General features: G+C 45.4%; 78 protein-coding genes, 1 pseudogene, 1 CRISPR repeat array and 1 other annotated feature (1 of these 81 running past the window's edge). Of the genes and pseudogenes, 22 read left to right on the forward strand and 57 right to left on the reverse strand.

The window, feature by feature from the left end:
• Positions 1-237 precede the first annotated feature (237 nt).
• The 3 genes from IEX81_RS12030 to IEX81_RS12040 form a co-directional block, all read right to left on the reverse strand.
• On the reverse strand, positions 238-1,461 hold the full coding sequence (locus IEX81_RS12030) for an Nramp family divalent metal transporter (RefSeq protein ID WP_229727602.1): 1,224 nt from the start codon (positions 1,459-1,461) through the stop codon (positions 238-240).
• Positions 1,462-1,974: 513 nt separating this feature from the next.
• Positions 1,975-3,015, reverse strand: coding sequence for a YkvI family membrane protein (locus IEX81_RS12035; protein ID WP_188803656.1), 1,041 nt, complete (start codon positions 3,013-3,015; stop codon positions 1,975-1,977).
• A gap of 444 nt (positions 3,016-3,459) precedes the next feature.
• Positions 3,460-3,558, reverse strand: a complete 99-nt coding sequence (locus tag IEX81_RS12040) for a YjcZ family sporulation protein (RefSeq protein ID WP_188803804.1) — start codon at positions 3,556-3,558, stop codon at positions 3,460-3,462.
• A 354-nt stretch (positions 3,559-3,912) separates the two neighbouring features.
• On the opposite strand from IEX81_RS12040, the gene IEX81_RS12045 reads away from it, so the two are divergent.
• Positions 3,913-5,145: an aminopeptidase gene (locus tag IEX81_RS12045; protein ID WP_188803658.1), complete on the forward strand. Its 1,233-nt coding sequence runs from the start codon at positions 3,913-3,915 to the stop codon at positions 5,143-5,145.
• Positions 5,146-5,292: 147 nt separating this feature from the next.
• Here the strand turns inward: IEX81_RS12045 and IEX81_RS12050 are convergent, their stop codons facing one another.
• The 3 genes from IEX81_RS12050 to IEX81_RS12060 form a co-directional block, all read right to left on the reverse strand.
• Positions 5,293-7,443, reverse strand: a complete 2,151-nt coding sequence (locus IEX81_RS12050) for a methyl-accepting chemotaxis protein (protein WP_229727597.1) — start codon at positions 7,441-7,443, stop codon at positions 5,293-5,295.
• A gap of 98 nt (positions 7,444-7,541) precedes the next feature.
• Positions 7,542-8,831 carry a methyl-accepting chemotaxis protein gene (locus tag IEX81_RS12055; protein ID WP_188803660.1) on the reverse strand — a complete coding sequence of 430 codons (1,290 nt, stop codon included), beginning with the start codon at positions 8,829-8,831 and terminating at the stop codon, positions 7,542-7,544.
• Between the two features lie 123 nt (positions 8,832-8,954).
• Positions 8,955-9,491, reverse strand: coding sequence for a VanZ family protein (locus IEX81_RS12060; RefSeq protein WP_188803662.1), 537 nt, complete (start codon positions 9,489-9,491; stop codon positions 8,955-8,957).
• A gap of 355 nt (positions 9,492-9,846) precedes the next feature.
• Here IEX81_RS12060 and IEX81_RS12065 point away from each other — a divergent pair, with 355 nt between their 5' ends.
• Positions 9,847-10,266, forward strand: coding sequence for an OsmC family protein (locus IEX81_RS12065; protein WP_188803664.1), 420 nt, complete (start codon positions 9,847-9,849; stop codon positions 10,264-10,266).
• 529 nt (positions 10,267-10,795) lie between these two features.
• On the forward strand, positions 10,796-11,758 hold the full coding sequence (locus tag IEX81_RS12070) for a nuclease-related domain-containing protein (protein ID WP_188803666.1): 963 nt from the start codon (positions 10,796-10,798) through the stop codon (positions 11,756-11,758).
• Positions 11,759-12,219: 461 nt separating this feature from the next.
• On the opposite strand, the gene IEX81_RS12075 is transcribed toward IEX81_RS12070, so the two are convergent.
• Entirely contained in the window at positions 12,220-13,329 is a 1,110-nt protein-coding gene (locus IEX81_RS12075; protein ID WP_308424086.1) for a DUF2399 domain-containing protein, read from the reverse strand.
• Between the two features lie 433 nt (positions 13,330-13,762).
• Positions 13,763-13,933 carry a hypothetical protein gene (locus IEX81_RS12080; RefSeq protein WP_188803670.1) on the reverse strand — a complete coding sequence of 57 codons (171 nt, stop codon included), beginning with the start codon at positions 13,931-13,933 and terminating at the stop codon, positions 13,763-13,765.
• A 274-nt stretch (positions 13,934-14,207) separates the two neighbouring features.
• Between IEX81_RS12080 and IEX81_RS12085 the strand changes: the two genes are divergently transcribed.
• Positions 14,208-14,360 carry a hypothetical protein gene (locus IEX81_RS12085; protein WP_188803672.1) on the forward strand — a complete coding sequence of 51 codons (153 nt, stop codon included), beginning with the start codon at positions 14,208-14,210 and terminating at the stop codon, positions 14,358-14,360.
• 36 nt (positions 14,361-14,396) lie between these two features.
• Here the strand turns inward: IEX81_RS12085 and dsdA are convergent, their stop codons facing one another.
• Positions 14,397-15,740: a D-serine ammonia-lyase gene (dsdA, locus tag IEX81_RS12090; protein WP_188803674.1), complete on the reverse strand. Its 1,344-nt coding sequence runs from the start codon at positions 15,738-15,740 to the stop codon at positions 14,397-14,399.
• Between the two features lie 569 nt (positions 15,741-16,309).
• Between dsdA and IEX81_RS12095 the strand changes: the two genes are divergently transcribed.
• The 8 genes from IEX81_RS12095 (at position 16,310) to IEX81_RS12130 (ending at position 26,844) form a co-directional block, all read left to right on the forward strand.
• A complete protein-coding gene (locus IEX81_RS12095) occupies positions 16,310-17,035 on the forward strand; it encodes a FadR/GntR family transcriptional regulator (RefSeq protein ID WP_188803676.1) in 726 nt (241 codons plus the stop codon).
• Positions 17,022-18,227, forward strand: coding sequence for a CaiB/BaiF CoA transferase family protein (locus tag IEX81_RS12100; RefSeq protein ID WP_188803678.1), 1,206 nt, complete (start codon positions 17,022-17,024; stop codon positions 18,225-18,227). The genes IEX81_RS12095 and IEX81_RS12100 overlap by 14 nt, the downstream gene beginning before the upstream one ends.
• Positions 18,227-19,177 carry a hydroxymethylglutaryl-CoA lyase gene (locus IEX81_RS12105; RefSeq protein ID WP_188803681.1) on the forward strand — a complete coding sequence of 317 codons (951 nt, stop codon included), beginning with the start codon at positions 18,227-18,229 and terminating at the stop codon, positions 19,175-19,177. Before IEX81_RS12100 ends, IEX81_RS12105 begins: the two co-directional genes overlap by 1 nt.
• A 60-nt stretch (positions 19,178-19,237) precedes the next feature.
• Positions 19,238-20,599, forward strand: a complete 1,362-nt coding sequence (locus IEX81_RS12110) for an MFS transporter (RefSeq protein ID WP_229727598.1) — start codon at positions 19,238-19,240, stop codon at positions 20,597-20,599.
• Between the two features lie 736 nt (positions 20,600-21,335).
• Positions 21,336-22,079: a zinc ribbon domain-containing protein gene (locus IEX81_RS12115; protein ID WP_188803683.1), complete on the forward strand. Its 744-nt coding sequence runs from the start codon at positions 21,336-21,338 to the stop codon at positions 22,077-22,079.
• A gap of 39 nt (positions 22,080-22,118) precedes the next feature.
• The gene (locus IEX81_RS12120) at positions 22,119-23,600 is read left to right on the forward strand and encodes a TcaA 3rd/4th domain-containing protein (protein WP_188803685.1); all 1,482 of its coding nucleotides are present in this window, start codon (positions 22,119-22,121) and stop codon (positions 23,598-23,600) included.
• A 543-nt stretch (positions 23,601-24,143) separates the two neighbouring features.
• A complete protein-coding gene (locus IEX81_RS12125) occupies positions 24,144-24,347 on the forward strand; it encodes a hypothetical protein (RefSeq protein WP_188803687.1) in 204 nt (67 codons plus the stop codon).
• Between the two features lie 1,072 nt (positions 24,348-25,419).
• On the forward strand, positions 25,420-26,844 hold the full coding sequence (locus tag IEX81_RS12130; protein WP_188803689.1) for a C69 family dipeptidase: 1,425 nt from the start codon (positions 25,420-25,422) through the stop codon (positions 26,842-26,844).
• Between the two features lie 256 nt (positions 26,845-27,100).
• Positions 27,101-45,145: a CRISPR direct-repeat array (repeat unit 29 nt; unit sequence ATTTCAATACATCCATGTTCTAGTTAAAC).
• A gap of 201 nt (positions 45,146-45,346) precedes the next feature.
• Here IEX81_RS12130 and cas2 read toward each other — a convergent pair.
• The 9 genes from cas2 to IEX81_RS12180 all read right to left on the reverse strand — a co-directional run bounded on the left by cas2 (position 45,347) and on the right by IEX81_RS12180 (position 55,530).
• Positions 45,347-45,628 carry a CRISPR-associated endonuclease Cas2 gene (gene cas2, locus IEX81_RS12135; protein ID WP_188803691.1) on the reverse strand — a complete coding sequence of 94 codons (282 nt, stop codon included), beginning with the start codon at positions 45,626-45,628 and terminating at the stop codon, positions 45,347-45,349.
• On the reverse strand, positions 45,625-46,623 hold the full coding sequence (gene cas1b, locus IEX81_RS12140) for a type I-B CRISPR-associated endonuclease Cas1b (RefSeq protein WP_188803693.1): 999 nt from the start codon (positions 46,621-46,623) through the stop codon (positions 45,625-45,627). The genes cas2 and cas1b overlap by 4 nt, the downstream gene beginning before the upstream one ends.
• A 16-nt stretch (positions 46,624-46,639) precedes the next feature.
• Complete coding sequence (gene cas4, locus IEX81_RS12145) at positions 46,640-47,134, reverse strand: CRISPR-associated protein Cas4 (RefSeq protein WP_188803695.1); 495 nt, start codon at positions 47,132-47,134, stop codon at positions 46,640-46,642.
• Positions 47,131-49,674, reverse strand: a complete 2,544-nt coding sequence (gene cas3 / locus IEX81_RS12150) for a CRISPR-associated helicase Cas3' (RefSeq protein ID WP_188803697.1) — start codon at positions 49,672-49,674, stop codon at positions 47,131-47,133. Before cas3 ends, cas4 begins: the two co-directional genes overlap by 4 nt.
• A gap of 28 nt (positions 49,675-49,702) precedes the next feature.
• Positions 49,703-50,470, reverse strand: a complete 768-nt coding sequence (cas5b, locus tag IEX81_RS12155; RefSeq protein WP_188803699.1) for a type I-B CRISPR-associated protein Cas5b — start codon at positions 50,468-50,470, stop codon at positions 49,703-49,705.
• A gap of 26 nt (positions 50,471-50,496) precedes the next feature.
• Complete coding sequence (locus IEX81_RS12160; protein WP_188803701.1) at positions 50,497-51,423, reverse strand: type I CRISPR-associated protein Cas7; 927 nt, start codon at positions 51,421-51,423, stop codon at positions 50,497-50,499.
• A gap of 27 nt (positions 51,424-51,450) precedes the next feature.
• The gene (locus IEX81_RS12165; RefSeq protein ID WP_188803703.1) at positions 51,451-53,289 is read right to left on the reverse strand and encodes a hypothetical protein; all 1,839 of its coding nucleotides are present in this window, start codon (positions 53,287-53,289) and stop codon (positions 51,451-51,453) included.
• 23 nt (positions 53,290-53,312) lie between these two features.
• Positions 53,313-54,002 (reverse strand): CRISPR-associated endoribonuclease Cas6, encoded by a 690-nt coding sequence (gene cas6, locus IEX81_RS12170; protein ID WP_188803705.1) that lies wholly within the window; start codon positions 54,000-54,002, stop codon positions 53,313-53,315.
• Between the two features lie 628 nt (positions 54,003-54,630).
• A complete protein-coding gene (locus IEX81_RS12180) occupies positions 54,631-55,530 on the reverse strand; it encodes an aldo/keto reductase (protein WP_188803709.1) in 900 nt (299 codons plus the stop codon).
• Between the two features lie 422 nt (positions 55,531-55,952).
• Between IEX81_RS12180 and IEX81_RS12185 the strand changes: the two genes are divergently transcribed.
• Positions 55,953-56,186 (forward strand): hypothetical protein, encoded by a 234-nt coding sequence (locus IEX81_RS12185; protein WP_188803711.1) that lies wholly within the window; start codon positions 55,953-55,955, stop codon positions 56,184-56,186.
• Between the two features lie 221 nt (positions 56,187-56,407).
• Here IEX81_RS12185 and IEX81_RS12190 read toward each other — a convergent pair whose 3' ends face one another.
• From IEX81_RS12190 to IEX81_RS12210, 5 genes are all read right to left on the reverse strand, one after another.
• Positions 56,408-57,541 carry a glycosyltransferase gene (locus tag IEX81_RS12190; protein WP_229727599.1) on the reverse strand — a complete coding sequence of 378 codons (1,134 nt, stop codon included), beginning with the start codon at positions 57,539-57,541 and terminating at the stop codon, positions 56,408-56,410.
• Positions 57,522-58,724 carry a glycosyltransferase family 4 protein gene (locus tag IEX81_RS12195; RefSeq protein ID WP_188803811.1) on the reverse strand — a complete coding sequence of 401 codons (1,203 nt, stop codon included), beginning with the start codon at positions 58,722-58,724 and terminating at the stop codon, positions 57,522-57,524. Before IEX81_RS12195 ends, IEX81_RS12190 begins: the two co-directional genes overlap by 20 nt.
• A gap of 213 nt (positions 58,725-58,937) precedes the next feature.
• On the reverse strand, positions 58,938-60,161 hold the full coding sequence (locus IEX81_RS12200; RefSeq protein WP_188803713.1) for a peptidase U32 family protein: 1,224 nt from the start codon (positions 60,159-60,161) through the stop codon (positions 58,938-58,940).
• Positions 60,162-60,215: 54 nt separating this feature from the next.
• Positions 60,216-60,542, reverse strand: a complete 327-nt coding sequence (locus tag IEX81_RS12205) for a PH domain-containing protein (RefSeq protein WP_188803715.1) — start codon at positions 60,540-60,542, stop codon at positions 60,216-60,218.
• 211 nt (positions 60,543-60,753) lie between these two features.
• The gene (locus IEX81_RS12210) at positions 60,754-61,662 is read right to left on the reverse strand and encodes a peptidase U32 family protein (protein ID WP_188803813.1); all 909 of its coding nucleotides are present in this window, start codon (positions 61,660-61,662) and stop codon (positions 60,754-60,756) included.
• 189 nt (positions 61,663-61,851) lie between these two features.
• Here IEX81_RS12210 and IEX81_RS12215 point away from each other — a divergent pair, with 189 nt between their 5' ends.
• A complete protein-coding gene (locus IEX81_RS12215) occupies positions 61,852-62,712 on the forward strand; it encodes an NAD(P)-dependent oxidoreductase (RefSeq protein ID WP_188803717.1) in 861 nt (286 codons plus the stop codon).
• 172 nt (positions 62,713-62,884) lie between these two features.
• Positions 62,885-62,995 (forward strand): annotated as a pseudogene (locus IEX81_RS12220) (YwiC-like family protein); the annotation flags it as partial.
• 189 nt (positions 62,996-63,184) lie between these two features.
• On the opposite strand, the gene IEX81_RS12225 reads toward IEX81_RS12220, so the two are convergent.
• Positions 63,185-63,595, reverse strand: a complete 411-nt coding sequence (locus IEX81_RS12225) for a carbohydrate kinase family protein (RefSeq protein ID WP_188803719.1) — start codon at positions 63,593-63,595, stop codon at positions 63,185-63,187.
• 78 nt (positions 63,596-63,673) lie between these two features.
• The gene (gene manA / locus IEX81_RS12230; RefSeq protein WP_188803721.1) at positions 63,674-64,630 is read right to left on the reverse strand and encodes a mannose-6-phosphate isomerase, class I; all 957 of its coding nucleotides are present in this window, start codon (positions 64,628-64,630) and stop codon (positions 63,674-63,676) included.
• A gap of 277 nt (positions 64,631-64,907) precedes the next feature.
• Here manA and IEX81_RS12235 point away from each other — a divergent pair, with 277 nt between their 5' ends.
• The 4 genes from IEX81_RS12235 to IEX81_RS12250 all read left to right on the forward strand — a co-directional run bounded on the left by IEX81_RS12235 (position 64,908) and on the right by IEX81_RS12250 (position 68,501).
• A complete protein-coding gene (locus tag IEX81_RS12235; protein ID WP_188803723.1) occupies positions 64,908-65,948 on the forward strand; it encodes a Rieske 2Fe-2S domain-containing protein in 1,041 nt (346 codons plus the stop codon).
• A gap of 169 nt (positions 65,949-66,117) precedes the next feature.
• Entirely contained in the window at positions 66,118-66,378 is a 261-nt protein-coding gene (locus IEX81_RS12240) for a ferredoxin (RefSeq protein WP_229727604.1), read from the forward strand.
• Between the two features lie 67 nt (positions 66,379-66,445).
• A complete protein-coding gene (locus IEX81_RS12245; protein WP_188803727.1) occupies positions 66,446-66,721 on the forward strand; it encodes a hypothetical protein in 276 nt (91 codons plus the stop codon).
• 442 nt (positions 66,722-67,163) lie between these two features.
• The gene (locus tag IEX81_RS12250; RefSeq protein ID WP_188803729.1) at positions 67,164-68,501 is read left to right on the forward strand and encodes a nucleobase:cation symporter-2 family protein; all 1,338 of its coding nucleotides are present in this window, start codon (positions 67,164-67,166) and stop codon (positions 68,499-68,501) included.
• A gap of 159 nt (positions 68,502-68,660) precedes the next feature.
• Here IEX81_RS12250 and IEX81_RS12255 read toward each other — a convergent pair whose 3' ends face one another.
• From IEX81_RS12255 to IEX81_RS12315, 13 genes are all read right to left on the reverse strand, one after another.
• Complete coding sequence (locus IEX81_RS12255) at positions 68,661-68,954, reverse strand: DUF2992 family protein (protein ID WP_188803731.1); 294 nt, start codon at positions 68,952-68,954, stop codon at positions 68,661-68,663.
• Positions 68,955-69,341: 387 nt separating this feature from the next.
• Positions 69,342-69,683: a hydroxyisourate hydrolase gene (gene uraH, locus IEX81_RS12260; RefSeq protein ID WP_188803733.1), complete on the reverse strand. Its 342-nt coding sequence runs from the start codon at positions 69,681-69,683 to the stop codon at positions 69,342-69,344.
• 28 nt (positions 69,684-69,711) lie between these two features.
• Positions 69,712-70,230 carry a 2-oxo-4-hydroxy-4-carboxy-5-ureidoimidazoline decarboxylase gene (gene uraD / locus IEX81_RS12265; protein WP_229727601.1) on the reverse strand — a complete coding sequence of 173 codons (519 nt, stop codon included), beginning with the start codon at positions 70,228-70,230 and terminating at the stop codon, positions 69,712-69,714.
• Positions 70,231-70,738: 508 nt separating this feature from the next.
• Positions 70,739-72,211, reverse strand: a complete 1,473-nt coding sequence (locus tag IEX81_RS12270; protein WP_188803737.1) for an NCS1 family nucleobase:cation symporter-1 — start codon at positions 72,209-72,211, stop codon at positions 70,739-70,741.
• Between the two features lie 448 nt (positions 72,212-72,659).
• Entirely contained in the window at positions 72,660-74,018 is a 1,359-nt protein-coding gene (locus IEX81_RS12275; RefSeq protein WP_188803739.1) for an allantoinase, read from the reverse strand.
• 491 nt (positions 74,019-74,509) lie between these two features.
• Entirely contained in the window at positions 74,510-75,760 is a 1,251-nt protein-coding gene (locus tag IEX81_RS12280; protein ID WP_188803741.1) for a pyridoxal-phosphate-dependent aminotransferase family protein, read from the reverse strand.
• A gap of 34 nt (positions 75,761-75,794) precedes the next feature.
• Entirely contained in the window at positions 75,795-77,051 is a 1,257-nt protein-coding gene (allC, locus tag IEX81_RS12285; RefSeq protein ID WP_188803743.1) for an allantoate deiminase, read from the reverse strand.
• Positions 77,052-77,305: 254 nt separating this feature from the next.
• Positions 77,306-78,931: a PucR family transcriptional regulator gene (locus IEX81_RS12290; RefSeq protein ID WP_188803745.1), complete on the reverse strand. Its 1,626-nt coding sequence runs from the start codon at positions 78,929-78,931 to the stop codon at positions 77,306-77,308.
• A gap of 213 nt (positions 78,932-79,144) precedes the next feature.
• Positions 79,145-80,503, reverse strand: coding sequence for an allantoinase AllB (gene allB / locus IEX81_RS12295; RefSeq protein WP_188803747.1), 1,359 nt, complete (start codon positions 80,501-80,503; stop codon positions 79,145-79,147).
• A 17-nt stretch (positions 80,504-80,520) separates the two neighbouring features.
• The gene (locus IEX81_RS12300; protein ID WP_188803749.1) at positions 80,521-81,585 is read right to left on the reverse strand and encodes an ABC transporter substrate-binding protein; all 1,065 of its coding nucleotides are present in this window, start codon (positions 81,583-81,585) and stop codon (positions 80,521-80,523) included.
• Between the two features lie 65 nt (positions 81,586-81,650).
• Positions 81,651-82,526: an ABC transporter permease gene (locus tag IEX81_RS12305; protein ID WP_188803751.1), complete on the reverse strand. Its 876-nt coding sequence runs from the start codon at positions 82,524-82,526 to the stop codon at positions 81,651-81,653.
• 58 nt (positions 82,527-82,584) lie between these two features.
• Positions 82,585-83,340 carry an ABC transporter ATP-binding protein gene (locus IEX81_RS12310; protein WP_188803753.1) on the reverse strand — a complete coding sequence of 252 codons (756 nt, stop codon included), beginning with the start codon at positions 83,338-83,340 and terminating at the stop codon, positions 82,585-82,587.
• A gap of 356 nt (positions 83,341-83,696) precedes the next feature.
• The gene (locus IEX81_RS12315) at positions 83,697-84,869 is read right to left on the reverse strand and encodes an amidase (RefSeq protein WP_188803755.1); all 1,173 of its coding nucleotides are present in this window, start codon (positions 84,867-84,869) and stop codon (positions 83,697-83,699) included.
• 619 nt (positions 84,870-85,488) lie between these two features.
• On the opposite strand from IEX81_RS12315, the gene IEX81_RS12320 reads away from it, so the two are divergent.
• On the forward strand, positions 85,489-86,619 hold the full coding sequence (locus tag IEX81_RS12320) for a M20 peptidase aminoacylase family protein (protein WP_373292378.1): 1,131 nt from the start codon (positions 85,489-85,491) through the stop codon (positions 86,617-86,619).
• A 237-nt stretch (positions 86,620-86,856) separates the two neighbouring features.
• Here IEX81_RS12320 and IEX81_RS12325 read toward each other — a convergent pair whose 3' ends face one another.
• From IEX81_RS12325 to IEX81_RS12370, 10 genes are all read right to left on the reverse strand, one after another.
• Positions 86,857-88,329: a glycoside hydrolase family 32 protein gene (locus IEX81_RS12325; protein ID WP_188803758.1), complete on the reverse strand. Its 1,473-nt coding sequence runs from the start codon at positions 88,327-88,329 to the stop codon at positions 86,857-86,859.
• An 84-nt stretch (positions 88,330-88,413) separates the two neighbouring features.
• Positions 88,414-89,664, reverse strand: coding sequence for an MFS transporter (locus IEX81_RS12330; protein WP_188803760.1), 1,251 nt, complete (start codon positions 89,662-89,664; stop codon positions 88,414-88,416).
• A 339-nt stretch (positions 89,665-90,003) separates the two neighbouring features.
• Positions 90,004-90,999 carry a LacI family DNA-binding transcriptional regulator gene (locus tag IEX81_RS12335; RefSeq protein WP_188803762.1) on the reverse strand — a complete coding sequence of 332 codons (996 nt, stop codon included), beginning with the start codon at positions 90,997-90,999 and terminating at the stop codon, positions 90,004-90,006.
• A 202-nt stretch (positions 91,000-91,201) separates the two neighbouring features.
• The gene (locus tag IEX81_RS12340) at positions 91,202-92,095 is read right to left on the reverse strand and encodes an ROK family protein (protein WP_188803764.1); all 894 of its coding nucleotides are present in this window, start codon (positions 92,093-92,095) and stop codon (positions 91,202-91,204) included.
• 312 nt (positions 92,096-92,407) lie between these two features.
• Positions 92,408-93,694: an MDR family MFS transporter gene (locus tag IEX81_RS12345; protein ID WP_188803766.1), complete on the reverse strand. Its 1,287-nt coding sequence runs from the start codon at positions 93,692-93,694 to the stop codon at positions 92,408-92,410.
• Positions 93,695-94,079: 385 nt separating this feature from the next.
• Positions 94,080-95,141, reverse strand: a complete 1,062-nt coding sequence (locus IEX81_RS12350) for an iron-containing alcohol dehydrogenase family protein (protein ID WP_188803769.1) — start codon at positions 95,139-95,141, stop codon at positions 94,080-94,082.
• Entirely contained in the window at positions 95,128-95,799 is a 672-nt protein-coding gene (locus tag IEX81_RS12355) for an MtnX-like HAD-IB family phosphatase (RefSeq protein WP_188803771.1), read from the reverse strand. The genes IEX81_RS12350 and IEX81_RS12355 overlap by 14 nt, the downstream gene beginning before the upstream one ends.
• 239 nt (positions 95,800-96,038) lie before the next feature.
• On the reverse strand, positions 96,039-97,874 hold the full coding sequence (locus tag IEX81_RS12360; protein WP_188803773.1) for a putative bifunctional diguanylate cyclase/phosphodiesterase: 1,836 nt from the start codon (positions 97,872-97,874) through the stop codon (positions 96,039-96,041).
• A gap of 337 nt (positions 97,875-98,211) precedes the next feature.
• On the reverse strand, positions 98,212-98,781 hold the full coding sequence (locus IEX81_RS12365) for a competence protein ComK (RefSeq protein WP_188803775.1): 570 nt from the start codon (positions 98,779-98,781) through the stop codon (positions 98,212-98,214).
• A 399-nt stretch (positions 98,782-99,180) separates the two neighbouring features.
• Positions 99,181-101,529, reverse strand: coding sequence for a YfhO family protein (locus tag IEX81_RS12370; protein WP_188803777.1), 2,349 nt, complete (start codon positions 101,527-101,529; stop codon positions 99,181-99,183).
• A gap of 317 nt (positions 101,530-101,846) precedes the next feature.
• Between IEX81_RS12370 and IEX81_RS12375 the strand changes: the two genes are divergently transcribed.
• The gene (locus tag IEX81_RS12375; protein ID WP_188803780.1) at positions 101,847-102,587 is read left to right on the forward strand and encodes a YdcF family protein; all 741 of its coding nucleotides are present in this window, start codon (positions 101,847-101,849) and stop codon (positions 102,585-102,587) included.
• A gap of 201 nt (positions 102,588-102,788) precedes the next feature.
• Here IEX81_RS12375 and IEX81_RS12380 read toward each other — a convergent pair whose 3' ends face one another.
• From IEX81_RS12380 to IEX81_RS12410, 7 genes are all read right to left on the reverse strand, one after another.
• Entirely contained in the window at positions 102,789-103,640 is an 852-nt protein-coding gene (locus IEX81_RS12380) for an SAM hydrolase/SAM-dependent halogenase family protein (RefSeq protein ID WP_188803782.1), read from the reverse strand.
• 115 nt (positions 103,641-103,755) lie between these two features.
• Positions 103,756-104,034: a binding site (T-box leader), on the reverse strand.
• A gap of 99 nt (positions 104,035-104,133) precedes the next feature.
• Positions 104,134-104,808, reverse strand: a complete 675-nt coding sequence (locus tag IEX81_RS12385; RefSeq protein ID WP_188803784.1) for a YczE/YyaS/YitT family protein — start codon at positions 104,806-104,808, stop codon at positions 104,134-104,136.
• 484 nt (positions 104,809-105,292) lie between these two features.
• Positions 105,293-106,033 (reverse strand): gamma-glutamyl-gamma-aminobutyrate hydrolase family protein, encoded by a 741-nt coding sequence (locus IEX81_RS12390; RefSeq protein ID WP_188803786.1) that lies wholly within the window; start codon positions 106,031-106,033, stop codon positions 105,293-105,295.
• Positions 106,034-106,156: 123 nt separating this feature from the next.
• Entirely contained in the window at positions 106,157-107,569 is a 1,413-nt protein-coding gene (gene pepV / locus IEX81_RS12395) for a dipeptidase PepV (protein ID WP_188803788.1), read from the reverse strand.
• A gap of 25 nt (positions 107,570-107,594) precedes the next feature.
• Positions 107,595-108,164 carry a hypothetical protein gene (locus tag IEX81_RS12400; protein ID WP_188803791.1) on the reverse strand — a complete coding sequence of 190 codons (570 nt, stop codon included), beginning with the start codon at positions 108,162-108,164 and terminating at the stop codon, positions 107,595-107,597.
• Positions 108,165-108,257: 93 nt separating this feature from the next.
• Complete coding sequence (locus IEX81_RS12405) at positions 108,258-109,631, reverse strand: sugar phosphate nucleotidyltransferase (protein WP_188803793.1); 1,374 nt, start codon at positions 109,629-109,631, stop codon at positions 108,258-108,260.
• 158 nt (positions 109,632-109,789) lie between these two features.
• Positions 109,790-111,781 carry a beta-galactosidase gene (locus IEX81_RS12410; protein WP_188803795.1) on the reverse strand — a complete coding sequence of 664 codons (1,992 nt, stop codon included), beginning with the start codon at positions 111,779-111,781 and terminating at the stop codon, positions 109,790-109,792.
• 149 nt (positions 111,782-111,930) lie between these two features.
• Between IEX81_RS12410 and IEX81_RS12415 the strand changes: the two genes are divergently transcribed.
• Complete coding sequence (locus IEX81_RS12415) at positions 111,931-112,866, forward strand: alpha/beta hydrolase (protein ID WP_188803797.1); 936 nt, start codon at positions 111,931-111,933, stop codon at positions 112,864-112,866.
• Positions 112,867-113,378: 512 nt separating this feature from the next.
• On the opposite strand, the gene IEX81_RS12420 is transcribed toward IEX81_RS12415, so the two are convergent.
• Both IEX81_RS12420 and IEX81_RS12425 read right to left on the reverse strand, forming a co-directional pair.
• Positions 113,379-114,026 (reverse strand): bifunctional 4-hydroxy-2-oxoglutarate aldolase/2-dehydro-3-deoxy-phosphogluconate aldolase, encoded by a 648-nt coding sequence (locus IEX81_RS12420; protein WP_188803799.1) that lies wholly within the window; start codon positions 114,024-114,026, stop codon positions 113,379-113,381.
• Between the two features lie 64 nt (positions 114,027-114,090).
• Positions 114,091-115,343, reverse strand: the 3' portion of a protein-coding gene (locus IEX81_RS12425) for an MFS transporter (protein WP_188803801.1). The gene runs 58 nt beyond the window's last position; only the last 1,253 of its 1,311 coding nucleotides appear in the window; its start codon lies beyond the right edge, outside the window; it ends in the stop codon at positions 114,091-114,093.

Here is a 115,343-nt window from a genome sequence, read left to right on the forward strand (position 1 = left end):
GAGCGGCACGCCGCTCCCCCCAACGCCGCCTAGCCTGATTCATCCACCGAGAAACATTTTACACATAGGTTTAATTGTCCCCCTTTAAATGGGGCTGCGGCCGTCGCTCTTCGGCGAAAGTTCCCGTCCCAGTCAAATAAAAACAGACTCCGATGTGTGGAATCTGTTTTCTGATTTTTATTTTGTTTTTTAATAAACAGCGCCCCTGGTAAGGCTTTGCCCCAGTGGATTTTTCGATCATTGACCGGCAAACGTCTGATAAAGTAAAAAGACATTTAGCGCGATCACGACACCGGCTACCAGCCATGCGAGCACGGTCGTGATTTTGTGGTTGACCAGGTTCCCCATGATCTGCTTATTGTTCGTAAAAATGACGAGTGGAATAATGGCCAGCGCGATCCCGAAGGACAGGACAACCTGGCTCATGACCAGTGCGTTCGTCGCGTTCGCCCCGGAGATAATCACGGCCAGCGGCGGAATCATGGAACAAACCCGTCTCAGAAAGACCGGAACGCGTTTGTGGATAAAACCTTGCATCATGATATCGCCGGCCAGCGTGCCGACCGAAGAACTCGACAGCCCGGCGGCAAGAAGACCGACGCCGAACAGAATCGCCGCGCTCGGCGCGATAAAGACACCGAATTGTTTAAAAGCCACATTCAGGTCGGAAATGACGATGTGTCCGTAAAAAGTTGAAGCGGCGACGGCGAGCATAATCGCATTAATTGCACCGGCGATGACCATGGCAATCAAAATATCAGCCAGTTCAAAGTGAAAGATCTTTTTCCTTTCTTCCGGCGTTCGGCCAATGACTCTTCTGCACGTCAGCCCTGAGTGCATGTAAATGGCGTGGGGCATAACGGTCGCCCCCAGAATGCCGGCAGCAAGCAAAATACTGTTCGTTCCCTGAAAATGCGGCACAAACCCGGCCATCAGCGGAGCTAGTGCAGGCGCTGAAAACACAATTTCACAGCTGAAGGCGATGACAATGACAAAAACCATCGCGGCGATAGCCATTTCAAGAGAACGGACCCCCCTGATCTGAAAGGCAAGAATCACAATGGTGCACAGACCGGTCAGAATTGCGGCCGGCAGCATCGGGATACCGAAAACGAGGTTAAATCCGACGGCTGCACCAATGAACTCGGCCAGATCGGTCGCCATGACCATAATTTCGCCCTGGATCCAGTAAAAGATCGAAACACCCTTCGGCCAGCGGTCACGCAATATTTCAGGCAGATTATATCCGGTGGCTATGCCGATTTTTGCCGACAGCGTCTGAATCAGGATGGCCATTAAATTGGAAAGGACCACGACCCAAAGAAGCAGGTATCCGTACTGTGAACCGCTCTGAATGTTGGTCGCGTAGTTGCCCGGGTCGATATAGGCAACGGCAGCGATGAATGCAGGGCCAATAAACGGCATCAGCTGTTTCCATCCCCTGGCTTTTCCTAATGCCATCTGCAGCGACTGTGCATGACCGCCCGCCTTCTTCGGCAGCGCACCGGCAAGAACTTCGCCGCTCTCCGTCAGAGGGGCACGTATTCGCCCATCACTTCGTTCCGGCATTTCATCATCTCCTATTCGCTTTGTGAATATTTGTTTCCCTCATGCAACACATCTGCTAAAATCAACATACGCCATTTATGCATAAATTGCAATCGAAAAATGGTAAATTTATTTTCATTTTTACATTAAAACGTTTTCAATTAATTTAACAAATAAGAGGCAAGACGGCTTCATGTTGTGAAACGGATCAAAAAAAGGGAGCGGCAATTTTCCAGAACCGACTGATTTTATCCTGAAACCGTTGATGCGGACCGGATGAGAGGACCTTTTTTGGAGGTTCCCTTTTCGCATAAGACGATAGTGCACCGGCAAGAATCGTCCTGTTTCGGAAGAGACGGGAATGGAAACAGTGAAAATCGATGTTTTTTATCAACAAATCCTGAAAAATGACGCCTGCCGGAAAGTTCAGTCTCCTCCGTTCCCCCTCTTTGGAAGCCTGATCCAAAGCATGCAAAGAACAATGGCAACACAGAGGACGCCAAAAAGTGGATAGAGGGTCCGGATCAGGGATCCGTACCCTGCCTGGCTGATGAGGAACGCACCGATAAAGAGAATAAATATAGCCGCGCGCATATTGGGGATCAAAGGAAATGTGCTTCGCAGCTGACGCGCGAGGCCGAAGATGTTCCCGATAAAAGTGGTGAGAATCTCGCCAAAGATCACGGCGACGAACCCAATGTGGATGAGAGGACCAAAATGCCTGACGATGTCTGCCATCGGCATCTCAAATCCGGCAGACTCAGGGGCACCGAGCAGAAGAAAATGGGCCAGGATAAGGATCAGCCCGAGACCCGCTCCGCCAAGCAGGCCGCCGAGCCAAAGCACCGTCTCATCCTCCGTCTCCTTTGCAAGCGGAACAAGGACAACAAGCGCAGTCAGCATATTGAAGGAAGCATAGCTCAGGGCGGCTGGCAACCATTTGATATTTCCAGTCAGCCAAACCGCGTCCGGCGCGGCACCGCGTCCGAGAAAAACAGTCAGCACGAAAGCCGCCAGCATCGGCACGACGAGCGTATTGATCCAGAGAAGACCGCGAATTCCTTTTAATAAAAAAAGAAAGCTGACCACCAGCGCCAGTACAATACCGATTTGTCTGTGCCAGTCAAGCTGCTCCTGAAAAACGGCGCCGGCACCGGCAAGCATGACGCCGGTAATCCCGAGAATCACGAAGAATACCAGTGCCTGAATAGCCGTTCCCAATCGTTCACCAAAAATATGGATGACCAATTCGTTAAATGAATAGGCGCCGATTCGCCGGGCATAAATCATCATCTTAGTGCCTGCCCACGTCATCAGTACCCCGCTGAAAATAGCGCCAAGCGTTCCATTGATCTGGTATTGGGTGAAAAATTGAATAATTTCCTTTCCTGACGCAAAACCCGCGCCAACAATCGTCCCGATAAACGCCGAAGCCACCTGAAGAACACTGATTAATTTTTTGATCATTCAGCACACTCCCCGCGCTCCGCATTACCGGTATAATCGTCTGTCTATGTACGTGCTGTATCATTTGCTTAGCGCCCTTCTTCCACTTTATGCAAAACTTGTCCGGGTCATGCCCGGCACACAGTCGGGCAATCGTCAGTAAAGAGCGGGGAATCAACGGTAACCGGTTAAGAATCATCAGTAAGTGGCAGAGAATCATCAGTAACGCTCAAATAATCAACAGTAAACAGCCTGAAATCAATAAACGTGAATAATCTGAACTTAATCCGGATTTTTTAACCTGCTCTGACCGCTCCATTTTGACAGAACGGGTAATGATCTTTAGTGATTCATTCTTTATCGAAAATTAGGGACGTATTTTGCCGACTTGGATAAGCAAGATGGACAATCATAAAAAAACAGACCGGCACGATACATGTTGTATCATGCCGGGTCCCTTAACGATTAATATACCCAGGTTGCACCAATAATGATCAAGAGAATGAAAAGTACAACGATCAGTGCAAAACCTGAGCCATACCCGTATCCAACCGGAGCACCCATGCCCTTCATCACCTCCATGCCCATTTCTCTATCATCCTATGCGAACGCCGCGATTCGGACCGCCCTAATTTTAAATTTGCACCACTTTCCCCTTGCGCTTTTCAGAGCGGACGAACGGTTGACGAGTGCAAAGCCTGCGGGTCGTTCTCCCATACAAGCTGTGATAAAATGAAACTTAGTCATTTGTGTTCAAAAAAATGCTGTGGTATTTCTGAGGATAAACGAGGAACCCGGAGTTTTGTCAGGCAGTCCTCATTCGAAATTCGGACAATCACCGCTGTTCCTGTATGAAAAGAGTTTTTTCACGGCTTTTTGAACACACTTAAGATACTGATTTCTCGGGGAGGCCTGTGCATGGAAAATTTTGAGAAGTTACTTGACAACTACGCCGATATCACTGTCGCTATCGGGCTGAATGTTCAAAAAGGACAGGACGTGATGATTTTTGCTCCGGTCGAAGCCCTCGATTTTGTCCGGAAAACGGTTTGTAAAGCCTACGAAGCCGGTGCGAAAAACGTCTACGTCGAGTGGTCGGACGAAGCCGTGACACGAATCACATACGACCTGGCACCGGATGAAGCGTTTGAACAATTTCCTGATTGGCGCGCCCATACTTATCGTGAACTGGCCGACAGCAATGCCGCCTTCCTTTACATCCTTTCACCAAATCCGGAATTGTTGAAGGGCGTTGATCCGGAGCGCGTGGCTAAGGCCCGGAAGACGGCCGCCATAGCAAACAAAAAGTTTACCAACGCCAAAATCAGCGCGAAGGTCAGCTGGACTATTGTGTCCGTTCCGACCGCTGCCTGGTCGGCAAAAATATTTCCCGGTCTCGGCGAAAAGGAACGGATTGAAGCGCTCTGGAAACAGATTTTCACAATCACTCGTTCGGACAGGGACGACCCGGAACAAGCTTGGAAAGAACACATCCATTCACTGACAGACAAGCTAAACTCTTTTAATGAAAAGCGGTTCAGAAGACTGCATTATAAAGCGCCGGGAACGGACCTGACCATTGAGCTTCCTGCGGAACACCTCTGGGTGGGCGGCGGCATGACGAACGGAAAAGGAACGCCCTTCCAGCCGAATATACCGACTGAAGAAATATTTACCATGCCATTGAAAACCGGAGTCAACGGTACGGTGTCCAGCACGAAGCCGCTGAACAACGGCGGCAATCTAATCGACCGTTTCTCCCTCAAATTCAAGGACGGACGGATCGTTGATTTCGCTGCTGAAAAAGGACTTGATGCTCTCAGAAAAATTATCGAGACCGACGATGGATCTCATTATCTCGGCGAAGTTTCGCTTGTGCCGCATCATTCACCGATTTCGGAAACCAATCTGATTTTCTTCAATACGCTTTTCGATGAGAACGCGTCCTGCCACCTGGCGATCGGCGCATCATTCCCGTTCAACTATCGGGGCGGACGGCAGATGAGCGAAGAAGCGCTCGCCGCCGCAGGCGCCAACACCAGCCTGACCCACGTCGATTTCATGATCGGCTCCGATAAACTGGACATCGATGGCGAAACATCGGACGGCCAATGGGTTCCCATTTTCAGGAAGGGGAACTGGGCCATTTAAAGCAAGATTAGTTATCAGCAGCTGTCCTAAAAGGCCGGCCAATAACGAAAGGCCATGAAACGGAACGCTCCGTTCATGGCCTTTTTAATTAATGTGTATTCTACAGTTAAGTTTAACTGTATTCCTTACTCACTTTCAACTGGATCTTCAGATTTTAAAACGTTCGATTGCTTCCCGCATCTGTCGGGCCTGCTGATCCAATTCGCCTGCAAGTTTATTGAGTTCTTCCATGGCGGCGTTCTCTTCCTCGACAGAGGCGCTGACTTCTTCCGTGCTGGCCGCCGTTTCCTCGCTGGTCGAAGCAATCATCTGCGATCCTTTACTGATCCGCTCGATATTGGCTTCCGTCTTGCGGATGGCGTCCGCAATGCCTTGGATGCCTTTGACGTTCGCTTCAATCGTCCGGTCGATTTCCTCGAAAGCTCGGTTCGTCTCCTCAACCGCTTCACCCTGAGCCTCTACCACCCTGTTTGTCTCCTCACAGAGTTCAACGGTATTTCTGGTTTGCTCATTCATTTCTTTAACCATTTCGGTGACATGTTTCAGAGACTGATTGGTTTGTTGTGCGAGTTTGCGAATCTCGTCGGCGACTACAGAAAAACCTTTTCCATGTTCGCCCGCGTGCGCGGCTTCGATACTGGCGTTCAGTGACAGCAGATTAGTCCGCCGGGCAATACCGCCCAGAACATCAACGATTTCATCGATTTTAGCGACATGTCTCTCAAGCTGTGACACGGCCGATATGATCTGCCCGGTCGTATCCGCCGATGCTCTCGACTGAACCGACAAATGCTTCAGCTTTTCTTTGCCGCCCAGCGATGACGCGGTCATCTGATCCGCTCCCTGAAGAACTTCCTTGCTTCTCGCATCCATTCTTCTGACTGTGTCGACCAGCGACTGCAGGGAAGCCAGACTCTCGTCAATGGACTTCGACTGATCGGAAGCACCTCTTGCGATCTCATTGACGGTCGCACTAACTTCATTAGCCGATGCCGTATTTTCTTCCACGCTTGCGACCAGCGTCTGGGAAGCCCCCGTGATCTGACGCGCCACTTCGCTCATTTTTTTGAAAGCTTCCCTGTTCGCCCTGGCCATCTGGTTAATGCTTCCTGTCAGTTCAGCCAGTTCGTCCTTCCCCGTTACAGGAATGAATACGGTAAGATCCCCCTCTTCCACTTGCTTGGCAGCTTCCTCAATTCTTCTGATACGGATGGCCATTTTTTTAAGCAAATAGTTTGTAAGCGTAATGGCAACGATCAGAATAATCAGGACTGTCACCACAGATGGCAGAGTGATCAGATTTGCCTTGTTTGAAATTTCGCTCTTATTGATGACGCCCAGGAGGGTCCAGCCGGTCGTTTGATTTTTTTCAAAGCAAATTAGTTTTTGCTGGCCGTCGACTGTCGCATAGAACATCCCGCTCCGGCCCATCTTTTTCATTTCTTGATAAAAAGGCTGTTTCGCGGCATTAGTACCAATCTCAGAATTCTTCGGAGCCGCTATATATGTTCCCGACTTATTCAGCAAAGCCGCGTAACCCGAGTCCCCGAATTTCGTTCCGCGGACTTGGTTCACGATCGTCGAAAGAAAGAAATCAAGCTTGACGACACCCTTTACTTTTCCTTGATCCATGATAGCTTGGGCGACACTGACCACGCTCTGCTGCGTGACGTCGTCAGTATAGGGGTTCATCCATACGAAATTGCCTTTTCCCTGTGCCCCAAGCCTGTACCAAGAGTCTTTGGTCGGATCATAAGTTTTGTCGTAATAATAAATTGGGGCGCGGACCACCGTCTTGTCGGCTGAAGCGAACGTGAGCGCCTGATACATCTTGTTGGAAGAGATCACATTCTGGAAATCCTGATTAATCGCATAAATATTGGCCTCGGGGTTTGCCAGCCTGTCGCTCAACGCAACCTGGCCGGTCACTGCCTGTGCGTCGTCAAACAACGTTTCAAAGTTCGCATTGACGGTTTTCAGCTGGGTCATCGTCGATTGTGCCAGATCATCCGTCGTCATCATCGTTCCGTAAAAATAGCTGAACGCACCTCCGACAAGGCCGAAAAACACGATGGTTGTGACAAAAGGAATAAGCAGCTGCTTTCTCAGGCTGAAAGCCATAAACAATCTGTCGGGCATATATTTTCCAAGAAATGAACGCTCAAGCCTCTCTTCCATTTTGGAAAAAAATCTTGCAGCTCCCCCGCCTATCTTTTTCAAAATAGTCCCGGTTCGAGTTTTCCTGTCCACCGAACTTTCTGTCTGTTTTTTCTTAGAATGCTCCTTATCTTTCTCCATGCTCTTTGTCCTCACTCTTATATGTATTCTCCTGAATGGCTATAAAATAGAAAAAAACAACCAGTCCCAGCCGTATAGTCAGAATGAGACTGATTTTTTTATGAGAGTTGATATTTCTCCAAGTCCTTGCGAAGACCGGCAGCATCATTTTCAAGATTCGCCGCAAGCCGGGACAGTTGTTCCAGGCCCGCCGTTTGTTCCTCAATCGAAGCGGTCACTTCCTCGGTGCCGGCAGCCGTCTGTTCACTGATCTCGGTCATTCCGTCGATATTTTCCTTAACCGCCTTATTTTCCTTCAGCATGTCGCCAACCGATGCGACAATACTGGCAATTCGCTCATTGTTGCCGCTCACGGCTTGCGCAATCCTCTTTGCCGCTTTTTCAAAATTGCTGACGACAACAAACTGCTCTTCCAGCACCTTGCTCGTATTCCCGGCAAAGGTTACCGTATTCTCTGTATCTTTCTGAATGCCTGCGAGCAGATCGGAAATCTCCTGCAGCGCTTTATCGGTCTGATTGGACAGTTTCCGAACCTCATCGGCGACAACGGCGAATCCCTTGCCCTGTTCTCCCGCGCGGGCCGCTTCAATAGCCGCATTAAGCGCCAGCAGATTGGTCTGGGAGGCTATCTCGGAAATGGTCTCGAGTATCCGTCCGACATTTTTCGAACGGCTGTCGAGTAAAGCGATCGCATCGATGATGTCCGCAGTTGCGGAGATGGTCCTTTCCGAATGATTCCTCAGTTTGGCAACGGATTGCGTGTTGCTCTCCGATACCTGGATCAAGTCTTCCGCGCCTTTTTTCATCAGATCGATTTGTCTTGCGATGTCTTCCATTTTCAGGTCGATGACACCGGCGGCCTCCTTATTTTTGGTCATCAGTTCAGCCTGATTCGAGGCTCCGGCCGCAATTTCCGACATAGTTGAACCCACTTCATTGGAAGAAGCCGTATTTTCTTCAACACTGGCCACCAAAGTCTGCGACGCATCACTCACCTTTTCTGAAACACGAGTAATGCGCTCAATCATCACCCGGTTCAAGTCGATCATATGATTGATGCCGGCAGCAAGATCGCTCAGCTCGTCACCGCCCTGCCCGTCAATCCGCACACCCAGGTCGCCGTTTTCCGTTTTTTCCACAGCCTGTTTCATACAGTTGATCCTTTTGGCATAGGAAGCGGCAATCAGGCGTGAAGCAAGGAACGCCAGCCCAAGTACAATCAGCAGCAGCGCAGCCTCTGGAAGAAGCAGCTTGAAATACCCCAAAATATAAGTGAAAATAACCGCCAAAATAATCAGCACAGAAAACGGCAGAACAATCCTCGCCTGCAGTCCCGTATTCTCCCTTTTCAAGCGGGACCCCGCCTTTTTATCACGTTTCAAAGCCATGACACATCCATCCTTTCCAAGCTCAGCCGAAACCGCCGATTCACCCATCCGTACCTTGCTGATTCCGGTATTACCCTTATAATTATCGGCGTTCTGAATGGAAAAGTTAACGGTGCGCCCTGATTAAACATGAGATTCGACATGAACGTGAGATGCAGCACGACTGCCGGTGTACAGAAGGCGGTAGTAGAGATCCAGAAATAGAACGAGCATTAGCGCCGTCATAATTCCCGCTAGATCGAACGTTAGAACATCAATAAGATGGCCCGTCCGTCCCGAGATAAACGTCTGATGCCATTCATCGGACATTGCGTAAATCAGTGCGATTACCGGGCCGCACAGATAGGACAAGATTCTCGGCATAACCGTCGTAAAAAACAAATTGATCAGCATAAATGTGAGCAAAGTGTATTCCGACACATGACCGGCCTTTCGTACAAGAAATTCGAAAAATGCGTAAGGATCATTTGAAGTGATCAGCTTACCGCCATAATTGAAGGTGATATTCGGAAAGGTTTCCGAGTTCCACTGGAAATGGGCTTTCAAAAAAGGTTGAATATCCTGCTGGGCGTAAGACATTGACGACCCCATGTAAATCATTCCGGCGACAAGAACAATCAGCACCAGCCAAAACCAGAAAGCTTTGCGATGACTCAGCATATTTTTCTTCAACTCCTTCGTTTAGAATCCAGCCCCGGATCAGCGGTTTTGTACCATAAGAAAGCAGAAAAATTTTAAGGATTATAGTATGATCGGCCGAACATAAGCGCCATTTCCTGTGGCCTGTTCGGCATTAGCCTTTCTGGCCCCCACAACCAAGGCTCCGTCTCTCGCCAAAGGTTTGGCGAAGCCACGTTTTCTAATAATTATTTTTTCAATTATAACGCAAATAGGTCTTCGCTTTGTAGGAATTTTTTGTATATTCTTCATTTTTTTCTCCTGACACTGTTAGAAAGCACACTTTTTGACAAAATCATTACAGCTTGATAATTTCAAATTAAAGGGGGAGTAGCTTATGACACTGAAAGCCAATAACAAGGGATTCCAACTGATGAGTCCCCACGGGATCATGGATATTAATAAAGAAGGTGATTTCACACCGGGTGATCTCCTGGAAACATCGATCGGCGCGTGCAGCGGGCTTGTATTTAGAAGACTGCTGGCAAACCGCGGCATCAATTACAGCGAACTGACCATCGAAACCGAACGCGAGACTGCTAAGGAAAAGCCGAATCCAATCACCAAAGTCGGTGTTCATGTCACCATTAAGGGAAACAACTTCGATGAAAAACTGCTTCGGAGGCTGTTTACTCATGTCTACACGAACTGTACCATCGCCCAGTCGGTCAAAGGGGTGATCGAGGTCGAAGAAACACTCGATATTGTTCAGACACTGGATGTGGAGCAAACAGATTCTCCGAGCGGCTCAATCTGAAAAGTTCAATTTTCAGATTGAGCCGTATCCCGTGAATTGAGTGAAAAAGGGGCGCAATCGGGCTCCTTTTTTGTTTTAAACTGAGCGCCGAATGAGTTCTTCATCTGATAAATGCCCGTTTGTTCTCTGTATATTCGCACTTATTGATTCTGCGGCAGTTACTGTTGATATTACTGTAGTTACTGTTGATTTTTCGACGGTTACTGTTGATTCTTCCCTAGTTACTGTAGATTTCTATGAATTTACTGTTGATTATGGGGTCGTAAAACAATTCGAAGCGAACTTTTTCACGATGCTGTTATTAAAAAAGTGCTTTATGTCGTACATTTTTAGTTTTTCATGGTGTATTTTTCATTGATTTTTACTGTGTGTTTTGTATCTTGGTACTCATCGCAAAGTTCAATTTCAATTTTCGCATAGTCTATCAGGGTTAGGCTTTAAACAAGATCGCTGGTTTGCAGAAATGATTGTCTGAGGAGGAGGAATCGAGGGATTCCTGTCGAATATGTTAATAAACAGAGGTGATGTCATGATCCATAAACCGTTTAAAATCCCCCTTCACGTCCAACAGCTCCAGGCTGTTTCGGTAAGATTGCGTCCTGGTCCAATATACGAGGAAATTCAGGAAAAACTCAAAAAATATATGGCGGGCTGCAACGGCGAGCGCTCCATCGATTATCCTATCAGCTTCCTTCCTAATCATGAATACCACATTCTCCATGATCTCCGGCTGTTCGACGGCCAGCATTATTTTCAGGTTGACTGCCTCATTCTTCATCCAGCTTTTATTACCTTGCTTGAAGTAAAAAATATTGCTGGCACGATTACGATCGACAACCTACTTAATCAGCTTGCCAGGGAGATTGATCAGAATCAGGATGTATTCGACGATCCGATCTCTCAGGCAGAGAATTTAAAGAATCAATTGATCGTATGGCTTTCAAGACGGTGCGGCCTCTCAATACCCGTAATCGAATTCGTCGTCTTTACCTCATCAAATGCATTTCTCCAGATAACAAATCCGGATGACCCAAGTGTTCAAAAAATTGTACGCCCGGCAAATCTAATAAAGAGAATCGTACAGTCACGATCGCGTTTTCCCGCTGGAATAACAAATAAAGAACTCCGATCACTCTCCAAAAAACTGATAAAGAATCATCATCCGCGAAAAGCAGATCTGTTCCGTTCAGGACTAATGACACCCGACGACATCATTCACGGAGTCATGTGTCCTTATTGCGGCCGGATTCCTATGCAACGTCAGAAAAAAACCTGGTTCTGCACGAATTGCGGGAAAAAATCCATGACCGCCCATATTGCCGCTCTACATGATTATTACCTCATTTTCGGTTCAGAAATTACAAACAAAGGGTGTCGAAAATTCCTCAGGCTCGACTCCGGTTCTTCTGCAAATTACATTCTAAAATCCATGAAATTAAAATTCTCCGGGGAAAACAGAGCTAGGGTTTACTACCTCGATTTTGAAGAATAAATATTTATAAAGCTGATTTTCTACTGGCCAAAAATTGCATGAAAATTCTTTGCTTTCGCACTTATTGATTCTGCGGCAGTTACTGTTGATATTACTGAAGTTACTGTTGATTTTTCGACGGTTACTGTTGATTCTACGAAAGTTACTGTTGATTCTTCCGCCGTTACTGTAGATTCTCATGAGTTTACTGATGATTTCATGAAATTTACTCCAGTTTTTATAGATTCGTTTTTGATTTTATGTGCAGAAATTTTATTAAATCCCAATTTTTCTCTAAGAAAAAGTAATCGGAATCCCACTTTTTTCACCGCTTACCAATTTCTTAATCTATCTTTGCTTTCGTTTAGTGATTCATCCAATCCCAAATCGTACAATTGTTCTAATCTACAAAAAGGCATCTGCCCTAAATCTGATATGGAGACAGATGCCTTGTTATTGTCGTGATTTTCTCATTGAGAGTATTACTTACCCCGTAATCCTATCTCGTCCAACAGTTTCTGTGATATTGCTTCCTGGTAGCCGGCACGCTTAATACTTTGCATCTGAGTGGCGAGCTCTCTTAGCTCATCCGACCGGATGTTCTTTAGCTTCACCAGCCGCTTTCCGCTGATCGGAACCGCGGGCATCGAGGATAAATAATGGGCAAGGTCCATGCCCCACAGACGAACCTGATCCGGAAATCGGTTCAGGATCTGATCGGCCATCTGCAACCCCTCGGGATCAAAATCACCGGCATAATGCAGCACGGATCCGTTTGCAGCTAATTTGTCGAGGAGCATCCAGGCCGCAAGCCGGAACTGCCCGTTCGTGCAGACGAGTGGAAGAGTCGGCCGGGCATCGAGAAAAGTGCTGTAGACGCCTGAATTCTCAACTAGATACACGTCATTGCCCCGGGCAGGACTTATCTCCTCGATTTCCAGCAAATGACGGACTGGAACATTCCAGCTGATCCGGGTATCGACGGCAGCCTGCCAGACCGGGTGCACCTGGCCCTTTGTCCATCCGAGCAATCCGTTCACGGCAACAAAATTCATAATATCGTCACGGACGAGATTAAATGAGAGGAGAAGATCATTATAAAATTCCGTTCTTGACAAGTTTTCATCCGGCCGCTCCGACTCCCGTTTCTTTTGCAGGACATCGATAAAAATTTTTCCGGTTCGAGTGCCCGTATCAAATGTATGCGGATTTCCGGTGACCTGATGGGCAAAAAAAGGCAGACGTACCGGCTTTTCCGGCAGGCAGGTCAGCGCCGCCACAATCGCCTTCATTCCAGTCAAAGCCTCCTGCTCATCTTCCGAATACCAATCGTAAAGCAGCTTCCAGGCGTCCTGATCGATTAGAAATTGAAGACTTGGGAATTTTTCTCTGATCAGCATCTTAAAATGATGCTCATCATCTGCCTGCCGCCCTTCGTCTTCAGAACGAGTCGTGAAAGGCTCCCTCAGCACATGTGCCATGACTTCGATCAGCAGCCGCTCTCTGAATCTGGAAACCGCAAAGGCCGATTCGAATTGCGACCATTTTATCCGCTGTCTGGCAGACAGTTCATATTCCGGCAGGCCGAGCAGACTGCCCGAATTTTAAACCTTGCGCTCGATCATTATCGAAAAATCAGAATAATCACTGTTCAGCTGTTTACCTTTATTGTAGCGTATATGTTCTGCTTTTTTATGAGATTATTTTTTGAAACAGCGGGAACTTATTGCCATAAGGGGAATCGTTTATCATTTTTCTTCTTTATAAATAGCGGGACTCAAGATAAGGAAGCAGACTGAGCAAAATTCAGATTAGAAAACTGGCTTCGTCAAGCCTTTGGCGCGGGCGTTGCCTTTGTTGCGGGGGCCAGGACGGCCTAATGCCGAACATGCCGCAGTACACGGTGATCTGTTCGGTTGCTTATACTATAATCCTGCAAAAATTTTATACTTCTTATAGAACACAAAAACATCCACAGGACAAATAAAGTGTTCGGGGAAAACTTAAAGTTGGAGCTTGCAGGATTTACACCTTTGCTTTTCGCTTAATCTTCTGCACCTCTGAACGCGTCGTCCAGGTGTCCTCGCGAAGCAGGTCGATCTGATCGGTCAGGCTGTCGCGCAGATTGTCAATTTTCTGGTTCGTACTCTTCTGCTCAAGCTTTACCTGTTCAAGCTCTGTGTGCAGGGAATCCATTTCGCCGCGCATATTTCACTGTACGGAATCGATGTCGCCGCGCATTTCTTTGACATGTCCATCCCGTTCTTCAATCGCCTGTATCATCATCCGCAGCTCACTGCTCATTTTCGATCATCTCCTTTATCCCCTAATTATATATGCCATATTCAGATTCCGACAAACACACAGCTGTCTGTAGCGCTGCTGCCATCAAAAAAACGATGATTCATGCATAAAATCGCTTTTCCAGTGCCAGAATAATGTGTCCGGCAGCTATGAAAAGGAGGATCCCATGGTCAACAAAGAGCAGGAATTCAAGCGCCAGTTCAAGTCTCGGGAAAACAGCGGCGAACACCGCAACGGCCGTCTTGCCCAGGAAAAAAACCATCATTCGGACGGCAGCGGCATGCCCAATGAATACGTCAGTAAAAAAGAAGAAGACTGACACTCCGAATTAAGGAGTTATCAGTCCGGGCAACCATCAGATCCGGGAAGCTTTTTCATAATCGGCATCCCGGATCTTTTGCGGCACCATGCCCCCGCCTGTCGCCCAGAAAAGATGCGTGGCACCGGCCGTTTTCTCAGTCAATCGATGCGCATTCAGATAATTTTGTCCGGATTTTGTGCCGAGGAGTATTTGCGGCCCGGCTATTCCGGCCGCGGCAGACGGTTCGACCCACAGTTTTTCCGTATCGGCGAGCCCCTTCTGCAACTGAAAAAGCCGACGGTCGCTTACGGTCAGGCAGCCTGAAATCAGGTGCCCCGCCGCCTTTCCGACAAACGCAGACGCTCTCGGCACGGCGAGCCCGTCCGCATCGGTCCGGTTATCCAGTCCGAAATCCTTCACTGAAACCCGGTCGTGCAGCCCGGTCAGCAGTCCGAGCAAAAAGCTTGGCGAGTGCGTCGGCTCGACAAAAAAGGCATGGACATTTTCTCCAAACACGTGCTTTAGGCCGAACGTCACTCCGCCGGGGCCGCCGCCGACTCCGCACGGAAGGTAAACCAATAACGGGTGCCCGGCATCCACTGCGATTCCGGCCTTCTGAAACTGTTTTTTCAGCCGGCTGCCGGCCGTCGCGTAGCCGACAAATAGATCTTTCGAATTTTCATCATCAATAAAATGACAGCGACTATCCTTTGCAGCCTGCCTACGCCCTTCTTCGACAGCCACACTGTAGTCCGCCTCATACTCTCTGACCTCCGCCCCCTTTTCCCGCAGCAGATCCTTCTTCCATTGCCGGGCATCGCGCGACATATGCACCGTGGTGTGAAACCCGAGCTTCGCCGCCATAATGCCGATACTCAGACCAAGATTGCCGGTTGAACCGACAGCGATTGCATAGTTTGAAAAAAATGCTCTGAAGGAATCGTTCGCAAGAACCGAGTAATTATCCGACTCTTTCAGCAGGCCACGGCCGATCGCCAGCCGCTCGGCCGTTTTCAGCACCTCGTAGATCCCGCCCCGCGCCTTAATCGACCCGGAAATCGGCAGCTCGCTGTCTGCCTTCATCATCAGCCGTCCGGGAATCGGTACGGGCCGCGAAGTTTGCAGAAAATCCTTCATATCAGGAACTGAATAAAGCGGCGATTCAATCAGGCCGTGCGCACTCACCGTCTCGGGAAATGCCCTTTCAATATACGGAGCAAAACGGAGCAGCCTCTGTTCGGCGTCGGCCACATCCGCCGCTGTAACTTCCGCTGAAACCGGCGTCCCCCCGTATTCCGGATTCGGCCACAGCACCTCGTCCATCGCCATAATCTTCCGAATGACAGGAAACTCGCTTTTCCATTCCTCAATCGTCTTGCCGCCAACGATCCGGCCCATAGAATCGCTCCTTTTATTTGAATATTCAAAAATAGTTGAGCTTTTTAAGCGAACTACCGTTATGGAGCACAGATCAATTGCTCCCATGACGAAAAACGATCATCCCAGTTCCGGAGTTTATCGCCCGGATTCTGATGATTATCGCACCAGATCAGGACCCAACCGCCTTGGAATTTGTATTAATCACTCCACTATTTTTACAACTTGGATTCCTACTAAAGACACGCTATCCAAGCTGATGGATCATTACTTTCATCTTAGTATAACATCGGTATTGAATAATGCGCTGAGTCTACTAAGAAAATGACTTTGAATGTCTGATGCTGCTCCGAATTACGGAAAGGTTGCTCTGAATTAGGGCCAGTCTGCTTCGAAAACTTTTTTGATTTTCTCTAGTCTGGCATTTAAACTCTTCATCCCGGAGATTCATCTGAAAATCCTACCTTTTTTCTCCCCCATCTTACATCTAACGTTTTGTCACAAATCATTCATAAGGCGGTGTTCTGCGTCATAGATTGACGTTGAATTGGGCTGCCCAGCGGCCCAATGGCGAAGGAAGGAGCGTCGCCATGCCATTTTTCTCTGAAGTCAGATGTCAGCGGATTTACGAAAACATCATCTTCCAGATTAAGGAGCTGATCCATGAGAAAAAATTGAGGCCCGGCGACCGACTGCCGAGTGAGAGAACAATGGCCGGGTATCTGGGATGCAGCCGGACATCTGTGCGCGAGGCTTTCCGTGTGCTGGAAGCGGACGGTCTCGTGGTTTCGAGACAGGGCGGAGGACGTTTCATCCAGAACTCCGATCAGGATATGGTCATGTCCTACCATCTGAACTCGTCCGACGTCATTGAAAAAAACGCGATGCTGCATTTCATCGAAGCGAGGGAGGCGCTGGAGCCGAAAATCGTCGAACTGGTCTGCAAGAGGGCAACTGAACAGGAGCTTGCCGCAATAAAACGGGATCTGGAAAATCCGACGGCTGATTTTGAAACAGCCGGGAAGAAAATCGAAACGCCCCTGAACTTCCACCTTTCTCTTGCCCAGGCGTCGCACAACTTCATCCTCGTCTCGATGATGCAGGCGAACGCGAACCTGATTTGCCGAATCGGGAAATGGACGCTTTTCTCAAGAAAGAGACGGGCAGAAGATTTACAGGAACATGAAGCCATTCTGAACGCGCTGCTTGACCGCGACACGGATCTGGCTGTCAAGGCCGTCGGAAGTCATCTGAGCGCCCTTCGCCGATTTATTCTGATTCCTGAAGGAGGGGTGGAAAAAAATGAAACAAAATAACGGCCCGCTGACCGGCACAAGGGTGCTGGACGTCTCAACGATGATCGCTGCCCCGTTCGGCGCATCGCTTCTCGGAGATCTCGGTGCCGAAATCATCAAGATCGAGCTGCCGGGTAAAGGCGACACGCTGAGGAATGTCGGCCCGTGGAACGGCAATGAGACACTCCGCTGGCCGGGCATGTCGCGCAATAAAAAATCGGTCACCCTCGACATCCGATCTGAAGAGGGAAAACAGCTGTTCAAACGACTGACGGAAACAGCGGATGTGCTGATCGAGAATTTTCGTCCTGGCACGCTTGAAAAGTGGTCGCTCGGCTACGATGAACTGAAAAAAGCCAATCCGAAACTGATCATGGTCCGCGTTTCCGGCTATGGACAGACCGGGCCCTACCGGAACAAGGCGGGATTCGGAACGCCGGCGACAGCCTTCAGCGGTTACACCTATCTGCAAGGCTATAAAGACCGGCCGCCGGTCACGCCTTCATTTTCCCTGCTTGACTATCTGGCCGGTATCTTTGCGGCTTTCGCAGCGGTGAGCGCCCTTTTTTATCAGGAAAAAAATCACGATCCGGAAGGCCAGGTCGCCGAGCTTGGCCTCTATGAACCGATGATCCGGATGATGGAATTTCTCATCGCCGAGTACGACCAGATTGGCTATATCCGGGGAAGAAGCCCGGGCCTCGAAGGCCATTCGAGTCCGGCCGGGACGTTCGAAACGAAGGACGGCAAATACGTCGTACTCGTCACTAGCACTGATTCGACGTTCGCCCGGCTGGCCGAGGTCATGGGCCGTGAAGACATGCTGACCGATCCGCGTTATTGCACCAACTCGGTCAGGCTCGCCCACGACCCGGATATGGAAAAAATCGTAGCAGACTGGATTCGGAAGTTTGACCAGAAAGCGCTCGTCGATCTGCTTGACAGCCACGGCGTGCCGGTCAGCCCGATTTATAGTATTGAAGACATTTTCCGCGACCCCCAGTATCTGGCCAGGGAAAACATCGTTGAAGTGGAGCATCCGCGGCTCGGCAAAATCAAAGTCCCCGGCGTCGTCCCCAAATTTTCAAAAACACCGGGCGCCGTACGGCACAGGGCGCCGGAACTCGGTGAGCACAACGAAGAGATTTTCACCGGAGAACTCGGCCTGCCACGGGAAACTCTGAAAGCGCTGCACCAAAAAGGGGTGATCTAATGAACCGGATGGTACTGCCGAAGCAGGTTCGGCTCTGCGAGGTATCCACGCGCGACGGATTTCAGGCTGAGGAAAAATGGATTGCGACAGATGATAAAGTCCGTCTGATTCATCTGCTGCAGGCGTCAGGCATTTCGTCGATGGAGGTCACTTCCTTTGTCCACCCGCTCGCTATTCCGCAACTGAAAGACGCGGAAGAAGTCGTCGAACGCGTCCGGGACCTGCCGGGGATCGCGCTGCGCGCGCTTGTCCCAAATGTCAGAGGAGCAGCGCGCGCCGCCCGCGTTGGCATAAAGGAGGTGAAATGCATCCTGTCTGCGTCGGATGCGCACAGTCTCGCCAACACCAACTGCACGGTCGATGAGGCGCTTGTAAAGGTCCGCTCGATCGCCGAATTCGCCGCAAAAAACGGGATCAAAGCCAGCGGATCGCTTTCTGTAGCCTTTGGATGTCCCTATGAAGGCAACGTTCCATTGGTGCAGGTTAAGCGGCTGATTCGCGCCTATATGGAATTGGGCATCCGGGAAATCACACTGGCCGATACAACGGGCATGGCGAATCCAAAGCAGGTTTTTGCCTATTTCGACGAGCTGAAGACGCTTTTTCCCGATGCCGTTTTCTCGGCCCACTTTCACAATACACGCGGTCTGGCGCAGGCCAATGTCCTCGCCGCGCTTCAGCAGGGCATCACCGAGTTCGACAGTTCCGCGGCCGGACTCGGCGGCTGCCCGTACGCCCCCGGCGCGAGCGGCAATGTTGCCACTGAAGATCTGGCGTATCTGTTCTCTGAGACCGGTATTGAAACAGGAATCGATTTAGAAAAACTGCTGCAAGCATCCGCAGAGATGAAAAAAGTTGTCGGACATGACGGCGGCAGTTTCCTGCTGCAGGCCGGTATCCCGAAAAAACACGAACGCCCCACGCGGCAGATCAAAGGAAAACAAGTTTGAACACCAGCAATTAAAAAGCGCTTACAAACATGTAAAATAAATACGAGGAGGAATTTTACTGTGGCAGTCATTAACAATCAGCCTACTGTTGCGGATCGGATGAATCGTTTACCCGCCTCTCATGTTTTTCTGAAAATGATTTCATGCATCGCTGCAGGAGGTCTGTTCGAATTTTACGAACTGTTTCTCGCCGGCGCCATCGGCGTGACCCTGGTCAAGCAGGGGCTGATCTCGACAACCGGCCTCGCCTATTTTATCGGCTCCGGCTTTTTCGGCATGTTTTTTGGAACCACGATTTTCGGGCGCGCCAGTGACAAAATTGGCAGGAAAAACGGCTATGTCTATTCCCTGCTCATCTATTCGCTGTTCACCGTGCTCTTGGCCTTTGCCCCGAACCAGCTCTGGATCGATCTTCTGCGATTCGGCGCCGGACTGGGTGTCGGCGCTCAGCTCGTCATCATCGACACCTATATTAGCGAGCTGACCCCTTCAAAGCACCGGGGCTTTTACGTCGCTTTCGCCCATTTCATCACCTTCCTTGCCGTTCCGATCGTCACTCTGCTCTCCTATTTTCTCGTACCGACTCATTTCCTGATCGACGGCTGGCGCTGGGTGGTCATGATTGGCGGGCTCGGATCCGTTTTCATCTGGTGGATCCGACTCGGGCTTCCGGAATCGCCGCGCTGGCTGGAAAAACGCGGGAGGACGGAAGAAGCCGACAAGGAAATTACAAAAATCGAACAACTCATATTTAAGGAAAAAGGATCCCTTCCTCCCGTCACGATCGATAAAGTCCAGGAGACGGAAAAAGGCGCATTCTCTGAAATCTTCAAACCGCCCTACCGTTCACGCACCATTATGCTGATTATTTTCAATATCTTTCAGACCGTCGGCTTTTACGGATTCGCGTCCTGGGTGCCGACACTGCTCGTCAGTGAAGGCGTCACGCTCGTCCATTCCCTGCTCTACACATTCATCATCGCGCTCGCCAACCCGTTCGGTCCGCTGCTCGGCATGGCGACTTCCGACCGGTTCGAACGCAAATGGCTGATTGTGCTGCTTTCCCTCGGCATCGCAGTCTCTGGAACTATTTTCTCACTCATGCGCATCCCGTTCTGGATCATTGTCATCGGTCTGATCATCACCCTGTTCAACAACTGGTTCAGTGCAATCTACCATTCCTATCAAGCCGAACTGTTCCCGACACGGCTCAGAGCGACCGGCGTCGGCTTCAGTTACAGCTGGGGTAGGTTGAGCTCTGCCTTCTCAGGCATCATCATCGCCCAGCTGCTCGTCCACTTCGGCGTGATCGGCGTTTTCGCCTTCATTTCTGTCTCGATGCTGATCGTCGCATTCGTCATCGGTGTCTTCGGCCCGCGCACAAGCAAACAGGACCTGGAAGTCATTTCGCCGGTTCAATAAAAACTGAGGCGAAAGTCCAACCGTTAAAATTGGTTTGAGACCAGGAATCAACAGATTTGGAGTCAGGGGTGAACTTTTCCGGGTATTTTCGGGAAAAGTTCACCCCGAATTTTTTATTGAGCCCTTTTATTGCGGATTCTGCGGTTTCCAGAACCGGATTCGGTAGTCATTTTGTGAAAATCAACAGTAAACGATGGAGAATCGACAGTAAATCCAGTCGAATCGATAGTAAACTGCAGTGAATCATCAGTAAAAGTCGGGAAATCGACAGTAAATCCCGGGGAATCAATAAGTGCGAACAATCAGAAAAAATCATCTGCATAAAATATAGACAAAATGACCTTTAATCCACTGATTTCACAAAAACTTCACTTCAATCTCACCGATCAAAACCCCGGCACGAATCGCCACCCCAATATTATTAAAATGACCCTGGACGAACTCTTGTCGCCGTTGACCCCATATCATGTGCCGTAAGATGGGCCTTCCTTCGCAGCTCAGTTACCGAGTACGAATTCAATGGCCTGCAACTATAGTCAAAACGATGTCCAATGCGACACATCAGTTAGTTTTAGAGCACTAAAGCTAAGGAAACGTTTTCCATCGTCAATGAATTTCATCATTTTTTCAAGAGCAGAAAAAAGTTTAAGTTTTGTTAACTTATCAGAGAACCCTGATTAGTGATGGTATAATAGTTTTAGTTCATTCACAGTATACGACGGGAGGATTGATTCATTTGATTTGCAAGTCTTGTGGAACTGAAAATGAAGAATCGGCAAAATTCTGTACGAATTGCGGCAGACTGCTCGACAATCAGGAGATCACGGCTCATGAACAAACCAGTGCAACAGCTTCGAAAGGTGATATCGCCATCAATACGGAACTTTTTTCAAATTACTGGTTATATGTCAAAAGCGGGTTAAAAGCGCCAAGCCAACATTCGGATGACTTCGGAAACGGATTGATTACACTCGTGTTGCTGTCTGCGTTTGTACCCTTATCTCTTGTCATTATCGGAAACCGGCTTTTTCAGGCATTGAGTTTTGGCTTTATGTCTTCTGCACCGTCAATCGGATTTAGTGTATTCATCAAGGGTTTGTTTATCACAGCAGCTTATCTTGCTCTTTATGCACTATTAATCTTTTTATTCTTAAAGATCGCCAAGTTTCCGGCGACTTTTAAATCAATCATCGCCCGTTTAGGCCATTTATGCATCCCGCTGATGTTGGTCTCTGCAGTCATGATTATTCTTCCTTTCATTCTTGAGTCCAGCTACCTCTATCTCTTTGCCCTGCTCCTCATTGGTCTGCAAATCGCATTTTTCATCACCCTGTATTCGTTTTGCAAACCAACAGGCTTTGATGCTTTTTACCTGATTACCGCATGCCAGGTCGTTTTCAATATCATTCTCTTTGTCGTGCTGAAACAATATCTCATCACTACCGTTCAGCATATTTTTAGTTCGATCAATCCGTTTTAAACCGGAATTTCCAAAGCCACACGGAAAGGAAGCATATATATGGCAAAATATTGCGCACATTGCGGTTCCCCGCTTAAAGAGGATGCTAAATTTTGTCCAAGCTGCGGTTTTCCCGTTAATCCCGCCCAACCTGTCGATCAAGTTCAACAGACCGGCAACCCGCCGCAAATCATCGAACAGGCGGCTGCAGCCGAGGCAGCTCTGCAGACCCGCTATACGGCCAAATCCATTACCCTAAAAAAAAGAGTCTACATTCCAATCATTGCAATATTCATTATTATCGGTGCCCTGTTTTTCGTTGGAAAAACAATGACCGACCCGCAGCGGACAGTCGATGCTTTTAAAAACGCGGTTCAGAACCAGGATGTACATACCCTTGCGAAACTCGTTCATACAAATGGAAATACGCCGGCAGATATGTATCAAATCAAGGCGATGCTCGCTTTATTCCAGAAGCAGCCAAGTGTGTATACAAATGTGCTTAATTCATTCCAACAGTCCATAAAATCTGCTAACAGCCAGATCAGCGGGTCTTCCCCTTATTATCTTGAGAAAAGTGGGAAGAAATATTTCATTTTCGACAACTATCAAATTATGGCGAATCTGATTCACCCATCAGTAATCACGAATTTAAAAGGGATGCAGGTCGGTATTGAGGGCGTCGGCAAGCCTCAAAGCGCTACACAGGCCTCGGCCAATTCGCCGGAAACACTGACGCTGGCCGGAGTGATCCCGGGCTATTACACAATTTTCGGAAAATCACCAAGCATGAACACATCCGTACAGGAAGTTGTTAATTCATCGGAAGTAAAAGTGGATTTTTCCGGTATCTATATTCCCGTCCGGAGCAATATCAGCGATGCGGAACTTTACGTCAACGGCAAGGATACGGGAAAGACACTGGCGCAGATTACGGAGTGGGGCCCCTTCAAAGAAAATGATAACCCTACTTTCTATGCAAAGTATACGGTTAACGGCCAATCGATACAGACAAATCCCGTAAATATCTCAAACAACAGCTACACAAACAATAGCATGACGCTTAATCAGGCGGAAAATGATGGCATCGATCTGACATTCGACGAAAGCAGCTCCAGCAACTTTTATGTTCTGGACAAAAATGGAAGCAGTACAAATCAGAACACTTTGCAGTCCTACTTCAGCAGCTTCTTCAGTGCACTAGGCACCGCAGTATCCAGCGGCGATACAAGCGAGTTTGCTACTTATTTTGAAACAGATACCGATTTTTCCAATATGCAGATTGCAAATGCCAAAAAATTCAACAGCCAGGGCGTTTCAGAGTCGAACCAATCCTTTGACATTACTAATATCAAGTACATCGGAAATGATATCTTCAGTGTAGATGTATCAGAAGCCTGGAATGAATCCTATACGGACCAGAATAACAACTATACAAACAAAGATTTCACACTTAAAAGCATCTATCAGCTCAAGGAAACCGCTCCCGGTCAGCTTAAAATCGTCGGACAAAAAATAACCGACAGACAAGAACTGAACTAAAACCGGGACCTAATTAGAATCGCTGAAGCCTTAAGGAAAAAAATATCCAGATTTTGACATTATACCGCTTGTTTTATCCGGCAACTCAGAGCGCGAGCGTCAATTCAAGCTTCATGATTAGAAAATCCCATTTCATTGATGGGATTTTTTTATATCTTGAACTTAAGTGTAACCGAATCCCCATAAAGAGGTAGGGGGGTTTAGGTAAAAAACTGGTCAGGATTTTATTACTCATACTGACCTGTGATCGATAGTCTAGCATGTGCATCCAATAAGAGTCTGACCAATAAGTATGGCAGTATCAAAAACCAGAGGGTTTCACGCCATTGTGGCAAACAAATGGAATACGGAAATGGAAGAATACAAAAGCCCCTAAAAGGGCAGTTAAAATGCCGCTTCAAGGACTTTTGCACATACGTTTACAATATCGGATTGGAAAGGTTCGGTATACTTCCTGTACCGGCAGGCACGGAATTGGATGCGCTATTGGTTCCATTCGTCGGCTGAGTCAATGTTGACGCCAGCAGATCCCAGAGCAGATTATTGGAAGAAAGCGAATTTGAAGTCAATCCGCCCGTCAAGTTGCCGGAATCCGTACCTGAAGTGTCAGTGCCCGAAAGGCCGTTCAACATGGATGAAGACGAGTCGTTCATTAATGCCGAAGCGAGCAAATTCGCAGAAGAAGAGGTGTTTACTGAATTAGTGGATGACGAACTGGGCAAAGAAGCGGATGGCGCTTGCTTTTGAGCCAAAAGACCGAGCAAGACGTTATCCAGTGAAACATTGGACATAAAGATTAACCTCCTTTCTTTTATTGAGTACGATTAAATTCTGTCATAACGGATGAAGGAAAACAACGATCGTGGATCATTTTTCATACTTTTTCTAAACGAATCATCGCTATTTGCCGTCAGACGGCTCAGCCCAAGGCTTCACATGGTATCCGAAAAGTACAGAGCATCGGTGCGGTCCTCAACTTCTGCTTTCATCCTGCTTAAGATCCGTCCAAATCATTTTGCAGCAGTGAAAAGCGTTGCGCAACGACCGGCCTACCGGTTCACGTTCCCTGTTAATCGAATAGATGTTTAAAAATCGCCGCGGCATCGTCAACCGCTTCCTCCACACTGATCTCTCTTCCAAAATGCTTCCTGTTTGCTTCATAAACATAAAATCATTCCTTTTAGATTCCTAAATAATAAAAGAGCCACACCTTAAACAGGATGGCCCATTCGGATCGGGTCTATGCGGTTGTCTCTTGTTACCGTTGAATGATGTGCCCTTCAGCAGGGGACAAAATCCCGGAAAATTTGCTGTCGATTCCAGACCCATTTTTCTCCATTCGAATAAATTCTTGCGAAACAATTTTTACGTGATGGGGATCGTTTGGTGCCGAGCGCATATGGAACAAGGTCTCTCCCGAGAATACGATCGAGCTTCAATCCAATAATAAAGTATTACACCCTTATAAATTGTTAATGCTACTCTCCGCGAGAGAAACATGTCGTGATGACTCAGCATATCGTTCACAGCTTACAAATTGGTTTTTTTACAGGAAGCCGCTGTCTGGAAGCTGGCGCTGAGCAGGATGTCCTGCCCCGTCTTCGGATCGAATTTTACTGTAGCCGCGTATGGATTGCTTTTGCCGTTCAGCTGTACGATTCTATGCTAAAATGATAAGCGATCGAGTTCATTTGCTTTTAATTAAAATGATCCAATCATAATTGATGAGCGTTAACCAACAATCATACTTCATTTGTGAAGCAGGCTCATGATTTCAACTTTGATTCCGCAAAATTCTAATGAATAAGAGGGGTTCGTTATGCAAGAGAAAACACACGGAGCGTGCACGACCGTATTGGTCGGTAAAAAGGCAACACTGGACGGTTCAACCATGATCGCCCGCAACGGAGACAGTTATGAAGTGATTGTACCGAAGCGACTCACCGTTCACCCGCATGAGATTTTGGATCAGGAGGAGCGCTACGACTCACCCGGCAATCATTTTCAAATCACACTGCCGAAGGAGCGATTCCGCTACACGACGATTCCGGACGGTGAGGACCGTTTCGAGACGTATCCGGATGCCGGCATCAATGAAAAAAATGTGGCGATGAGTGCAACAGAGAGCGTCTATGGCAATCCGCGCGTGCTGGGCTACGACCCGCTTATCAAAAATGGAATTGCTGAAGACTGCATGGTCAGTGTTGTTCTGCCTTATATCAATTCAGCCAGGGACGGCGTCGCAAGGCTCGGAAAGATCGTCGAAACCTATGGCGCCGCCGAATCAAACGGTATCTTATTCGCGGATAAAGACGAAGTCTGGTATATGGAAATCGCGACCGGCCACCAGTGGGCGGCTCAGCGTATCCCAGACGATTCCTACGCCGTGGTCGCCAACCAGATGGCGATTCAGGAAATAGATCCGGATGATAAGGGTAACTTCATGACATCCTCAGGCCTGACTGATTTTATTGAAAAGCATCATCTGAATACCGGCTCTGATAGGATCAATTTCAGAAACACTTTCGGCACGCAGACCGTCTTCGACCATCACTATAACACTCCGCGAGTCTGGTATGGGCAAAAATATTTAAACCCCGAGGTCGAACAGGACCCGATGTCCGACAACCTGCCGTTTCTTCGCAAAGCCAATCGGAAAATCGGTGTGGAAGATATCGCCTATATTCTGAGCTCCCATTATCAGGAAACGCCCTTTGATCCGCTCGGAACCGGCAGTGAAGCGGATAAAACAGCATTCCGCGCCATCTCGCTCAACCGGACACAGGACTCGCACATCCTGCAGATCAGGCCGGATGTCCCGGATGATATCGCAGGAATCCAGTGGGTTCAGCTTGCAGGCACGTTCAGCCCATATGTCCCCTTCTATACAAACATTACATCCGTTCCTGAAGCCTATGCAGCGGCACCTCAGAAACTCTGCCTGACATCGGCTTATTGGCTGTACAAAACAATACCTGTCATCGTGGAACCGCATTACAACGCCTTCCTGAAACAGGTACAGGATTACAAAGACCATCTGCACAGCCAGTTCCTGGGCAATCTCGCCAAAGCGGACGCGGACGCCCAAAAAGCGGATAAAGAACAAATTTCCGGCATTCTGACCGAAGCCGGCAACCAGAACGCGGAACTTGCCCTCAGCCAAACACGCAAATTGCTGCAGAAATTAACGACAGACGCCATGTCGATGTCAAAGCTGACGTTTAATATGGATAAAAATTTGTGATCCAGCCATAGAGACGGCGCCCCCGATACTTTTATCCTAAGCACACCGGGAATATGTAAAAAATGAGGCTGTCTCATAAGCTGATTGCTCAACTGTGATAGGCTCCCCTTGGATTGACAGATAAAATCATAAAATCTGCTCATCTAAAGGGGAGTTTTTATGTCCACAAGAATCATCGATTCATGCGAAGAAAAAACGGTACAGATCATAAGTTGATTTCTCGACTATGAGGCAATCTCTCTCCTTATTTTCTTGAATTTCAATACATCCATGTTCTAGTTAAACGGTGAGTAAGTATCTTTTGCAGACGGCTATTATCGGTATTTCAATACATCCATGTTCTAGTTAAACACGTCATGCCAACAATTCCAGTACCCGACTTTCCTTATTTCAATACATCCATGTTCTAGTTAAACTTTGTGGCATATTTAGATGGTGCACAAGTTAATACATTTCAATACATCCATGTTCTAGTTAAACGTTGCCTATCTGCTTAATGTCGGAGTACCGTTTGTCACATTTCAATATATCCATGTTCTAGTTAAACGAAGATGCCAAACGCCGGATCAATGCGCTTGTTGCATTTCAATACATCCATGTTCTAGTTAAACTGATTTTTTAAGTGGACGATGGTTTCCATCGCTTGAATTTCAATACATCCATGTTCTAGTTAAACTCAGTCGGCGGCAGCACTCGCCTTACGGAAAGGGTATTTCAATACATCCATGTTCTAGTTAAACCGATACAAAATGCCAGCATTCCGGTCACGGGAACCGATTTCAATACATCCATGTTCTAGTTAAACTCGACTACAGCGACAAAAATAGCAACATCATCCATATTTCAATACATCCATGTTCTAGTTAAACGGTCGCCAGCCCTCGCATAATTTGGCGATTATGCGATTTCAATACATCCATGTTCTAGTTAAACCTGTGCTTCGGACGCCAACCGACACCACTCTTGATATTTCAATACATCCATGTTCTAGTTAAACTTACCTGCAGCCGAAACTGTACTACGAAAAAACGGATTTCAATACATCCATGTTCTAGTTAAACAAGGGATTCATTAAAGAAACTCAGTGGACCTTAAAATTTCAATACATCCATGTTCTAGTTAAACAAAATACGGATGGGAAGCGATCGATCCGGATGACATATTTCAATACATCCATGTTCTAGTTAAACTACCATACATATACCCCTCCTGAATGATTACTGACTATTTCAATACATCCATGTTCTAGTTAAACTCATTTCTGACTGCTGCTTCTCACCAAACAGATCATATTTCAATACATCCATGTTCTAGTTAAACGATATCGGCTGGGGGACAATTAAGCGTCTTTGCCAGATTTCAATACATCCATGTTCTAGTTAAACGTTCTGACACCTTTTTCTTGTGATACTGTTTGCATTATTTCAATACATCCATGTTCTAGTTAAACCAATGAGTTCCTGGGCGAAGATGATATACACATCTTATTTCAATACATCCATGTTCTAGTTAAACGATGTTTGATGATTTAGTTAAGAGAGGCTATTGCGTATTTCAATACATCCATGTTCTAGTTAAACGATTGGTGTTGTATTTATTTGTGGTGTTTTTGAAAAATTTCAATACATCCATGTTCTAGTTAAACGGATAAGAGAATCCGAAACCGTAGAATTATCAGAATTTCAATACATCCATGTTCTAGTTAAACTTTCCTGCCCCAAGTTCAAGTTTAACGAGTGAACCCATTTCAATACATCCATGTTCTAGTTAAACGAAAGATCGCGGCCAGGAAAACGCCCAGCCGGCCCGATTTCAATACATCCATGTTCTAGTTAAACAAGTAAGGAGCAGGTCAAATTTGGCGGTGTCATCTAATTTCAATACATCCATGTTCTAGTTAAACCGTGTCACCAGTGGCACGTATCCTTCAATGGACCACATTTCAATACATCCATGTTCTAGTTAAACATGGATCTGATTAATCAGCTGCGCGGCCGATTGCCTCAATTTCAATACATCCATGTTCTAGTTAAACGCAATGGAAAATTTGAAAGGAGCTGAGAACAGAATTTCAATACATCCATGTTCTAGTTAAACTATAAGTAGTAATTAATGTATAATTTTGGGTATAAAATTTCAATACATCCATGTTCTAGTTAAACAAGCCGCCTGGTTTCATCCGACACAGAACAGTTATTTATTTCAATACATCCATGTTCTAGTTAAACGCGTCTGCGTCCCATAATTGTTATTGATGTTTGTCGAATTTCAATACATCCATGTTCTAGTTAAACCAAAACGTTCACGGCGGGCAATTATACGCTAAACAATTTCAATACATCCATGTTCTAGTTAAACTGTTTGTCCGGGAACTGTCGCGGCTCGATATCTTGATTTCAATACATCCATGTTCTAGTTAAACGGGACTGATTATTCTTAAACGCAAAGTACAGACCGAATTTCAATACATCCATGTTCTAGTTAAACTCGCACGTTGGCTCAAGGTGGTGCGTGGGTGATGATATTTCAATACATCCATGTTCTAGTTAAACCGGAAAGGTTCGATGGGGCGTGAGAACAAACAAGGAATTTCAATACATCCATGTTCTAGTTAAACCTATTCCGTTTAATTTCAAATCCGCCCATTTTTTCTATTTCAATACATCCATGTTCTAGTTAAACGTTATCCGTATCGATGATTAGGACTTTCCCTTTTTGATTTCAATACATCCATGTTCTAGTTAAACCTTTCGTTATCTGTGATTTCATCGTATCATATATTATTTCAATACATCCATGTTCTAGTTAAACGATGCCAAACGAGAATCATCAACAAATGTCTTTGGAATTTCAATACATCCATGTTCTAGTTAAACTTAATCGGCCTGCTCGGCTTTGCAGCGATCATATTATTTCAATACATCCATGTTCTAGTTAAACCCGTTTAGGCGTCCTTCGCCGAGAGTTCTCATCTTATTTCAATACATCCATGTTCTAGTTAAACGGATATCTGTCAAGTTTAACCTACGTTACGGTTGTATTTCAATACATCCATGTTCTAGTTAAACAAAAAAAATCAAAAGTGCTACGGGAATCAGCATTCAATTTCAATACATCCATGTTCTAGTTAAACGACAGGCTTTCATATAAATATGCCGCTTACTGACTGTATTTCAATACATCCATGTTCTAGTTAAACCAAGTGTCACGGCATTATAGGTAGGATCTTTAAAAAATTTCAATACATCCATGTTCTAGTTAAACACAAGATATGCGGAAGGAAGAATGCAACCTCGATGAATTTCAATACATCCATGTTCTAGTTAAACCCGTTTAGGCGTCCTTCGCCGAGAGTTCTCATCTTATTTCAATACATCCATGTTCTAGTTAAACGGATATCTGTCAAGTTTAACCTACGTTACGGTTGTATTTCAATACATCCATGTTCTAGTTAAACTTGCCTAAAAAGGGGTGATTGCATTGGCATATTCAAATTTCAATACATCCATGTTCTAGTTAAACAATCATGGGCTGATTACATTGGCACCTGGTCAAAAATTTCAATACATCCATGTTCTAGTTAAACAATTGCAAGTTCTTACGGCAGTACTCTCCCTGTTTGATTTCAATACATCCATGTTCTAGTTAAACTAGATTTCGTGTGACACTGTTTTTGCTTGATACACAATTTCAATACATCCATGTTCTAGTTAAACTGCCGTAAAGCCCCCGAAGCGCGGTCGCGATCCCAAATTTCAATACATCCATGTTCTAGTTAAACTCAAATAAACTGGGCTGCTGAGCATGTAAATGACGAATTTCAATACATCCATGTTCTAGTTAAACATCGCCCGACTTCATCGTGGTTGAGCTGGGAACCAAATTTCAATACATCCATGTTCTAGTTAAACCGAGTTGAGTCGGGTAAAGCTGATCATGATCTTATAATTTCAATACATCCATGTTCTAGTTAAACAACTGATCAAGGCCCTGTCGCTTGGCATTTTTTCGTCATTTCAATACATCCATGTTCTAGTTAAACAGGCGAAGCGTCAGCGTCTTAAAGCCGCGACGTGTTTATTTCAATACATCCATGTTCTAGTTAAACAACGTTGTCGGGTCCATCAGACTCATACCGATGATATTTCAATACATCCATGTTCTAGTTAAACGGAAGTCATACTGGATTATATTGACAAGCACTATCAATTTCAATACATCCATGTTCTAGTTAAACGCCGTGAGAAGCGCATGACTCCGGTGTGCATGGTCGAATTTCAATACATCCATGTTCTAGTTAAACAAGCTGAGGCCAAGTCAAAAGGGTCTTCACTTAAATTTCAATACATCCATGTTCTAGTTAAACCGGCAATGGTTTTGTTCTCTTCTGAACCTACGCTGAATTTCAATACATCCATGTTCTAGTTAAACACGATCTAGTTCCAAGTTGACATAGAGGACTTTTCCCATTTCAATACATCCATGTTCTAGTTAAACGAACACTGGTCTTAAAGTTCGCACTCGCCACATCACTATTTCAATACATCCATGTTCTAGTTAAACTCGAGACGGAATGATACGCCTTGCCGTCTTTGCTAAATTTCAATACATCCATGTTCTAGTTAAACCAGAGTTAAACGATTCAGGGAACGCCAGAAACTAAAATTTCAATACATCCATGTTCTAGTTAAACGGTGAATGGATTGGATGTGAAGTGTGAGCTGTTTAAATTTCAATACATCCATGTTCTAGTTAAACCAACTTTCTCGATACGAAACTGATAAGGCTAACCCATTTCAATACATCCATGTTCTAGTTAAACGACCAATTGACTGATAAAACGCAAGTGGGGTTAAAAATTTCAATACATCCATGTTCTAGTTAAACTGGAACGTCCAACCCGACTGTATTTCTGCTGATTGGATTTCAATACATCCATGTTCTAGTTAAACTCGGAGAAACGTCATCACGCCACTGAAACGGATGTATTTCAATACATCCATGTTCTAGTTAAACCAAAAAACATTATGTGTCAAATAATGAAATTAATAGATTTCAATACATCCATGTTCTAGTTAAACTTAAGGATTATCCGGATGAAGAGCGATATTAAAAATATTTCAATACATCCATGTTCTAGTTAAACAAAAAGGACTCTTTTTTGGGAATATCCGTTTTTATTAATTTCAATACATCCATGTTCTAGTTAAACGATTCAGCTGCTTAAAGATGTGGATGCCGGCCTTTAATTTCAATACATCCATGTTCTAGTTAAACGACCAGGTCCCCGGTGATGTGATCGAAACAATCACATTTCAATACATCCATGTTCTAGTTAAACAGGGCCGTCCTTCCAGAAGCACTGCATATAGATGGTGATTTCAATACATCCATGTTCTAGTTAAACTCTTACACCCCAGCACATCTGCCACAGAAGGGAATGTATTTCAATACATCCATGTTCTAGTTAAACAAGTCACCCATACCGGACCGTGTATCGAGGATGACGAATTTCAATACATCCATGTTCTAGTTAAACAAGTTATCAAGCAATACGACCACTCGCTAGACGCTCATTTCAATACATCCATGTTCTAGTTAAACTGAGTAATAAAGATAACGTCATAACCGAATTTACGAATTTCAATACATCCATGTTCTAGTTAAACAAGACTCCTAATTTGTCGATCGACCATCCGAGCATCTATTTCAATACATCCATGTTCTAGTTAAACCGAAGCAGAATGATTTGCTTCAGCAGCAATTGAATAATTTCAATACATCCATGTTCTAGTTAAACTCGTCAAAACAGACCTCCCCATTCCCTTTTTCCTCCATTTCAATACATCCATGTTCTAGTTAAACGGTGGGAAGCCAAGGCCGTTGCAGGTGGCAAAAATTAAATTTCAATACATCCATGTTCTAGTTAAACTCCATGCTTGGATTTATTGCCAGAACCGGAGCCGTATTTCAATACATCCATGTTCTAGTTAAACACGCGCCCACTTCGTGCCCATCTGCCACTTATAATAATTTCAATACATCCATGTTCTAGTTAAACTTGCACAGTTAATTGATTCATGTGTGAAAAAAACAATTTCAATACATCCATGTTCTAGTTAAACGGGTACTTTTGGATCGGCAATTACATGCGCCTCATCAAATTTCAATACATCCATGTTCTAGTTAAACCAGGCACAACGACCGGAACAGTAAGCGACCCGGTCAAATTTCAATACATCCATGTTCTAGTTAAACCGATCACCGGGCAACCGATGTGAGGTGACTGACCGAATTTCAATACATCCATGTTCTAGTTAAACTCTTTTCCAGCCACTGCACGCCATCAAGCAGCTCCTCAATTTCAATACATCCATGTTCTAGTTAAACGACTGGCAAGCTTCACAAAAATTTGCTTCGAGACATATTTCAATACATCCATGTTCTAGTTAAACGGTCCGGCAGCTCCCCGATCTTAGACTGATAAACTTATTTCAATACATCCATGTTCTAGTTAAACCAAGGGAAATAAAAAATACATTGAATACCTTATTTCATTTCAATACATCCATGTTCTAGTTAAACCCACAACCTCAGCCACTTTGTTGTCCGGATCGAAGCTGATTTCAATACATCCATGTTCTAGTTAAACGGAACTCGGTACTACACAGGACACGCCGTGTGTGATGATTTCAATACATCCATGTTCTAGTTAAACTAATAAGCACGCAGATAATATGTCCAAAGTGGCCGAATTTCAATACATCCATGTTCTAGTTAAACGCGGACGCCTGCAGCTAGGCGATTTCAACATGATCACATTTCAATACATCCATGTTCTAGTTAAACGAGATGGATATATAAAGACAATGAATTTCTGACTGTATTTCAATACATCCATGTTCTAGTTAAACGCAAAAAAACGAACAGAAGATCGAGAAAATTTATAAATTTCAATACATCCATGTTCTAGTTAAACATTAACAATTTTCAAGATCAGTGTACTTTTCACTTTTATTTCAATACATCCATGTTCTAGTTAAACTAAGAAAAAAAAGAAGAAAGGTTCAGAAATATACAAATTTCAATACATCCATGTTCTAGTTAAACACGGCACCGTACAAACGGTTAGCAATGCCGGAACCAATTTCAATACATCCATGTTCTAGTTAAACGGTCCTGCTACTTCAGCGTATTGCAGGGTATGAACAATTTCAATACATCCATGTTCTAGTTAAACACACGCCGATCGAGGGCCCGGTTGAACTTAAACTATATTTCAATACATCCATGTTCTAGTTAAACTGATGACCTCAGTCGCTGTTCTGACGGCCTGACCGTATTTCAATACATCCATGTTCTAGTTAAACAGTGGGCAGTGGACAGATCACAGTCACGAATGTTGAATTTCAATACATCCATGTTCTAGTTAAACACAATATGATCCCAAGAATAAGGCCGCCTGCAGAATTTCAATACATCCATGTTCTAGTTAAACATACTTCCGAGGCGTTTTATCTTAATGAGGGATACGAATTTCAATACATCCATGTTCTAGTTAAACGTATTTGCAGCGGCATTGGCCGCTGCCTGAGCATTATTTCAATACATCCATGTTCTAGTTAAACGCTCTGGGATCATTGTTAAAAGGTGCTTGGGACCTCAATTTCAATACATCCATGTTCTAGTTAAACGGCCGGGAAGAATATGCAAGACGATGCCCGGAACATATTTCAATACATCCATGTTCTAGTTAAACAAAAAAGCTATTGTCCTGATGTTCAATGCTGCCCGATTTCAATACATCCATGTTCTAGTTAAACATAGCAGATGAACAAGACGAGCGACGTCTGAAGCTATTTCAATACATCCATGTTCTAGTTAAACTAACAGCCAACGGCAGTATTCAGGATATCAACCTTAATTTCAATACATCCATGTTCTAGTTAAACCGACTTCTGCTTGTGCTTCGGGGTCGCTGACATCAAATTTCAATACATCCATGTTCTAGTTAAACAATTTTCTCAGCATTTTTAAATGCCTTCTCTACCGCATTTCAATACATCCATGTTCTAGTTAAACCGAGATCAGTACTTATAATTCCGCTGAGTGCTCCAAATTTCAATACATCCATGTTCTAGTTAAACGGCACATCAAACCCGACTGTATTTCTGCTGATTGGATTTCAATACATCCATGTTCTAGTTAAACGTCTTGTTTTTTACCCGGCCCGTCGCGGCATAGAACTATTTCAATACATCCATGTTCTAGTTAAACAAGTGCTGGTGAAGAGCCAAGTCCGGAAGAACCGGTATTTCAATACATCCATGTTCTAGTTAAACACGCCGTAGACCTTTATAACTGGAACGGGATACTACATATTTCAATACATCCATGTTCTAGTTAAACAATGGCCGCGATCCAATCTTTTAACTGGTCATCTTATTTCAATACATCCATGTTCTAGTTAAACGATGAAAAAGCTATGAGAAAGGAGGAATGCCGTCTTGAATTTCAATACATCCATGTTCTAGTTAAACCGGGATAAATGCCTGAAAAAATTATCTGGAATATGCAATTTCAATACATCCATGTTCTAGTTAAACTCATCCCGATTGACGATTCGATCGTAAGTATCCTGAATTTCAATACATCCATGTTCTAGTTAAACCCACGCAAGACTTATGACCTCAACAACGAAATTGAATTTCAATACATCCATGTTCTAGTTAAACAAAAATAACTGGCGGCCAACGGCCGTCTTTTCATTATTTCAATACATCCATGTTCTAGTTAAACTGCATCATTGGCTGAATATCCAGCAGTAGGAAACTGATTTCAATACATCCATGTTCTAGTTAAACCTGGCGCCGGGGGAGTTTGGTAATCCGTTCAATAAGATTTCAATACATCCATGTTCTAGTTAAACCTTTTATTTCGCTTTCTCTTTTTCTTTTTCGATTCCAATTTCAATACATCCATGTTCTAGTTAAACATTCATCAGCCGGTGTGTGTTCCGCCATGCTTGCGCATTTCAATACATCCATGTTCTAGTTAAACCGATCGATTCAAACGAGAAGCGGCACGGATGGGCGCATTTCAATACATCCATGTTCTAGTTAAACACAATGTTGCTTCGGCTACAAAACTTGCTATAGCTATTTCAATACATCCATGTTCTAGTTAAACCTCAGTTCACCACGGCAAACGGGATGTATTTTATGCATTTCAATACATCCATGTTCTAGTTAAACTCAGCACTTGCACTTTCTGAACAGCGCAGTGAAATGAATTTCAATACATCCATGTTCTAGTTAAACGCGACAACAGAAACATTGCACCCTTTTTTTATTTTATTTCAATACATCCATGTTCTAGTTAAACGGCGTCCTGCCCTTTCAGACCGTTTTGTGCAAAAACGGATTTCAATACATCCATGTTCTAGTTAAACGCGCCAGCTGGCAAGTTGACGGCCGGTCAGGTAAATTTCAATACATCCATGTTCTAGTTAAACACCTCCACCAACAGCCATGGTAGCCACACCCATCGAATTTCAATACATCCATGTTCTAGTTAAACGTCTTAATAGCTGGATCATCTTCCCGGGGCAGCGTCATTTCAATACATCCATGTTCTAGTTAAACAGAGAGATGAAAAAACCCTACTATCCCCCACTCGTATTTCAATACATCCATGTTCTAGTTAAACCGGTTAAAAAAATTAAAAACCTTATCTCTTTTTTATCATTTCAATACATCCATGTTCTAGTTAAACGTACGGCACCCATCAAAGATTCAGGATTTGTTAAGGGATTTCAATACATCCATGTTCTAGTTAAACCCACTCAGGATATTGGTGTGTCCTGGTCTAGCCCAATTTCAATACATCCATGTTCTAGTTAAACCAATGCGGTGTCCCAACTGTGGTGTCCAGCTAAATGGATTTCAATACATCCATGTTCTAGTTAAACGAGATGAAGATCGCTCGTTTAGTTCGCGAGGAACTATTTCAATACATCCATGTTCTAGTTAAACGAATTCAACGATTTCGTCAATTGGGGTACCTGCTTCATTTCAATACATCCATGTTCTAGTTAAACAAAAAGATTCATGTCATTTAGTAACTTAATTGTACCTATTTCAATACATCCATGTTCTAGTTAAACGGCCCTGGTCCGACAAATGTTAAGGTGTGCTCCGCATTTCAATACATCCATGTTCTAGTTAAACTGCACCGGCACTGGCGGATCGGCTAACTGAAATCATATTTCAATACATCCATGTTCTAGTTAAACCCGGCTTAATTCTCGGTCATTCATGATCTGTCCTCTGATTTCAATACATCCATGTTCTAGTTAAACGAAGAAAACGAAAACCTTCATATGTCAATATAATTATTTCAATACATCCATGTTCTAGTTAAACCGCGTTTCAGAAAAGCACTGGTCATCACCGGGCTCAATTTCAATACATCCATGTTCTAGTTAAACGCCGTTTGACCGGGCCTTCTGTGTCCACCTAGTCGATTTCAATACATCCATGTTCTAGTTAAACAGGTCTGAAAATGGATCATCTCCCTTATTGGGGTAATTTCAATACATCCATGTTCTAGTTAAACTGAATGGGCGAACAAGCAGCAGCCGGACAAGCCACAATTTCAATACATCCATGTTCTAGTTAAACGGATTAGAATCGATCATCCAGCTGATCTTCATTTATTTCAATACATCCATGTTCTAGTTAAACCTGATGGCCGTACAGAAGGAACTCGATACCGTTGAAAATTTCAATACATCCATGTTCTAGTTAAACGTTGTACGTCGTCTCGCACACTTCTTTCAGCCCGCCATATTTCAATACATCCATGTTCTAGTTAAACTTAAGCTATGCCAATTCTTGATTACTCAGAATATAATTTCAATACATCCATGTTCTAGTTAAACGGGTGCCCGCCCGGCATTGTCCCTTTTGCATATGCAATTTCAATACATCCATGTTCTAGTTAAACTTTTCTTCTGCCATCGTGTATCGCTCCAATCATTCAATTTCAATACATCCATGTTCTAGTTAAACCCTTTAGACTTTCTGATAATCCTTAAATTTTCATATTTCAATACATCCATGTTCTAGTTAAACTCGGAGCAAATACGATCACTCAACAGGCTCAACCTGTATTTCAATACATCCATGTTCTAGTTAAACCAAGGAAGCCGATGGACAGCTCCCGCTTCCCATTTTATTTCAATACATCCATGTTCTAGTTAAACTTACGGAGATAGAATAGAATTTCGACCGCTAGACCTATTTCAATACATCCATGTTCTAGTTAAACAATAGCCATTGAACACGAATACGAGAACGCCATATTATTTCAATACATCCATGTTCTAGTTAAACGTTCTAAGAGAAAACATGAATCGTTTGAACAAGCTAATTTCAATACATCCATGTTCTAGTTAAACGTGCTAAGCAGACGGCTCACCGAGTAGTCGGAGAGCAATTTCAATACATCCATGTTCTAGTTAAACGGCATGCTGGCAACGGGCATCGGCGGATCTATAACCGGATTTCAATACATCCATGTTCTAGTTAAACCGTCTATCCGGAAGAGATGAGCTGCAAGATTCATGATTTCAATACATCCATGTTCTAGTTAAACCTACGTGAGGAAATCATATTCGGTGTAAGCAACGAATTTCAATACATCCATGTTCTAGTTAAACTCTCAGGCCTGGAAAGATTTCGATTATCAGTTTAAAATTTCAATACATCCATGTTCTAGTTAAACAGGCTTTCGAGCATATTGACCTGGTTCAGTACATGTGATTTCAATACATCCATGTTCTAGTTAAACACAGCACTACACACTCGGCGTAGCCTATCCGGCGAAATTTCAATACATCCATGTTCTAGTTAAACGAGGACGCCGTCACAAATAAAGGCGATGTGGTAGAGGTATTTCAATACATCCATGTTCTAGTTAAACGCCCATCCGGATTACGAGACGACCGGTGGGTATCTGAATTTCAATACATCCATGTTCTAGTTAAACTGTAGCGTTCTGCTGAGCTGTGGCAGCTGATTTCGCATTTCAATACATCCATGTTCTAGTTAAACTGAGAGGCGCTGCACAGGTCAATGACTACTATCTCGATTTCAATACATCCATGTTCTAGTTAAACGTGTGTCCTGCGGCGCGGCGAGGCGCTAGAAAGGAAATTTCAATACATCCATGTTCTAGTTAAACAGATACTCGTGCACTGCATGCAGGCTACGCAGTCATATTTCAATACATCCATGTTCTAGTTAAACAAGAAGGATACACGGTAGCTGATTGCAAGAAAGTGATATTTCAATACATCCATGTTCTAGTTAAACACAACTCTGAGCAATCATTACAGAAAGTTCAGCCGAATTTCAATACATCCATGTTCTAGTTAAACGGAAATCTGTGCCTGTGCCTGCCGCCTGATCAGTAATTTCAATACATCCATGTTCTAGTTAAACTAGCCCATTTTCCATATCTCCAACGCTGTCAACAAAATTTCAATACATCCATGTTCTAGTTAAACACGAACGGACCATCGTCTTCTATCACCCGGTGGACACATTTCAATACATCCATGTTCTAGTTAAACAGGAAAGAAGAACCCAGTAGATGCGATGCCGTTTATATTTCAATACATCCATGTTCTAGTTAAACGTAACGAAATGGAAGATGTCGTCGCACGGGAATTCAATTTCAATACATCCATGTTCTAGTTAAACTCCAAAAACATGGGATGCACAAATTACAAACCATTAATTTCAATACATCCATGTTCTAGTTAAACCGGCTCTCAGGCGTCCGGTGCTCTGTTCCAGTCTCTATTTCAATACATCCATGTTCTAGTTAAACATTCGAGAAAACGCCCTTTAAACTGGCGTGTACAGATTTCAATACATCCATGTTCTAGTTAAACATGGATTACATACAACGGGTAGACCTATTGGTTCTATTTCAATACATCCATGTTCTAGTTAAACCAGGCGGTCGAGGCTGCAACAGGTGGTAAAAATACGGATTTCAATACATCCATGTTCTAGTTAAACTCAACGGAAACCCCTTTTTTGTCTCTCAGCTCTTTAATTTCAATACATCCATGTTCTAGTTAAACGGGGCAATACGACTATGAAACCCAGCATGATATTCGAAATTTCAATACATCCATGTTCTAGTTAAACGGCTTTGACAAGCTGAAAGACGGAATCGTTGTTGCATTTCAATACATCCATGTTCTAGTTAAACATTTACACCGACACCTACTCCGCAACCGCCGAATATATTTCAATACATCCATGTTCTAGTTAAACAGATTCCTGTATATCCAATTATCGTTTGACAATTCCCATTTCAATACATCCATGTTCTAGTTAAACCAGCGTGAGAAAGTCGAAGAAGAAGACCGGCTGAACGATTTCAATACATCCATGTTCTAGTTAAACCTCCGCGCAGCACTCGCCACAGATCCGATTGCACTTATTTCAATACATCCATGTTCTAGTTAAACTCATGGCCGGTGCGCTGTTCCAGATCGTCCAAATTAGATTTCAATACATCCATGTTCTAGTTAAACGAAAAAAGAAAGCAGTATATGGCCAACACAAAGTAATTTCAATACATCCATGTTCTAGTTAAACCTGTACACTGTCACCCAGTGCGATCGGATAATAATTATTTCAATACATCCATGTTCTAGTTAAACGGAGAATCGTCTCAAACGTATCCCCCCCTTCGTGATATTTCAATACATCCATGTTCTAGTTAAACGGACGAGATCCGGAAGAACATTCTCGGACTCGACCCATTTCAATACATCCATGTTCTAGTTAAACGGCATGAGAGGGTGATGAGGGGATGAAAGGATTTATATTTCAATACATCCATGTTCTAGTTAAACATAAGGGAAAAGAGCATATAAGCTATAGACTAATAGTATTTCAATACATCCATGTTCTAGTTAAACTGTTAGCGCTCAGGTCGATGATTTGGAAAACACGCAATTTCAATACATCCATGTTCTAGTTAAACAATCAACAGCATCACAGCTGAGACCATGGAAATGAATTTCAATACATCCATGTTCTAGTTAAACTGGGTACCGACTGTTTCGGTTCCGGCGCTTATACTGTATTTCAATACATCCATGTTCTAGTTAAACGCGTCACCAAAACGTCATAGTTTGGCGCGTTAATTATTTCAATACATCCATGTTCTAGTTAAACTTGCCTATGTGACGAAGGCTGGCGTCTCTCAGACATCATTTCAATACATCCATGTTCTAGTTAAACTTTACAAACACGGAATCAAACATGGATAAGGAGGTGATTTCAATACATCCATGTTCTAGTTAAACACGGCTTAGGCTGCCGGCCATAGCGGAGGATACTGAATTTCAATACATCCATGTTCTAGTTAAACGGATCCATCCATTGCACCGTGGGTCAATGATTTTGTATTTCAATACATCCATGTTCTAGTTAAACGGATGATCTTCCGCTGGTTGACGTTGATTTCAGACGATTTCAATACATCCATGTTCTAGTTAAACGAGCATGGGTCCATCCGGATGTACGTAACCAGTCGCATTTCAATACATCCATGTTCTAGTTAAACTTCAAACGTCGCTTTTTGTAGCGCCTTGTTAATCAGATTTCAATACATCCATGTTCTAGTTAAACTCGTGTTGCTCCCATTCCGGCGATCCCGGTACAATCATTTCAATACATCCATGTTCTAGTTAAACTCGACCAGTTTGTCCGACTTCTCGCCAACGTTGAAAATTTCAATACATCCATGTTCTAGTTAAACCAAAAAGAGTATCAGCAATTGCGGATTATTTTGGGGATTTCAATACATCCATGTTCTAGTTAAACGGAAAAGAATCTGGCGGCAGCCGTGTCGCCTTCTGATTTCAATACATCCATGTTCTAGTTAAACTTAACAAAACTCGTCTGAAAAAAGCCTTGCGTATCTATTTCAATACATCCATGTTCTAGTTAAACGATTATACGGTCGTCACGCGGGCACTGATTGCCGGATTTCAATACATCCATGTTCTAGTTAAACCGAAAGTCATCAGCCGTTTTTGCCGGAATAAGGTATTTCAATACATCCATGTTCTAGTTAAACCTGGCCAGGTGATTCTCAACTCCCCGCCCTGCCTTATTTCAATACATCCATGTTCTAGTTAAACAAGGATGCAAAAGACCAAAAGGCTGCAAAAGATATCGCATTTCAATACATCCATGTTCTAGTTAAACACGGGCTGTGGAAACGGCTCTTAAAATCCGGTGTAATTTCAATACATCCATGTTCTAGTTAAACAAGAAGGGGCGAAGCGTTTGAGCTGTGGAAACAGTAATTTCAATACATCCATGTTCTAGTTAAACCCTTTGCAGTAAAATTCAACATCGCTGATTATCCTTAATTTCAATACATCCATGTTCTAGTTAAACCCGACCGTCCAGTCTGTCGTTGCGAGCACAGCTTCCAATTTCAATACATCCATGTTCTAGTTAAACGATTGGACTATTGCGAAGGAGGTTGCTATTCGTTCTGATTTCAATACATCCATGTTCTAGTTAAACCCGAACACGTGGAGGAAAGCTGGGCGCCCTTGAAGTCGTATTTCAATACATCCATGTTCTAGTTAAACGTGAAGATTCAAGGATGGGCCAGAGATGGACTGTCATTTCAATACATCCATGTTCTAGTTAAACTCTGGAAGGACAAGCAGGAGATTGAGCACAGTGGCGATTTCAATACATCCATGTTCTAGTTAAACGACACCTAGTCAGCGATATAGCAGAGCTAGAGAACAAATTTCAATACATCCATGTTCTAGTTAAACTTTGAATCAAGGCTTACAAGTTTCGTGTCCCCCTCATTTCAATACATCCATGTTCTAGTTAAACCGGCGCCAAGCCTATCCCAGCGAAGGACACAACCTTATTTCAATACATCCATGTTCTAGTTAAACCGGCGCCAAGCCTATCCCAGCGAAGGACACAACCTTATTTCAATACATCCATGTTCTAGTTAAACTAAACCATAACACAATGGATAATCGAAAAGTTAACTATTTCAATACATCCATGTTCTAGTTAAACCAGAGAGCACAGCAGCAGGCTCAGAACACGATTGAATTTCAATACATCCATGTTCTAGTTAAACAGCTCAGACCCATCAGATTTACGCACAGATTGGCGCATTTCAATACATCCATGTTCTAGTTAAACTCATTGTGATACTCTGCTTTGATCCAGTCGCTTACTTATTTCAATACATCCATGTTCTAGTTAAACTTTGCTATTTGGTGTTTCAATCTTGCCGTCTTTATAATTTCAATACATCCATGTTCTAGTTAAACTTTTCCGGGGCTTTGGCTATCGATCTTATAATCTATATTTCAATACATCCATGTTCTAGTTAAACATGTTTTGATCCTCGGAACATTATTTATTTTTATCTATTTCAATACATCCATGTTCTAGTTAAACGAGCATGGGTCCATCCGGATGTACGTAACCAGTCGCATTTCAATACATCCATGTTCTAGTTAAACCGGAGCGTCAAGGTAAGTATCATAGAGGTCCTGAAGAATTTCAATACATCCATGTTCTAGTTAAACTAGAAAGCGGTATGTCGTTCGACACCATGAGAGAACATTTCAATACATCCATGTTCTAGTTAAACTGATGTAACTGCCATTTTTTCCACTCCTTTTTTGTGATTTCAATACATCCATGTTCTAGTTAAACCTTTCCTACTTCTCTGATCCCGATTCCTTGGTCAAATTTCAATACATCCATGTTCTAGTTAAACTGTACAGGCAATCTCCTATCAAGAGATGCCGTTTGAATTTCAATACATCCATGTTCTAGTTAAACCCCAGTAGGCAAGATCACGAAGATGCTGGCAGGCAATTTCAATACATCCATGTTCTAGTTAAACTTTCGTAGACATCAAATGCCCCAGGCAATTCAATCACAATTTCAATACATCCATGTTCTAGTTAAACAAAGAATTATGTCGGCGCTCCTACCGGGATTATGTATTTCAATACATCCATGTTCTAGTTAAACTTCATCCTCATACCCAGGTATTGGCCGACAAACCCAATTTCAATACATCCATGTTCTAGTTAAACGCGTTTATACGCGCCTTTATTGTTGACCAGTCGCAAATTTCAATACATCCATGTTCTAGTTAAACCTTGTCAGAGTCTCTGAAGTCGTCAAAGCAATCGCATTTCAATACATCCATGTTCTAGTTAAACTGAATAATCGCGTTGATTTGTCTGGAGTATCCATCGAATTTCAATACATCCATGTTCTAGTTAAACCGGCGTGCCACGTTTCTGATAGATCCCGGCATCCTGATTTCAATACATCCATGTTCTAGTTAAACAAATAGAGTCGTTTCAGCTTCTTGTTCGTATCGCACATTTCAATACATCCATGTTCTAGTTAAACCACAGGCCCTTCAGACAGGGACATCCTCGACGAGTATTTCAATACATCCATGTTCTAGTTAAACTTTGGTGATTGTTGCCGGATTAACCGGTGCTGCCATATTTCAATACATCCATGTTCTAGTTAAACGGGTTTTGCGTCTCGGCCAAGTTCAATTTCAAATCCGATTTCAATACATCCATGTTCTAGTTAAACGTCAATCCGCATTTCAGGGCGCCGCGAGGGAACCAGATTTCAATACATCCATGTTCTAGTTAAACTAAGGTACGGTGCTGACAAAATAGTCACCTTCCCATATTTCAATACATCCATGTTCTAGTTAAACGTTCTGGCCAGGTGATTCTCAACTCCCCGCCCTGCCTTATTTCAATACATCCATGTTCTAGTTAAACGCTTGCCGGTCGGCTTGATACAGATGCTCGTTGATTTATTTCAATACATCCATGTTCTAGTTAAACTCATGATTGAGATGCCGCCAAGGCATAGTAAGTCTAATTTCAATACATCCATGTTCTAGTTAAACCGTCTTCGTGCCGCTCGTTTTCGTTTGCGTCTGTTTTATTTCAATACATCCATGTTCTAGTTAAACGCTTTTGCAGTAATGAGGGACTGAATGTCAATAAAAATTTCAATACATCCATGTTCTAGTTAAACCGTTGGGAGTGGATCACCTGTGTTTGGATCCCAACTCATTTCAATACATCCATGTTCTAGTTAAACGGTCGTACTTCGGGACAATGGCCGTCACGAAACGCGATTTCAATACATCCATGTTCTAGTTAAACGCCGATCAAACAAGGGTTCTATCCTTACTGTTATTGCCTATATTAGCTGAATATCAACTATTCTCAAGTTTTTTTCTAACCTCTATTTAATTTTGCTCAATCTCGTGTCAAATATTAATTTTCCTTGTGGTATCGACAAATATCAGTGATCGTGTAAATATGCTGTTAGAAAATGTTGTTAACTCTCTCTTGTAAAATATCCTACAAGAAAAGAGAATCGAAGTCTTCCGGCTTGCCGATTTCAACCTCTTCAAATTGCTTGTCATTTGTCAATTTAATGATGGTAACAAAATCCTCCGATTTATCAATCTTACTGCGTATTTCATGCTCCATTTTAATCAAATTTGCAGGAGTGATCTTACCCCTAAAAACTGACTTTTGATAATGTGCGAGATATTTTTTGCACACTTTGAACACCTTTTGAACTCTTTTTTCATTGACGTCATAGAACACAAAAGTATAATTTGCATGAATATGCTTCATTTTTTCACTTCCATGTTGAAAGGAACAAAAGGGGCACCTTCTGTGATATGTTTAATCAGCTTGTATCCATCGATTTTTATCGCACCTTGAAGTGAAACTTTTCTTTTAAGCGTTGCATGCATAAAAACTGACTCAGCTCTCTCTTCAAATGATTTTATAAAAATTTTCTTGCCTGATTCATTCAACAGACAGTAGTTTAATTCTTTATCAAAATGTTTGCCTACTTGTATCTTTCGGTTATTGATACATTCAAAAATAGTTTTAAAAACGATAATTGGCTTAAATACTTCACACAAATCTAATGATAAGGAAAATCTCGCTTCACTGGGTTCATGTAAAAAGCTGATTGATTGATCAAGATGCGTTCTATAGATTTGTGAAATTGTTTTCGCGTACAGCAATGAGTTACCAAATGAAATCAGTGCATTCATTGGATTATCAGGAGGTCTTCTGACTCTTTTACTAAGAACAAATGTTTCTGGCAAGAAGATTGAAAAAGTGTTATAGAACCTTTTCCATATAGCTCCTTCAAGAAACAATAATTGATGAATTTTCATTTCTTTAGAAACAATTACAGGTACATCTTTTCTCAACCAGTCTAAAAATGGCTTTAATTCCTTTTTACCCTGTCTGTAGTAATGGTAAAGTACAAAATGAATATTTCTTGCTATCCCGTTAATAATTTGCTTTGCAATGTCACATCGATGCATTTTAAATGCAATTGCCTGGTCAACGATGAGTCTCCCGCTCAAAAGTTGTTTTTTTGGATAAAAACTTCCACAATATTGCTGATAATAATTAAAAAAATGAACAATAACTCCAGTTCTTCCTAAAATATCAAGCAATTTTGTGTTGATGCTAATTTCATTTAGGCAATAAAATTCACGAACTCCTTCAATCGGAATATGAGTGGATCCTTTAACATTTTTGAAGATCAATGTGTTATCTTTTCTATGTAATTCTCCCATAGTAAGTAGATATTTTGTTGATCCCATGGTCTGCCTCCTATGTCTAAATATAACAATAGTCGTAGTAAGCGCACTTTTTACATTTTTTATCATAAAGTGGCTGTTCAGGAGTGTCTCTCGTCACACACTCTTCAATTTGTATTAACACATGATCTAGTTCTTTCTCTAAATCAGGTGTTAGGTCAAATTCAAGTACCTTGCTAGCCTGTTTGTTTTTTTCTGCAAATGTCAGCTTACCTGCTCTTTTAATTCCTTTATTTTTCAATATTTTCAGGTAATATAAAAGTTGCCATTTTGCAGCATCTATATCGGCATCAGATTTTTTAAATTCAATTAAAAATTGTTCAGTAATTTTGTCCACTTTGATACTCTCAATCGCTATTTCACTTTTCCTTGCTTTCTTTTCTTCGATTTCATGAAGAATTTTTCCAATACGCACGCGTTCACTGTTATCTTCCATGTTGAGCTTGTTCGAAAACAGCCAGCACTGGCGACGGCAGTGGAAGAAATAGTTGATCATCGTCCCGGTGATTTTCATAAAAGATCATCATCCTCAACATATTTATCAGGCCTAAACTTCCATACATCAATAAACTGGTCTTTTTCTATAAAGTCGCTTGGATTTTGAATGTAGTAAAGATTCCCGACCCGTTCATCGAAAAAATGAGGTTTTTTTAGAGTGTTGAAAGTAAAATAATCCAATTGTGCACTAAGCATCGACAATTTTACTCTTTGCTCGGCATAAGATAATCGATCATTCTTGAGCATTTGTTTAAATGCTTTCCATGTCGATTCACCCGTTAGTATTCGTTGATCAATAGTCACGGGAAAATTTAGAACAAGTGAATAAGTCTTTTGATCAATTAACACGAGATGGTTCGCAATACATTGAAATTGAAGCCCATTGACCATACTCTCGAAATACCGAAAATGTTCATCTCTTTTGTCACGAATTTGTACAAAACGATTGAACACAAGCTGATAAAAATGATCAAATTTTTTATCAATCAAATCCATCTGATAATCCAGATTTCTTAAATCTTTTTCCAGACGCAAGTCTTTTTTATAGATCATACTGGCACTGTCAAGATCAAAGAAGTATGCCCAGCAATTCTTTTTAGAGGCAGATCGATTAATTCTGCCAAGAAACTGTTCCTCACTGTCCAATAGCGAAATGTCTTTCATTCCTACATCCATGTCGATATCGACTCCCGCCTCAATGACTTGGGTAGCAATGACAACAACATCCTTAAGAGGTGGTTGATCCTCAGTTCCTTGAATGAGATTAATCATTTTCTTTCTAGTAAACCGGCTGTCATCCCCTGTAAGCTCGATAATCATTTGATCAGGTATATCGTGTTTTAGTTGATCATATACTTTTCGAGCAGATGCTTTTTTGATCAGTTCGACAAGCATACGAACTTCGCCATGTTTTTGTTTTGTTTGAATAATAATCTGAACGAGTCGATCAACAGATAGTTTCCCTTCATTTAGTAAATCGTAATTCAATAGCACTCGATTTTTAAAAATGGGGTGTGAGAAGTATTTACGTTTGTTTACAACAAGCGGAGTAAACGTTTGCTTTCTCTCTAATAACTGATCTAGTTTTGGCAACGTTGCCGACATTATAATAAAAACAATATGATACATTTCACTGATATCATTGAGCATTTGAATCATTTCAGGCCAAATTTCATTGCGATAGCTTTGAATTTCATCAAGAATAACAACACTGTTTGCAAGCGTAGCAAGTCCAAGATTTGATTCTCTACCAATGCCAAAGAGATGATTGAACAAATTCACATGTGAGGTTAATGTAACAGGATATTGTAGTAATTGTCGTCGGAGCAGTTCTTCATCATAATCTATTTGTTCCACTAATGATGCCTCAACCTGTTCTCTTTTCTCGTTTTCTTGGACAATAGGTGTTACAGAATTGACGACTTGAATTCGGTAACTTTTCCCAAGATCTGAAAACCACTCATCAAGCTTGTTTTTTGTCTGATCAATTAGGGTGTTAAATGGAAAAACATAAACTATTTTATTTAAGTTATCTCTATTCTTTAATAAATTTAATGCAAGATTCATTGATATTATCGTCTTACCGCTTCCGGTCGGCGCATCCAAATAATAGATTGATTGGCCAATATTTCTCTTAAGCTGCTCTTCTGTCTCGATAAACAGCGACGAGCGCAATTTATTAATTGGCTTTATTTCTGGATTCTCATGATACGCCTTATATTCTTGAATTGATTTATAAATATCCGAACATTCAAACTGTTTTATGAGCGCATTTTTATCCTCTGTATTCAAGTAATAGAAACACGGCTTTTTCTGGTTAAAGAACTCATATGTGGCCAAAAAGTCGCAGGTCACTAAACAGGAATATAATAATTTTGCTAACAAATACAATGAGGTGTCCTCTTCCTGATCAGAAATACAATATTTTTCTGTTTCCAATCGGAAGTCGCAATCCTCCGCACTTTTCTGCGCTATACTTGTTTTTATAAGTCTGTCCTTAAAGAGATAAAATGTAAGTACTTCCTTATGCTTTACTACTTCTTCGTACAGCGCATTTAACTTTTGTGAATAATCATGGAGATTGAAGTCTTCCAAATATGTGTGATGACGGGAGATTATATAAGAGAAAATAACAATAATATACCTTAAAAAAGCTTTTTTCCATTCATCTTTTGCTAAATGCTTAAAACGATCTTCCCAAATGTCTAGATATAAAAGGGATGACAGGAGTGAATGGTTTGTATTGTTGTAATCGCTCTTAGGAATCTGCTGTCCCATCTTAACTCTCTGAAATTCGCTGTTTATTTTGCCAAGGTCATGTAAATAAATCGCCTCTTCGAACGCATGTGCGAGTATCGTTTTATCATCTTGATCCAATACCTCTTCATCGAAAGTCAGTTTATCAATCATACAGTTCAAATTAATGTGATTTTGACCGGAGAGCTTATAATAATAGTGCAAAACCAACTCGGAGTGCGCCATTAACGTTTCTTTTCTAGAATTTTCACTATGAGCATACAAGGTAGAATGTGTGTCCAGATATTGCTTTATCGTCAATACTCTCTCCTCCAGACACCTCTTTGTTTTAGATAAAGTAAAGAGTTCTCATTTCGGCTTGATAAATTTTGCTTAAATCCTTGACCTGTTGTAACCTTTTATTTGTATGAGCCAATTCTTTAAGTTCATAATGATTGGTTGTCGCATTTAAACTGATCGGCATCCATTCACTGAAATAATATGGACTTGATAGTTTTCCTACGGTTCCTCTTCGTTCAAAATCAGTCCCATCAACAGGGAATAAAGAATCGATACCTTCAACTTGATCTGCCGGATCAAGTTGAATCATACGTGCGTCACTGATCAATGCCGGATGATCATTTTTTCCTAAATAAGGTATATAGATTGATACCCGATTCAGAAGTGCCGAGCAAAGTTTGCTAAAAATCTGTGATGTAAGGTCACCCTTCGTGATATAGATAGTCCAATGCGGATTCTCCAACCATTGCTCTCTCACAATAAGATTGCCGCCATCTTCCTGACTTGCGTATCCTACGCTGTTGTTAAATGCCTGTATTTTCTTGGCAAAATAGCCTCGGTCTCCATGAGGGACGATTGCTAAATCTAATGAATGTAATATCTTATAAAATTCCGGGTAGCAGTTCGTCTCATTTTCCCCTTCATCATGCAAAGACTGGTATTGCTGCCAATAGCCGCCAAGACCAAGAATGGCACCCAAAAGTCCTAACAGAGCAATTTTGTGAATATGACTATAAGTAAAATAAGCATACTCATTGACATCTGGCTTTTTGAAAAAGGCTGTCTTACCGGAAAGTTCAAAAGCGATTCCTTCCATGAATCTTCCTCCTCTCAGTTTTGTTATTACAGAAATTCGGAAGTGTATATGTTTCTTACATCATTTTGATTGCCTGTAAATTCGGCTTTAAATGGGTCTGCGTAGTACTCAACGCTTTCCAGTTGATCTTGAAAGGGAGCAATTAATTCTGTTAATTTTGAAACATCTACAATAGCTTTTTCACCATTTTTTTCGAAATCAATGTAGCCATCAAGTTGCGGGAGATAAACATTTTCCCCTTCTTTAAATGCAACAAATACTGCAAATGAATTACTTGCTCCTGATTTGCTGTTGGTATTCAACGCGGTTGCCCCAACCAATGCTGCTTTTTTAAATTTGGTGTATGCTTCAACAGAGTACCCTTCAAAACCGTCAACCATTGGTATAAATTCATCGTAGTTTTGTGGGTTCACTGAGAAAGGATAAATATAATGCGCTTCATTGCTGACTATTTTCTTCCCCAGACTTGCCTGTGTATTATCTTCCTTATTGCTATTTCGAAACGGAGAAAGAATGTCCTGAATTTCCGTTACGGAACCCTCATAACGATTAGTCCCCTGACCAATTTGTACAACCCCTGTCAAGCTAATATTTTGACCTTCTTCAGCAAAAGTAGCCCCAAAGTTTTCAACATCAATGGCTGAAAATAAGTTTGCAAGCACTTCATCAGAGGACTCTTTCTTTTTTAACTCCGTATTGAATATTTGTTCATATTGTTCTTTTAACTCTCTTGTTTGAAGTTTCCCTTTACTCATCTGATAACTTCTGATGTATAGTACCTTCTCGCCTTCATTGACCCAATAATGCTTTATAGCATATTTTAGTGCTTTATCACTGCCAAATACCGTACCATCTGCCAGTGACTTGGGTCGTCCGGTAAAGTCCGCATTCCAATTTGCTAATATACTCGATACACCAATTACCCCATAAACACGTTGATTGAATCTTGTCATTTTGATTCCCCGCTTTCCTCGGTCACGTTAATTTTCTGAATTTTTCTTTTGGTAGAAGATATTATTTGCCAATATTCCTGCCATTAAATAATCGCGTGCTTCATTTTCTATTACTTTATTCTCTGGTTGATAAACCTGCACTGCTCCAAGAGCATTTTTAAACATCGTATGGCTCATTGATATCGCGTGACTATAAGTCTTAAATAACTCTTCCAACTGTCTCTTTAAAAATGCAGGCTTTTTTACTCTTAAAACTCCCTCGAACATTCCGAAATTCTTATCCTTTGCTTCACTTTGAGAGAGCAAATAATAAGCCAGTTGACCTGAGATGAAGTAAAATTCTTGATCATCATTTATTTCCACAGTTGTTTTTTGTGTAAATTTATCCTTCAGTGTAGCTACAAGCTCCTTCAGTGTACGCACCTTTTCTTCACTCCCATCGTTATTGAAATATCGAAGCCACGCCAATCTAAGATTATAGGCTTGGCCTAAGTTACCAAAGTTGATACCCTTTACTGATTTTGTTAATTGAATTTCAACTGCTGCTTGTGTTAGATGATCAATCATAGGTTTTAATGTAAGCTCTGTTCCTTTGAAGAAAAAGTCATACAACGCTTGGCGACTTGATAAAAAGAGATTAAGCATTTCCCCAGGAAACACACCGGCCTTGATTTTTGGTTCACTAAATAACATATCAGCATGCAAATAGTTTTTAAAAAACAGACGGCTAGTTATCTTTAATAAAATCATTGGATCTAGAATCGGATCACGATTTTCTGCAATTTCATAGCCTTTTTCATTCATCCATTCTTTAGCTTGAATAATATTCTTCAGGAGAAAAGGTCTGTCCAATCGTTCTCCTTGTGAAAATGGAAGTTTTTCAAAATAATTAACCACTCCATTTCCATCTCCACCAATATGAACGGTTTCGTTCGCTTTATTCCGGTTATTTTCATTAAAAAGTGTTCTTTCATAGAATTGATGCACAGTGAAAGGTTTTTGGGCTTGAAACCACGAAAACAGATTCTTTCTGAGCACAGCCTCATCAGGAGAGACAAGCAAGGGTACATTGGATTTTTTGGTTCGATGCATTAAATAGGGTTTTTTGCTATTTAATCCCATATTATAGCTGGGTACACCATAAACCCCATTCTCTGTTTCAATATTAAAATCATTCTTCAAGAAGATATTGGGATAGACATAGATCAGATATTCACGCTTGTATATATTCGCTTCAGCCTCAAAGAAGATACGCGCGTAATTTTTCAGTTTATATTCATGTTTCAAATGATGAATCCATTGGATGAGATCTACAGAGTTTTTATTAATAAACTGAAGAATTTTCTTCCGAAGTTCATTTCTTTCGTCGCTCTCAATCCATACCTTCAACTCAGAGTAACCGATTATTCCCCTCATTTTTTGATCAGAAGCTGAAATTTTTTGTATAAAAAAAGTATTGATGTACTCATTCCATTCATTTTCCAGTAAATACTTTTCATTCAGTGTCTGTTTGGCTTGCTTCGGATTGTCTGAAATAAACGTGTCTAGTTTCATAAAGAGTGTCAAGAAATTTGTGTTATGGAGCTTTTTTGTTATTGTGTCGACAAACTTATTTGCCGAAATTGCACTACTGTAAAAATCCCTTTGTAAAAACCAATCCTTTAAACCTAGTTGAGCAACATTGACATCTGTTTTTTTCTTGATTGTAAGGAGTCTGTTTTCTTGCTGCGCGCGATTTTCTTCCAGTGAGAGATTTGGGTCTATTCTAAGATACAAGCCTTCTTTAAGGCTGTAATGATCAATAATTATTTTTCCATTTGTATGATCGACGGCCTGTTGGAATGCAACCTGCAAATCTTTAATCAACGTCTTTCACTCCTTTCACAGACTTAATACACAAAGCAAAAACCTGCACCAATGGAGGATGATTTCTCACCCAATCCAGAGAAAACCACAACATCTGCTAGTTTCTGCGAAATCTCATCAGGACGAACAAAAACTCTTAATTTATTTCCTAAAAAGGACATATTTTTGTAGCGCGTGATCGTAGGGGTCCTATTAATCAATTCAATTCGCTCAATGAAATCTGCTCGATTCGGATCTTCCGCAAATAACTCCATATATTTTTTTTGGGCATTTTCCTCCAGTCGTTGTTTTAACAGCAATAAATCATCATCAGGGAAAAAAGGACCGTTATCGATTGTCACTATAGTAGGGGTTACCGTGTATAACATATTAATAAAACGTGGGTGAAAGCTATGTATTTCAGAAGCAATGACTTGAAATACGTCATTTGCAAGATTGGACAAACATTCTTTTATCTTTTCGATTAACCTGTGATGAACTGCCCTGAGTCTAAAAAAATATAGCTTACCTTTTTGATAAATCCCATTTTCCTCTGTCGGAAATAGATTATTGAACACATAAAACTTGTATCCTTTTTCTTTGTGGAAAGCCTTTAACTCTTTATCTCTTAGCATTGAAAAACTGAGTAGACGACCAACTTCTTCCTGGGCCTGTTGATAATGTACGTCTCTTTTTAAAAGCACAATAACCTTTAATTCGTAACCTATTGTCATCACCCCCTCTTTTTTTCCTAGTACGATTAACTTATATTATATGCTAATATTATGTGAAATTTTGTCGTTTTTTGTAGAAGAATTTAATTTTTTTCCATTATTTCGGATTCTTCACATTCACTGTCAATCCTTGAAAAAGACTTTACTTTTGAATTGCTTAACCCATCGATCAAGCGTTGAGCGTGACAGATGAGGCTTCGTAATTATATCTTCCTTCTTCTTCCCCGAAAAATAGACCCTTACTATGACGTTTTTAAACTCGGCAGAGTAAACTTTGATTCGAATCATCTCCTTAGTAATTGGTGTTAATTATAAATGTACATTGTATGTTTTAGTTAAGTGTTTTTACTCCTGAAAAAAAATAAAAGAGTTTTAACTCCCTTTCAATACGTTACACGCTAGAGTTATTCTTTACATTATTTATAGTCCCATTCCCGTAAAAAGTCAACATAATTTTGAATTTTCTTATGATAACTTTTTATTAGATTAACCACTTAGATTTTTTATATTCTCTCTTTTCTTCTTAAAAATAAAAAATTCTAAAGTGAAAGAAATCCGTTCGATGCATACAACGCCTGAACGGATTTGATGGAAACAAACTTGTATTATATGTTGTTATAACATAATTTTACAACACCTCCCTCCCCCGTGACACCTCAAGAATTTTAAACCAGTCTTTGTTCGTCAGCTCGATGCTTTGCGCGTCGATCGCAGACTGTATCCGCTCAAATTTGGTGGAGCCGACAATCGGGCAGACGGTCGCCGGCAGTTTGTTGATGAAGGCATAGGCAATTTTATCGATGGAATCGGCGTCGTATTTCTGCGCCATCTGTTCCAGAATTTCGCGGACACGGAATTCGCGGCCTGTCTGTGGATGGAACAGGCGGCCTCCGGCGAGCGGCGACCAGGCCATGACCGGGATGTCGTGAATCAGGGCGCTGTCCATCACGCCGTTGAAGAAGGTGTCGGTGTAAAGGGGGCTGACTTCGACCTGGTTGGTGACGAGCGGTGTTGTTGTGTATTTGCTGACCATTTCAAAATAAGTATAGCTGGCGTTCGAGATACCGATATGTCTGACTTTGCCTTGTTTGATCAGGCTGTCCAGGGCCTCGGCTACTTCTTTGGGATTGAGCAGCGGATCAAGGCGGTGGATCAGCAGGACATCGACATAATCGGTGTGCAGCACTTCAAGTGATTTGTTCAGCGACTCATTCAAGTGTTTCACCGAGGAATCATAGTAATGGGCGTAGCCGTTTTCCTCCCTGGGCAGCACAATATTGAATTTGGTGACGATCTGGATCTTGTCTCTCAGAGAACTGTTGTCTTTAAGTACGGCCTCGCCGAACAGCCGGCTGCTTTCAAAATAGCCGTATATGTCGGCGTGATCGAACGTCGTCACGCCGGCGCTCAGGCATTGGTCGACAAAGTCGACCATCTTCTTCCCGCTCAGGCCCTCTTTGCTGGCCCGCATCGTTCCCGCAATGACTTTTGAAAATTTCAACCCTTCCGCAACATCAACATAGTCCATCTTTCTGCCTCCTTTAATTTCTACAAACGTGATGATCGCGTTCATGAAAAACTACTTCTATTATAAAAGGACTGTGGGACAAAAAGTCAGTCATACGCTTACAAAAAAAATGAACAGACCGTTAATCTTTACTGATTCACCAAAATCCATTGAAACAAGTGAAACATAACCGTACATTATTCATGAATCTAAATAACCGTAGTGTTCTTCGGAGAGAATCTTATATCGCTCATGCTGCTGTCCGGTTACAAAATAAACTTTAGCTGAACAAGAGCGGCTTTTTGAGCTTCTTACCGCGACAATTAAAATCAATTGAATTTAACGCTTGAACTCTTGCGAGGGATCCGTGAAAAAGAGTCTTCGGTCATAGCGGACCTTCGCAGAATTCAGTATAATAGCTGCAACAGGAAAGGAGAACAGCTATGGCTGCGCAAATCGTGCCCATCGTGGCGCTTTTCGTTGTGATGATGGCTTTAATCTTTGTCGCCTTGCGCGCAAAAACGACGCACTTTGAGTGCCCGGTCTGCGGGTGTACGTTTAAGGTATCCATTTCTGCCTTTATGGTTGCCTTTCACGTGCTGGGAAAACGCGAAGTGACATGCCCTAATTGCGGATACCGAGGCCTGCTCCCCCCTATTAATGATGACGAACAATAGATGAAGGAACCTTTACCCTTTCCGGAATTAAAAAAAGTTCCTTACTAAGGGAACTGAATTTAGTAAAGAACTTTCTTCGCAATTTCTTTCTACTTTAAACAGAGATTGTCTGTAAAAAAAGTTTTCTTGTTTATGCTTTAATTTTCAGGAGTGGGATCTGTTGAGAAAAAATACTTTCTTTCTACCGGCACGATCAGAACTCTCCGAGAATGCCGCCGTCTTCACACCGTCTGGATTTCAATCTTGTCTCCCCTGTTACTCGTGAGAAGGGTCCGCGTGTAGATCAGTTCCGTCAGCAGGTAGGAGAGTGTCGATTCCGCGCCTTGATTCCGGTTAATGCCGTCCGGGCGCAGGCCATCGTAGCCCCCGCCTTCTTCGAGGTTGGCGGCAGGCATATGCAGGTCGTTTTCTCCGTAAAACCACGACCGGCATGCTTTGATGACGTCCAGATATTTTTCCGGATTCACGCTTTTTGCCGCGGCCTCCGCCGCAAGCGCAAGCGCCATGACTTCAAGCGGCTGCTGATCCCACTTGCTTTGCGCTTCGGGTGTGCACCACCCTTTGTTGCCGATCGGATGCACAACGCCATCTGCCGATACCATTTTCTGAATCAGGAAATCAAGTGACTCGTGCGCGATTCGCAGTGCATCCTGATTGCCGGTGATGCGGTGCGACTGAAGCAGAGCCCATGGCAGCACACCGTTTCCGTAGGTCATCATGGGTTCGAACCAGTGCCAGCTTGCTCCTGTATTCTGTTGGTACAGTCCGATCAATTTTTTCTCGAGAAGCCAGATCTCGCCCGGCGCCTCGGATTTGATGAAGGTGTCAAAGGGATCCGGCTGATTCTCTTGCTGCGCAGAGAGGAGCAGTGTGCTTAATGCCGACAGTGTGTAGGCCTGACCGCGGGGATGGGTGAGCTGCTCTATGGCTTTCATCCCTTTCCGAAAAGCCGTCTTCGCCGCGAAACGGCTGTCAGGATGCGGAAGGCGAATCGAGGCAACGGCCATGCCCCACAGCGTCCGGCCCAGACAATCGTCGGACGGCATCTCCCGCTCTTTTTTCCGATTGTAGGCGTAATTATTATAAAAATGTCCGTCCGGCTGCTGCGTCCAGGTGAGAAAGGCAAGGTAAACGTGGCTGAGTCGCAACAATTTTTCCGCGTCTTCCTTATGATTCGACTCTGATTCTCTGCTTAGGAGATGGAACCACTCCGACACCGTCCACAGCGCCCGCGCGTTGTCGTCCGTCGTGTAGCCCTCGGCGCGGCGCGGGATGTTGCCGATCGCGTGTTCCAGCAGTCCGGTGTCATCGGTCATCCGTTCCAGGTGGCTGAAGTTAACTCGGATCGGCAGCAATGTAATCCGCCTCCGATGACTGCGCGGGATCCGTTGCCGTATTCTGGGCCAACTGAGAAAAAACACGGTTATAATTTTTGCCGGCTTGCGGCCAGCTCATGAGCATGCCGATCCGTTCCATTTTTTTCTGATAACTGTTCAATAATGACGAATCCGCGAGCAGCGCACTCATCTTCAGTGCCCACGCGGCAAGATCTCCTGACGGAACAAACAATTCCTCGCTGCCCTTCAGCAGATCCTGTGCGTACCGGTACGGTGTGGTCAGAACCGGTCTGCCAAGACCAATCGCATAGGCCAGCGTGCCGCTCGTGATCTGCTCCAAACCGGGGTAGGGCGTCACATATAGATCACAGGCTGTGATGTATTTCACTAAGTCATGTTCGCTCATGAACCTGTCAATCATCAACACGTGATCCTGCAGCCCGTTTTTGCTGATGATCGCCTTCAGGTACTCCCGGTAGGATTCTCCTTCCTGCCTTTTGACATTGGGATGCGTCTGGCCGACAATCACGTACAGCACTCCCGGAACTTTTTCAACGACACGCGGCAGAGTCTGAAGAATGGTCTCGATGCCCTTGTTCCGGCTCAGAAAGCCGAAAGTCATGACAACTTTCCGGTCCGTCCAGCCGAGGGATGCCCTAAAGGCCTCCCTACCTTTTAAATCGGGTACCGGCGTTCCGTGCGGAATAAAGGTAATTTTATTTTTCGGTATATGAAAACTCCGGGTCAGATCATCAATCGCCTTGTGGTTCATCACAATCAACCGGTCGCTGCGCTCCGCGATATCACGCTGAACCGAAGCATACGGCTCGGCCGGTGTCCGGAACACCGTGTGGAATGTTGTCACCAGCGGTTTTTTCAGGCGGCGGACAAACTCGAGAATGTATTGACCCGCGTCCCCTCCGAAAATCCCGAACTCGTGCTGAAGAGAAACAACGGACACTGAGCTCTTGTTCAGTTTTTCCGCCATCTTTTTATAATCTTCCCGCCGATTCTTATTAATCGTCCATTTTAAAAAGCTGTCTCTCGGATTCTCATCATTTTTTTCTTTAATGATAACGACCGGGTCAGCCAGTGAACCCCATTTCGCCTTCTGAACGTTCTGTCTCAAGTGGTAGGTGTAGGTGGCAATGCCGCATTTTTTTGGTGGATATGTACTAACGTAGGCAACCTGATAACTCATCATGAATCGCACTCCTTCTAAATACTTAACCTCACTAAGGTTATTCAGGAATCAATTGTTAGCCCTCAGTCTGATCGACTGCTAATAATATAATAGACTTGTTTTTCAAAAAATTCAAGTTCACGCCTTGACACGGATTGTCTGGCACCAGATTTCATACGAAAAAAAGTCCTGCGCCGCTAATCGTGGAACAGGACTTTATCATTTTTTCAATTACTTTTTCCGCATCAGATAATACGGTTCAACCGGTTGATCGACGGTCATCGTAACGGTCATCATCGGGTTTGGCGCGCGGTCGATCGCTTCGCCGTCCTCATTCCGGAGATCATTGACAATCTGCTTGAAATGAATGAATCCGGGCCCGTAAAATTCTACTTCTTCACCGACACCAAAGTTATTGCGCTGCTGGAGGGTGGCGATTTTCGTTTCCGGATCATAGCTGAGCACCTGAGCCGCGAAGGTGTATTGCGGGATCTTGCGCGGTTTGCCGAACAGCTGCTCTTTCTCAGTCGGGACATGATAGTAAAAGCCGGTGGACAGGTCGCGCTGGGCAACTTTCCAGATCTCATCCTCCCATGCCGGATCGAAGGTGAAGTGATCCGGATCGGCACAGTACGCGTCGACCACTTTCCGGTAAACATTGGCGACGGTTGAGACATAATGAATCGATTTCATCCGCCCCTCAATCTTCAGACTATTGACACCGGCTTCGATCATGTCGGGAATATGATGCAGCATCGACAGGTCGACGGCACTCATCGAGAACGGTTCGGCGTCGTCCGGAATCAGGCTCTTTGCCGCGCTGCCGCCCATGTCGAACAGATCGTATTTCCAGCGGCATGACTGGGCGCAGCCGCCGCGATTGGCGTCGCGATTGACCATGTGGTTCGAGAGCGTGCAGCGGCCGGAATAGGCAATGCACATAGCGCCATGAATAAACGCCTCAATTTCGATATCCGTATGGCGCCGCATCTCTCGAATCTCCTCGATGCCGACTTCACGCGCAAGCACGACACGCTCCAGACCGACTTTTTTCCAGAATTCCAGTGTCTTATAGTTGGTAGCCGACGCCTGAGTCGACAGATGAACCGGCAGGCCCGGTGCTGAAGTGAAACAAATAGTGATCAGTGCCGGATCGGAGACAATCACTGCGTCGACACCCATCTCTTTTAAGGTCTTGAAAAAGCCGCCTGCTCCCTCGGCGTCTCCCTCATGGGTAACCATGTTGGCGGCGACATACACTTTTGCGCCGCGACTGTGGGCAAAGGCTAACCCCTCGCGCATTTCATCATAAGAAAAATTGCCCGCCCGTGAGCGCAGGCCGAATGCCTGTCCGCCGATATAAACGGCATCGGCGCCGTAACGGATCGCCATTTTCAATTTTTCCAAATTGCCTGCCGGAGCAAGTACTTCCGGTTTATTCAAAATTTTTCTCATCGTTCTGTCCTTTCTGAAAGCATCGTACATGTATGAATACTGAAAAGCGGCAGATTAAGTGTAAAGATCCATGTCGGGATGCCTCTTCCTGATAGCGGCAATAAATTCATCCTGACGAACAGGAGAGATGACGGTAAACGTTCCCGTCTTGTGCACAATAATCAATCGATGTCTGACAGACAGAGCGGGACCCGCCAAAAGTGTGTTCGTCTTCGTGATGGATTTAATCTGATCAAAAGGGATCTTCTTTTTACAAAAAAGCACAGAAATTATAAGCTGATGTTCCGATACAACGTAAAATGTCGTGAACCAGGAGAGAATAGCGGCAAGGCCAAAAGCAAAAAACAAAACAGAAATCGTGAGAACCAGTCCCTGCTGCAAAACAGGTTCAACTGAGCCGACTCAAATAAAAAGAAATACGGAAATAAAAATAAGAAGAATGCCTAACGTCCATATCATGATAGCGACTGACAAGCCCTTTTCCGATTTGAATATCAATTCTATCTCTCCCGATACAGAATGGAGCGGACATCTTGTCCCGTCAGTTGTAGAATCCGAAATGCTGCCTGAAGAGCGGCCGTTTGCCAATATTTTATTTAACATCATCAGGGTTCTTCAGATAAAATCCGGTGCCGAGCGGCCGCGTCTCCGGCTGAAGCGCCTTAAGCCGATTGACGAATCCGGCCGCAACAAAATGGCCCGACTCAAGCGCCTTTTTCGCCTCGACAAACAGTGCCGCAATTTTTACGAAAGCTTCGCCATGAAGGAGGACACCGTCAAGTTTCCACGTGTGCAGGCCGCTGTCGTACAGATCCTGAAGGCATGGCATCAGCGAGAGATCCTCTGTTGAAAAAATGTGTGTGCCGTCCTCGTCCTCATAAATCGGATACTGGCTGTTCGGATTCTTCGGATCGCGCAAGTAAAGGCCGCGATCCTTGTCCGCCCGTTCAGTGAGCCCTGAATATCTGTAGTAGTTTGTCAGGAGCGGGCGCCCGGACTGGTGGATGCAGGTCGGCCCATAGACCAGGACTTCAACAGGTTTCTCCAGTTTGCTTTGCATTTTCTTGAGCTCGGTCAGAGTCAGTTCGCGCGCGGCAACTGCACCGATTGCGCCGCGGTCCAGCCAGAAGGCGATCTGCTCAGCTGAAGTGACCAGAGTGCCCGCGTCATAAATATACAGGAGCGGCAAGCCGAGCTCTTCAAGAATAAAAATGGCGCCCGGATCGCCGGCCGTGATCGCGTCCACCGGTATTTCCGCCAGCCGGGACAGATACTGCGGCAACTGATCAACCTGTTCGTTGTGCATCAGGCTGTTGCAGGCCACGGTAATTTTCTTCCCGCGCGCGTGGGCCATCCCAGCGATGCGCTCGATTTCATCCGGACTAAGCGGCCGCGGCAGGCGGAGCCCAAAGGGGTGCCCGCCGACGTACAGTGTGTCGACACCGGCATCCAAAAGGGCTCCGGCCTGTTCCGGCGACTCGGCCGTTGCAATGATATTGATCACGTAATAACCTCCGTATGTTCCTCATTTCATCCTATAATTATAGCATGCCGCATCGCAAATTGAAGACTTTCCCACTGGAAACAAGTCAGAAGCAATTTTTTTAGATTGATCGGTACTTTGTGCTATGCTTGGCGAGGAAATAAAATTCCCCGACTGAATAGATATTTTTGAAAAGAGGAGAATCAGATGATTGGATTTATTGGTATCGGAATCATGGGCAGCCGGATGGCGGGCCGCCTTCTAGCCGCCGGAAAGACGCTTGTCGTCAATAACCGAACGAAAGAAAAGGCGGATCCGCTGATTGAAAAGGGGGCAAAGTGGGCTGCCTCGCCCCGTTCCGTCGGTGAACAGGCAGACATCGTTTTTACCATGCTCGCGAGTCCCAGGGCCGTCGACGCCGTCGCTTATGGCGAAGAGGGGCTGCTGAACGGTCTGAAGTCGGGCAGCCTGTGGATCGACAGCAGCACGATCAACCCGGCTCATTCCATCAAACTCGCAAAAGACGCTGCTGAAAAAGGCGTGCGTTTTCTCGATGCGCCGGTTGCCGGATCGGCCGCTCCCGCCGAAAAAGGTGAATTAATCTTCTTTGTCGGCGGTTCGGAACAGGATGTCGAAAAAGCTCGACCGCTGTTCGATATCATGGGCAAAGATGTTCAGCATAAAGGTCCGAACGGCCAGGGCGCGGCAATGAAACTCGTCAACAACCTGATGCTCGGCCAGACGGTCGCCGCCTTCTCGGAAGCCGTCGCGTTCGGTGAAAGCCTCGGACTTGATAAAGAGGCGCTCATTCAATCCCTTCTTGGAGGACCGACCGCTGCTCCGATTCTCCATTTCAAGCAGCACAAAATTCTTGATGAAGACTTCGAAAAGGCGGATTTCAAAGTAACCAGCATTTATAAAGATATGGAGCTCGCCGCTGAAGAGGCCTATGCCCATGACTTCGCGCTGCCGATTTCAAGTACGGTCAAGTCGCTTTATGGCCTTCTTAAACAAAAGGGCATGGGCGAGTACGATTTCGCTTCCCTCTATAAGTTTCTGAAGAAATGACTTAAGGAAAAAAGAGCCCCTGGAACGCCGCGAATCGCCGCAGAGATCGGGGGTTTTCTGTGACTGATCTGGAAGAGCTGCAAGATCGTTTCTTCATTTAAAATATTCGCTTTATAAAAAAAGAGAGAATGATCGTCAATGAAAACTTTGTATGCCATAGCAGCATGGCGCCTGGACTATGCTTTTTGTACCTTACCGGCTCGGCGCTGCCGCTGCCGGTTTTTCCCTGATCCATCCTCTGATGTTTGCCGCGTGGTTTCTTCTTTATCTTTCAACTTACTGAAAGTAGATGGGAAAGAAAAGAAAGCAGCTTTTTAACGGAAAGTCGCTCAAAATATTGACGGTCGGAATGATCGAGAGTGTTAATGCCCTTTTCTTTTTCTGTGTCATGCTTTTTGTCATCTAACGCGTTATACAGAAAAACAGCCGACTCCTTTATCACATGGGAATCGGCTGTTTGCGCGCATTCTATTTAATTGATGCCAGTCCTTTTCCTGACGCCCGGGCGCCTTTTTTTGGCTCTCGGCAGAGGACGGCCGATCAGTCCGGCCGTCCTCCTGATTTTTTCCGGCAGGGCCATCATCGGCACGGGATCGAGTACGACTTTGATGTGATATTTTTTCGCCAGTTCTGCCGCGTGGACGATGACGCCAACTTCCACATTCAGCAGCAGTAACATCATGTCGCAGCGGGCGATCAGCTTTTCCGCGGCGTCAATGTCTTCTATCTCCACCTTCCCGTTTGTACCGTGTACATGTACAATCCGGATGCCCTGTTCCGTCAGCAGGCTGACCGCCAGGACATTGGCGGGGACGGAATCCGGTTCGGAAAGAAGAACATTGCCGGCAGTCCCCGCCAGGGCTCCGGCCCACACGTCAGGCATAACGAAATCCGGAGGCCTCTTTAGGCTGCCGATAACCGTGATTGTCGCTTTCTTTTTTCGCGTTTTTCCTCTCATCGCTTAAACAGGATTCGAGACGATGAGATCGAGTGTTCCATCGAGTGATACTTCTTCAACGGACGAAGGAACAAGGAGGTGATCACCTTTTTTCAGCGGATAGGGTTCTCCGTCGATCAGGAGCGAACCTTTCCCGTCCAGCACGCTCATCAGGAGAAACGGCCAGTTTTTCTTGATCGGGTCGGCGTGACCGCGAATTTCCCAGTGGGACACGGTAAAATATTTTTCCCGCAGCAGTTCCGTAAATTTGGCCGTGGCTTCCTGGCGCACGCGGTAAGTCAGCTCCGGATCGACATGCGGACAGTTGGCGACTTCAATCGACTGCTCAATATGCAGATCACGGGGTTTTCCGTCCTTACCCGGCCGGTCGTAGTCATAGACACGGTACGTGGTGTCCGAACTTTGCTGAGTCTCAAGAATCAGGCAGCCGCCGCAGATCGCGTGAATCGTTCCACTTGGGACATAGAAAAAATCGCCCGGTTTAACCTTCACACGGCGCAGCAGGCTGTTCCATTTTTTTTCAGTTACGGCTTTTCTGAACGCCTCGCGCGATGGGGCCGTGTGACCGTATACAATTTCCGACCCTTCATCACAGTCGATGATATACCAGCACTCCGTCTTGCCGAACGGGACATGCTCCTTTGCCTGGGCATAGGCGTCGTCCGGATGAACCTGTACGGACAGGTCGTCCCTCGCGTCAAGAATCTTCGTCAACAGCGGAAAATCGTCTCCTTCATAGTTGCCGAAAAGTTCTCGATGCGAAGTCCATGCCTCGGCCAGCGTTTTTCCTGCCAAGGCACCATTTTTGATCACTGCAGGGCCGTTCGGATGTGCCGATATGCCCCAGCACTCCCCGGTTGTCTCGCTTGGAATTTCATATCCGAACAAATCCCGCAGTCGGGTGCCGCCCCAGATTTTTTCATGGAGCGCCGGCTGCAAAAAAAGCGGTTTTTTATCCATAACGTTCCCTTCTCCCGTTGTCTCTCAAAAATTTCCTTCTCCATTATAACATGTTTCTACGAAAACATATGATCGCACTTGTTTCAATAAAAAGGATCGTGTTATCGTTTTCAAAAATGTTCATTTTTTTGTCAAATCTTACAATGAATTTTTTGTCCACTAGCTTTATCTACAAAAACGTCCCATATTAGTCAGAATATCTGACATACCATTTTAGTTTTATTCTGATTTGTTATAAGCTTTATAACAATCAAACCATTCAGGAGGGGATCACGTTATGGCTCTGACACACACAAGGAGGAATACGCCCTATCCGACCGATTGTACATTTACAAAAAATGATTGGCCAATACTGGCACAGCATTGGTACCCTGTGGCCAGAAGCGAAGAAGTGGCCGACAAACCGCTTGCCGTCAAATTATTGGACGTGGAACTCGTCGTTTACCGTGCAGGCGGAAAAGCTGTCGTCGCGCGCGATCTTTGTATTCACAGGGGGACACCGCTGAGCATGGGCTGGGTTGAAGACGATAAAATAGTCTGCCCGTATCACGGATTCAGTTATGCCGCAGACGGACAATGCGTTTCCATTCCGGCCCATCCGGAAGCGAAAATCTCACCGCGCCTCTGCCTGACCGTCTATCCGTCGGTCGAACGGTACGGCCTTGTCTGGACAACACTGGCAGGTGAGGAAGAAAAAATTCCGCCGCTGGACGTCTGGGGGAACGATGACTATATCTCTTTCCTCGCGCCGACTATCGACATCAACGGTTCGGCCGGACGGCAGGTTGAAGGCTTTCTGGACGTGGCGCACTTCGCTTGGGTGCATACGGAGACATTCGCCGACCGGAATAACGCTTTCGTGCCGAGCTACAAAGTCTCCCGCACCGACGACGGGATTCACACGGATTACCTGAGCACCGTCAGCAATTATCCGAAAGGTATGCACGACCCGTCGCCCGCCGATTTTAAGTGGCTGCGCGAATATGATGTCTATCCTCCGCTTTCCGCACGGCTCATCGTTCATTTTCCGGAAGGCAAGCTGCTTTGGATACTAAACGCCGCGAGCCCGATATCCGCCAGAAAAACGCGGCTGTTCTGCCCGATCGCCCAGAACTTTGATAAAAATCTTTCCATAGAAGGTGCCTGCGCGTTCAACCTTAGAATTTTCAATGAAGACCGGGAAATGGTCGAGAATCAGAAACCCGAAGAGCTGCCGTTGGATCTGCAGGCCGAGGCGCACATCATGGCGGACAAAACATCGATTGCTTACCGTAAACTGCTGAAGGAGATGGGGCTCGGCAGACAGTACACTGCTTAATCTTCGAAAAAATGTGTTAAAATTTGTCAGCTTGCGGATGAAAAAAGTCATTGACTCCTTTTTAAGTCAGATTCGTTCTGATCGCGCCATCCATCAGAAGCAGGCTGTCCGGAATTCATGATACTATGTTAGACTGATTTCATTAAAGATTCTTAGCGAGGGGGTGAGCCTGATGAAATATGTGATCGTTGACAAAGACACATGCATCGCATGCGGCGCCTGCGGTTGCGCCGCCCCGGACATTTTCGGCTATGATGAGGACGGGACTTCTCATGTCATGCTTGACGGAAATCAGGGGACGGCGGAGATACCGGAAGACAGCCTGGACGATGTGATCGACGCTTTTGAAGGCTGTCCGACCGAATCGATTAAAATGAGCGGCACGCCGTTCAACGGCAATCCGCTTAAGGATGAGTCAGAAGCCAGTTAAATCACAATTATGAAATCGGCTTTATCGATTCAGCGCAGGCAAGACCAGGTGCCGCGATGGATCCGGATTGAATTTATTAGCTGTCAATCGGAGTTTATCGGTCGTCGGCTCTGGTTTATCAGTCGTTCGGCTTGATTTATCGGTCGTCGGCTTGAGTTTATCAGTCGTAACGCTCGATTTATCGGTCGTCAGCTCGAATTTATCGGTCGTTATGCTCGATTTATCGGTCGTCGGCTTGAGTTTATCGGTCGTAACGCTCGATTTATCGGTCATCAATCGGAGTTTATCGGTCGTCAGCACGATGGAGCGGTTTTCAATGCTGTTTATCGGTCGTTCTTCTTGATTTATCGGTCGTCGGCTCTGTTTTATCAGTCGTCAGCACGATGGAGCGGTTTTCAATGCTGTTTATCGGTCGTTCTTCTTGATTTATCGGTCGTCGGCTTGAGTTTATCAGTCGTTATGCTCGATTTATCGGTCATCAATCGGAGTTTATCGGTCGTCAGCACGACGGAGCGGTTTTCAATGCTGTTTATCGGTCGTTCTTCTTGATTTATCGGTCGTCAGTTCGAATTTATCGGTCGTTGACTCGACGGAGCGGTTTTCAATGCTGTTTATCGGTCGTTCTTTTTGATTTATCGGTCGTCGGCTCTGGTTTATCAGTCATCGTGAGTTATCGTCTGCAGGCGCTCGCCGCTTTCCGCAGCGAAGACTAGTCTCAAATCATAATCCGTTAGATTGACCGCTCTCTTTGCGGTCTCTAAATAAATTGCATGGGAGTGTATAATATGGAAACCACGCAAAAGCCAGGAAAAATTTTGTCTCTGGGTATCCAGCACATGCTCGCGATGTATGGCGGAGCCGTCATCGTTCCGCTGATTGTCGGCGGGGCGGTCGGTTTAAAGGGAGCCCAGCTTGGTCTTCTCGTCTCAATTGACCTTGCGGCGTGCGGCATCGCTACGCTGCTTCAAGCGTGGAAGAACCGCTTTTTCGGTATCGGCTTGCCGATCGTGATGGGCTGTACGTTCACCGCGGTCTCGCCGATGATCATCATCGGCAAATCGTACGGGATGCCGGGAATTTGCGGTGCCGTTCTCGTCGCCGGGATCGTTGTTCTTATTCTCTCTACTTTCTTTGGTAAAATCGTTCAGCTTTTCCCTCCGGTCGTTGTCGGTACCGTCGTGATGATTATCGGCATCACGCTGATTCCCGTCGCCATCAACAATCTGGGCGGCGGTGTCGGAGCGAAAGGGTTCGGGAGTGCGCAAAATCTGGCGCTCGGCTTCGGTGTTCTCGCCCTGATTATTGTCATGAATCGCTGGTTCAAGGGCTTTATGCGTACGATCTCGATTCTTCTCAGCATCATCATCGGAACGATCGCCGCTGCTCTTATGGGCATGGTCGATTTTTCGCCGGTCGGAGCTGCCGGATGGTTCAGCCTTGTTAAACCGTTCAGTTTCGGACTGCCGACCTTTCACATTGACGCGATTATTGCCCTGTCGATTGTCGGCATCGTCAGCATGATTGAAACGACGGGCGTCTACCTCGCGCTCAGTGAAATCTGCGGAGAACCGATCGACGAGAAAAGAATGGGGCACGGATACAGGGCTGAGGGACTGGCCATTCTCGTCGGCGGTCTTTTTAACGCGTTTCCTTACACGACCTTCTCCCAGAATGTCGGTCTCGTTCAGATGACAAGAGTCAAGACCCGCAAAGTGGCCATTGTCTGCGGCATCGCGCTTGTTGTCCTCGGACTCATTCCAAAAATCGGCGTTCTGACTACGCTCATCCCAAATGCCGTCATCGGCGGAGCGACATTGGCTATGTTCGGCATGGTGATCGCTTCCGGAGTCCGAATGCTCGGTAAAGTCGACTTTTCACGTCAGGAAAATCTGCTGATTGTTGCCTGTTCTGTCGGCGTCGGGCTCGGAGTCACCGTACAGCCCGATCTGTTCGCCAAATTCCCGAGCCTAATTCAGATTCTGACCAACAACGGTATCGTTTCCGGCAGTCTTACCGCTCTTATTCTTAATGTCATTTTCAATGTCGGTCAGCATTCCAGTGAAGAAAAAAGTACAGACCTTGCCAAGCAGGTTGTCGCCGAGACAAGTGCGGCAGAATCCTGATTTTATCGAATAGAGACGCCCAGGCTTCTCTGTCGCTTCCGATTGAGTTCAGGGCAGTTCGAAAAAAGAATAGCATTTATAACAATAGAGACAGCCCTATGTATCGAGGCTGTCCCTGTTGTTTTTCAATTCCGCATCCAATCTGTCGCTCCCGATGGATCACCGTCCGCGATGTTTCTGTTTTGATTTTTCTTTTCTTATCTGATACTGCCTGTCTTTATACGCTGATATTCTTTCTTTTTTCCGTTTCCTTTTCGCCTGTTTGCGGGCTTCAAAAGCTTTTCTTAATACTTCCTGAGCTTTTGTTCCGATTCCCGCCTGTTTTTCTTCCTTGGCGATCATACGCTGCAGCCTCTTCGGATTGATCCGTTTGATTTCCGGCGGTTCAGCCTTCGTTTCAGAGATGCTGCGTTCGATCAGGCGCGGCAGTTTCTTTAAAACAAAGTGCCCCATGAATCTCTTTACTCTCATTTAATTATGGACATACACGGGCTGCCGCATGAAGCTAGTCAAACGGTCATCAATACTCAGTCGATCATCTCCCATCACATGGAACGCGTTGTTGAAGAATTAAAACAAAGTCATAAAGTTAAAGACGTACCGATTCATATGATTTTTAATATGTGGATAGGTCTTGTCCATTATTATTTAATGAATCGACAGCTTTTTTCACCAGATCAGTCAGTCATCGCTCAACATCGTGATGAACTGATAACCAGCTTTTTACAACTTCTTTATAAAGGAGAGTAACCGCTATGACAAACATGGAATTTTTTGTGAAGGAAGCACCAGAGGTAGTCCTTACTGCGATTCTGACCCACGTCTTTGAAGTATTACCGTTCAGCTTCCGCGATAGACTTGATAACCTCCCGGAGAAACAAGCAGCGGTACATGATAGTTTTCCCGGACATCGTTGATGACAAAACGGACGACGACGATATCAAGAAAAGAAACCCGCGGAACGTTCTGGCGCCGGAAATACTCGCCAATATGAAAATGCAGCTCATATGTGCCCGTATTCAGCGTCTCGAGCAGCGGCTCATCCAGACGGCCATCTTTATTCGTTGATCCGTTTCGCAAAAATTTTACCGAATCACCGGACTGTTCATAAATATCAATCTCGACATCCGCCGCCGGCCGGCCCTGTGCCAAATCAAGAACGTGCGTCGTTAGCTGACCCATAAGCGCATCCGCCTTTCCCTATTTTCTGTCAAGAGTTCGGTTTCATTTCCTCATCATTCAGCAGATCGTCCAGTCTGAAGCGGGCAATTTTATAAATTTCTTCCAGCGCTTTTTCAAATTCCTGTGCCCTGGTATTCCCGAGCCGTTCTTTCAACGCGGCGTAGATTTCCTGCTTCGATCGGCCGCGAACAGCCATGATAAAAGGAAAATTAAAGGTATGCTCATATTCAGCATTTAAATTTGCTAATGATACCGCTTCTTTATCATCCAGCTTGCGCAGACCCGCCTGCTTCTGTTCGCTATTCGAGAACGTGGTCAGTTTTTCTTTCGCTCCGAGGCGCGGATGTGCCTGGATCAGTGCCTCCCGCTTCTCGTGCGACGCTTTTTTGACAATGTCCACCAGCGCTTCAAAGAGGTCATCCACCGATGAAAAAGGTCTCTTTTTCGCTGCTTCCTGCGCGATCCATGGAGAATGTTCAAAAATACCGCCCAGCCGCCCAGCAAACGTTTCCGTATCCGTATGATTTAAATAGTCAAGATTTTGCATACGTTTCATCTCCCGGTTTTATTCGACTTGAGCCGATCGAACACTAAAATTGCCGATAGGAGGGCTGTTCACGCCGGTTGAACCCCGTATCCGGCCGCTAGAAGACCTAACTCCGCCGGTAAAACTCCGATTCCGGCCGGTAGGGGGCCTTTTTCCGCCGGTAAAATTCCGAGTCCCGCCGCTAGAAGACCTAACTCCGCCGGTAAAACTCCGATTCCGGCCGGTAGGAGGCCTTTTTCCGCCGGTAGAACTCCAAATCCGGCCGATAGAAAGCCCTTTTCCGCCGGTGGAACTCCAAATCCGGCCGATAGAAAGCCTTTTTCCGCTGGTAAAATTCCGAGTCCCGCCGATAGAAGGCTGAATTCCGCCAGTAAAACTGCGAATCAAGCAGATTAAAACCCTTAACAGACTGATTATAACTTAGTTTCAGACGGCCGGCTTCAGAAAAGTATTGATCTAAGGGAAACAGTCCGGCAAAGTCTCAGCCGGACTGTTTCCTAAATCCTTTTTATTGAATCGATGAAGCTTCCGGCTCAGAGTTTAATGAAGCCTGTTCGATGCGCATCAGCACGCCGTATACAATGCCGGTCACAACAACTCCGATCGGCCATGAGAAAGCCGAAACCGCGGAGAATGCAGGAACAAGGGCCAGAGGAACGGTGACGATGATACCGACGATAAAGGCCGCGAACGCTTTAACGTGATAGCCTTTCTGATACCAATAGGCGTGCTCCTTCCCTTCCCTGTACAGAGCCTGAACATCAATTTTTCCGTGCTTAATCAGATAGAAATCAACGGCGATAATGGCGAAAATCGGTCCGAGGAACGCGCCAAGCCCTCCGAGAAAATAATTGACGGCGACCGGGCTGCTATAGATTTTCCACGGCATCACCAGGACGGCGAGAATCGACGTAATCATTGCTCCGCGCCGGAAATCAATGTGCTTCGGCGCGGCGTTGGCAAAATCGTAGGCCGGAGAAACGAGGTTGGCCACGATATTGACACCCATTGTCGCGATGATGAAGACGATGGCTCCGACAATGAGGAAGAACGGATTGTTCACCTTTTGAATAAGCATTACCGGGTCGGTGATCGCTTTGCCGAAGACAGTGATTGTTCCGGCAGTGATGACCACGCTGGCCAGAGAGAAAGCTGTAAAGTTGACCGGAAGCCCCCAGAAATTTCCGCGTTTTGTTGTCTTCGTCGAAGGGGAGAATCGTGTAAAGTCGCTGACATTCAGAATGATGGTCGAGAAATAGGCGACGACAAGAGAAATGGCGCTGAAAAATTGTACAACGGCCTGGCCCGTGGAAACATGCACCGGACTGATGCCGATATTGATTTTTCCGCCCGCTTTAACGGCGATCCAGACGATCATAATCAGCATCATGGCGTAAACAGCCGGGCCGCAGAAGTTATCAAACTTGCGAATGAATTCCATGCCGTAACGGAAGACAAAGAACTGCAGGAGCCACAGGAACAGAAATCCGATCCAGCCCGGCAGCGACAGTCCGAGAAAAGTCTGACCCATCATGCCTTTCATTCCCGGGAAGATCAGGAGCAGAATGGCGACCACGGCGACCGATGAGAGATAGGTCTGGATACCGTACCAGAATACGGCAATGAAGCCGCGGATCAGCGCCGGCACATTGCCTCCGAAAACGCCGAAGGAGATACGGGACAGAACAGGGTATGGAACACCAAGTTTCGTTCCGGCCGCTCCGGTGAGGTTTGCCAAATAAAGAACGGCAAATGCGCCGATCACCTCTGCGATCAGAACCTGCCATCCGGTCAGTCCAAGAAAAAACAGGCCCGCGGCAAACGTGTACGTGCCGATACTGTGCACGTCGGACATCCACATCGACAACAGACTATAGGCATTCCAGTGACGTTCCTTAGCCGGCGCCAGATCCTCATTATAGAGACGATCGCTTTTTTCTGTAATAGTTCCTGTAAAAATATCATTTTTCAAGGTATTCATGGAATGGCCCCTTTCATTATTCAAAATTTTTTGATATTAAAATGAAATTTTTTCCAATGGCTGCATATTTTTGCCGGTTTCAAAAAAAATGACGGAATCCAGATACTGTGCCACTTTTGAACAAGATGTCGCCGATCCTCCTTCTTTCTGAAATCGTCCAAAATTACGCCAAATATATAACAACGTATGTTATTAATGATTACAATTACAATATTAATGGGATGAACAGTCTTTGTCATTATTCAAAACAAACAAAAACACGAATTGCTTTTCAATATTTTAACTAATTTTTTCGACAAATTGTGATTAACCGCACGGCCTAATTGTAAGGAAATATAACAAAACCCATCCCAAATGTGTGATAGGGATGGGTTTTGTTCATTTTTTGAAATACTTTCTGCAAAAATGTGCCGCAAACCGATTTTCATGTAGATGTTTGCCAAATATTCTATTTTGATATTGCGGGGCGGAGCCAGTGCCCTCTGGCCGCAGTGTTGATTTTATCTTCCGCCGAATAGACGACTGTCCCACGGTTGATCGTCATCCAGATACTCGATGGAAAAGCGTGCCCGACGTAAAGGCTGAATTTGTTTTTCTGGAAAAGGCGGTTGGCTGTCACTTTTTCCGGAGTCTGAAGATCAACAAGAGCCAGATCGGCGTCCGCGCCTACTTTTATTTCGCCTTTATCCGGGGCAAGCCCGAAACGTTTGGCCGGGTTCCCGGCCGTCCAGTCCGCAATCTTTGTCAGAGGTATGTCGCGGGCAAGGGCCAGTTCGATGACGGAAAGCAGCGAAAACTGACCGCCGCTGATGCCGCCCCACGCTTTAAACAGATTCTCTTTTTCTTTATCCTTCCATTCGCACGGCGAATGATCAGAGGAGACCATATCGATTTCACCGCCGATCAGGTTATCCACGAGACCCTGGCGTTCCTCTTCCGATCGCAGGGGCGGTGCGCATTTCCCGACAACCCCGAGACGGCGAAAATCATCGTGGCTGTAGAGAAGATAGTGGGGACACGTTTCCAGGGTCACATCCTGCCCCTTCTTCTTTGCATTTTGGATGAGCTCCACCGCCTCGACCGTGCTGATATGGACAAAGTGAAGCTGACAGCCGGTCAGTTCGGCAAACATCAGCGCCCGTGAGACAGCCTCCGTTTCGGCGATAACCGGCCGCGATTCCGCGTAGTCATCGAAACCGGTCAGGCCGCGTGCCTCTTTTTCCGCCTGCAGGAATGTGACAATCGGGGCGCTTTCCGAGTGAAGCGCCAGAATGCCGCCGATAGAAGCGATCCTCCGCATGCCCGCGAGCAGAGCGCGGTCGTCGACCGACTCGAAATACGGATTACCGGACGGCGATAAGAAAGCCTTGAAACCGATGGCTCCAGACGCCGCCATGCCCTCAAGCTCCGGCACATTGTCCGGTACGAGACCGCCCCAAAGGCCAAAATCGATATGCGATTTCGCTTCGCCGACTTGCACTTTTTCTTCAAAAGCTCGTTTATTTACCGTCGAAGGAATGCCGTTCAGCGGCATATCGAAAAATGTCGTACAGCCGCCCGCCGCCAGCATCGACGATCCTGTTTCAAAGCCTTCCCAATTTTCACGCCCCGGCTCATCAAAATGCACGTGGATGTCGATCATGCCCGGAAAAATGGTTTTACCCTCAGCATCAATGATTTGACCGGCGTCTTCCGGCAACGTTTCGGCCAGCGCCGCAATTTTTCCATCAGCGACACCAATATCCATCAACCTGACGCCTGTCGGCAAAACGACCCGGCCTTTCTTAATCAGCAAATCAAAAGACATGGCCTTCGCTTCCTTTTTAATTGTATAATGATCCATCGAGTCATCTTTACCCTTGCAGCGACATCCGCGCGTCCTCTGATGACTCCCGACTCCATACCCGGAATAACAATCGCTCATTCCGTAAAAAAATAGATACGAGAACTTTTTCACTGAATACAGCTAAACTTTTTTCGGATAAATCCTGCTTTTCACACTTATTGATTTCTTGGCCTTTACTGTTGATATTGGAGCGGTTACTGTTGATTTCTAATGATTTACTGCTGATTCTCTTAACTTTACTGATGATTCAAGAACACTTACTGTTGATTTCGGCACTGCTCACGTTATTTCCAAACCATTACCGGCAATTTCTGCACTGCTCGTGTCATTTCCGGACTGTAACCGGCAATTTCCCGGTAGTTCCAAGGTCACGACTCTTGTTCGCAGTAAATTTTTTCCACTTTCTACCCCATCGCTAATACTCACCGCCGCAGCCGAAAACTTTTGCTGTTTTACTCGCCTGCTTTTTCGTATACATCAATAGCCGCCTGCAGCCCTTCGCCGCGGTTAACCTGTGCGCCGCAGCGGATCAGCGAGGCTTCAAGGCCGGCCAGCACGGCAAGAACGTTGTCCTGGCGGCAGCCGTAGCCCATCGTGCCGATCCGCCAGATCTTTCCCTGGAGCGAGCCGAACGAGCCGGCGATCTCGATACCGAAATGACTGAGCAGCACGCTGCGCACTTCGTCACCATTGACCCCTATAGGCACTTTCACACAGGTGACCGTCGGCATTTTGCATGTCGGATCGCCGAACAGGTCCAACCCCATGGCTTCAATACCGGCCATTAACGCGGCCTCATTCAGTCGGTGGCGGGCAAAACGATTCTCGAGCCCCTCATCCAGAACAAGCCGCAAGCCTTCATGAAGCGCGTATTCCATTGATGTTGCTTCGGTATGGTGGTTGAGGCGGCGTTCGCTCCAGTAATCCTGAAGCTGGCCGAGGTCAAAGTAGTTGCTGCGGATCGGCATCCGACCTTCAGCTGATTTACGGTCTGCATCGGTGGCAATACCTCGTTCGACTTTCTTCCGTTTCAGAATTTCTTTTTCCACCCGTTCGTTGTAGGTGATCGGCACAATGCCGGGCGGAACGGACAGGCATTTCTGCGCGCCGCCGATTACGGCGTCCAGGCACCATTCGTCCGCCTTAACCGCTGTTCCACAGAATGTCGCCACGGAGTCGACGACAAGCAGGACTCCAAGCTCGCGGCAGGCGCGCCCTATTTCGGCGAGCGGCTGCATCCGTCCGGTCGACGTTTCTCCGTGAACAAGAGCGACGACTTTCGGGCGGACTTTTTTAATCTCGGCAATGACCTCTTCAGGATCAAAAACCGTTCCCCACGGGCATTCCATCGTGTGAATATCAGCCCCGTAGCGCTCGCCGATTTCCACAAAAAGGTCGCCGAAACGGCCATAGATCGGCACGAGCATTTTATCTCCCGGTTCAATCAGGCCGGCAATCAGCGCCTCAATGCCGGCACGCGAAGTGCCGTCGATCGGGTACGACCAATGATTCTTTGTCTGGAAAGCTTCCCGCAGCATCTCCATCACTTCGTTCATGATCTGCGTAAACGCGGGGTCGAACTGGCCAAGAATCGGCATGGACATTGCCCTCAGTACGCGGGGGTCCACTTCAACCGGTCCGGGTGTCATGATGGTGCGCGGCGGCACTTTCAATGCTCTTGAACTTACTGTACTTTGCGTCATTGTTTTCACTCTTCTCTTTTTTGTGTTCGCGGTCTCAAAACTGTTCCTCTTCATATGCCAGACGATAGAGTATCTTCATGAGCATCTGAACACCGGTTTCAAGATCCTCAGGCTTTGTGTATTCACTCGGCGAGTGGCTGATCCCTTGATGGCTCGGAACAAACATCAGAGCAGTCGGGCAAAATGCGCCGAATATCTGTGAATCATGTCCCGCTCCACTCACCATTTTTTTATAGGAAATGCCGAATTTTTCGGCCAGCTGCATATTCAGTTCCGTCAATCGGGGATTCATTTGAACCGGTGAAACATCCATCCACTGATCAATCGAAAGCGCTACCTGTTCTTTCTCCGCAATGTCCCCGAACTCAGAAAAAATTTTCTGGCAAAACTGATCGAGCAAGTCTTCCTCATGATGACGGACGTCCAGCGAAAACCGGCATTGGCCGGAAATTACGTTTGCCACATTCGGATCGGCCTCGATATGGCCGACGGTTGCGACCAGTCCGTTACGCTGCTGCTTCGCGCTCCCGATCACCTGAGCGATCATTTGCGACGCGGCGTAAACGGCGTCCCTGCGCCGGTCCATCGGTGTCGTGCCGGCATGGTTGCTCTCGCCGGACAAGCGGATCGTGAACCGGCGCTGTCCAACGATATAGCTGACAGCCGCCCACGACAAGCCTTCCCTTTCCAGAGTCTGCCCTTGCTCAATGTGCGTTTCAAGAAAGCAGAAAACGTCATTGCGCGGAGGCGGCGGATAGATTCCTTTCCCGAATCCGGCCTGATGCATCGCCTCCGCCAGGGAGATTCCCGAAGCATCGGCCGGCCCTTCCGCATCACTCAGCCTATATTTTCCAGCGATACTTCCCGATCCCCAGAAAGACAAAGGAAAGCGGCTGCCCTCTTCTTCACAGAGGGAAACCACCTCAAGCGTCCGTTTCGGCGGGCCGTACTGACGGAACAGACGGCTTGCAGCAATCATGGCCGAAACGACGCCGAATGCGCCGTCGTATTTTCCGCCGTCAATAACAGTATCAATATGCGAGCCTGAAAGGATGACTTGATCGCGTTGCTCCGTTCCTTCGAGACGTCCGAAAAGATTGCCGACATCATCGAAGCGGGCGGCAAAACCCATCTCCGCCATTTTCTTTTCGAGGGCACGCTGGGCTTTCTCCCAGGCCTCGCTATAGAGCAGCCGGGTGACTCCCCCATTATCCGTTTGTCCAAATGAAGCGAGCCACACGATTAGATCCTGTATGTCTTCTTTTATTGTCGTTGATGTTCGAAAAACCATCTGCCGGGCCCTCTTCCACTGTTAGATAATCTAACACTTATTGGTATGAACAGTTTCATTTTAGCAAATCGCTGTTTGAAGACCATCAGCAAATATTCTAATTTTTCTTATTAGTGTTAGTTATAATAGCCAATCCCTTTTTCTCATTCGATTCAAGGGGATCTGCGGGAGAAAAACGGCTGCTGCTCCTTTTTCCTACTATTTAGGTTCTGAGGCAGATGAGTTGATCAGCCGGCTCTAAACGCGCCTCCCGTTCATTCCCCGTCAGTGCCCTGCTGATCAAGCAGCGATCTCAGGCGGAACGCGAGACGAAGCTGGAACGTTGTATCAGGATCCTTTAAATCCTTTCCAAGCAGATTTTCGCATTTTTCGATTCTGTAGATCACGGTATTCCGGTGGACAAACAGCTTCTTTGCCGTCTCAGAAATCTGGCAGTTGGATTCAAGATAGACATAGAGTGTATGAAAGAGCGCCTGATCCTCATCTTTTTTCGGGAAAGCCAGATTCTGAAAAGTCTCCTGATACAATTTTTGCAGATCGTCTGTCGGAATCATACGCAGAACATCGGTGATCCCTTTCGACTGATAGATTTGAATGAACGAGTGCCTGCTCATCTGCAGCCCGGACTGAAGCGCATCCACAGCTTCCTGGTAGGCAGAAGGAATATCGAATAAGTCGGTGAAAATATTGCTCAGACCGAACGAAAGCGTGTGTGGGAAAAATTGTTCGACGCGCTCCTGCATTCTCTTCAGATGCGGGACAAGGAACCGAAGTCCGTTTTCCAGGGACGCACCGATCTCAAAAAGCATGACGCAGACATAATCTTTTACAAAAAAGTGTCCGGCAAACGGCAGAGCCTTCATTTCCCCTTCGAGATATTCATAGACTTCGCCCGTCTCCATCTGGAAGCGGGTAAAAGTGACCGCCCGGTTGTCCATATCCAGCTTACCGACGACGCAGACAGATGTCTGTTTTCTGGAAAGATGAAATTCTCTGGCCCGGCTGGCGATCTCTTCTTCAGTGGTGAAAGATCCTGAGACTAAGTTCGAAAAAAAGGCATCGCGGATTTTCCGGTCACTCTGTTTCAGGGCTTCATCCTTCATCAATTCGAAAGCGAGAACATTCGCCGCCTGTTCAACGGTCAGAACAAGCAGACGGTCCGACAGCGGAATCTCACCGGCAATTAACAGAAAATAACGTTTCCTTTTGTATGTATAAAGCGCAAACAGTGTGAATGTCCGGTGTGTCTCAATTAAGGAGAAGGACGAGTAATTCGTTTTTTGCTGGAACAGACTCTGCTCGATGGGCGGCAGATGTTCCGCCAGCTCAGGTGTTTCCGTTGATGTTGCGATCGTCTTAAAGTAAGTATCCAGCAGAACTGCCGGAAAACCGATCAAACCGGCCAGGTTTCTCAGCAGCCGGTCAATCCCTTCGCCTCTCATAATGTGATCCGTAAACCGTTGATGGGTATCAAATGCAAACTGCAGTTCCTTTGTCCGGGCGTCCAGAATCAGAGTCAGGGTCTGGTTCACGATATCCACGAGGGGGATTCGATTGGGAATATCGATCAGCGGAAATGAGAGCTCATCGGCAAGCCGGATCACCTCTTCCGGCAGATCATTCATGAAACGCCGTGTTTTGATGCCGAGAGCCGCACAGCCGCGTGCCGACATCTGTCTGACGAGTTCTATAACAAATTTCGGATCGTGCTGCAGATGATAGCCGGAAGTGACAAGCCAGTCATTGGGTTTCAGATAATCGATAATGTCCGGAGCATCCATCATGTTAATATTCCGTATCTCACGGTCGATGCCCTTTGCGCCGGCAACGATCCTAAAGTCTTTAAAGTTTTCAACCTGAAACAGATCAGACACTTTCATATTAATATCAGCACCTCTATGAAATATTATTCTCTAGTAATTCCTTCAATCTATTGAATCATTTTTCGAATCTTTTGTCGATTTTTTCTTGCTCATTTGCTCGTTTATCTTGAAAAAAGAAACTCCCCTGGGATTTTATGGTATATAACATCTTCCCAAGAGAGTCAGTTTTTCTATTCACGAATCAAAGTATAACTTTTTTACATTTTAACCTCAGCAGATATTTCTCCTGACAAGTTGCCCAATGCCATGTTTGCCTTTAATCACACCATCTTGCACGATCACTTTCCCCCTCAAAATAGTACACACGGGTAAGCCCGTACCTTTACAGCCAATAAAAGCAGAACTCTTGTTTAAATATTTTAAGCTCTTGTCTGTGATCTCCCACTCAGCATTTGGATCAACAAGCACTAAATCAGCGTCAAAGCCCAGGGTCAGCGCTCCTTTCTTTCCACTCATTCCAAAAATTTTTGAAGGATTCTCGGCCATTATTCTCGAAATAAGTGTCGGTGACCAATTTCTTTTGCTGACAATCTCATTGAACATGATCTGAAGCCCGGCCTGAACACCGCTGATTCCGCCCCATGCATTAAAGACACCTTCAGATTCAGATTTTTCACGATCTGCACATGGAGAATGATCACTAACCACAAGATCGAGCGTTCCGTCTTTTACATAATCCCAAAGTCTAAGGCTTGCCTCTTCAGAGCGAAGCGGCGGAGCACACTTAAAAAACATTCCATTATCCAGAAAATCTTTCTCATTAAAAATGAGATAGTGAGGGCAAGTTTCAGCAGTAATTCTTACCCCTTGATACTTTGCAAGCTTAATTGCTTCAGCTACCTGAGGATGTGAAACATGGCATATATGTACGCGGGTGCCGCTTTCTCGCGATAGCTCTATAATCGTTTTAACAGCGACGAGTTCGGCTACAACCGGTCTCGCCTTCAAATAATCCTTTCTGGTGACGTGCCCTTTTTTCTTCGCTGTTTCTTCATTGTACGAAACGATACCATAATCTTCACAGTGAAATCCGGCCAAACCATCAAATGTCTTGATAATCGATAATCCTTCTCTCACTCTGCCGTAATCCAATGACGTATAGTCGCTTGATACGGGTGCCAAAAATGTTTTAAAAGCCACCACACCGCAGTCATTCAATTCGGATATCTTAGAAAGATTGAAGTTGACCATTCCGCCCCAAAAAGCAAAATCGATCAATGCTTTTTCTTTGACCGTTTTATATTTTTTTTCAAAAATCTGTCGATCTGTCAGTGCAGGTTCATTCTGTAGAGGCATATCAACAACTGTTGTCACACCACCCACGGCTGCCGCCTCTGTTGCGTGAGAGAAATCCTCACGCCATTCAAACCCAGGATCATTAAAATGGACATGAGAATCAATTATCCCTGGAAAAAGATAGCATCCTTTACCATCGATAATAGTATCTGCCTGTTCATTTGTGTTCGTAGGCAAAATTCCTGCTATTTTTCCATTATTTACTGCGACGCTTCCTAGAAATACGTCGTCCGAAGTTACAACTAATGTATTTTTGACAAGCAAATCAAGCATGCCGGTCACTCCTAAGATTAATTATTCACTTGAATTAATTTACTATCCACTTGTTTCAGTAGATCAGGAGTCGAATAGCTGCTTAAGGCTGGTACTTTGCTGATGTTCTTCATTGCTTTCATATAATTTCCCATAACACTCGCACTGTCGACAAAATTTTGATTCCACGCCATTGAATAATCATTTTTTGCCATAATTCTCTTAGCATCACTTGTAGGAATTTTTATTTCTTTTGCGACGATTGCCGCCGCTTCATCCGGATGCTGATTAATGAAAGCTGTTGCCTTATCAAGTGCCTTCAGAAATTTAACGGCTTCATCTTTATGGTTTCTGTAAAAATCTCCGGATACAGCAACGGTCATGTAGAAATTCAGCCAGTTAACGTTGCCCTTTTTATCCGGCAAGTATGATTTTTTCCCGGTAAACAGAACTTTTCCGCCTGCGGCAACCGCCTTCCCAACCCATGGTTCCCAAACGGCTATTGCATCTACGTCACCTTTTTCAAGTGCAGTAAGTTGATCAACAGCCTGAAGATTGACAAACTTGATTTTATTAAAATCGACTCCCATTTCTTTACACATACTCTGAATAGCTACAATGACGCCGGAACCAGTGGTCGCGCCGATTTTTAATCCTTCTAAGTCTTTTGCCGACTTTATATTAAGGCCTTTTCGGGCGACAATACTTTGTGTATTCCCTGCATTAGCTAATGGAGCAATTAACTTTGCATCAACATTACTGGCCGCAACCGATATGTTATTATAAATTGATCCGAATATAACCTGAGCTGTTCCGCTTGAAATCAGAGCGGCATTTTGATCAGGACCCGGCATTAAATGGTTCTTTACATTTAAGCCCTCCTGTTTGAAAAAGCCTTCCTTATCAGCAATGATTTGCTGACCTGACACTTGCGGATCCAGTTCGCCATACGCTTGAATAACATTGGAAGAGCCCTTTTTTGAGGAGGAAGAGCTAGAAGCACTGCTATGCGCCCCTGTTGAACAGCCGGCTATGAGCAAACATAACACAAGCAGTATTGTTGACAGCGATATTATTTTTTTATTTTCGGATATTTTAGACATCATCATTCTCCTTTTTTTGTTTTATATTGAATTGTCAATGACAATTATCAATCAACCGATACAGTTTAACGCTCTATTGCGGATTGCAGCCCATCTTTCTTCCACCTAAAAAGGATTTTTTCAAATAATATAAGAATGTAGTTAAATAATGTGTAAAGCAGACCAATGAGTATACAAGACATAAACATGTCATCCAATTTAAACCAATTTCTTGCATTGACGATGATAAATCCTAGCCCTTCACTTGATCCCATCATCTCGGCAACAATCAGGGCCCCAAAAGCAAGTGCCAAACTGATTCTCATCCCAATAAACACATTAGGTAACGCTGCCCGAAGAATCACCTTATTAAAAATCTGCCATTCATTGGCCCCCAAGCTCATCGCACTCCGGATCCAAGTCGGATTGACGTTTTTTATGCCATCCATGGTATATGTAAGAACGGGAAGAAAAGTAGCATAAGCTATCAACGTAATTTTTGAAACTTCACTGATTCCAAACCAAATCATAAAAATCGGCAAAAATGCGTAAACGGGAATTGGACCTAGCATATTTAAAACTGGATTAATCAAATCATTGAGCATCTTTGAACGAGCCATAATTATACCGAGAAAAACGCCAACGATCGTACCTAAAACGAACCCGGATAATACCCTGATCACACTTGCTGAAATGGAAGATATTAATGTCCCATCTTGAATATATCCCCAGGTTGTTCGACAAACGATCAATGGAGACGGGAAAAACTGCGGGTTAAACCAATCAAAATATGCATTCAGTGAACTGAAGACCTGCCAGATCACGAAAAAGCCTATTAGCGATACACTTTGAGCACTCCTCGAATGATTCTTTTTTTTATGCTGAGATATAGTGACTGATTTTTCAGGTTTCTGCTGGAATTTTTTATTAGTTTCTTCTATGGCCGTCCGATTAAAGACCATTTCTTTTCTCCTCCAATTCTTATAATTTAATATTAGAAATTAAACGATCATTCGTACATTACTCGACAATCAATTTTTCAGAATCAAATAAGACTTTTTCAAGCATTTTTGTATATTTGAGAAATTGATCACTGTGAATCTGTCGAGGCCTTTCCATCTCAATTTTTTGATTGAGAAATATTTTTCCGTCTTTTAATACAATGACTCTGTCAGCCAGATAAACAGCCTCCGCAATGCTATGAGTAATAAAAACAACCGTTTTTTTTGTCTGTTTCCATATTTTTAAGATTTCCATTCTCATTTTTTCTCGTGTCATGGCGTCCAAAGCGCCAAGTGGTTCATCCATTAGCAGCAATTCCGGATTAGAAGCCAATGCTCTGGCAATTCCCACACGCTGTGCCATCCCTCCTGATAAACTATTTGGAAACTTTTTTTCATAGCCTTCAAGACCGACCATCTTAATTAATCGCAGGGCAATATCGTAGGCATCTTTTTTCCCGGCAATTTTAGGTCCGAACGCAACATTTTCAATCACGTTGTACCACGGAAATAAAGCATGATCCTGAAAGACAACGCCTTGTTGAGAAGATGGTTTTTTTACCAATTTTCCGTTTACGTAAATCTCACCTTTATCGGGTTTAATGAATCCCGCCAGAAGATTTAACAGGGTCGATTTCCCGCATCCACTATGACCAATTACACAGAAAAACTCATTTTCTTCAACCTTAAAATTAATATCATTCAAAACATATTTTCCTTGAAAACCCGAATCGTCATAGGATTTGAATAAGCTATTAACCTCAACAAATGCCATATTTTCGCCTCTTTATTAGATAGTGAAAAAACATTCAGCAAACAAATTCAACGTTACTGATTCTCGTTATTTGCTTCACAACTCGCAACCTAATAATAATTCACAATATTAAATATTGTCATCGTTCACTTCAAACAAATTAAGGTATTCCTTTTATGTAATATATACATACATAACATGTCATGTAATATTACACGTGCTCTCAATGTGCTGCTTGATTAGCATAAAAAAAAGCCGGATTCAAAGATTACAGACGAGTTGGATCAAAAACATCTGTATTTGATTATTCTTTGAACGGCTTATCGAGTATTCATCTGAACGTCATTTTTAATGAAACAGTTAGTTGTACTAAAAAATCAATCGATTGACAGATTCTTTATAAATTCCAGCAGCTGCCGATCCGTTCCATAACCGGATACGAACGATAACCCGACAGGCCGTCCTTTGTCAGCAAGGGGAATCGTTACTTGCGGCAGGCCCGAGACCCCGGCGATGCATGTCAGTTTCATGGTTTGCGCGCGCACTTTTTCACTTTCTTCATACGTCGCGTTGCGCTTCGGGGCTGGTCCATAGGTCGTCGGTATGATGAGGAGGCTGCCCTCGCCCAGAAAATCCCGCAGCTGTTCGCTGAAATCGGCCTTTAGCTGTACGGCGCGGCGGTAGGTATCATCCTTTTTCATTTCTGATGCGGCGGTAAACCGTCCGGCAATGTCTTTTCCGAATTTCGGGTGGTTCCTGATAATCCAATCGCCGTGCGACTGCCATGCTTCCCAGCCCTGCAGAATACGGAAAGTCTCCGCGAGTTCCGGCAATGTCGCCACTGGCAGATGGCAGGTTCTGATTGCTTTTTGCGGAAACAGAGCGTTTCTGAACTCCGTGAGGGCCTCCTTTACTGATGGCTCTCCAACCAGATCCCATGCTTCCTCAAGAAGATAAAAGTTCTTATAATCTACTGTCTCCCCAGGCGGAAGCAGGCAGTCGCCCACATCTGCAAGGATTCCGGGACTGCGCGACATCCAGCCGACCGTGTCGAAACTCGGGGCAAGCGGAATCACACCGTCAAGCGAAATCATGCCGTGTGACGGCCTGATCCCGAAAAGCCCGCAGTACGAAGACGGGATACGGATGGAGCCGCCGGTATCCGTTCCGATAGCAAAATCGACCTCCCGAGATGCTACGGCAACCGCCGAACCGCTTGAGGAACCTCCGGAATAGGCCTCGGGGAAGCGCGGATTGATGGTCGGCGGATAATGGATATTATCCCCCTTCAGGCTGTACATCAGCTCATCCGTGACGGTCATTCCCCGAAGACGTGCTCCGTTCTCAAGCAGTCGCCGGACGGCGTCCGCATGCCGCCCGGCGGGATCGTGTGTCCGCTCCCATGTCGGATTTCCCGCACTGTTCACATGTCCCTCTACCGCAAAAACATCTTTCACAGCGAAACTCAGCCGATCAAGCACGCCTTGACCGAGCGGCGCAATATCCATACCGTCCCGGTTAAATGCGCCGAACCTATTTTTCTCCGCCATTATCTTTCCTCCCGCTCATTTTATCACAATATTTAGATATTTATTTTTTTAATGAAGTACATCACTATGAATAGGGTAAATCAAGTACGCAAACATAGTCATGATTGATTTTAAACAAAACAAGCGGTGAACTTTAGCTAAATTGTACAATATAATAAGAAAATTGTACAAACAAAGTAAGAAAAACCTGAAAAGGTGTCCAAATGGATCACCAGGGTTTAAGCAATAAATTTTACTGATTATACCACTGGCTCATTTTAGGGAGCCAGTGTCTCAATTTTAAGTTTATCAGTCGTCGCTCGCAGTTTATCGGTCGTTATCGAGAATTTATCAGTCATCGTGAGTCATTTATCGGTCGTTATGGAGCTTTCATCAGTCGTTGATCATGATTTATCGGTCGTCGCTCGTTTCGTCAACCTTTATCGGTCACCTCATGAGCTAATGGGATACTCCTTTAAATTTTTTTTGAACCGACCTGATTTTTAAAAGTTCGATTGATTTGTTTGTCAAAAAATGGTCTGTTAAAATACACTAATATAAATAATGCCTGTATCAATGCCCTGAAACGAACCGTAAAAAGCTGAGTTTTGAAAGGATGACGAGCATGACGCTTTCCGATATACCCCATTGTGATGAGACCATTCAAGAAAAAATCAGAGAAATTTTCGACTATTTGCATACGCATGCTGAAATCAGTATGAAAGAAACGGCAACGACGGAATGGATTAGAAACCGGCTCGATGCGCTCGGTTGCCGGACGCGGACTTTTACAGACTGTCCGGGCGTGATCGGCGAAATCGGTTCCGGAAAACCTGTTGTTGCGATCCGGGCGGATATGGACGCCCTCTGGCAGGAAGTCGGCGGAACCTTCCGAGCGAACCATTCCTGCGGCCATGACGCACACATGAGCATGGTTCTGGGCGTGCTGATGCTGCTGAAAAAATGCCGCTCGATGCCGGAAGGAACGATCCGTTTCGTTTTCCAGCCGGGCGAGGAAACCGGCGAGGGCGCCCGAGCCATGGTTGCCCGCGGCGTTATGAACGACGCCGATTATCTATTCGGCGTTCACCTTCGTCCGAACGAAGAGATTCCTGATGGACGAGCCGAGCCGGCGATTCTTCACGGCGCCTGCAAAACAATCAGCGGCGTGATTCGCGGCGAGGCTGCGCATGCGGCGCGCCCGCATCTCGGCAAAAACGCGATCGAAGCCGCAACAGCGATCGTCGAAGAGCTTGGACACATTCACATTAATCCGATGATTCCGAGCACAGTCAAAATGACAACGCTCCACTCCGGAACGGCATCGAACATTATCCCCGGCTATGCGGAATTCACACTTGACGTCCGGGCGCAGACAAACGAAGCGATGACCGAGCTGATCGAACATGTTCAGCGCGTCATCCAGTCCGTGGCCGATGTCTTTTCAGTCCAGATTGAAATCAAGATCTCGCCGGGATGTACGAGCGCGCTCTATCATCAGGAAGCCATTGACATCATGGCCGACGCGATCACTGAGGTTCTGGGCAAAACACGGCTCGAGGCGCCGCACCGTTCCAGCGGCGGAGATGATTTCCATCAATACGCGCTCAACCTTCCGAACCTGAAAACAACCATGCTTGGCCTTGGCTGCGGGTTGAAACCCGGCCTGCACCATCCCCAGATGACATTCAACCGTGACGCGATGTACTCCGGGAGCTCTATTCTCACAGCAGCCGTACTGCGTGCCTTGGGAAAAGGGGCCGGGGATTGATCGGCGGATCAATTAGTCGGTGATGAATTAGAAAATGTGCCTTCTGAATGAAATGAATCAGATTGGGCATAATTTATCAGTTAATCATGATCGAACAAAGATCACAGCCCGTTTGTCAAAGAAAAAGAATGCCCGCCTTCATAATAAAGGCGGGCATTCACATCCCAAAACGTTTTATAATACTCTAGATTTCTTTCATTTTAAATCTTGCCGGGCATTCCATTGAATCCATTCCAATCAATCCCGCCAAATATCGTCCAATTTCCAGGCTTTAATATCTGTCACTTTTACAAAACCGTCCGTTGCAAAAAGCTGAACGCCTTCATTTTTTTCGGTTGGATATATTCTGCTTGTCATCACGACTTCCCCGTCGCCAGCAAATAATTCGATGGATGAACGATCAAGATAGATATGCAGCTTCATCTGGGCGCTTTTTGACCAGGCTGCCCGCCGGAATCCCGCAACGGCCAGCCCACTTTTCGAGCGGTCAATAATCAGCTTTTCTTCTTTAAGGTCGTAACGAATCACAGTCTCTTCGTTCTTTCCAACGCGTAATTTAATTTCGAAATCGGCTGCCGAAGATGTGACTCCATCAAACTCAATTTTCAATTCAAGCAGGTCATTCGTCAGATTCGCGAACATCCGGTTTCCATCAATACGCTCATTTTTAAGATGCAGGAGCTCTTTTTCACGCAGCTGTTTTAATTCTTCGACCGGTGTCATTCGAATCTTTCTGTCCGAAGACAGGTGCAATTCACGCGGCAATGTCAGAGCTCCGGCCCATCCGTCTTCTTTTTCAGGCATCGGTGACTCCCACATGTCCATCCAGCCGATCACAATCCGTCGTCCTTTTATATCTTCAAATGACTGAACAGCGTAAAAGTCGTGACCATGATCCAGTTCAGTGAATCCACCGTGCTTAAATACATTTGTCTTATAGTCGTAATCACCTACAAGGTACCCGGTCTGATACAGATTCCGGCACAGGTCGCCGGATGGTTCAATGCCCTGTGGAGAGAACATCAATACATATTTGCCGTCCAGTTGATAGAAATCCGGGCATTCCCACATGTATCCCTGCGCGCCATCGCTTTCCGCAAGCACGCCCTGATACGCCCAGTGCCTGAGATCGGGAGACTTGTAAAGCACGACTTTCCCGATCTTATCCTGCCGTGTTCCGGCAACCAGATACCAATAGCCGCCATGCTTCCAGACTTTCGGATCGCGAAAATCGCCTGATCCGGCGTCAGGGTGGTTGGGAATTACCGGATTCAGCGCGTCTTTTTCAAAATGAATTCCATCTTTGCTGAAGGCCCGGCACTGCACTTGGTCAGGGATCGTTTTTTCCTTATCCGAAAATCGGTGACCGGTATAAATCAAGTTCAATTCACCATTATTATCTACTGCGCTCCCCGAAAAACAGCCCTCAATGTCGCACGGATCCCCGGGCATAAGCGCAACCGGCAGCTGTTCCCAATGTACCAGATCCTTGCTTTTCACGTGCCCCCAGTGCATCGGCCCCCAGTTCACACTGTATGGATGATGTTGATAAAAAGCGTGGTACTCCCCTTTAAACTGGACGAGTCCGTTCGGATCATTGATCCAGTTTGCCGGCGCCATGATGTGATAACCAAGCCGGTAGCGGGGATTGATCTTCTTTTCCGCCACCTGTACCGCTTCGTTTGCTTCTTTCAATTGTTCAAGCCCCATATCCATTTCAACTCCTGGACGAATTTTCCGGATCATTCCGAAGAATATTATAAAATTGATCGTTTTTCATTCCCGAATATCTGTTTATTGTGCAGGCACGTTTTTACCTGTACCAAGCTGAACTTTTTCATCATTCTTCTTATTTTTACTAAGGAAGAAGATTGAATATATTGTAAAAGCAAAGACAACACAGCCAATAACAAAGAACGTGAAGTCAAAGTTTGTCCGATCATAAAGCGTACCGATCAAGGATGAAAAAGCAATAACGCCCACTTGGCCTGAAACCTGGAATCCAATTAAATAAATCGTTGCCGACAATCTTGAATCAAAGTTCAGTGCGATATATTTAAAAATTGCAACCAGCAATATCGGTGTTTCAAACCCATGCAACAGCTTGATGAGCGATATACCTATAGCACCGGGGACAAGTGCCGACCCGATAATACGTGATCCCATGATGATGCCCGCCAAGGTGAGTGACCGTTTTGCTCCGAGCTTATTGACAATGAACGGAGCAGCAAACATCATTGCTGATTCAAGGAAAACCTGGAAAGAATTGAGGTATCCATAAAACTGGTTTCCTACATCCGGATTAGAAAAATGCTTCACATAAAAAATTGGAAATAACTGCTGATCGTAAATGGTGTAAATACAGGAAGTTCCGAATAAGAAAACAATCAAAAGCCAGAACTTTTTCAGTTTAAATGTATGAACAACGCTTTCCCAATTCAGATCTGATGTTTTCTTTTTTTCTTCTTCACTGATTTCAATTTTATAGAAAAAATTTACAAGAAAGAAAACCAGACCGGCAGCCGAAGCCAGCCAAAAGTTCAGGTGCGGACTAATGCTAATTGAAATTCCTGCAATAAATGCACCTATTGCGTATCCAAGAGACCCCCACATTCTTGATGTGCCAAACTCGAAATGAAATTTTCTACTTAACTTCTCCGAGTAGGCCTCGATAACACCGACTCCTGCAAGGAATGCCGCAGCAAGATAAACCGCCCCTAATATAACCCCGATCATAAAATTTGAACGTAAGAAGGGTTCATAGACATAGATCAGAAAGGGTCCGGTACCCATCAGAAGAATGCTTTGAAACCAGATTAGTGTTTTCTTTGTTCCGAGTTTGTCTTCAATGATGCCATAAATGAACATGTAGATCAGAGCGATGGTTGAATTAATCGAGTATATCGTACCTGTCTGCAAACCCGATAAATGAAGCGTTCTATTTAGCCAAATTGCATAAAAGGCCCACCATACTGACCATGAAATAAAAAAGAAGAACAAGTAACCAGAAGAAAACCAATAGTTTCTATTTTTGAACATTTTCATAACTATCGCTCCTTCGCTGTAACAGATCATAATTTCTAAAGTGCTGTAAATGCATCGTTTTGTAATTGACTAAAATAATGTTTGCTTTTTCCACATAAGGAGAGTAAACAATCGGCATTTAATATCAAGCGATTACAAATTAATGGATCAAAAACCATGAATCAAACTTGTGTTACCGGTTTGGTAGCGCTTCCATCAATAATTGTATGTCAACCGTTTTCACATGTCAACCCATTGACATAAACTATGAAAAATCAATATCATCAGCTAAAACGAGGTTCAATCATTTAAAGAAGAAATCAATACGAAATCGATAGATACATTGATCTGTCTCAGTGATTAAGAATGAATTGATCTTCCAGTTTCACCTTCCACCAGTCGAATTGGAAGAATGATTTCTCTATTTTCTTCTTCAAATTGACCTTTAATTTTACGAAGAAGAACCTGAACGGCTTTTTCTGCCATTTCTTTAATCGGCTGCCTGATCGTTGTTAAATACGGCAGACAAATTCTGACCGTTTCTGTTCCGTCATAGCCGACCACTTTCAGTTCATCCGGAATCATGATTCCTCTTTTTCTTGCCTCGGAAAAAATGGTCGCGGCGATCAAGTCATCGCTTGCAAAGATACCGTCTACTTTCGGATGATTATTGAAAACTTGTCGGACAGTCTCCACACAAGTGCTATAAATCAGGCTTTCCGGCAACTCATAAGTGACCGGAGTTCTTCCCGCCTTTTTCATCATTTGTTCGTAGCCATCACGACGTTTGTTTGCCGGTGTCTCCAGTTCCCGCGGACCGTTGATGTGGATAATCTCCCGACAACCGTGATCAAGCAGCCATTTGGTGGCCAATTTACCGCCATTGAGATTGTCCGAGGCAACGACAGGGATGTCGTCCGAAAGATAGCGGTCAATCGCCACAATCGGAAGATTTATTTTCTTGTATTCCGGAAGACGGTTATGCGCGCCGACAATGATGCCGTCCACCTGATTTCTCTGCAGCATTTCTAAATAGCTTTGTTCCTTATCGGCACGGTCCAGGCTGTTGCACAGAAAAATTTTATAGCCCAGAGACGCACAGATATTTTCAATGTGAAAGATGAGTTCTCCGAAAAAAGGGTTGCCCGTTGTAGGGAAAATCAGTCCGATAAAGTACGTATGTTGATGATAGAGCGACCGCGCCAGCTCGTTTGGATAATAATTTAACTCCCTCATAGCCTGATTCACTTTGTCTCTCGTTTGCTTACTGATGTATCCACGGTTGTTCAAGACACGTGAAACAGTTGTTGGAGAAACTTCTGCTAAACGGGCTATGTCTTTTATATTTGGCTTCATTTTCTACAAAACTCCTGTTTTTAATTTTATTTTACGCTTTATGAATTATATCAATTGATAATTTAATTATAAATTATGTATTTCAATACATCTTCTCAAAAGATGTTTTTCCCTTAAACTAGTAAAAAACCTGGCTTCATCAAAAGAATAATGATGTTAAGCCAAGTTTTTTCACCAAGATACTGCTGGGATGAGTTTTAAATCACGGCCGTGAGACGTGTTCTCTTTCGAGCGCCTGCCTTGCCAGAATAAGCGCGCCTGTAATGCCTGCGTTGTCACCCAGAGCCGGGGGTACGACATAGTCGTCCATGCGTTCCTTCAGTTCAGGAAAATCAAGATAACCTGCGAGGAGTTCCTTAAGCCTGGCACGGATCATCGGGAACAGTTGCTCTTGTTTCATGACTCCGCCTCCCATAATGATCCGCTTCGGCGAAACAATCAGGATATACTGCATCAGCGCCTGAGCAAGATATTCAGCCTCAATTTTCCAGACTTTCTGATCGTTTTTCAATTCAGACGCGGGTTTGCCCCAGCGCGCTTCAAGCGCCGGGCCGGAGGCAAGCCCTTCCAGGCAATCTTGGTGATAAGGACAAATGCCTTCAAATTTATCTTCCGGGTGCCTGCGCAGCAGCACGTGGCCCATTTCCGGGTGGGACAGACCCTGAAGCAATTGATGCTTGGAGACCAGCCCTGCACCGATGCCTGTGCCCACTGTGATATAGAGACAGCCGTCCAATCCTGTTGCCGCCCCCCGATACAATTCACCGAGTGCCGCTCCGTTTACGTCGGTGCTGAACCCGACAGGAACGTGCAGGGCCTCCTCCATGGTTTGAACGAGGGGATAATTGGCCCATGCCAGTTTCGGTGTCGACGTAATGCGGCCATAGGTCTTGCTCTCTTTATTTAGGTCAACCGGCCCGAAAGACCCGATTCCCAGAGATTCGACTTTAAAATTCCTAAAAAATTGAATGACTTTCGGTATCGTAACATCCGGCTCCTCAGTCGCGACTCTTTCCCTTGCATATATCTTTCCATTTTCATCGCCGATCGCACAAACAAACTTTGTACCGCCGGCCTCAATTCCTCCAAAATACATGATCATCGCATCCAATCAATATAATCTTTCTTTTTTGTAAACGCTGTCTTATTTATTATTATAACAAAACTTTGGAAATGGGGGTAACAACAATTTTGATAATTTATGTTATTTAGCGTCAAAAAATCAGGAACTGGAATGTTTATTGTCATACTTTTCTTAATTATTTTAAGCAATAAGTGTGAATGGCCGAATAATATTCTGTCTATTCACACTTATTGATTTTTCGGGATTTACTGTTGATTCTATGCGGCTTACTGACGATTCAGAGGGATTTACTATCGATTGTCTGATATTTACTGGAGAATTCACCTATTTTCCGATCACAATCTGGCCTTGATGTCTTTGGTTAAACAAAGAAAAGACAATTCCATAAATGCCCATTCCTAAAAAAGCGAGCAAGGCGAGAATGAGAAAAGTCAATGAATAGCCAAGCCAGACAGTCATCGGAATCGCCATCGGGGCAATGGTACGCCCCAGCGAGAAACGCAGGGCTGAAGCCGCAAAATACTGGCCGCGCAGTTCTTCAGGCGCGAGCTTGGCAACAAAGCTGTCCTGTACGCCGACCGTCATCAGTTCAGCCCACGAAAAGACGACAATGGCCAGCAGCAGCAGCCAGACGTTTAGCGTCGAGCCGACCATGATAATCGCCGCTCCGTAGCAGAAAGCGGAACCCATGAACACGCTGCTTTCCTTGAACTTCGTCATCCATTTGGTGACGATGACGGTAAGAAGCGCGACGCAAAGCCCATTTGTCGACACCATCAGGCTGAAAAGGCCTTTCCCGTCGACACTGAGCGCCCAGTCGCCGAGCGCGATCAGTGTCTGCTTCGGCACATTGCCGGTTGTGTAAACAGCGATAACCAGATCAAGCTGCATAAAGGTTTGGGCAACAAGAATGCCGGCTAATATATAAAGCATAAACACGCGATCCCTGAAAATCACCCGATAATCACCAAGCTGATTTTTAAGATAGTCTGTCCAGCGGCCGGGAGTTTCCGGCTGATCTATAGTTTCTATGGCAGCAGGTGCCGTTTCGTGGATCCACCGTTTAAGCACAAAAACGAGAACAGCACTGACAACAGCACAAACTGAAAGAAACGCGAATCGGTCGTTAAAAAAGAAAATGCCGCCAAGTATCGGGCCGATGACAACCGCCACATTGATCGATGTGTAAAAGATCGCAAACACATTGGCGCGGTGTTCTTCGGGTACAACGTCCGCAATCATCGCGTGGCTTGCCGGCCAGTAGAGCTGGCCGAAGAGACCGAGCAGAGAAAAGCTGATAAACGTCATCAGCGGCGAGACGATCCAAGGTGAGTTCGCGGCTGCAAAAAAAGCGAAACAGACTGCCTGACCGACTGCTGAGAAAACCATCATTCTTTTTCGTCCGAAATGATCGGCGCAGTAACCGCCGAACAGACCGATGACCGTACCGAAAACCTGTGAAAGAACGAGCAGCAGACCCGCCGTTCCCTGCCCGAAAGTTGCTGAAAAATAGATTGCCATAAAAGGAAAATACATCCAGAATAAGATGTTGAAAATGCCTTCCCCAATCAAGCGGACTTTCAAATTAATGTCCCAGTCTTTCCATTTCATAAAAATTCCCCCCGCCCTTTTTACATGAATCACCATTGGGGACATTTCCGGACGCACAAAAAAAGTCTGCAATGAGCACAGCCACACATGCTCATTACAGACTTTATTAAGGGTCCGTAATCGTATGGTCATAGCTGCCCCATGATGATTGGCTGACGAAAACAAAATAAGTGCCGCAATCACGCGCTTATTCCGTTATCCGTAAAAAACTCCATCATGAGCAGACATAACCATTAGTAAAACCTCGTTTTCCTCGGGTAAATTGTAATCGTTTTTCTAGAGCACATTATATCCTGTTTTTCAGCATTTGGCAATGAACTGTTCGCGGGAATGGCTTCTCCATGCTGCGGGCGGACGATCTTTTTCCTTGCGCTCTCACGCGTTTTTACCGGAGGACTTCCTGCAGAATCGGATCCTCATGCAGAATTTTGTGCGCCAGTTCTCGGTACTCCGGAACGTGCAAATACGTGTAGCGCATCGGTTTCATATCAGGCGCCTTATCGATTGCCATATCGAAATCGGACAGGGTCATCCCGACCGTCTTTGCGTAGTCGAAAAATCCGGTATTTTTCAGTACTTTCGTGATCCGTTCATAACGGTGATTTTGGACTTTGCTCATGAGATAGGAAGCGACACCGACCTGAACGCCGTGAAGCTGCGGGCGTCCGGAATAAGTGTCGAGCGCATGCGATATCAGGTGCTCGCTTCCACTCGTCGGTGCGCTGTTTCCGGCGATCTCCATCGAAATGCCGGCCATCGTCAGTGAATCGACCAGTTCCTTCAGAAACAGATCGTCCCTGATCGTGCCGAAATCCGTCCGGACAAAACTGTTGACCGCCTTCTTCGACAGCATCAGCGCGCAATCGTCCACTCTCGTCTTTCCGTTCTTCTCCTCAAAGATCCAGTCTTCGGCCGCCGTAATTTTTGAAACCAAGTCGCCGACACCTGAATAGATAAAACACTCCGGCGCATTTTTGATCACGTCAATATCGATTATAATGCCATAGGGCATCTTCGCATGCACGGAAATGCGTCTTCCATGAATGGTCAGCGATGTATTCGAACTCGAAAAACCGTCGTTCGACGTCGAAGTCGGAACACTGATAAACGGCCACTTGCGCAGCAGCGCAGTATATTTTGCAGCGTCAAGCGCCTTTCCACCGCCGATGCCGATCACCGCTTCCGTCTGGAACGGGAGTTGAAAAGCTTGATCGACGACGCCGTCAATATCGATATCCGTTATCTCCGCCGTCTTTAACACGTCGATATTGCTTTCCTGAAGGGACGCAAACACTTTATCTCCGAGGAGATCGGTCAGGCCCTGTCCAAAGAAAATCACCACTTTTTTAAACTGGTGCCGCTTCAGCAACCTGCCGATATTGGCCATGTTCCCTTTTTTCACATCCAACAGTGTCGGCACCACAATCTGATGATTAGCGGCTTCCATTTTCCAGAACCTCCTTATGATTCAGCAAATAATTTTCAACATCTCCAAAGCTTCGGATCGGCACATACGGATGACGCTCGGCATCAAGCAGTCCCTGCAGCTTCCCTTTGGCAAAAACGGTATCGGCCAGCATCGCCGCCTTCAGGTCCGGCTTGCTGTCACCCGCAAAATATACGGTATCGTAGTCCTTCATCAAATCACGGGCCAGTTTCGCTTTATCAATACCGTACATCTCCGAGTAGTAGCGGCCGGACGGATCGGCATTGAGCTGAATCCCCCGATTCGCGTAGACCCCCGGATTCGAATAAATCCTGACACCGTCAATGCCATAATGGCTGAAAATCCGCTTTATATAATAATCCGTTCCCGCGCTGATCACAACAAAGTCGCCGCCCGCCCGTTGAACGCGTTCAATGACTTTCTTTGCGTCCGGGTCGAAAGGAATTTTCAGGATGTCTTCGTCGATCCCTGCCTCGTCGCGATCAATCGCCTTGAACAAACGGGTCAGATAGTCAAGATCCGTCGTCACTTTATTGTCCCAGTCCGCATAAAGTTTCTCGCTGTCCTTCTGGAAATATTGATCGATGATCACATGAAAAAAATCTTTGTCCGAGAGGGTACCGTCAAAATCCGAAAGAAAAAGGAAAGACTTTGTCATACAATAATTCTCCTTTTATCGTTTCTGTTATATTACAGATTCAGTATAACAGAATCTTTTGCTACCGATGAATGATGCAAGCGCAACCAATATGTCGAAGTTTTGAAACAATGTTAATCCGCTTTTTGACGGGTCGTGCGGAGCCGTATTTAGTATGAGTACAAAAAGCTTTTTTTACCCGGTCTACGGAAAACCCGTAAGCTTTCAGGCTGTTTTTCGTCCCGCTGTTCCTGAAACGTTTAATCGGTATGCTCTTCTTTCAAATCGAGCAGAGCTTTAATCTCATCAATCGGCATCGGCTTGCCATAAAGGTAGCCCTGAATCATATCACAGTTTTTTTCCAGAAGAAATTTCTTCTGACTTTCAGTCTCGACTCCTTCGGCCAGAACCGGAATATTCATTTGGTGCACCATGGTAATGATCGTCGTGACGAATTGATTGCTTTTAAGATCCCGGTTTATATTATCAATGAAACTTTTGTCTATTTTCACAAGATCAAAGGGAAGTTTTTGAAGATAGCTCAGCGACGAGAACCCTGTTCCAAAATCGTCAAGTGCAACGGTGATTCCGATTTTCTGTAGCTCATTCACAATGAACCTGACCTGCTCGATCGAGTGCACGAGTGATGTTTCAGTAATTTCAATTTCCAGATTACGGGGGGAAAATTCTGTTTCCTCCAGCACTTTTCTGAATCTTGGAATAAATGATCGTTCCATCATCTGAACCGCCGAAACATTGACCGCAAGTTTTCCGGAGAACTCGCAGCTCTTCTGGAGTTTTTTAAAAGCCGTGCAAGCCGTGCGCAGCACCCATTCGCCGATCGTCACAATCATACCTGACTTTTCGGCAATCGGTATGAAAGTTATAGGGGATACATACCCGTGTTGGGGCGATTGCCAGCGAATCAATGTCTCAAACCCTCTCAGCCCGCCGCTTCCGACAAAATACTGCGGCTGAAAGACAAGGCTGATCTCCTGATTGACGATGGCCGTCTTCAGTCCCTGTTCCAGTTTGGTTTCCCGTATGATATGCTCCAGCATGGATGGTTTAAAAAAGTTGATCCTGTCTTTCCCTGCTCTTTTCGATTCATACATCGCCGTGTCGGCATACCTTATGATTTCAGCGGACTTGACCGTATCCTGGGGGTACATGGCCACCCCGAAACTCGTACTGATACCCATTTGTGCGTCCCCAAGGTGCACCGGATTCCTTAATTCCGCTGCCAGGCGGTTTAAATAAGTTTTAACCTCGTCTCGGGACAGGCTGCGACGAATCACCAGAGCAAATTCATCTCCTCCGGTATGGAAAATCATGTCTTCTGAACCAGTAAGTCTGCCGAGGCTGAAGCCGAAATACCGGATCAGCTCATCACCCGCCTGATGTCCGAGCGTATCGTTTATTTTCTTAAAATCATCCAGATCCATAAAAACAAGTGAAAAAGAGACAATCTGATCTTTTGTCCCGTCAACGAGATCACCCATCTGTTTCCGGAACATCCTCCGGTTCGGCAGATTCGTTAACGGATCAATATAGGCCAGACGATACATGTCTTCTTTATCGCGATTGATAATTTTATTAGAGGTTTCCAGTTCTTTATTTTTCTTCCAAAGTGCTTCCTCGGACACCGTCGCCTGATAATAAGCCTGCGACACTTCTTTTTTTTGCTTCAGCAGCTGCTGAAAGTTCCGGTGACTGCGCGTCGCAAAAAAGGCGACGATCGTCAGAAGCAAGATTATATCTATGTAAAAAATAACGCCTAAATCGTTTTCCACATTGGGATTATCGTCCAGTCGCTGCAGCGACTGGACGATCGATAAACCATTAAGCGCAAGAGCCGTCAGATATCCGGCATGTATGTAACGCAGCGTCAGAAAGACTGAAAGAACCATCTGGATCTGTGTTAATATACCCACGATAATAAACTGTTTAAAAAAGATAGGGAGGATTAAGGATATGATGATATAAATGAGGGCAGTGGCGATAATCGTGATCGCCGATTTAAGATTATCTGCCGGCAGCATCAGCCGGTCGATAAAACGCGAAAACGAAAAAACTGTTTTTTGATGGCTTTCCAAGCTTATCTCTCCCTTCAGGAGAAAACGCCTTGTCTTTGAAACATAATTTATTATACATAATTCCGCAGGCAAGAAATGATTTTATATGAAAATTTTAACAAGTTATTCTTTATTAACTTAATCATCGTCTGTCCGGGACATCTTGTAAATACCAGTTTGTTAAATAAAGATGACTAATTCTCGAATTTATAACGCCGCGATTTCGGTCATCATTCGTTTAAATGAAAAAATGACAGACTCGGATGAAAGCAGCCTGAGCGATCCGGAATCCCGTGCCACTCAGGCTGCTTTTCATTCATCGGTTCCAATCTATTCACTTAAAGCATCTTTTACGTTCCTATTCGTGGATCGGGGCCTCTTCACGGATTGAATAAGTCCCACGTTCATTCACCGTCAGTTTCTTGTCCGGGCTTATTTCCAACACATCCGCGTACTCGTTGGAAAGCCTGTAGGATGCCACCCGCTCGCATAACTGATATCGGTATTGCGCCGCTCTCATCAGTTTGCTTTTGAAAACATTCAACTGAACCGGAACTGGAATCATCCGGCCGTTCATCAGATAGACCAGGACATGCTTCTCATCGAACTTCTTCCAGTCTCTGATGTGCGTGTGCGAGAGCCAGACACATTCCCTTCTGGTTTCCGACATTAACGGAAAGAAATAAAGGCCCAATTCACTGCTGACGCAGATCGGCGGCATGCTTTTGTACCCCATGGAAACCGCCCCCTTCTTTCTTCCGCTAAAGGTCGAGCCAAAATAACCACACGAATGATAGAGCACCTGAAAAGGCGGCTGCGGAACCGAAAGTATTCGCTCCTCTTCGATAACCCATGTCTGCAAACTGCCGTCCGGGCTATCGTACGGCAGTAAAGCCATCGTTTTCTGACAGATAACATATTGATCCATTTTATCCATCCCTTTTCATTCAATTATGATTGATCAAATCAGCTCTGTCGACCGGATCTGAATGGTGAACGCTTGGGGCGGCTATGGTTGCAGTTGGTGCTTATGCTCCTGTCTGTTTTTCAGCAACCGAAATTCACCCGTGAGATCCGTGCCTGTCGATTTTGGGTGAGCATCAGAAAAACTTTTGGGAAAATGAACCGCCGCAGGAAGGGAAAACTTTAATTCAGCGGTTATTGTGAAGATAAAAAATAGAGAATCTACTGTGGAATAAAGAGAAACATGTTTCATCTATTTCTTAATTATACAAAAAATGTCATTATTTTCAATGTTTTTTATTCGCAAATCTCATTAAAAAGCTTGTCGTTCAAAAAAAATTCAAATATTATAGCCAAGATTACTTTAACCCGATGTCCTTTCCAGGCCAGGTGTTTCATGAAGCGGATTTGACAGCCGTTTTCTGAATTTTTTCCCGCTATAAACCCATCCGGAACATACGGCAAGTGAGAGCAGAGATATGAAGAGTCCCGCTGTCAGGCCAGGCGTCTGATAATTGAACCGTATGGTATTGTTTCCCTCGTTCACAGGGACAATCATAAACCCATCCGCGTTAAGGATTTTCACGGGCAGCCCGTTAACGGTGGCACTCCATCCCTGATCATAAGGGACGCTGAAGAAGGCGTATTTTTCGGAATCGGCTCGGATTTTTGATGTAAAGCCGCGCGGATCGCGATGAAAATAGGTCGAAGCCTCGCTCGCCCGCGCCCTTACATCCTGAAGATAGTTCCCGCTGCTGATCGAGGTCAGCTGAGAAACAGGGATCGGCAGCAAAAAGTTTTTAACCTGACTGATTTCTTTAGGAGACAAAACCACTGCTTTAAGCAGCACCAGATGCCGGTCTTCCGCCGGAATCATGTTGAACTGCTTGGTTGTCATATAGTAATCATAGGTGAAACCGATCGGCAGCACATTTTTATTTTCATAGATATAGACGGTGTTTGTTCCATTGTTAAATTGTGCGTAGAGATAGTCATTTCTATTTTGAGCCGTATCAATGTAGAACCGTTCAGAAAGCAGCGGTTGGAGCCCGAAATAACTGTCGGGAATGATCGTTTTGACTTCCCGCGGGTCATCGAGAGAACTATAAAATTTGAAAATTGATCCGTTCACCATGCTCGTGAATGAATTCACGGTCGGCTTATTGGATACCATCGGGAGATTCGATCCGTCATCGCTGATTCCGACACGATAATCCTCGCTTTTCGGCAAAATCGTGTTCAAAATCCGGCCCGTTTTTATCAGGGTGTTATAAATATTGCTGCCGGACTGATAGCTGTAGACGCTGTTGGTGACTTCAATATTGAATAATCCAAGCCCGGCCGAAAACAGAACAAGAGCGGCCAGGGTCATAGCGGTCCAGTGCCTTGAGTCTTTAAAGCGCCAGACCAGATAATAGGTTGCTGCGAGCCCGGCCAGGGCGACACCCAGATAGACAAGGAACAGATCCGGATGGAAAACCGCACTTTTTTCGCTCGGGCTCCATGGATAGTAGAGCAGAAAAACCGCAAGCAGGGCAGTCGTCAAACTCGTGATCAGCAATCCCTTTTTGATCGTGATCTCGTTTCTTTTTTCAAGGACGACGGCCGACATTAGTGCCATGATCAGCACCGGCATATAGAACCAGCGCGCATAATAGGAAGCGTTCAGCATGTAAAACAGGCTGTTGAGAAGCGGAACAAAGGCCATGGCCAGTGACAGGACCGTAATCCGTGTCATCCAGCTCTTCCGTTCACCGATCATCATCGCAATCACAAGAACCGGGCCGAACAGCGGCAGATATGCACCGCTGGAAGTAAAATCCGAGTCATAAATTGCGGACTGGTACGGCATCAGATCTGCCGGCATAAGGAAGGCCTTGATAATCTCCAGATAGCGGGCCCCGTCAAATGTCAGGGCGCTCGGTCCATAAAGAAAGGCATTCAGGCGCGGATTCTGCGCAGTAAAAAGAACGGCGGGAAGAAACAGGAAGCAGGCCATGCCCAAACCGAGGGCACCCTCCAGCAGACATTTAGGGAGCGCCCGTATGTATTTCCTGAAATCTTCAGCTAAAAATCGAACACAATAATAGAGAATCAGAAATACAGCCTCGCCCATGAAAAAGAAAAAATTCAGTGTGGCGTTCAGAGCAACGGCCGCGGCGAACCATCCGAGCTTTCGATCCTCTACTAATTTATCCAAACCTGCAAGCAGCAAGGGAAAAAGCGCAATAACATCCTGAAAGTGGTTGAACATCAGATTCACAACGGAAAAACCGGAGAACGCATAGAGAAGCGCGCCCATTGCCGCATAATGTTTGTCCGATACATACCGTTTCATAAATCCGAAGGCGGTTATCCCTGCGACGCAGTACTTCAACATCAGCATCGGACCGATAATATAAGGGAAGAAAGATGCGGGAAAAAGCAGACTGAGCCAGAAAAAAGGACTGCCAAGAGTATAAAAGCTGTAGGAGCCGATAAAATTGCTTCCAAGATCCGTCGCCCAGCTCCAGAATATATCTCCATGCTTGATCGAACTGTTGCTGAGCATGTTGAACGGAATCTGCTGATAATTGAAATCCCCCACAAGCGTGAACAGGCCTTTATTAATGATAATGGAAGGAAGAAACATCAATCCGGAAGTCAGCAGGCAGAGCAAAAACACTTTGGCGTAATCTGATTGGAAAGTCTTTTTCAGTACGGAAACGACCATGACCGACAAGCTCCTCCTTAGTATGTGCGAAAAAAAATAAATTTTCATGTTTGGATGTAAGTCATACTCTCATTATGCATGTTCGAAAATTATTTTGAAACCGGCAAAGGCAAAACCAGCAGGCAATTTTTCTCCATTGAAAAGACATTGCTTTAGCCGCTTTTATATAATTTCGAATGAACAGGGAAAATTATGAATCTCGAAGATGATCCTGACTTAGACCGGACGTCATTTAAATGCGATAATAGAAGTGGAATCGATCACTGCGGGATTAACCGGTCATTTCGATCGACCAAACCATTAAAAGGAGATCCCTCATGGAATATGTCATTAAGTTCGTCTACGGGTTCATTCTGCCGCCCGGGTTATTTGTGACTCTGCTCGTTATTTTGAGCGTATGGCTTCATCGTCGGCATCGGTCTGCAGCCGTCCTTACATGGTGCTTAAGCATTCTGCTTTATCTGTCCTACATACCGATTACAGGCGATCTGCTCGTTCACCCGCTCGAAAACGCTTATCAGCCGTCTGCCCGCCTGAACGGGGACGTCATCGTCATGCTTGGCGGCGGAGCAACGCCCGACACCCCCGATATCAACGGGAAAGGACAATTATCCGGCGACGCGGCAAACCGCCTTTTGACGACTTTCCGATTATACAAAAAGACAGGCCTGCCGATTATTTTATCTGGAGGACAGGTCTTCCCGGACAGCGGTGTTGAAGCGAACATCGCCAAACGGCAGCTGATCAGTTTAGGCGTTCCGCAAAATAAAATCATGACGGAAAACAAAAGTATCACGACCGCGCAAAATGCCCGGAACACGAAAGCGATCATGCATACCCATCAGTTCGGCCGTCCGATTCTTGTCACTTCGGCCTTTCATATGCGGCGGGCCGTGATGAACTTCCATAAAATAGGTATTCAGGTTCAGCCTTATCCGACGGACTACCTGGTCAGCCGAAAACTGTCCGTCTATCCGATGCAGTTTGTACCTTCAGAAGGCTCGGTGACGTCAACGGCCGTAAAAGAATACATAGGTATTCTGGCCCTTTATTTGTGATGCGGCCTGCTTCTTGCGGATCAGATCTGCGAAAAGTTTTTGATAAAATCCCGGCTTGATTCCCCGTCCCTTCATTGTTTCAGAACAGCGAAAAAAAACGTCTCATGCCAAACTTCGGAGACGTTCTTTATCAATTTTTATTGAAACACAGATGCTCATCAAGGCCTGTTTTGTCTATAATTTACAACTGAATTTAAAGTTTCAAGAATGTCCTTGAACTTTTCTGAACGAAATGTGCCAGTTTGTTCCTGTTCCTATGCTGTAAGCCTTGGCGAAGGAGCCCTGATTAATGGCGACACCTATGTTTTGCAGCGAGTTAACGTAGATCAGTGGCTCGCCGATCGCGACGGCGGCAAATGAGCGGGCGAACGCCATCGTGTTTTCATAGATATACCGCGTGTCATTCCTGATGCTTACTTCAAACCGGTTGCCGTGACAGACGCCGAGTTGATGAAATAAGCCGTGATCGATATTGGTCCAGAGATTGCCGAAACGCACATCCAGCACATCGATCATTCCGACGACCTTGTCTTCTTTACGGTAAGACGGAATGATCGGCAATTCGACGACAGATTCAACCGGAACGGGCTCTCCGAAATGGTCGAAATCGATTATCCCGGATGCCAGCCTGGCGCCTGTATAGGCATAAATGTCGCGCCCGAAAAATGTGTAGGATTCCCCGGCGCTCGGCAATTTGTTGGCCTTCTCATCAAATACGCGGACACTTTCAATCCCGGCAATTTTCTTAATGTGAGTCAGGGTCCCATTGTCCGGTGTGATGATGTACTGATTGCGCCGTGTTCTGGCGATTATGCTTCGCCGCGTTGAACCGACGCCCGGATCGACGACCGAGACAAATACTGTGCCTTCGGGCCAGTAATCGATCGACTGCCGCAATCGGTACGACGCCTCCCATATGTTGTACTGAGGAATGTCATGTGTCAAATCAAAAATCCGCAGTGTCGGGTCCACCGTGCTTGCCACCCCGTACATCGCACAGACCGCCCCGTCAACCAATCCGAAATCCGTCTGAAAAACCAGTGCTTTGCTCATCCCGTTCACCCTTCCTCTGCAAATTAAAGTCGAACGAAGGCCTGAATATTCCGTAGTTTTCCGTTTCATCCTGCTTTTTCCCGCCTGCACCAAAAAACCCCGTCCTTAACATATATGAAAGGACGAGGTTTAATTCACGTGGTACCACCTTTATTCACCGGCTATTCACATCGCCGGTCTCAGCAAGTACGGAAGCAGTCTGAAACAGCATTCGTATACTCCGGTTTTGATAACAAGAACCTTAACTTGTCGCGGCTTACTTCGTTTGGGAAAAACGCCGTTCAGCAGCGCAGCTCGGAGGCCATGTTCGAAAGCCGTCTTTGCCCCTTTTCACCGGACGGAGCTCTCTTGTGGAAAAGACGCACTTTCTACTTCTTCTCTTCATCGCCTTTGTTCGTACATAAAACTTAGTTTAGTTATAATCCTATTTTTATAAAAAATCAAGATCTGGATTTGAAAAATCCAAGGGCCTTAGATCCTTGCTTAACGAAAATCACGGATGCTTCACGCTGTGCACACGGTCCATCCGGTGGAAGCCGAACGTCCATTTCCGATCCAGATGGAGATGGATCGTCTTATCAAAAAGAAGAATGAAGTAACCCATGAAAAGAAAACTGATGGCTGTTCCGAGATTGATGCCGATCAGATGGTGACGGACAATCCCCATGGTCAATCCGACTGAAAGCGGGATGGCAAGCGCTATCCGCTGCGCAAGCACGACGTCTCCATGTAAATAATTATCCCGCAGAATCTTCAGCAGATCATCAAACGGATGCAGGACAAGATTGACACGAAAATAAATCGACAGCGCTGCGCCGATACACATAACGCCAATCACGCACACGACGATACGGAGAAAAAGGCCGTTCACAGTGACACGCTGCATGACGAACAGCCAACCGTCAATCACATAGCCGAACGAAAGAACATAGATAAAATTGTACACATCCTTCATCCGATTCCAGCGCCGGCGAAGCAAATCGTCCGCAATCAAGGTGATGAAGCCAATAATAATCAGTGCATTGCCAACCGTTATTCCCAGCATGTCGGACAGATTCAGCCCCGCGGCCGTCCAGGGTGCAGAACCCAGAGCGGCTTTGACGGTCAGCGCATTCCCAAAAGCGTTCAGCAGCACCGACAGGCACAGCAAAACAATTCCTTTTGCCATCAGATCCATAAGCCCCCAAAATTCATTTAACTTATTTTTCCGTTGAATGGACGACAGAGAGACAAATCACCGACACTTCAAGAACCCCGCGATCAGTCAGGCGCGCAATGGTTCTCCTGCAATCGTTATACATCACCTTCACCGGGATTGCATCACTTCTGCCTTAATCCGCTTTTTTGAGAGACACGGCTTTCGGAAAACGGACTTAACAAACCTGCGGGAGAATCATCCGCTTTATATGCAACAATCATTCTATCAGCTTACCACGAAAAAAGTAACCACTTTTTTATAACTTTTTGTGGCGACTTGCACTTGGCCGTACGCTTCAAGGATTACCATCAGTACATGCTTTTTTCTGCAGAAAGTTCCGGGTTTTTCTCGCAACCTGAAAAAAATGATAAAAAGTGCACTGTCAACGGGCCAAGGAAAAGAAAAAGCTCCAGAGAGAGGCTTCAACTCCGGGCTGTTTTCTGGATCTCCGATTTCAGACCGTCTCTTTTTTTATCTGAGCGCATTGTTCGACAAAGTAGCGGAATAAGTGACTCATCAACCCGTCTCCGCCCGCCGCCATCGATTCTGGATGCCATTGAACGCCAAAAATCCGGTCATTAGTTGCATGTTCGGCCGCCTCGATGATGCCGTCGGGGGCAAAAGCGACCGCGCGAAGCTCACCGGCCAGCGTCTTGATCGCCTGATGGTGAAGACTGTTGACATACAGTGTCTTTCTGCCGTTCAGCAGGGCACAGAGACGGCTGTCCTCCAGTACGCGCACGCTGTGGCTTGATTTCACACGTGGCACTTTCTGAACGTGCTGCAGGGTCTGCTCCATTTCAGAAGGAAGATCCTGAATCAGCGTCCCTCCGAACGCCACATTCATGACCTGAAGGCCGCGGCAGATCCCGAAAACCGGTTTACCCGCCGCGATCGCCTTTTTCATCAGCAGCAGTTCGGATGCATCCCGCTCCGTATTGAAAACATCAATCTGCAGAGACGGCGGTTCCCCATAGAATCTCGGATCTACATCGCTGCCGCCGCTGAAAACGAATCCGTCACATAAAGCCTCATAACTTTCAGCCGCATCGTTCGGAGCAATCGGCAGAATGATGGGAACCGCTCCAGCTGAAAACAAGGATTGCACATAATCCTGATGGGTGTAGGGACCCTGAACAAAATCATTTTTCTTTAAATATCCACCGGTAACGCCGATAATCGGCCGGTCACCCATAGTTCATCTCTCCCAGTTCCGCAAAAAGCTTTTAGCAACAATATAGTGGACTTTTCGCGCGTCGTCAATCACGGAATAATTTTATCCCATCAGAATACTAGGTTTTATTAAGCCCGGTCGAAATCATTTGTCAAGATTACCGAGCGCATACATCGCGTCCGCATAGATTGCCGAAGCGAGCAGCAGGTCGTCCACTCTCACATGCTCGTCTACCTGATGGCCGGTGTACGGATAATCGGGCATGCAGGCGCCGAAAGCCACTCCCGCATCCAAATACTGGGCGTAAGTTCCGCCTCCCGAGGTTAACAGTTTGACATCCTTTTCTCCGGTATGTTCTTCATATACCTTTTTCAAGATCTGCACGCCGCGGTGCTGCGGATCCACATATAACGGCTTTTCTGTTCCGAGTTCGCCGATGGAGAGACCCAGCTTTTCTACTGATGAAGTCAGTTTTTCGCTGATTTCGGCAAGCGGGGCTTTGATCGGGCAACGGATGTCCAGCGAGACGGATCCGCCTTTTGCCGCGTCATAACGCACCAATCCGGCGTTGACCGTCAGCTCGCCGGAAATATCATCGTGAAAAGCAATGTTCAGCCGCTTGCCGGCAAAATCCTTGTTCAACGTTTCAGCAAGAAAAGCAATAAATACCTTTTCGGATTGAGAAAATGGAACATCATCAAGCACTTCTGCAAGCAGAAAAGCCGCGTTTACACCGCCTGCCGGTTCCGATCCATGCGCCGATTTTCCCTTGACCGTCAGCTTCAGGCCGTCCGCCTGCTTTTCAACTGAAAAAGCGATTTGTTTTTCTTTCAAAGAATTTCGAGCGGCATCCAGCCACTTTTCGGATTCAGTCCCGGTCAGTACGGCATAAGCGTGATCCGGAACCATGTTAATCCGTTCTCCGGAATAAAAAGCGGAGAGATGAACCGGTGCCGTCTCTTCCTTCGCCGGCAGATCAATGCGCGCGTGAATCCGTCCTTTTTCCGCAAAAATCAGCGGAAACTCGGCATCCGGCGCAAAGCCGAACAACGACATCGGTTCGAGCTCATTGTATTTCACCAAACACGCGCATCCGCTTTCCTCATCGGTTCCGATCACCAGGCGGATCCTGTTTTTTACCGGAAGTCCCGAATCTTTCAAAGACTTCAGCGCATAATAAGCCGCCATTGTCGGGCCCTTGTCATCGATTGCGCCGCGGGCATAGAGCGTTCCGTTTTCCACATGGGCTGAAAAAGGATCGTGCACCCATTTGCCGGTTGCCGGAACCACATCGACATGCCCGAGGACAGCAATATAGTCTTCTGCATCTTCAGGGCCGTATTCAATGTATCCGGCATAACCCTGCAGATTCTTTGTCCTGAAACCGTCGCGTCTGCCAAGCTCCAGCATCTTCTCCAGAGCTTCAAGCGGCCCCGGCCCGAACGGAGCACCCTCTTTTGCGGCCGCAGCATCTTTTGTACTTTTAATCGCCAGAAGCGATCCAAGATCATCGAGAAAATCTTTTTTATTGACGGTAGATTTGATCGTACTGCTCATCATCAACGCATCCTTTAGCAAAAATTTACGAACTGCTCTCAACATAGAAACATTCTAGCACAAAAATTTTATTGGATAAAAGCGGAGAACCAGAGATCCTGGCGATTGCCGGGAAAGGATATGCAGAGTGAAGATCAATATCTTGATGAAGGCGGATGAATTCGGGTGGCGTTCGATAAATTCTGTAACGGACGAAAAAATCTGCGGAACCCCTGATACTCCCGGTAATAACCGATAAACTTGCGGCGGGGATCTGCAACGACCGATAAACTCCGATGAACGACCGATTAATTGTGCCCGACGACCGATAAACTCCGATGAACGACCGATAAGTCGTGACCGACGACCGATAAACTCCGGGGAACAACCGATTAATTGTGCCCGACGACCGATAAACTCCGGGGAATGACCGATAAGTCGTGACCGGCGACCGATAAACTCCGATGAACGACCGATTAATTGTGCCCGACGACCGATAAACACCGATGAACGACCGATAAGTCGTGACCGACGACCGATAAACTCCGGGGAACAACCGATAAATCCCGGTGAGTGAGGATTCGGATAAGTTCCCGATTAAAACGGGGGCCTCCATTTGTTAAGAAGCCCGATAAAGTCAAAAAGTGCCGCATCCTGATTCATGCGGCACTTCCCTTCTTCTATCGTGACCGAACCGATCTCGCGGTCATCATCTCACGGATGAACAGTTTTCCTCTATCTCTTCCCACTTCATGTATTTTCTCCTGATATCCTCTTCAATCAGCTGGCTGCCCATCTGGACCTCGATCAGTTCAATAGGCTCGTCCGCCTTGATCGCGTGCATCGTTTCTGCAGGAACAATGACGACGTCTCCCGGTTTGAGCGAACGAATGACGCCGTTTTCCGCATATTGACCGCGGCCTTTCACAATCGTCCAGACTTCCTGGCGCATGTGATGGCAGTGATAGCTGATGTTTTCGCCCGGCTTGATTTTGATTTTTTTCGTCAGCACTTCTTCACCGTCGTTCCCGTAGCTCGTATAATCCAGCACCCGATAGGAGCCCCAGTGGCGTTCCTCATACATCGGTCGCTGATCGAACCCTTTCATGACCTCTTTGACTCTCGGGCTCTGCTCTTTATCGGAGACGAGAATACCATCGGGGCTGACGGCGACGACCGCATTGGAGATGCCCAGCACTGTGACCGGAAGATCAAGTTCATTGATCAGATGTGTATTTTCCGAATCCTTGCTGATAATCCCCTTGCCGATTTGATGCGTGGCCATTTCTTCGGTCAGCGTATTCCAGGTACCCAGATCTTTCCAAAATCCGTCGTACGGAAGGGCAACAATATTCTTCGCTTTTTCCACGACAGCGTAGTCAAAACTGATCTTCGGCAGGCTAGTGAATTTTTTTACGAGCTCTTCATAGTGCAGCGGCAGATTCAGCGCCTCAAGTTTTGAAATAATGTAATCAAGCCTGAACGCGAACACGCCGCAGTTCCACAGCGCAGATTCGGCGATCAGCTCTCTGGCCAGTTCTTCCTTCGGCTTCTCCGTGAAATGATCGACCTGAATATAGTCTTTGTTTTCGCCTTTCACAGGCACGATGTAGCCGTATTTTTCCGATGGATAGGTCGGTTTGACACCCATCAGTGCCAGATCGGCATTCGTACGGTCAAGCAGCTTTTCCAAGTCCTGAACGCGTTTGAAGAAAGCCGTTTCTACATAAGGGTCGACCGGAAGCACCGCAACCACGTCGTCAAGGCCCGCTCCTGTGCGTGTATAGAGATACGAGGCGGCCAGCGCGATAGCCGGGAACGTGTCCCTTCTCTCGGGCTCAACGATCAGCGGCACATCCTGGTCAAGCTGATCCTGAAGCATCTCCACCTGACTTTTGCCCGTTGCGATTACTGTTGAACCGGCCAGACTGACTTCGCAAAGCTGCCCGTAAACCCGCTGTACCATGGACGACAAGCGTTTCTGACGATTCTCAAGCACCTTTAAAAATTGTTTGGAACGCGCATCGTTGGAGAGCGGCCACAGCCGTTTTCCCGATCCGCCTGATAAAAGTACTAAACGCATAGCGACCTCTCCCTCTTTATACCCATGCCATAATACCGTACAGGCAATACATTGATAGATTCATTATGACACGAAATCCGGAAAATGATCAATATAACCCGCGGGCGATTACTGGAAAAATACTGGTTTAACCCGGGAGCTACCTGAACAGACGAGGCCTATGTTTCTTTTAAAATTTTCACACCTCTTGCTGCCAGTGTTATAATCTTTTTTTCAGGAGTCCCGGTAAGCAATTCTTCGTACTCTCCGTCAATGACAAATCGTTTTTCATGATCCGTATGATTTAGGACAAAGTGGTATCTGGCTGTGTTGTTTTCTCTGGTCGCAACTTCTACGCCGTCCGGAACATGCATCGGCGCCGTAATCCGGATCCGTGAAAGAATTTCGCGGATCATATTTTTCAGAAAAGCCTCTTCCGGATCGGTACCGACATAATAAGCCACGCCTCTGCCATAATCGTGTCTTGTCACAGCCGGCATTCCGGCCAGATAACCTTCCTTAAAATAAGCGAATGCTTTCGCCCCTTTCAAATGAATGACCTCTTCCCAGATCCGAATCGACGCATCGCCCCAAGGTGTCGCGATCTGATGGACCTGCCCTTTCTTCATCGGGGCAAACTCCTCCACATAGATACCCAGCACATCTTTATAGGCACCGGGGTAGCCGCCAAGATAGATCCGGTCTTCCTGATTAGCGATTCCGCTGAAGAAATTCGTCACGAAAATCCCGCCGTTCCGTACAAAGTCTTTTACACGATCGCTAAAGATCTGAGAAACCTGATAGCTTGCAGGCGCAAAAACAACCTTATATTTTTTCAGATCTTCATCCGGAGAAATAAAGTCAACACCGATATTCAGCCGGTGCAGCACGCGATAATAGCTCACTAGTTGGGCGGGATACTCTACCAGATTAGAAGGTTTGGAATCGAGTTCCAGCGCCCACCAGTTTTCCCAGTCGAACACGATGGCTGCTTCAGCATAGAATTTTGTTTCCAAAATTTCCGCGCATTTTTTTAATTCCCTGCCCAGCTCGGCAACCTCCCGGAAAACACGACTGTTTTCATCATTGGAATGCGGAACCATCCCGCTGTGAAACTTTTCTGCGCCTCCCTGTGAAGCCCGCCATTGAAAAAACAGGATCCCGTCCGCTCCGTGAGCGACTGCCTCATAGCTCCAGAGGCGCATCCGTCCCGGTGTCTTGACCGCATTCTGCCCGCGCCAGTTGACCGCGCCCGGTGCCTGTTCCATCAGCAGAAAAGGCCGTTTTTTCAGGCTTCTGGTCAGATCATGAGCCATAAAATACCCGTAAGGAATCGGTTCATACGGATCGGGATAGGCATCCCACGCCACAAGATCCATTTCCTTCGACCACGTAAATCCGTTGATCGGTTGGTGCAGCCCCATCAGGTTCGTCATAACAGGAATATCCGGTGTATATTTTTTAATGATCTCCCGTTCCTTCGTATAGAGATTCAAAATAGAATCGTTCATGAAACGTTTGTAATCCAGCTGATGATTAGGGTTGTGATGCGTCGGCATTTTTCCGGGAAGATTGATGTCTTCCCACCCATAATAGCGCTGGCTCCAAAAATCGGTCGACCAGCTCCTGTTCAAGGCGCTAATCGACTGATACTTTTCCCGAAGCCAGGCTTGAAAAGCTGCTTTACACGTGTCGCAATAGCACTCGGAAACATGGCAACCGAATTCATTATTGACATGCCACATCGCGAGTGCGGGATGATTCCGGTAGCGCCGTGCGATTTGCCCGACCAGCGCCTGAGCCAGCCTCCTGTAGTCCTTGCTGTTCGGGCAATAATGCTGCCGTGACCCGGGCAGTAAATGCGTCCCGTTGCTATCAACCGGAAGCGACTGCGGATATTTCCGCGCCAGCCACGCGGGCGGCGCCGCTGTGGCGGTCGCCAAATCTGCGGCTATACAGTTGTCTGCAAGCATGGCCATGATTTTATCCAATGTGCTGAAATCATAGGTGTCCTCATCCGGCTGCAAAATTGCCCAGCTGAAAATGTTCACGCTGACGTAATTGACGCCAGCTTTTTTCATCAGGCGCATATCCTCTTGCCATACCGACTCATCCCACTGTTCGGGATTGTAATCCCCGCCGTAATAAAAGCTGGTTTGTTTTTTTAGCATGGCTGCCCTCCCGAGCGTAAGCTGGCAAATACGACACGATTGACGACAAAGCAGAAAAATGAATTGTTGTGATTTTTCATTAATTCGAACTGTATTCATTATCTATGCTACAATCAAATCGTACAATGCAGATCAAGGAAGTGAAAAAAATGAAGCTCTCATCAAAAATTTTATTAACTTCTTCAGCTGCCGCGGCCGGTATGCTGAGTGCCGTCGGCCTGCGTTTTTCAAGCAAAATTATGTACAGCAAAAAAAGTACGGATGAACAGATTATAGAAAAAGAAACAAAGGTTCGCCAACTTTTCACGATGCAGGAATTCGAAAGTCGAAAGAAGGAATCCTTTACTCTTCAATCGCCGTTCGGTTACCCTATTAACGGCTTTTATATTCCTGCCGATCCGCCAAGTTCAAAGAAATTCATGATTTTCTGCCACGGTGTGACGGTCAATCTGCTTACTTCCGTCAAGTATGCCAGGCTGTTCCTCAACCGGGGATTCAATGTTATCCTTTATGACGAACGGCGGCATGGGCAGACAGGAGGCCGGACAACCAGCTACGGCTATTATGAAAAAGACGATCTTGCCGCGGTTGTTCACTGGGTTCGTGAACGTTTCGGCAAAAAGAGTCTTCTTGGTATTCACGGCGAATCCATGGGCGCCGCGACTTTGCTCCAGTACGCAGGACTTGTAGAGGATGCCGCCGATTTTTATGTGGCCGACTGTCCCTTCTCCGACTTAAATGCGGAACTCCGCCATCTCCTCAAGACCGATTACCATCTTCCTCAATGGCCGATTCTGCCCGTCACCGGGCTGTTTCTCAGACTGAGAGACGGGTACAGGATCAGCCAGGTTTCGCCGCTTCTCGGAGTCGCCAATATCAATCATCCCGTTCTTTTTATTCACAGCAAAAATGATCCTTTTATTCCGGCCAGGATGACAGAGGAACTTTATCGCGCAAAACCGGACAAAAAGCAGTTGTTCATTGCTGAAAATGGCGGCCATGCGTGTTCCTATGCGGAAAATCGGGATGCCTATGAAAAAGTGCTTGACCGGTTTCTCGCCGAATACGTGCCTGAGATGGTGTAACCGCGTGAACGCATCATGTCACCTTATGTCCCGCCAATAACCCGTTTAACAATCATCTCAACAGTCGAAAATCGCTTTTTCACCAAATTGCGAAAGAGAGGGCTGAAAAAGCTGGTTTCCGTTGGGTTCCCAGGAGCACAATGACGGACAATCGTCAGTAAAGTGCAAAGAATCGTCAGTAAATGTTTGAGAATCAACAGCAAGTGGCAGAGAACCAACAGTTATGCCCCAAGAATCAATAGTAAACGATCTGAAATCAATAAGTGTGAATAATCGAAATTTTTCTTGAACCTTTTACTCGGCACGGACCGCTCAATTTAGGCGAGACGAAGATCTTTAGCTGCTGATTCGTTATCGAAACTTCAGGATACATGCGACGGTCAAGTTTTTTCAGAATTAAAGTTTAGAACTCAAAGTAGAAATCGGAGCGGTATGAAAGATTATACCGCTCCGATACTGGATAAAACTTTTCTATTCAGAAATTAGCGATTGCTGTTTTTAATCACTGTCTATTATGACAATTGTCCGACCGGGTTTCCGGCCACCTGTTTCCACTGTTCCAGACGCTTGTGCACGACTTGCCAGTTTTCCGTTTTCACGGCATCGTCCGGTATCAGAGATGAACCGACTCCTACAGCATCTACCCCTGCCGAGAGGAATTCTCCCGCGTTGGCAAGGTTAATGCCTCCGGTGGCCATCAGAGGAATTTCGCTCATCGGTCCCTTGATATTTTTGATGAAACCCGAACCAAGCGTGACTGCGGGAAAGACTTTGACCATCGGTACGCCCAGCTGATAGGCTTTGAGTATTTCCGACGGTGTGAATGCGCCGGGAATGACCGGAATGCCCTGGTTCAGAACATACTTGACGAGCTCTGAATTAAGCGCAGGGGTGACAACAAAATCCGCACCGGCCGCAAGAGCCCGCTCCGCGTCATCGATCGTTTTCACGGTTCCCGCTCCAACACTGAACTCGGGGTATATTCTTTTTATTTGGCGGATGGATTCCACTGCTTCATTTGATTCCATCGTTATTTCGACGGTGTGAAAACCCGCTTCTTTTAAATGATTCGCAACGGCTAAAACAACTTCCGCCGGCTGTTTCCGGAACAAAGGGACAATTTTCTCGGCCTTCACGCGATCGACAGCTTCCACTGGCACCGTTTACACTTCCTTTTATGAAATGTTTTCCTCTATTTTTCATCATTCGGAAAGGAGATCAGATTCATTTTCCCGTGACAACGTGTTTATCGATTGATAATCTGTTGTTATCGTTCGAGAAGTCTTCATTGGTCTTAGTGCTTTTGACAATGATCGTGAAGATCACGGCAAGGATGAGTGAGACAGCCATAAACATGTAGGATGCGGAAAATCCTCCGGTCACTCCGTTAAGGAATCCTACGAAATAGGCCCCGACAAACGATCCCAGAGCCCCCATGCTGTTGATCAGCGCCATTGCACCGCCGGCCACGTTTCTCGGCAGCAGTTCCGGGACGATCGCAAAGAACGGCCCGTATGGCGCATACATAGCCCCGCCGGCGATTACCATCAGCGCGAATGACAGCCAGAAATTGGACGCCCCGACCAGATAGGATGCATAGAAAGCAACAGCACCGATAAACAGGAACGGCCAGACAAACACTTTTCTTTTCAGCAGTTTATCTGAGAAATAGGAGGCGACAACCATTAGAACAGCTGCCAGGAGGTAAGGCAATGAAGATAGCCAGCCCGTTTCAACAATGCTGATGTGCGGTGCTGCTTTAATAATCGACGGCAGCCACATAACAAACCCATACACGCCAATGCTCCAGAAAAAGTACTGCAGGCAAAGATAAACCACTGCTTTCTGCTTGAAAGCCTCTCTGTAGTTCGGTACGGCTTTAAAACCTTTCTGTTCTTCAATCAATTCTTCGTTCAGGGCTCGTTTTTCACTGTCTTTCAGCCAACTTGCCTGATTCGGCTTGTCGTCTACTAATCTCCACCAGATGAATGCCCATACGACGGAGGGAAGGCCTTCAATAATGAACATCCAGCGCCAGCCCAGGCTGTTTAGAAGATACCCGGACACAACAGACATCCAAAGCACGGTAATCGGATTGCCCAAAATCAGAAATGTATTGGCACGCGAACGCTCTTCATTCGTGAACCAGTGGCTTAAGAAGATCAGCATGGCAGGCATAATGGCTGCTTCAACAATACCGAGAAGAAAACGTATAGCGAAGAGCATGTAAATGTTCGTCACGACACCGATCAGGCTGGCAAGAATGCCCCAGACGATCAGCGACCAGAAAACCAGTTTCTTTGCACTGCGCTTTTCCGCGTACCCTGCGCTTGGTACCTGAAAAAAGAAATAGCCGAGAAAGAACAATGCACCAAGGAGGGAAGACATGCTTGCTGTAATGTTCAAGTCTTTCGCCATGCCTGATGCGGCTCCGAAACTATAATTTGCCCGATCCAGATAGGCAAGGCTGTAAGTGA

It is taken from the genome of Sporolactobacillus putidus, from assembly GCF_014647035.1.
In the GTDB taxonomy this organism is placed as follows: Bacteria; Bacillota; Bacilli; order Bacillales; family Sporolactobacillaceae; genus Sporolactobacillus; species Sporolactobacillus putidus.

What these genes read in the sequence shown, in the direction of transcription:
- dsdA (WP_188803674.1), bottom strand. Translation starts at nt 15,740, where the DNA reads ATGGGCCGGATCGTTGGCGGCAAGACGATTGAGGAATGGAAAAGCGAG.
- cas5b (WP_188803699.1), bottom strand. Translation starts at nt 50,470, where the DNA reads ATGGAAGGAATCGCTTTTGAACTTTCCGGTAAGACAGCCTTTTTCAAA.
- IEX81_RS12035 (WP_188803656.1), bottom strand. Translation starts at nt 3,015, where the DNA reads ATGATCAAAAAATTAATCAGTGTTCTTCAGGTGGCTTCGGCGTTTATC.
- IEX81_RS12370 (WP_188803777.1), bottom strand. Translation starts at nt 101,529, where the DNA reads ATGGTCGTTTCCGTACTGAAAAAGACTTTCCAATCAGATTACGCCAAA.
- pepV (WP_188803788.1), bottom strand. Translation starts at nt 107,569, where the DNA reads ATGAGCAGTACGATCAAATCTACCGTCAATAAAAAAGATTTTCTCGAT.
- IEX81_RS12400 (WP_188803791.1), bottom strand. Translation starts at nt 108,164, where the DNA reads ATGGAGGCCCCCGTTTTAATCGGGAACTTATCCGAATCCTCACTCACC.
- IEX81_RS12290 (WP_188803745.1), bottom strand. Translation starts at nt 78,931, where the DNA reads ATGAAAGTGTCTGATCTGTTTCAGGTTGAAAACTTTAAAGACTTTAGG.
- IEX81_RS12235 (WP_188803723.1), top strand. Translation starts at nt 64,908, where the DNA reads ATGGCTCTGACACACACAAGGAGGAATACGCCCTATCCGACCGATTGT.
- manA (WP_188803721.1), bottom strand. Translation starts at nt 64,630, where the DNA reads ATGGATAAAAAACCGCTTTTTTTGCAGCCGGCGCTCCATGAAAAAATC.
- IEX81_RS12330 (WP_188803760.1), bottom strand. Translation starts at nt 89,664, where the DNA reads ATGAAAATGTTCAAAAATAGAAACTATTGGTTTTCTTCTGGTTACTTG.
- IEX81_RS12315 (WP_188803755.1), bottom strand. Translation starts at nt 84,869, where the DNA reads ATGGCGGAGAAAAATAGGTTCGGCGCATTTAACCGGGACGGTATGGAT.
- allB (WP_188803747.1), bottom strand. Translation starts at nt 80,503, where the DNA reads ATGCTTGATTTGCTTGTCAAAAATACATTAGTTGTAACTTCGGACGAC.
- IEX81_RS12410 (WP_188803795.1), bottom strand. Translation starts at nt 111,781, where the DNA reads ATGCTAAAAAAACAAACCAGCTTTTATTACGGCGGGGATTACAATCCC.
- IEX81_RS12105 (WP_188803681.1), top strand. Translation starts at nt 18,227, where the DNA reads ATGAACCGGATGGTACTGCCGAAGCAGGTTCGGCTCTGCGAGGTATCC.
- IEX81_RS12045 (WP_188803658.1), top strand. Translation starts at nt 3,913, where the DNA reads ATGGAAAATTTTGAGAAGTTACTTGACAACTACGCCGATATCACTGTC.
- IEX81_RS12415 (WP_188803797.1), top strand. Translation starts at nt 111,931, where the DNA reads ATGAAGCTCTCATCAAAAATTTTATTAACTTCTTCAGCTGCCGCGGCC.
- IEX81_RS12120 (WP_188803685.1), top strand. Translation starts at nt 22,119, where the DNA reads ATGGCAAAATATTGCGCACATTGCGGTTCCCCGCTTAAAGAGGATGCT.
- IEX81_RS12130 (WP_188803689.1), top strand. Translation starts at nt 25,420, where the DNA reads ATGCAAGAGAAAACACACGGAGCGTGCACGACCGTATTGGTCGGTAAA.
- IEX81_RS12335 (WP_188803762.1), bottom strand. Translation starts at nt 90,999, where the DNA reads ATGAAGCCAAATATAAAAGACATAGCCCGTTTAGCAGAAGTTTCTCCA.
- IEX81_RS12310 (WP_188803753.1), bottom strand. Translation starts at nt 83,340, where the DNA reads ATGGCATTTGTTGAGGTTAATAGCTTATTCAAATCCTATGACGATTCG.
- IEX81_RS12185 (WP_188803711.1), top strand. Translation starts at nt 55,953, where the DNA reads ATGGCTGCGCAAATCGTGCCCATCGTGGCGCTTTTCGTTGTGATGATG.
- IEX81_RS12070 (WP_188803666.1), top strand. Translation starts at nt 10,796, where the DNA reads ATGATCCATAAACCGTTTAAAATCCCCCTTCACGTCCAACAGCTCCAG.
- IEX81_RS12065 (WP_188803664.1), top strand. Translation starts at nt 9,847, where the DNA reads ATGACACTGAAAGCCAATAACAAGGGATTCCAACTGATGAGTCCCCAC.
- IEX81_RS12180 (WP_188803709.1), bottom strand. Translation starts at nt 55,530, where the DNA reads ATGGACTATGTTGATGTTGCGGAAGGGTTGAAATTTTCAAAAGTCATT.
- IEX81_RS12255 (WP_188803731.1), bottom strand. Translation starts at nt 68,954, where the DNA reads ATGGGGCACTTTGTTTTAAAGAAACTGCCGCGCCTGATCGAACGCAGC.
- IEX81_RS12270 (WP_188803737.1), bottom strand. Translation starts at nt 72,211, where the DNA reads ATGAATACCTTGAAAAATGATATTTTTACAGGAACTATTACAGAAAAA.
- IEX81_RS12325 (WP_188803758.1), bottom strand. Translation starts at nt 88,329, where the DNA reads ATGGGGCTTGAACAATTGAAAGAAGCAAACGAAGCGGTACAGGTGGCG.
- IEX81_RS12060 (WP_188803662.1), bottom strand. Translation starts at nt 9,491, where the DNA reads ATGCTGAGTCATCGCAAAGCTTTCTGGTTTTGGCTGGTGCTGATTGTT.
- cas6 (WP_188803705.1), bottom strand. Translation starts at nt 54,002, where the DNA reads ATGACAATAGGTTACGAATTAAAGGTTATTGTGCTTTTAAAAAGAGAC.
- IEX81_RS12160 (WP_188803701.1), bottom strand. Translation starts at nt 51,423, where the DNA reads ATGACAAGATTCAATCAACGTGTTTATGGGGTAATTGGTGTATCGAGT.
- IEX81_RS12340 (WP_188803764.1), bottom strand. Translation starts at nt 92,095, where the DNA reads ATGTATTTTGGAGGAATTGAGGCCGGCGGTACAAAGTTTGTTTGTGCG.
- IEX81_RS12225 (WP_188803719.1), bottom strand. Translation starts at nt 63,595, where the DNA reads ATGCCTGACGTGTGGGCCGGAGCCCTGGCGGGGACTGCCGGCAATGTT.
- IEX81_RS12095 (WP_188803676.1), top strand. Translation starts at nt 16,310, where the DNA reads ATGCCATTTTTCTCTGAAGTCAGATGTCAGCGGATTTACGAAAACATC.
- IEX81_RS12305 (WP_188803751.1), bottom strand. Translation starts at nt 82,526, where the DNA reads ATGGTCTTTAATCGGACGGCCATAGAAGAAACTAATAAAAAATTCCAG.
- IEX81_RS12380 (WP_188803782.1), bottom strand. Translation starts at nt 103,640, where the DNA reads ATGAGCAAAGCACTGGTTTTTCAGACGGATTTCGGATTGGTTGACGGG.
- cas1b (WP_188803693.1), bottom strand. Translation starts at nt 46,623, where the DNA reads ATGGGATCAACAAAATATCTACTTACTATGGGAGAATTACATAGAAAA.
- IEX81_RS12375 (WP_188803780.1), top strand. Translation starts at nt 101,847, where the DNA reads ATGGAATATGTCATTAAGTTCGTCTACGGGTTCATTCTGCCGCCCGGG.
- cas2 (WP_188803691.1), bottom strand. Translation starts at nt 45,628, where the DNA reads ATGAAGCATATTCATGCAAATTATACTTTTGTGTTCTATGACGTCAAT.
- IEX81_RS12215 (WP_188803717.1), top strand. Translation starts at nt 61,852, where the DNA reads ATGATTGGATTTATTGGTATCGGAATCATGGGCAGCCGGATGGCGGGC.
- IEX81_RS12040 (WP_188803804.1), bottom strand. Translation starts at nt 3,558, where the DNA reads ATGGGTGCTCCGGTTGGATACGGGTATGGCTCAGGTTTTGCACTGATC.
- allC (WP_188803743.1), bottom strand. Translation starts at nt 77,051, where the DNA reads ATGGTTTTTCGAACATCAACGACAATAAAAGAAGACATACAGGATCTA.
- IEX81_RS12085 (WP_188803672.1), top strand. Translation starts at nt 14,208, where the DNA reads ATGGTCAACAAAGAGCAGGAATTCAAGCGCCAGTTCAAGTCTCGGGAA.
- cas4 (WP_188803695.1), bottom strand. Translation starts at nt 47,134, where the DNA reads ATGAAAATCACCGGGACGATGATCAACTATTTCTTCCACTGCCGTCGC.
- IEX81_RS12350 (WP_188803769.1), bottom strand. Translation starts at nt 95,141, where the DNA reads ATGGAAGCCGCTAATCATCAGATTGTGGTGCCGACACTGTTGGATGTG.
- uraD (WP_229727601.1), bottom strand. Translation starts at nt 70,230, where the DNA reads ATGCAAAATCTTGACTATTTAAATCATACGGATACGGAAACGTTTGCT.
- uraH (WP_188803733.1), bottom strand. Translation starts at nt 69,683, where the DNA reads ATGGGTCAGCTAACGACGCACGTTCTTGATTTGGCACAGGGCCGGCCG.
- IEX81_RS12195 (WP_188803811.1), bottom strand. Translation starts at nt 58,724, where the DNA reads ATGAGTTATCAGGTTGCCTACGTTAGTACATATCCACCAAAAAAATGC.
- IEX81_RS12280 (WP_188803741.1), bottom strand. Translation starts at nt 75,760, where the DNA reads ATGACGCAAAGTACAGTAAGTTCAAGAGCATTGAAAGTGCCGCCGCGC.
- IEX81_RS12050 (WP_229727597.1), bottom strand. Translation starts at nt 7,443, where the DNA reads ATGGAGAAAGATAAGGAGCATTCTAAGAAAAAACAGACAGAAAGTTCG.
- IEX81_RS12405 (WP_188803793.1), bottom strand. Translation starts at nt 109,631, where the DNA reads ATGCGTTTAGTACTTTTATCAGGCGGATCGGGAAAACGGCTGTGGCCG.
- IEX81_RS12055 (WP_188803660.1), bottom strand. Translation starts at nt 8,831, where the DNA reads ATGGCTTTGAAACGTGATAAAAAGGCGGGGTCCCGCTTGAAAAGGGAG.
- IEX81_RS12300 (WP_188803749.1), bottom strand. Translation starts at nt 81,585, where the DNA reads ATGTCTAAAATATCCGAAAATAAAAAAATAATATCGCTGTCAACAATA.
- IEX81_RS12355 (WP_188803771.1), bottom strand. Translation starts at nt 95,799, where the DNA reads ATGACAAAGTCTTTCCTTTTTCTTTCGGATTTTGACGGTACCCTCTCG.
- IEX81_RS12275 (WP_188803739.1), bottom strand. Translation starts at nt 74,018, where the DNA reads ATGTCTTTTGATTTGCTGATTAAGAAAGGCCGGGTCGTTTTGCCGACA.
- IEX81_RS12030 (WP_229727602.1), bottom strand. Translation starts at nt 1,461, where the DNA reads ATGGCATTAGGAAAAGCCAGGGGATGGAAACAGCTGATGCCGTTTATT.
- IEX81_RS12200 (WP_188803713.1), bottom strand. Translation starts at nt 60,161, where the DNA reads ATGAGAAAAATTTTGAATAAACCGGAAGTACTTGCTCCGGCAGGCAAT.
- IEX81_RS12345 (WP_188803766.1), bottom strand. Translation starts at nt 93,694, where the DNA reads ATGAAATGGAAAGACTGGGACATTAATTTGAAAGTCCGCTTGATTGGG.
- IEX81_RS12390 (WP_188803786.1), bottom strand. Translation starts at nt 106,033, where the DNA reads ATGGGTGACCGGCCGATTATCGGCGTTACCGGTGGATATTTAAAGAAA.
- IEX81_RS12250 (WP_188803729.1), top strand. Translation starts at nt 67,164, where the DNA reads ATGGAAACCACGCAAAAGCCAGGAAAAATTTTGTCTCTGGGTATCCAG.
- IEX81_RS12080 (WP_188803670.1), bottom strand. Translation starts at nt 13,933, where the DNA reads ATGGATTCCCTGCACACAGAGCTTGAACAGGTAAAGCTTGAGCAGAAG.
- IEX81_RS12385 (WP_188803784.1), bottom strand. Translation starts at nt 104,808, where the DNA reads ATGGCAAAAGGAATTGTTTTGCTGTGCCTGTCGGTGCTGCTGAACGCT.
- IEX81_RS12100 (WP_188803678.1), top strand. Translation starts at nt 17,022, where the DNA reads ATGAAACAAAATAACGGCCCGCTGACCGGCACAAGGGTGCTGGACGTC.
- IEX81_RS12365 (WP_188803775.1), bottom strand. Translation starts at nt 98,781, where the DNA reads ATGGATCAATATGTTATCTGTCAGAAAACGATGGCTTTACTGCCGTAC.